101 protein-coding genes and 8 pseudogenes (2 of these 109 running past the window's edge) are annotated in these 113,514 nt (G+C 62.7%); 39 read left to right on the top strand and 70 right to left on the bottom strand.

Annotation, left to right across the window (positions count from 1 at the left end):
• A protein-coding gene (locus tag AAEQ75_RS00295) for a Na(+)-translocating NADH-quinone reductase subunit A (RefSeq protein WP_343350523.1) crosses the window boundary here: on the bottom strand, positions 1 to 838 show its 5' portion. 500 nt of this gene lie to the left of the window's left edge; the window shows 838 of its 1,338 coding nt (coding positions 1-838); its start codon is at positions 836 to 838; its stop codon lies beyond the left edge, outside the window.
• Between the two features lie 307 nt (positions 839 to 1,145).
• Positions 1,146 to 2,612 carry a glyceraldehyde-3-phosphate dehydrogenase gene (locus AAEQ75_RS00300; protein ID WP_343350524.1) on the bottom strand — a complete coding sequence of 489 codons (1,467 nt, stop codon included), beginning with the start codon at positions 2,610 to 2,612 and terminating at the stop codon, positions 1,146 to 1,148.
• Between the two features lie 131 nt (positions 2,613 to 2,743).
• Here AAEQ75_RS00300 and mfd point away from each other — a divergent pair, with 131 nt between their 5' ends.
• The gene (mfd, locus tag AAEQ75_RS00305) at positions 2,744 to 6,181 is read left to right on the top strand and encodes a transcription-repair coupling factor (RefSeq protein ID WP_343350525.1); all 3,438 of its coding nucleotides are present in this window, start codon (positions 2,744 to 2,746) and stop codon (positions 6,179 to 6,181) included.
• An 11-nt stretch (positions 6,182 to 6,192) separates the two neighbouring features.
• Positions 6,193 to 6,714: a CsiV family protein gene (locus AAEQ75_RS00310; RefSeq protein WP_343350526.1), complete on the top strand. Its 522-nt coding sequence runs from the start codon at positions 6,193 to 6,195 to the stop codon at positions 6,712 to 6,714.
• Positions 6,715 to 6,767: 53 nt separating this feature from the next.
• Here the strand turns inward: AAEQ75_RS00310 and AAEQ75_RS00315 are convergent, their stop codons facing one another.
• From AAEQ75_RS00315 to AAEQ75_RS00330, 4 genes are read right to left on the bottom strand one after another with little or no spacing between them, the layout of a single operon-like run.
• Positions 6,768 to 7,505, bottom strand: coding sequence for an S-methyl-5'-thioinosine phosphorylase (locus AAEQ75_RS00315; RefSeq protein ID WP_343350527.1), 738 nt, complete (start codon positions 7,503 to 7,505; stop codon positions 6,768 to 6,770).
• A 9-nt stretch (positions 7,506 to 7,514) separates the two neighbouring features.
• On the bottom strand, positions 7,515 to 8,513 hold the full coding sequence (nagZ, locus tag AAEQ75_RS00320; protein ID WP_256835074.1) for a beta-N-acetylhexosaminidase: 999 nt from the start codon (positions 8,511 to 8,513) through the stop codon (positions 7,515 to 7,517).
• A gap of 4 nt (positions 8,514 to 8,517) precedes the next feature.
• Positions 8,518 to 9,051 (bottom strand): L,D-transpeptidase, encoded by a 534-nt coding sequence (locus AAEQ75_RS00325; RefSeq protein ID WP_256835070.1) that lies wholly within the window; start codon positions 9,049 to 9,051, stop codon positions 8,518 to 8,520.
• A 49-nt stretch (positions 9,052 to 9,100) separates the two neighbouring features.
• Positions 9,101 to 9,808, bottom strand: a complete 708-nt coding sequence (locus tag AAEQ75_RS00330) for a TetR family transcriptional regulator (protein ID WP_179576114.1) — start codon at positions 9,806 to 9,808, stop codon at positions 9,101 to 9,103.
• 228 nt (positions 9,809 to 10,036) lie between these two features.
• On the opposite strand from AAEQ75_RS00330, the gene lexA reads away from it, so the two are divergent.
• Together lexA and sulA are read left to right on the top strand one after the other, a co-directional pair.
• Positions 10,037 to 10,651, top strand: coding sequence for a transcriptional repressor LexA (gene lexA, locus AAEQ75_RS00335; protein WP_343350528.1), 615 nt, complete (start codon positions 10,037 to 10,039; stop codon positions 10,649 to 10,651).
• A gap of 9 nt (positions 10,652 to 10,660) precedes the next feature.
• Positions 10,661 to 11,134 carry an SOS-induced cell division inhibitor SulA gene (gene sulA, locus AAEQ75_RS00340; protein WP_143504394.1) on the top strand — a complete coding sequence of 158 codons (474 nt, stop codon included), beginning with the start codon at positions 10,661 to 10,663 and terminating at the stop codon, positions 11,132 to 11,134.
• A 74-nt stretch (positions 11,135 to 11,208) separates the two neighbouring features.
• Here the strand turns inward: sulA and AAEQ75_RS00345 are convergent, their stop codons facing one another.
• From AAEQ75_RS00345 to fadB, 6 genes are all read right to left on the bottom strand, one after another.
• The gene (locus AAEQ75_RS00345) at positions 11,209 to 11,445 is read right to left on the bottom strand and encodes a hypothetical protein (RefSeq protein ID WP_256835066.1); all 237 of its coding nucleotides are present in this window, start codon (positions 11,443 to 11,445) and stop codon (positions 11,209 to 11,211) included.
• Between the two features lie 80 nt (positions 11,446 to 11,525).
• A complete protein-coding gene (locus AAEQ75_RS00350) occupies positions 11,526 to 12,044 on the bottom strand; it encodes a DUF6586 family protein (protein WP_343350529.1) in 519 nt (172 codons plus the stop codon).
• Between the two features lie 79 nt (positions 12,045 to 12,123).
• The gene (gene topA, locus AAEQ75_RS00355; protein WP_343350530.1) at positions 12,124 to 14,733 is read right to left on the bottom strand and encodes a type I DNA topoisomerase; all 2,610 of its coding nucleotides are present in this window, start codon (positions 14,731 to 14,733) and stop codon (positions 12,124 to 12,126) included.
• A 318-nt stretch (positions 14,734 to 15,051) separates the two neighbouring features.
• Positions 15,052 to 15,294 (bottom strand): DUF1653 domain-containing protein, encoded by a 243-nt coding sequence (locus tag AAEQ75_RS00360; RefSeq protein WP_343350531.1) that lies wholly within the window; start codon positions 15,292 to 15,294, stop codon positions 15,052 to 15,054.
• 73 nt (positions 15,295 to 15,367) lie between these two features.
• The gene (gene fadA / locus AAEQ75_RS00365) at positions 15,368 to 16,543 is read right to left on the bottom strand and encodes an acetyl-CoA C-acyltransferase FadA (protein ID WP_099526452.1); all 1,176 of its coding nucleotides are present in this window, start codon (positions 16,541 to 16,543) and stop codon (positions 15,368 to 15,370) included.
• Between the two features lie 30 nt (positions 16,544 to 16,573).
• Positions 16,574 to 18,721 carry a fatty acid oxidation complex subunit alpha FadB gene (fadB, locus tag AAEQ75_RS00370; RefSeq protein WP_343350532.1) on the bottom strand — a complete coding sequence of 716 codons (2,148 nt, stop codon included), beginning with the start codon at positions 18,719 to 18,721 and terminating at the stop codon, positions 16,574 to 16,576.
• A gap of 468 nt (positions 18,722 to 19,189) precedes the next feature.
• Between fadB and AAEQ75_RS00375 the strand changes: the two genes are divergently transcribed.
• Both AAEQ75_RS00375 and AAEQ75_RS00380 read left to right on the top strand, forming a co-directional pair.
• Complete coding sequence (locus AAEQ75_RS00375; protein ID WP_343350533.1) at positions 19,190 to 20,011, top strand: hypothetical protein; 822 nt, start codon at positions 19,190 to 19,192, stop codon at positions 20,009 to 20,011.
• A 149-nt stretch (positions 20,012 to 20,160) separates the two neighbouring features.
• Positions 20,161 to 20,610 carry a universal stress protein gene (locus AAEQ75_RS00380; protein WP_017361528.1) on the top strand — a complete coding sequence of 150 codons (450 nt, stop codon included), beginning with the start codon at positions 20,161 to 20,163 and terminating at the stop codon, positions 20,608 to 20,610.
• A gap of 81 nt (positions 20,611 to 20,691) precedes the next feature.
• Here the strand turns inward: AAEQ75_RS00380 and AAEQ75_RS00385 are convergent, their stop codons facing one another.
• On the bottom strand, positions 20,692 to 21,378 hold the full coding sequence (locus AAEQ75_RS00385) for a DUF6901 family protein (RefSeq protein WP_099526455.1): 687 nt from the start codon (positions 21,376 to 21,378) through the stop codon (positions 20,692 to 20,694).
• Positions 21,379 to 21,396: 18 nt separating this feature from the next.
• A complete protein-coding gene (locus tag AAEQ75_RS00390; RefSeq protein ID WP_343350535.1) occupies positions 21,397 to 23,322 on the bottom strand; it encodes an ATP-binding cassette domain-containing protein in 1,926 nt (641 codons plus the stop codon).
• A 239-nt stretch (positions 23,323 to 23,561) separates the two neighbouring features.
• On the opposite strand from AAEQ75_RS00390, the gene AAEQ75_RS00395 reads away from it, so the two are divergent.
• Entirely contained in the window at positions 23,562 to 25,493 is a 1,932-nt protein-coding gene (locus tag AAEQ75_RS00395) for a transglycosylase SLT domain-containing protein (RefSeq protein ID WP_343350536.1), read from the top strand.
• 139 nt (positions 25,494 to 25,632) lie between these two features.
• Here the strand turns inward: AAEQ75_RS00395 and AAEQ75_RS00400 are convergent, their stop codons facing one another.
• From AAEQ75_RS00400 to yegS, 3 genes are all read right to left on the bottom strand, one after another.
• Complete coding sequence (locus AAEQ75_RS00400) at positions 25,633 to 26,439, bottom strand: MOSC domain-containing protein (RefSeq protein ID WP_343350537.1); 807 nt, start codon at positions 26,437 to 26,439, stop codon at positions 25,633 to 25,635.
• A gap of 151 nt (positions 26,440 to 26,590) precedes the next feature.
• Complete coding sequence (locus AAEQ75_RS00405; RefSeq protein WP_343350538.1) at positions 26,591 to 27,523, bottom strand: chemotaxis protein CheV; 933 nt, start codon at positions 27,521 to 27,523, stop codon at positions 26,591 to 26,593.
• 92 nt (positions 27,524 to 27,615) lie between these two features.
• Positions 27,616 to 28,533, bottom strand: coding sequence for a lipid kinase YegS (gene yegS / locus AAEQ75_RS00410; protein ID WP_343350539.1), 918 nt, complete (start codon positions 28,531 to 28,533; stop codon positions 27,616 to 27,618).
• Positions 28,534 to 28,709: 176 nt separating this feature from the next.
• Between yegS and AAEQ75_RS00415 the strand changes: the two genes are divergently transcribed.
• Complete coding sequence (locus AAEQ75_RS00415; RefSeq protein WP_099526460.1) at positions 28,710 to 29,408, top strand: pirin family protein; 699 nt, start codon at positions 28,710 to 28,712, stop codon at positions 29,406 to 29,408.
• Positions 29,409 to 29,598: 190 nt separating this feature from the next.
• Here AAEQ75_RS00415 and AAEQ75_RS00420 read toward each other — a convergent pair whose 3' ends face one another.
• The 3 genes from AAEQ75_RS00420 to AAEQ75_RS00430 all read right to left on the bottom strand — a co-directional run bounded on the left by AAEQ75_RS00420 (position 29,599) and on the right by AAEQ75_RS00430 (position 34,455).
• Positions 29,599 to 31,158 (bottom strand): FGGY-family carbohydrate kinase, encoded by a 1,560-nt coding sequence (locus AAEQ75_RS00420; protein ID WP_343350540.1) that lies wholly within the window; start codon positions 31,156 to 31,158, stop codon positions 29,599 to 29,601.
• Between the two features lie 118 nt (positions 31,159 to 31,276).
• A complete protein-coding gene (locus AAEQ75_RS00425) occupies positions 31,277 to 32,857 on the bottom strand; it encodes a glycerol-3-phosphate dehydrogenase/oxidase (RefSeq protein ID WP_343350541.1) in 1,581 nt (526 codons plus the stop codon).
• Positions 32,858 to 32,859: 2 nt separating this feature from the next.
• Complete coding sequence (locus AAEQ75_RS00430; RefSeq protein ID WP_343350542.1) at positions 32,860 to 34,455, bottom strand: FAD-binding oxidoreductase; 1,596 nt, start codon at positions 34,453 to 34,455, stop codon at positions 32,860 to 32,862.
• Positions 34,456 to 34,580: 125 nt separating this feature from the next.
• On the opposite strand from AAEQ75_RS00430, the gene AAEQ75_RS00435 reads away from it, so the two are divergent.
• Positions 34,581 to 35,615 (top strand): AraC family transcriptional regulator, encoded by a 1,035-nt coding sequence (locus AAEQ75_RS00435; RefSeq protein ID WP_343352475.1) that lies wholly within the window; start codon positions 34,581 to 34,583, stop codon positions 35,613 to 35,615.
• A 99-nt stretch (positions 35,616 to 35,714) separates the two neighbouring features.
• Here AAEQ75_RS00435 and AAEQ75_RS00440 read toward each other — a convergent pair whose 3' ends face one another.
• A complete protein-coding gene (locus AAEQ75_RS00440) occupies positions 35,715 to 36,836 on the bottom strand; it encodes a beta-ketoacyl-ACP synthase III (protein ID WP_343350543.1) in 1,122 nt (373 codons plus the stop codon).
• A gap of 237 nt (positions 36,837 to 37,073) precedes the next feature.
• Here AAEQ75_RS00440 and AAEQ75_RS00445 point away from each other — a divergent pair, with 237 nt between their 5' ends.
• Positions 37,074 to 38,684 carry an FMN-binding glutamate synthase family protein gene (locus AAEQ75_RS00445; RefSeq protein ID WP_343350544.1) on the top strand — a complete coding sequence of 537 codons (1,611 nt, stop codon included), beginning with the start codon at positions 37,074 to 37,076 and terminating at the stop codon, positions 38,682 to 38,684.
• On the opposite strand, the gene AAEQ75_RS00450 is transcribed toward AAEQ75_RS00445, so the two are convergent.
• Positions 38,681 to 39,718, bottom strand: coding sequence for an AAA family ATPase (locus AAEQ75_RS00450; RefSeq protein WP_343350545.1), 1,038 nt, complete (start codon positions 39,716 to 39,718; stop codon positions 38,681 to 38,683). The genes AAEQ75_RS00445 and AAEQ75_RS00450 overlap by 4 nt on opposite strands.
• Position 39,719: 1 nt before the next feature.
• Positions 39,720 to 40,286 (bottom strand): nicotinamide riboside transporter PnuC, encoded by a 567-nt coding sequence (gene pnuC, locus AAEQ75_RS00455; protein ID WP_343350546.1) that lies wholly within the window; start codon positions 40,284 to 40,286, stop codon positions 39,720 to 39,722.
• Between the two features lie 141 nt (positions 40,287 to 40,427).
• Between pnuC and AAEQ75_RS00460 the strand changes: the two genes are divergently transcribed.
• Positions 40,428 to 41,180, top strand: coding sequence for a tetratricopeptide repeat protein (locus tag AAEQ75_RS00460; protein ID WP_343350547.1), 753 nt, complete (start codon positions 40,428 to 40,430; stop codon positions 41,178 to 41,180).
• Positions 41,181 to 41,186: 6 nt separating this feature from the next.
• Here AAEQ75_RS00460 and AAEQ75_RS00465 read toward each other — a convergent pair whose 3' ends face one another.
• Positions 41,187 to 42,470 carry an FAD-dependent oxidoreductase gene (locus tag AAEQ75_RS00465; RefSeq protein WP_343350549.1) on the bottom strand — a complete coding sequence of 428 codons (1,284 nt, stop codon included), beginning with the start codon at positions 42,468 to 42,470 and terminating at the stop codon, positions 41,187 to 41,189.
• An 83-nt stretch (positions 42,471 to 42,553) separates the two neighbouring features.
• A complete protein-coding gene (locus AAEQ75_RS00470) occupies positions 42,554 to 42,979 on the bottom strand; it encodes a 3-isopropylmalate dehydratase (RefSeq protein WP_343350551.1) in 426 nt (141 codons plus the stop codon).
• A 184-nt stretch (positions 42,980 to 43,163) separates the two neighbouring features.
• On the opposite strand from AAEQ75_RS00470, the gene AAEQ75_RS00475 reads away from it, so the two are divergent.
• The gene (locus AAEQ75_RS00475) at positions 43,164 to 43,430 is read left to right on the top strand and encodes a DUF2790 domain-containing protein (protein ID WP_343350553.1); all 267 of its coding nucleotides are present in this window, start codon (positions 43,164 to 43,166) and stop codon (positions 43,428 to 43,430) included.
• A gap of 53 nt (positions 43,431 to 43,483) precedes the next feature.
• Here AAEQ75_RS00475 and AAEQ75_RS00480 read toward each other — a convergent pair whose 3' ends face one another.
• Positions 43,484 to 43,921 (bottom strand): HIT family protein, encoded by a 438-nt coding sequence (locus tag AAEQ75_RS00480; protein WP_343350554.1) that lies wholly within the window; start codon positions 43,919 to 43,921, stop codon positions 43,484 to 43,486.
• 176 nt (positions 43,922 to 44,097) lie between these two features.
• On the opposite strand from AAEQ75_RS00480, the gene AAEQ75_RS00485 reads away from it, so the two are divergent.
• A complete protein-coding gene (locus AAEQ75_RS00485; protein ID WP_343350555.1) occupies positions 44,098 to 44,799 on the top strand; it encodes a glutathione S-transferase N-terminal domain-containing protein in 702 nt (233 codons plus the stop codon).
• A gap of 53 nt (positions 44,800 to 44,852) precedes the next feature.
• Here AAEQ75_RS00485 and AAEQ75_RS00490 read toward each other — a convergent pair whose 3' ends face one another.
• Both AAEQ75_RS00490 and AAEQ75_RS00495 read right to left on the bottom strand, forming a co-directional pair.
• Positions 44,853 to 46,163, bottom strand: a complete 1,311-nt coding sequence (locus tag AAEQ75_RS00490; RefSeq protein WP_343350556.1) for an NTP/NDP exchange transporter — start codon at positions 46,161 to 46,163, stop codon at positions 44,853 to 44,855.
• Between the two features lie 46 nt (positions 46,164 to 46,209).
• A pseudogene (locus tag AAEQ75_RS00495) lies at positions 46,210 to 46,605 on the bottom strand (short-chain dehydrogenase); the annotation flags it as partial.
• A gap of 1 nt (position 46,606) precedes the next feature.
• Between AAEQ75_RS00495 and AAEQ75_RS00500 the strand changes: the two are divergent.
• From AAEQ75_RS00500 to AAEQ75_RS00510, 3 genes and pseudogenes are all read left to right on the top strand, one after another.
• Positions 46,607 to 46,837 (top strand): annotated as a pseudogene (locus AAEQ75_RS00500) (LysR family transcriptional regulator); the annotation flags it as partial.
• A 76-nt stretch (positions 46,838 to 46,913) separates the two neighbouring features.
• Positions 46,914 to 48,113, top strand: coding sequence for an MFS transporter (locus tag AAEQ75_RS00505; RefSeq protein WP_256835031.1), 1,200 nt, complete (start codon positions 46,914 to 46,916; stop codon positions 48,111 to 48,113).
• Positions 48,114 to 48,178: 65 nt separating this feature from the next.
• The gene (locus tag AAEQ75_RS00510) at positions 48,179 to 48,736 is read left to right on the top strand and encodes a hypothetical protein (protein ID WP_343350557.1); all 558 of its coding nucleotides are present in this window, start codon (positions 48,179 to 48,181) and stop codon (positions 48,734 to 48,736) included.
• A gap of 934 nt (positions 48,737 to 49,670) precedes the next feature.
• Here the strand turns inward: AAEQ75_RS00510 and AAEQ75_RS00515 are convergent.
• The gene (locus tag AAEQ75_RS00515; protein ID WP_125835938.1) at positions 49,671 to 50,972 is read right to left on the bottom strand and encodes an SLC13 family permease; all 1,302 of its coding nucleotides are present in this window, start codon (positions 50,970 to 50,972) and stop codon (positions 49,671 to 49,673) included.
• A gap of 40 nt (positions 50,973 to 51,012) precedes the next feature.
• A complete protein-coding gene (locus AAEQ75_RS00520; protein WP_256835029.1) occupies positions 51,013 to 51,843 on the bottom strand; it encodes an amidohydrolase family protein in 831 nt (276 codons plus the stop codon).
• Between the two features lie 178 nt (positions 51,844 to 52,021).
• Between AAEQ75_RS00520 and AAEQ75_RS00525 the strand changes: the two genes are divergently transcribed.
• On the top strand, positions 52,022 to 52,759 hold the full coding sequence (locus tag AAEQ75_RS00525) for a GntR family transcriptional regulator (RefSeq protein WP_256835027.1): 738 nt from the start codon (positions 52,022 to 52,024) through the stop codon (positions 52,757 to 52,759).
• A gap of 67 nt (positions 52,760 to 52,826) precedes the next feature.
• Here the strand turns inward: AAEQ75_RS00525 and AAEQ75_RS00530 are convergent, their stop codons facing one another.
• The gene (locus AAEQ75_RS00530; RefSeq protein WP_343350558.1) at positions 52,827 to 54,137 is read right to left on the bottom strand and encodes a CitMHS family transporter; all 1,311 of its coding nucleotides are present in this window, start codon (positions 54,135 to 54,137) and stop codon (positions 52,827 to 52,829) included.
• Positions 54,138 to 54,283: 146 nt separating this feature from the next.
• On the opposite strand from AAEQ75_RS00530, the gene AAEQ75_RS00535 reads away from it, so the two are divergent.
• Positions 54,284 to 54,583 carry a hypothetical protein gene (locus AAEQ75_RS00535; RefSeq protein WP_430523435.1) on the top strand — a complete coding sequence of 100 codons (300 nt, stop codon included), beginning with the start codon at positions 54,284 to 54,286 and terminating at the stop codon, positions 54,581 to 54,583.
• On the opposite strand, the gene AAEQ75_RS00540 is transcribed toward AAEQ75_RS00535, so the two are convergent.
• Both AAEQ75_RS00540 and AAEQ75_RS00545 read right to left on the bottom strand, forming a co-directional pair.
• Positions 54,584 to 55,114, bottom strand: coding sequence for a DUF3087 domain-containing protein (locus tag AAEQ75_RS00540; RefSeq protein WP_343350559.1), 531 nt, complete (start codon positions 55,112 to 55,114; stop codon positions 54,584 to 54,586).
• Positions 55,115 to 55,215: 101 nt separating this feature from the next.
• Positions 55,216 to 55,776: pseudogene (locus AAEQ75_RS00545) on the bottom strand (helix-turn-helix domain-containing protein); the annotation flags it as partial.
• A 73-nt stretch (positions 55,777 to 55,849) separates the two neighbouring features.
• Here AAEQ75_RS00545 and grxC point away from each other — a divergent pair.
• The 3 genes and pseudogenes from grxC to AAEQ75_RS21855 all read left to right on the top strand — a co-directional run.
• A complete protein-coding gene (gene grxC, locus AAEQ75_RS00550; RefSeq protein WP_143504427.1) occupies positions 55,850 to 56,104 on the top strand; it encodes a glutaredoxin 3 in 255 nt (84 codons plus the stop codon).
• Positions 56,105 to 56,261: 157 nt separating this feature from the next.
• A pseudogene (locus AAEQ75_RS21850) lies at positions 56,262 to 57,011 on the top strand (MCP four helix bundle domain-containing protein); the annotation flags it as partial.
• 300 nt (positions 57,012 to 57,311) lie between these two features.
• Positions 57,312 to 57,908: pseudogene (locus AAEQ75_RS21855) on the top strand (methyl-accepting chemotaxis protein); the annotation flags it as partial.
• Positions 57,909 to 57,911: 3 nt separating this feature from the next.
• Here AAEQ75_RS21855 and AAEQ75_RS00560 read toward each other — a convergent pair.
• On the bottom strand, positions 57,912 to 59,360 hold the full coding sequence (locus AAEQ75_RS00560; RefSeq protein WP_343350561.1) for an alpha/beta hydrolase: 1,449 nt from the start codon (positions 59,358 to 59,360) through the stop codon (positions 57,912 to 57,914).
• 151 nt (positions 59,361 to 59,511) lie between these two features.
• Here AAEQ75_RS00560 and AAEQ75_RS00565 point away from each other — a divergent pair, with 151 nt between their 5' ends.
• The 4 genes and pseudogenes from AAEQ75_RS00565 to AAEQ75_RS00580 all read left to right on the top strand — a co-directional run.
• On the top strand, positions 59,512 to 59,868 hold the full coding sequence (locus tag AAEQ75_RS00565) for a metalloregulator ArsR/SmtB family transcription factor (protein ID WP_343350562.1): 357 nt from the start codon (positions 59,512 to 59,514) through the stop codon (positions 59,866 to 59,868).
• 9 nt (positions 59,869 to 59,877) lie between these two features.
• Complete coding sequence (locus AAEQ75_RS00570; protein ID WP_343350563.1) at positions 59,878 to 61,161, top strand: arsenic transporter; 1,284 nt, start codon at positions 59,878 to 59,880, stop codon at positions 61,159 to 61,161.
• A 14-nt stretch (positions 61,162 to 61,175) separates the two neighbouring features.
• Positions 61,176 to 61,646 carry an arsenate reductase ArsC gene (locus AAEQ75_RS00575; RefSeq protein ID WP_343350565.1) on the top strand — a complete coding sequence of 157 codons (471 nt, stop codon included), beginning with the start codon at positions 61,176 to 61,178 and terminating at the stop codon, positions 61,644 to 61,646.
• A 92-nt stretch (positions 61,647 to 61,738) separates the two neighbouring features.
• A pseudogene (locus AAEQ75_RS00580) lies at positions 61,739 to 62,287 on the top strand (nucleotidyltransferase family protein); the annotation flags it as partial.
• Between the two features lie 244 nt (positions 62,288 to 62,531).
• On the opposite strand, the gene cyoE reads toward AAEQ75_RS00580, so the two are convergent.
• From cyoE to AAEQ75_RS00625, 9 genes and pseudogenes are all read right to left on the bottom strand, one after another.
• The gene (gene cyoE, locus AAEQ75_RS00585) at positions 62,532 to 63,488 is read right to left on the bottom strand and encodes a heme o synthase (protein WP_343350566.1); all 957 of its coding nucleotides are present in this window, start codon (positions 63,486 to 63,488) and stop codon (positions 62,532 to 62,534) included.
• On the bottom strand, positions 63,488 to 63,829 hold the full coding sequence (gene cyoD, locus AAEQ75_RS00590) for a cytochrome o ubiquinol oxidase subunit IV (RefSeq protein ID WP_343350567.1): 342 nt from the start codon (positions 63,827 to 63,829) through the stop codon (positions 63,488 to 63,490). Before cyoD ends, cyoE begins: the two co-directional genes overlap by 1 nt.
• Positions 63,830 to 64,456: a cytochrome o ubiquinol oxidase subunit III gene (cyoC, locus tag AAEQ75_RS00595; protein ID WP_343350568.1), complete on the bottom strand. Its 627-nt coding sequence runs from the start codon at positions 64,454 to 64,456 to the stop codon at positions 63,830 to 63,832. It abuts the gene before it with no gap.
• A 2-nt stretch (positions 64,457 to 64,458) separates the two neighbouring features.
• Complete coding sequence (gene cyoB / locus AAEQ75_RS00600; RefSeq protein WP_343350569.1) at positions 64,459 to 66,447, bottom strand: cytochrome o ubiquinol oxidase subunit I; 1,989 nt, start codon at positions 66,445 to 66,447, stop codon at positions 64,459 to 64,461.
• Positions 66,448 to 66,449: 2 nt separating this feature from the next.
• On the bottom strand, positions 66,450 to 67,367 hold the full coding sequence (cyoA, locus tag AAEQ75_RS00605) for a ubiquinol oxidase subunit II (RefSeq protein WP_343350570.1): 918 nt from the start codon (positions 67,365 to 67,367) through the stop codon (positions 66,450 to 66,452).
• A 609-nt stretch (positions 67,368 to 67,976) separates the two neighbouring features.
• A complete protein-coding gene (locus tag AAEQ75_RS00610; RefSeq protein ID WP_343350571.1) occupies positions 67,977 to 68,552 on the bottom strand; it encodes a DUF6436 domain-containing protein in 576 nt (191 codons plus the stop codon).
• Positions 68,549 to 68,812 carry a hypothetical protein gene (locus AAEQ75_RS00615; RefSeq protein WP_179545367.1) on the bottom strand — a complete coding sequence of 88 codons (264 nt, stop codon included), beginning with the start codon at positions 68,810 to 68,812 and terminating at the stop codon, positions 68,549 to 68,551. The genes AAEQ75_RS00610 and AAEQ75_RS00615 overlap by 4 nt, the downstream gene beginning before the upstream one ends.
• 63 nt (positions 68,813 to 68,875) lie before the next feature.
• A complete protein-coding gene (gene hrpA, locus AAEQ75_RS00620) occupies positions 68,876 to 72,892 on the bottom strand; it encodes an ATP-dependent RNA helicase HrpA (protein WP_343350572.1) in 4,017 nt (1,338 codons plus the stop codon).
• Positions 72,893 to 73,073: 181 nt separating this feature from the next.
• Positions 73,074 to 73,226 (bottom strand): annotated as a pseudogene (locus AAEQ75_RS00625) (IS5/IS1182 family transposase); the annotation flags it as partial.
• 263 nt (positions 73,227 to 73,489) lie between these two features.
• On the opposite strand from AAEQ75_RS00625, the gene AAEQ75_RS00630 reads away from it, so the two are divergent.
• A complete protein-coding gene (locus AAEQ75_RS00630) occupies positions 73,490 to 74,848 on the top strand; it encodes a DUF4041 domain-containing protein (protein ID WP_343350573.1) in 1,359 nt (452 codons plus the stop codon).
• A gap of 244 nt (positions 74,849 to 75,092) precedes the next feature.
• Here AAEQ75_RS00630 and AAEQ75_RS00635 read toward each other — a convergent pair whose 3' ends face one another.
• On the bottom strand, positions 75,093 to 76,259 hold the full coding sequence (locus AAEQ75_RS00635) for an MFS transporter (protein ID WP_343350574.1): 1,167 nt from the start codon (positions 76,257 to 76,259) through the stop codon (positions 75,093 to 75,095).
• 95 nt (positions 76,260 to 76,354) lie between these two features.
• On the opposite strand from AAEQ75_RS00635, the gene AAEQ75_RS00640 reads away from it, so the two are divergent.
• Entirely contained in the window at positions 76,355 to 77,248 is an 894-nt protein-coding gene (locus AAEQ75_RS00640; protein ID WP_343350575.1) for a LysR family transcriptional regulator, read from the top strand.
• 12 nt (positions 77,249 to 77,260) lie between these two features.
• Here AAEQ75_RS00640 and AAEQ75_RS00645 read toward each other — a convergent pair whose 3' ends face one another.
• On the bottom strand, positions 77,261 to 77,572 hold the full coding sequence (locus tag AAEQ75_RS00645; protein ID WP_256835006.1) for a hypothetical protein: 312 nt from the start codon (positions 77,570 to 77,572) through the stop codon (positions 77,261 to 77,263).
• On the bottom strand, positions 77,573 to 78,079 hold the full coding sequence (locus tag AAEQ75_RS00650) for a MarR family winged helix-turn-helix transcriptional regulator (RefSeq protein WP_256835005.1): 507 nt from the start codon (positions 78,077 to 78,079) through the stop codon (positions 77,573 to 77,575). It lies immediately after the preceding gene.
• A gap of 85 nt (positions 78,080 to 78,164) precedes the next feature.
• Here AAEQ75_RS00650 and AAEQ75_RS00655 point away from each other — a divergent pair, with 85 nt between their 5' ends.
• Entirely contained in the window at positions 78,165 to 78,782 is a 618-nt protein-coding gene (locus AAEQ75_RS00655) for an EamA family transporter (protein WP_343350578.1), read from the top strand.
• A gap of 78 nt (positions 78,783 to 78,860) precedes the next feature.
• On the opposite strand, the gene AAEQ75_RS00660 is transcribed toward AAEQ75_RS00655, so the two are convergent.
• Positions 78,861 to 80,291 carry an IS1182 family transposase gene (locus AAEQ75_RS00660; protein WP_077566290.1) on the bottom strand — a complete coding sequence of 477 codons (1,431 nt, stop codon included), beginning with the start codon at positions 80,289 to 80,291 and terminating at the stop codon, positions 78,861 to 78,863.
• A gap of 32 nt (positions 80,292 to 80,323) precedes the next feature.
• Here AAEQ75_RS00660 and AAEQ75_RS00665 point away from each other — a divergent pair, with 32 nt between their 5' ends.
• A complete protein-coding gene (locus AAEQ75_RS00665) occupies positions 80,324 to 80,728 on the top strand; it encodes an EamA family transporter (protein WP_343352477.1) in 405 nt (134 codons plus the stop codon).
• An 81-nt stretch (positions 80,729 to 80,809) separates the two neighbouring features.
• Here AAEQ75_RS00665 and AAEQ75_RS00670 read toward each other — a convergent pair whose 3' ends face one another.
• The 3 genes from AAEQ75_RS00670 to fadD2 form a co-directional block, all read right to left on the bottom strand.
• Complete coding sequence (locus AAEQ75_RS00670) at positions 80,810 to 81,343, bottom strand: REP-associated tyrosine transposase (protein ID WP_256835081.1); 534 nt, start codon at positions 81,341 to 81,343, stop codon at positions 80,810 to 80,812.
• Between the two features lie 276 nt (positions 81,344 to 81,619).
• A complete protein-coding gene (fadD1, locus tag AAEQ75_RS00675; RefSeq protein ID WP_256835003.1) occupies positions 81,620 to 83,308 on the bottom strand; it encodes a long-chain-fatty-acid--CoA ligase FadD1 in 1,689 nt (562 codons plus the stop codon).
• A gap of 391 nt (positions 83,309 to 83,699) precedes the next feature.
• Positions 83,700 to 85,388, bottom strand: a complete 1,689-nt coding sequence (fadD2, locus tag AAEQ75_RS00680) for a long-chain-fatty-acid--CoA ligase FadD2 (protein WP_256835002.1) — start codon at positions 85,386 to 85,388, stop codon at positions 83,700 to 83,702.
• 217 nt (positions 85,389 to 85,605) lie between these two features.
• On the opposite strand from fadD2, the gene AAEQ75_RS00685 reads away from it, so the two are divergent.
• From AAEQ75_RS00685 to codA, 5 genes are all read left to right on the top strand, one after another.
• A complete protein-coding gene (locus AAEQ75_RS00685; RefSeq protein ID WP_256835001.1) occupies positions 85,606 to 86,556 on the top strand; it encodes an alpha/beta hydrolase in 951 nt (316 codons plus the stop codon).
• Entirely contained in the window at positions 86,553 to 87,023 is a 471-nt protein-coding gene (locus tag AAEQ75_RS00690) for a MaoC family dehydratase (protein WP_024307460.1), read from the top strand. The genes AAEQ75_RS00685 and AAEQ75_RS00690 overlap by 4 nt, the downstream gene beginning before the upstream one ends.
• Positions 87,024 to 87,233: 210 nt before the next feature.
• A complete protein-coding gene (gene codB, locus AAEQ75_RS00695; protein ID WP_343350582.1) occupies positions 87,234 to 88,505 on the top strand; it encodes a cytosine permease in 1,272 nt (423 codons plus the stop codon).
• Positions 88,502 to 89,725, top strand: coding sequence for a PucR family transcriptional regulator (locus tag AAEQ75_RS00700; protein ID WP_343350583.1), 1,224 nt, complete (start codon positions 88,502 to 88,504; stop codon positions 89,723 to 89,725). Before codB ends, AAEQ75_RS00700 begins: the two co-directional genes overlap by 4 nt.
• Before the next feature lie 11 nt (positions 89,726 to 89,736).
• Positions 89,737 to 90,972 (top strand): cytosine deaminase, encoded by a 1,236-nt coding sequence (gene codA / locus AAEQ75_RS00705; RefSeq protein ID WP_343350584.1) that lies wholly within the window; start codon positions 89,737 to 89,739, stop codon positions 90,970 to 90,972.
• Between the two features lie 196 nt (positions 90,973 to 91,168).
• Here codA and AAEQ75_RS00710 read toward each other — a convergent pair whose 3' ends face one another.
• From AAEQ75_RS00710 to AAEQ75_RS00740, 7 genes are all read right to left on the bottom strand, one after another.
• Entirely contained in the window at positions 91,169 to 92,020 is an 852-nt protein-coding gene (locus AAEQ75_RS00710) for an HlyD family secretion protein (RefSeq protein WP_343350585.1), read from the bottom strand.
• A 12-nt stretch (positions 92,021 to 92,032) separates the two neighbouring features.
• Positions 92,033 to 92,236 (bottom strand): DUF1656 domain-containing protein, encoded by a 204-nt coding sequence (locus AAEQ75_RS00715; RefSeq protein WP_147810469.1) that lies wholly within the window; start codon positions 92,234 to 92,236, stop codon positions 92,033 to 92,035.
• Between the two features lie 75 nt (positions 92,237 to 92,311).
• Entirely contained in the window at positions 92,312 to 94,354 is a 2,043-nt protein-coding gene (locus AAEQ75_RS00720) for an FUSC family protein (RefSeq protein ID WP_343350586.1), read from the bottom strand.
• A 195-nt stretch (positions 94,355 to 94,549) separates the two neighbouring features.
• A complete protein-coding gene (ccoM, locus tag AAEQ75_RS00725) occupies positions 94,550 to 94,666 on the bottom strand; it encodes a cytochrome c oxidase subunit CcoM (protein ID WP_017361612.1) in 117 nt (38 codons plus the stop codon).
• Between the two features lie 200 nt (positions 94,667 to 94,866).
• Complete coding sequence (locus tag AAEQ75_RS00730; protein WP_017361613.1) at positions 94,867 to 95,028, bottom strand: hypothetical protein; 162 nt, start codon at positions 95,026 to 95,028, stop codon at positions 94,867 to 94,869.
• Positions 95,025 to 95,624 (bottom strand): alpha-ketoglutarate-dependent dioxygenase AlkB family protein, encoded by a 600-nt coding sequence (locus AAEQ75_RS00735; protein WP_343350587.1) that lies wholly within the window; start codon positions 95,622 to 95,624, stop codon positions 95,025 to 95,027. The genes AAEQ75_RS00730 and AAEQ75_RS00735 overlap by 4 nt, the downstream gene beginning before the upstream one ends.
• 34 nt (positions 95,625 to 95,658) lie before the next feature.
• On the bottom strand, positions 95,659 to 95,952 hold the full coding sequence (locus AAEQ75_RS00740) for an aspartate-semialdehyde dehydrogenase (RefSeq protein ID WP_256834991.1): 294 nt from the start codon (positions 95,950 to 95,952) through the stop codon (positions 95,659 to 95,661).
• 166 nt (positions 95,953 to 96,118) lie between these two features.
• Here AAEQ75_RS00740 and rapA point away from each other — a divergent pair, with 166 nt between their 5' ends.
• Complete coding sequence (rapA, locus tag AAEQ75_RS00745) at positions 96,119 to 98,962, top strand: RNA polymerase-associated protein RapA (protein ID WP_343350588.1); 2,844 nt, start codon at positions 96,119 to 96,121, stop codon at positions 98,960 to 98,962.
• A 74-nt stretch (positions 98,963 to 99,036) separates the two neighbouring features.
• On the opposite strand, the gene AAEQ75_RS00750 is transcribed toward rapA, so the two are convergent.
• A complete protein-coding gene (locus AAEQ75_RS00750; protein ID WP_430523470.1) occupies positions 99,037 to 100,197 on the bottom strand; it encodes an RNA polymerase sigma factor in 1,161 nt (386 codons plus the stop codon).
• Between the two features lie 221 nt (positions 100,198 to 100,418).
• On the opposite strand from AAEQ75_RS00750, the gene AAEQ75_RS00755 reads away from it, so the two are divergent.
• The 3 genes from AAEQ75_RS00755 (at position 100,419) to cmoB (ending at position 103,062) form a co-directional block, all read left to right on the top strand.
• The gene (locus AAEQ75_RS00755; RefSeq protein ID WP_179545391.1) at positions 100,419 to 101,057 is read left to right on the top strand and encodes a lysoplasmalogenase; all 639 of its coding nucleotides are present in this window, start codon (positions 100,419 to 100,421) and stop codon (positions 101,055 to 101,057) included.
• A gap of 296 nt (positions 101,058 to 101,353) precedes the next feature.
• The gene (cmoA, locus tag AAEQ75_RS00760; RefSeq protein WP_343350590.1) at positions 101,354 to 102,097 is read left to right on the top strand and encodes a carboxy-S-adenosyl-L-methionine synthase CmoA; all 744 of its coding nucleotides are present in this window, start codon (positions 101,354 to 101,356) and stop codon (positions 102,095 to 102,097) included.
• Complete coding sequence (cmoB, locus tag AAEQ75_RS00765) at positions 102,094 to 103,062, top strand: tRNA 5-methoxyuridine(34)/uridine 5-oxyacetic acid(34) synthase CmoB (protein ID WP_179576055.1); 969 nt, start codon at positions 102,094 to 102,096, stop codon at positions 103,060 to 103,062. Before cmoA ends, cmoB begins: the two co-directional genes overlap by 4 nt.
• 63 nt (positions 103,063 to 103,125) lie before the next feature.
• Here cmoB and AAEQ75_RS00770 read toward each other — a convergent pair whose 3' ends face one another.
• The gene (locus AAEQ75_RS00770) at positions 103,126 to 103,347 is read right to left on the bottom strand and encodes a hypothetical protein (protein WP_343350591.1); all 222 of its coding nucleotides are present in this window, start codon (positions 103,345 to 103,347) and stop codon (positions 103,126 to 103,128) included.
• Between AAEQ75_RS00770 and AAEQ75_RS00775 the strand changes: the two are divergent.
• Positions 103,346 to 103,939 (top strand): annotated as a pseudogene (locus AAEQ75_RS00775) (LysR substrate-binding domain-containing protein); the annotation flags it as partial. The gene AAEQ75_RS00770 and the pseudogene AAEQ75_RS00775 overlap by 2 nt on opposite strands.
• A 71-nt stretch (positions 103,940 to 104,010) precedes the next feature.
• Here the strand turns inward: AAEQ75_RS00775 and pdxJ are convergent.
• The 11 genes from pdxJ to AAEQ75_RS00830 all read right to left on the bottom strand — a co-directional run.
• Positions 104,011 to 104,757, bottom strand: a complete 747-nt coding sequence (gene pdxJ, locus AAEQ75_RS00780) for a pyridoxine 5'-phosphate synthase (protein ID WP_343350592.1) — start codon at positions 104,755 to 104,757, stop codon at positions 104,011 to 104,013.
• Entirely contained in the window at positions 104,750 to 105,439 is a 690-nt protein-coding gene (gene recO, locus AAEQ75_RS00785) for a DNA repair protein RecO (RefSeq protein ID WP_125835668.1), read from the bottom strand. The genes pdxJ and recO overlap by 8 nt, the downstream gene beginning before the upstream one ends.
• A gap of 57 nt (positions 105,440 to 105,496) precedes the next feature.
• Positions 105,497 to 106,396: a GTPase Era gene (gene era / locus AAEQ75_RS00790; protein ID WP_125879399.1), complete on the bottom strand. Its 900-nt coding sequence runs from the start codon at positions 106,394 to 106,396 to the stop codon at positions 105,497 to 105,499.
• Positions 106,389 to 107,015, bottom strand: coding sequence for a ribonuclease III (gene rnc / locus AAEQ75_RS00795; RefSeq protein WP_409564031.1), 627 nt, complete (start codon positions 107,013 to 107,015; stop codon positions 106,389 to 106,391). Before rnc ends, era begins: the two co-directional genes overlap by 8 nt.
• 59 nt (positions 107,016 to 107,074) lie before the next feature.
• Positions 107,075 to 107,452, bottom strand: coding sequence for a DUF4845 domain-containing protein (locus AAEQ75_RS00800; protein WP_143506719.1), 378 nt, complete (start codon positions 107,450 to 107,452; stop codon positions 107,075 to 107,077).
• Positions 107,453 to 107,540: 88 nt separating this feature from the next.
• Positions 107,541 to 108,395, bottom strand: coding sequence for a signal peptidase I (gene lepB, locus AAEQ75_RS00805; protein ID WP_013714664.1), 855 nt, complete (start codon positions 108,393 to 108,395; stop codon positions 107,541 to 107,543).
• Between the two features lie 6 nt (positions 108,396 to 108,401).
• On the bottom strand, positions 108,402 to 110,201 hold the full coding sequence (gene lepA / locus AAEQ75_RS00810) for a translation elongation factor 4 (RefSeq protein ID WP_143506720.1): 1,800 nt from the start codon (positions 110,199 to 110,201) through the stop codon (positions 108,402 to 108,404).
• Positions 110,202 to 110,349: 148 nt separating this feature from the next.
• The gene (locus AAEQ75_RS00815) at positions 110,350 to 111,774 is read right to left on the bottom strand and encodes a DegQ family serine endoprotease (protein WP_256834984.1); all 1,425 of its coding nucleotides are present in this window, start codon (positions 111,772 to 111,774) and stop codon (positions 110,350 to 110,352) included.
• 35 nt (positions 111,775 to 111,809) lie between these two features.
• Positions 111,810 to 112,265, bottom strand: coding sequence for a SoxR reducing system RseC family protein (locus AAEQ75_RS00820; RefSeq protein WP_343350593.1), 456 nt, complete (start codon positions 112,263 to 112,265; stop codon positions 111,810 to 111,812).
• Positions 112,262 to 113,209, bottom strand: a complete 948-nt coding sequence (locus AAEQ75_RS00825; protein ID WP_179576047.1) for a MucB/RseB C-terminal domain-containing protein — start codon at positions 113,207 to 113,209, stop codon at positions 112,262 to 112,264. Before AAEQ75_RS00825 ends, AAEQ75_RS00820 begins: the two co-directional genes overlap by 4 nt.
• A gap of 15 nt (positions 113,210 to 113,224) precedes the next feature.
• On the bottom strand, positions 113,225 to 113,514 hold the 3' portion of the coding sequence (locus tag AAEQ75_RS00830; protein WP_179576046.1) for a sigma-E factor negative regulatory protein. It continues 283 nt past the right edge of the window; 290 of the gene's 573 nt are visible here — the last part of the coding sequence; its start codon lies beyond the right edge, outside the window; the stop codon is at positions 113,225 to 113,227.

Consider the following 113,514-nt stretch of genomic DNA (forward strand, 5'->3'; position numbering starts at 1 on the left):
CGCCCAGGCGGGTGCGCAGCAGACGTGGCTGCTCGACAACCGGGCCGCCGAGGGCGACCACACGCTCGACGAACAACTGACCGGTGGTGAACAGTTTGCCCACCGCGATCACGTCCTGATAACCGATTTGCCAGACACTCTTGCTGGTGCTGACCGGGTCAAGGAAGTGAATGTGAGTGCCTGGCAGCCCCGCCGGGTGCGGGCCGGCAAAGGCTTCGCTTTGCACCTTGGCAACATGCTCGCCCGGCAGGCTGGCACCTTCGGCCTTGCACAGGAAGACCTTGGCCAGATTGCCCAGTACCTTCAGACCGTTTTCGAAGTCAGCGGCGTATTCACCGATGATCACCGCAGGATCGGCGGCAAGTGGGTGGGTATCGATGGCAGTGACGAAGATCGAACTCGGCACGGCATCCAGCGCCGGCACCTTGCTGAACGGACGGGTACGCAGCGCAGTCCAAAGACCGGACTGCTGCAGGTTCTCGCGAACCTGCTCGTCGCTCAGCGAGTCGAGTTGGTCGGCAGCATACTGGCTGAAGGTTTCCTGCTCGTCGCCTTCGATGTCGATGACAACGGACTGCAGGACACGCTTCTCACCACGATGGATGGCGCTGATCACGCCAGCCGCAGGGGCGGTATAGCGCACGCCGGGTGTCTTCTTGTCGGTAAACAGCAATTGACCGAGTTTGACCCGGTCACCGACCTGCACTTCCATCGTCGGCTTCATCCCGTGATAGTCGAAGCCGATGACGGCGACACTGCGTACGGGCCTGGCGGCCTCGATATGCTGTGCCGGCGCACCCGTTATGGGCAAATCAAGCCCATGCTTTAGTTTGATCATAGGTTTGCCTAACCACTGATTTAGAAAGCTTTTTATAGGACAGGCGGCGCTACCAAAGGTCTAATAGACCCGACCACACCGATACGATATGGGCGTGGAGGAAGGCGCCAAACCTGGGTAAAAAATCCGCTTGATTATAAAGACGCCCCCCGGCACTGACCACCCAAGCGCTTGCTTTTTTTGGCCTTTCGGTAACAGGGCGCAACAAACTCGATGCTGCCCGAGATCAACTCGACAACCTCGCCAGGCCAGATTCCAGGCATAAAAAAACGGGAGCCGAAGCTCCCGTTTTTTGCGACCTTGACGCTTAGCGCGGGAAGGCGGGCGGGTTGACCCCGGCCATATCTTCCATCACGCGCACCACCTGGCAGCTGTAACCGAACTCGTTGTCGTACCAGACGTACAGCACAACGCGGTTATCATTGGCGATGGTGGCTTCGGCATCCACCACGCCGGCATGGCGCGAACCGACGAAGTCGGTCGATACCACTTCCTGCGAGCTGACGAAGTCGATCTGCTTCTGCAGATCCGAGTGCATGGCCATCTGGCGCAGGTACTCGTTGATCTCTTCGCGAGTGGTGGCCTTCTCCAGGTTCAGATTGAGGATGGCCATGGACACGTTCGGCGTCGGCACACGAATGGCGTTGCCGGTCAGCTTGCCTTTCAGAACCGGCAGCGCCTTGGCTGCAGCGGTAGCAGCGCCGGTTTCGGTGATGACCATGTTCAGCGCGGCGCTACGACCACGACGACTGCCTTTGTGGAAGTTGTCGATCAGGTTCTGGTCGTTGGTATACGAGTGAACGGTCTCGACGTGACCGTTGACGATGCCGTACTGATCATTGACCGCTTTGAGCACCGGCACGATGGCGTTGGTGGTGCAGGAAGCAGCGGAGATGATCTTGTCCTCAGCGGTGATTTCGCTGTGGTTGATGCCGTGCACGATGTTCTTCAGCGCGCCCTTGCCAGGTGCGGTGAGAACGACGCGATCGACGCCCGGGCAGGCCAGGTGCTGACCCAGACCCTCGGCATCACGCCATACACCGGTGTTGTCCACCAGCAGTGCGTTCTTGATGCCGTACTGGGTGTAGTCGACTTCCTTCGGGTCCTTGGCATAGATCACCTGGATCAGGTTGCCGTTGGCCGTCAGGGTGTTGTTCTCTTCATCGATGGTGATGGTGCCGTTGAACTTGCCGTGTACCGAGTCACGACGCAGCAGGCTGGCACGCTTGACCAGATCGTTGCTGGCGCCTTTACGCACAACGATGGCACGCAGGCGCAGGCCGTCGCCACCACCGGTCTTCTCGATCAGGATGCGCGCCAGCAGGCGGCCGATACGACCGAAGCCGTAGAGGACCACGTCGGTGCCTTCACGACCGGAACCGTTCTGCTTGCCGACCACCTCGGCCAGCTCGTCCTTGACGAACTGCTCGACGCCGCGACCAGCGCCTTCGGCCTTGAACTTGGCAACCAGCTTGCCCAGGTCCACGGAAGCGGCGCCCAGCTTGAGCTCGCTCATGGCCTTGAGCATGGGGAAGGTGTCGTGCACCGACAGTTCAGCCTCATCGGCAAGGCGATGGCGAGCGAAACGGTGGGCCTTGAGGATGTCGATGACCGAACGGTTGATCAGGCCACGGCCATAGATCGAGGTCACCACATTGTTGTTGCGATAGAGCTGACCAATCAGCGGAATCATCGCTTCCGCGAGGGCTTCACGATCGATCCATTCACCGAGACACTGGTCGGGCTTCTGAGTCACGGGCAGTACCTTCCACATGTAGGGGCTGAAAAAAGGGGCTACATTATGACGGCGCGCGCGGGCATGAGCAATGCGCGCCTGTCGCGACTGACATTGACCACCAAGCCCCGCTACAATTCCCGGCCTTTCGTCACGACCGTGAGCCGCCCGTGTCCGTACTGCGTCTTCCGTCTCTACCGGCCAGCGCCGGCAAACAACAGTGGGGTAACCTGCCCGGCGCCGCGCTGTCTCTAACTATCGCCGAAGCGGCCAGCAATGCCGGCCGCTTCACACTGGTGCTTACCGAAGGCAGCCAGAGCGCCGAGCGGCTGCAGGAAGAACTGGCGTTCTTCGCCCCCGACCTGCCAGTGCTGCACTTTCCCGACTGGGAAACCCTGCCCTACGATGTCTTCTCGCCGCACCAGGACATCATCTCGCAACGCATCGCAGCACTCTATCGCCTGCCGCAGCTGAGCCGCGGCATCCTTGTAGTGCCGATCACCACTGCCCTACACCGCCTGGCACCGAAGCGTTTTCTGCTGGGTGGCAGCCTGGTGCTGGATGTCGGCCAGAAACTCGATGTGGAGCAGATGCGCGGCCGCTTGGAGGCCGCCGGCTACCGCTGCGTCGATACCGTTTACGAGCACGGCGAGTTCGCCGTGCGCGGCGCATTGATCGATCTGTTCCCGATGGGCAGTGACACGCCCTACCGCATCGACCTGTTCGACGACGAAATCGAAACCCTGCGCACCTTCGACCCCGAGACCCAGCGCTCGGTGGACAAGGTCGAGTCGATCCGCCTGCTGCCGGCGCGTGAATTTCCGCTGGAAAAGAAAGCCGTCACCGATTTCCGCGGGCGCTTTCGCGAGCGCTTCGACGTGGATTTCCGTCGCTGCCCGATCTATCAGGACCTTTCCACCGGCATCACCCCAGCTGGCATCGAGTACTACCTGCCGCTGTTCTTCGAAGAGACGGACACCCTGTTCGACTACCTGCCGGGCGACACCCAGGTATTTTCCCTGCCCGGTATCGAAAAAGCCGCCGAGCAATTTTGGACAGATGCGCGTAGCCGCTATGAGGATCGCCGAGTCGATCCAGAGCGACCACTGCTACCGCCTGCCGACATCTTCCTGCCGGTGGAGGACTGTTTCGCCCGCCTGAAGAGCTGGCCGCGGGTGGTGGTCAATCAGGACGATATCGAGCCCGGCGTCGGCCAGACCCGTTTTGACGCACGCGCCCTGCCCGACCTGGCGATTCAGGCCAAGGCCGGCGAGCCGCTGGCGGCGTTGCGCCGCTTTATCGAAGAATATCCAGGCCGCGTGCTGTTCTGTGCCGAATCAGCCGGTCGCCGCGAAGTGCTGCTGGAACTGCTCGCCCGCCTCAAGCTCAAGCCCCGGGAAGTCGAGGGCTGGCCGGCCTTCGTCGCCAGCCCTGAACGCCTCAACATCTGCATCGCACCACTGGATGAGGGCCTGCTGCTCGACGACCTGGCACTGATCGCCGAGAGCCCGCTGTTCGGCCAGCGCGTCATGCAGCGTCGCCGCCGCGAAAAAGGCCGAGAAGGCGGCGACAACGTGATCAAGAACCTCACCGAGCTGCGCGAAGGCGCGCCGGTGGTGCATATCGATCACGGCGTCGGCCGCTACCTGGGCCTGGTGACCATGGAGTTCGATGGCCAGGCCGCCGAATTCCTCGCCCTGCAGTATGCCGACGAAGCCAAGCTTTATGTCCCCGTGGCCAGCCTGCACCTGATCGCCCGCTACACCGGCAGTGACGATGCCCTGGCGCCGCTGCATCGCCTCGGTTCGGAGGTCTGGCAGAAGGCCAAGCGCAAGGCGGCCGAGCAGGTGCGCGATGTTGCCGCCGAGCTGCTCGACATCTACGCCCGCCGCGCCGCTCGTGAAGGCTTCGCCTTCCAGGACCCGGCACTGGACTACGCCACCTTCAGCGCTGGTTTCCCCTTCGAGGAAACCCCGGACCAACAGGCCGCCATCGATGCCGTGCGCGCCGACATGCTGGCTGGCAAGCCGATGGATCGCCTGGTCTGCGGCGACGTCGGCTTCGGCAAGACCGAGGTGGCCATGCGCGCCGCCTTCATCGCCGTGCACAGCGGCAAGCAGGTCGCCGTGCTGGTGCCCACCACCCTGCTCGCCCAGCAGCACTACAACAGCTTCCGCGACCGCTTCGCCGACTGGCCGGTGAAGGTCGAGGTGATGAGCCGCTTCAAGAGCGCCAAGGAAGTCGGCGAGGCCGTGCAGCAACTGGCCGAAGGCAAGGTGGATATCGTCATCGGCACGCACAAGCTGCTGCAGGATGACGTCAAGTTCCAAAACCTCGGCTTGGCCATCATCGACGAGGAACACCGCTTCGGCGTGCGCCAGAAGGAGCAGCTCAAGGCCCTGCGCAGCGAGGTGGATATTCTCACCCTGACCGCCACGCCTATCCCGCGCACCCTGAACATGGCCGTGGCCGGCATGCGCGACCTGTCGATCATCGCCACCCCACCGGCGCGGCGCCTGTCGGTGCGCACCTTCGTCATGGAAGCCAACAAGCCGACCATCAAGGAAGCACTGCTGCGCGAGCTACTACGGGGCGGCCAGGTGTACTACCTGCACAACGACGTGAAGACCATCGAGAAATGTGCTGCCGACCTGGCCGAACTGGTGCCCGAAGCACGTATCGGTATCGGCCATGGACAGATGCGCGAACGCGATCTCGAACAAGTGATGAGCGACTTCTACCACAAGCGCTTCAACGTGCTGGTGGCCTCGACCATCATCGAGACCGGCATCGACGTACCCAGCGCCAACACCATCATCATCGACCGCGCCGACAAGTTCGGTCTGGCCCAGCTGCACCAGCTGCGTGGCCGTGTCGGCCGTAGCCACCACCAGGCCTACGCCTACCTGCTCACCCCGCCGCGCAAGCAGATGACCACAGACGCCGAGAAACGCCTGGAGGCCATCGCCAACGCCCAGGATCTCGGCGCGGGCTTCGTCCTGGCCACCCACGACCTGGAAATTCGCGGCGCCGGCGAACTGCTCGGCGACGGCCAGAGCGGACAGATTCAGGCCGTCGGTTTCACCTTGTACATGGAAATGCTCGAACGCGCAGTCAAGGCCATCCAGAAAGGCGAGCAGCCGAACCTCGACCAGCCGCTGGGCGGCGGCCCGGAGATCAACCTGCGCGTACCGGCGCTGATCCCCGAAGACTACCTACCCGACGTGCACGCCCGTCTGATTCTCTACAAGCGTATCGCCAACGCCAGCGACGAGGATGGCCTGAAGGAGCTGCAGGTAGAGATGATCGACCGCTTCGGCCTGTTGCCGGAACCAACCAAGAATCTGATGCGCCTGACCCTGCTCAAGCTGCAGGCAGAGAAGCTGGGTATTACCAAGGTCGACGCCGGACCACAGGGCGGCCGCATCGAATTCGCAGCAGAGACCTGCGTCGACCCGCTGACGCTGATCAAGCTGATCCAGGCCCAACCGAAACGCTACAAGTTCGAAGGCGCCACCGTCTTCAAGATCCAGGTGCCCATGGAGCGCGCGGAAGAGCGCTTCAACACCCTGGAAGCCCTGCTCGAGCGCCTCGCGCCCACCACCTGAAGGACACCTACATGCGCCCATTGCACCTGATCGCCCTGCTGCTCTGCCTGCTCGCCCCGAGCGCCTTCGCCGAACGCCTGTATCAGGTGGAACTGCTGGTATTCCGCCAGGCCGGTGACGCGGTGATCGCGCCGAAGATCGCCCCCGACGACTGGGCCGGCACCGCCCTGCCGATCGCCGGCAGCGAGCGCCCCACCAGCCTCGACAGCGAAGCAGCCAAGCTCAACTCGGGTAATGGCTATCAGGTTCTGCTGCACAAGGCCTGGAGCCAGACGCTGAGCAACTCGCCCAGCCGCGTAGCCATCAACAGCGGCGAGGCGCACCTCGGCCACTACCCGGTCGAAGGCACCCTCGCCTTCACCCAGGATCGCTTCGCCGATCTGGACCTGGAACTGTGGATCAACCGCTTCAGTGCCGACGGCCTGCTGGAAAGCAGCGAACACATGAAAGTCGCCCAGCGCCTGAAGGACAACAGCCTGACCTACCTCGATCACGGCAGCCTCGGCGCCCTGGTGCGCATCAGCCCGCTGTAAGGGGAGGTAACGAAAAGGGCCGCTAAGCGGCCCTTTTCATTTGCTCAGAGAAGCTAGTCACTCAGCACGCGCGCCAATACCGCCTTGAGCGTGCCCATGCCCTGCTCCAGCACCCGTTCGATTTCGTCCATGGTGATCAGGCCACTGGTCTTGCCCGCAGCAGGATTCACCACCAGCGCCAGACAGGCATAAGGCAACGCCAGCTCACGCGCCAGTGCAGCCTCGGGCATTGCGGTCATGCCGACCAGATCACAGCCGTCACGCTCCATCCGCACGATCTCCGCCGCCGTTTCCAAGCGCGGCCCCTGCGTGCAGCCGTACACGCCATGGCTGCTGAATGCAGCACCTTCAGCGGTCAACGCCGCGATCAGGCGCTCGCGCAATGCCGCATCGTAGGGGTAGCTGAAATCCACGTGCGTCACGTGATCCAGCTCACCCTCGAAAAAGGTGTGCGCACGACCGGCCGTGTAATCGATGAGCTGATGCGGCACGCAGAAATGTCCCGCCCCCATCTCCGCATGAATGCCACCCACAGCATTGACCGCAACAATCTCGCGCGCCCCTGCATGCTTCAACGCCCACAGGTTGGCGCGGTAGTTGATCTGATGCGGAGCAATCCGATGCGGTTGGCCGTGGCGCGCCAGAAACAACACCTCGCGCCCGCCGTACTCGCCACGCAGGATATCGGCCGAGGGCGTGCCATAGGGCGTATCCAGCGTCAGCGCCTGACGAATCACCAGGCCTTCGAGCTGCGTCAGACCGGTGCCACCGATGATTGCATAAACGGTCATGCTGAGCCCTCAGTCGAGCAGATGCGCCGCTCTAAGCGCAGCCACCGCCGCAGACCAACGCGGCGCCTGACGATAATCGGTGCACGCATGGCCGCGACCACGCATGCGCTGCAGTCGCTCGGCCGGGGTGACCTGCAAGCGCTGCAATGCGCTGAGCGCCAGTTCCGCCGAGCCTCGATCATTGCACACCAGGCCCATGTCACAGCCAGCAGCAAGCGCCGCCTCGATACGCTTGCCGGCATCGCCAACCACGTGCGCACCGGCCATGGACAGGTCGTCACTGAAAATCACGCCGTCGAAGCCCAGCTCGCCGCGCAGGATGCCCTGCAGCCAGCGACGAGAGAAACCCGCCGGCTGCTCATCGACCTGCGGATAGATGACATGCGCCGGCATCACCGCATCGAGCTCGCCAGCCAGGCGCTTGAACGGCTGCATGTCACAGGCGCGAATCTCATCGAGGCTGCGCTCGTCGACCGGAATGGCCACGTGAGAGTCCGCCTCAGCCCAGCCATGCCCGGGAAAATGCTTGCCGGTCGCTGCCATACCTGCCTGGTGCATGCCGCGGATGAACGCAGCCGCCAGCGTGGTTGCGCGCTGCGGGTCGCCCTCGAAGGCGCGACTGCCGACCACCGCACTGCGCTGATGGTCGAGATCGAGGACCGGAGCGAAGCTGAGATCCAGCCCGACGGCCAGCACCTCGGTCGCCATCAGCCAGCCGCAATGCTCGGCAAGCACTTCGGCATTGTCGTTGTCGGCGATCGCGCGCATCGCCGGCAGACGCAGAAAGCCCTGGCGCAGACGCTGCACCCGGCCGCCCTCCTGGTCCACGGCCAGCAGCAGGTCCGGGCGCACGGCACGAATGCTCTGACACAACTCGCGCACCTGGCGTGGCGATTCGATGTTGCGGGCGAAAATGATCAAGCCACCCACCTCGGGCTGGCGCAGCATCTGGCGATCCTCGGCGGTCAGCCAGGTGCCGGCGATGTCCATCATCAAAGAGCCTTGCATAAACCTATTCCTTACGTGAAATCTTGGCCTGCGCCCACTGCGGGCAGGCTGCTTCGTCGATACGCACCCGGCCGTGCGGCGGCACGCGATCAAAAAGCGCCAGCATGTCGGCGTTGCGCAAACGGATGCAGCCATGGGACAACGGCTCGCCCATGGGTTCCGTGTCCGGGGTGCCGTGAAGATAGATGTAGCGACGGAAGGTATCGACCTCGCCCAGGCGATTGCGCCCCGGTTCGAGACCGCTCAACCAGAGAATGCGGGTAAGGATCCAGTCACGGCCGGGAAATTGCTCGTGCAGTTGCGGCGACCATACCTCACCGGTCCAGCGACGCCCGCGCAACACGGCCGCCAGAGGCAGACCGGCGCCGATCTTCGCGCGCACTTGATGCAGCCCGCGCGGCGTGCAACCCGAGCCATTACGCTCACCTGCGCCGTTGCGTGCGGTGGATACGGGAAAACACACTATCAGCCGCCCAGCACTGAAGCCGTAGAGCGCCTGATCAGCAATGGAGATGTGGAGTAAATCAAGATCGGACATGGGCCGCTAGCTTAGCCGAAGGACGAAGCCAAGCCCACCTGCCGCCCGGTCAAACCTTGGGGGCAGCGCTTGGCGTCTTGGTCCGGGGCTTGAGTTGTGCGCTGGCCAATGCAGGATCGTTGACCCCGGTTTCCGAACGCATACCGGCGGCAAGGAATGGCACCATCATCCGCATCACCTGCTCGATCGAGGTGTTGACGCCGAAATCGGTCTCGGCCATCGCGCGCAAGGCCTTGATACCGGACATGCTGAACGCCGCAGCACCGAGCATGAAGTGCACACGCCAGAACAGCTCCAGTGGTGGAATACGCGGCGCAGCCTCATGTACCAACAGCATGTAACGACGGAAAACCTTGCCGTAAACCTCTTCCAGGTATTTGCGCAGGTGACCCTGGCTCTGGCTGAAGGCCAAACCGAGCAGGCGCATGAAGATGGAAAGATCGTTGCCGCTGCGCGGCTTGACGGCCAGAGCCTGTTCGACCAGAAGCTCGAGCAACTCCTCCAGGGAAACCTGGGTGTCGGACTTGGCCTGACGGCGATCGAGTTCTTTTTCCAGGCTGGCACAGAAAGGCCCGAGGAAGCGCGAGAAGACCGCTTGAATCAGCGCCTTCTTCGAACCGAAGTGATAATTGACGGCAGCCAGGTTGACCCCAGCCTTGCTGGTGATCAGCCGCAATGAAGTTTCGGCGAAGCCTTTTTCCGCGAACAGCTGTTCCGCAGCATCGAGAATGCGTTCAACGGTTTCCGACTGGGCCATGAGCTATCACCTGACAAACACTTGTTTGAAACATACGTTTCATCCTACTGAATTGTCAAGCCGCATGAGCCGTCTTTTGGCCGGCTGGTCACAGCTTACAACAAGCAGAGACGCAGATTACTCGGCATGGGTAACAAGCCGGACGACAGGCACCTGCAAAATGGGCGTTGCCAAGAGCCGCTTACTGTATATAATCCCAGTCACTGTATAAAAAGACAGAGCCCAGCCATGCTGAAACTGACGCCACGCCAAGCCGAGATTCTCGCCTTCATCAAACGCTGCCTGGAAGACAACGGCTACCCACCCACCCGTGCGGAAATCGCTCAGGAACTGGGGTTCAAATCACCCAATGCAGCAGAAGAGCACCTCAAGGCCCTCGCACGCAAGGGGGCCATCGAGATGACCCCAGGCGCTTCGCGCGGCATTCGCATTCCTGGCTTCGAAGCAGGCGCGGCGAACGAGGACGAAGGCCTTCCAGTCATTGGCCGCGTTGCTGCCGGCGCACCGATCCTCGCCCAGCAGCATGTCGAGGAATCCTGCCAGATCAACCCCGCGCTCTTTCAACCCAAAGCCGACTACCTGCTGCGTGTGCGCGGCATGAGCATGAAGGATATCGGCATTTTCGATGGCGATCTGCTCGCCGTGCACACCACCCGTGAAGCCCGCAACGGCCAGATCGTCGTCGCCCGCATTGACGACGAAGTGACGGTGAAACGCTTCAAGCGCGAGGGCAACAAGGTCTGGCTGATTGCCGAGAACCCCGAGTTCGCCCCGATCGAAGTGGACCTGGAAAACCAGGATCTGGTCATCGAAGGTTTGAGCGTCGGTGTAATCCGCCGCTGAGGAGACACCATGTACGTGCAGCAGTCGTTCGAGCGCCCACAACTTCCCCTTTTCGACGCGTTCCTTGGCCGAACGCCGAATGAGCCACTGGTCGCAGCCGATGGCATCTCTCGCAGTGAGGATGATCAGGCGTTTAGCGAACTGGCTCTACGTGGCGCCGCTGGGCACTGCCTGCACTTACTGGCGCCGATTCTGCGAGAGCTGAGCCAGAATCAGGACGCACGCTGGCTGACTCTGGTGGCACCACCGGCCAGCCTCACGCAAAGCTGGCTGCGCGATGCAGGGCTGAACCGTGAACGAATCCTGCTGCTGCATCCGCGACAAGGGCAGAATGCCCTGGAATTGGCCGAAGAAGCACTCAAGCTGGGGCGCAGCCATACCGTGATCAGTTGGTTGCATCCGGTCGAGAGCAGCACTCGTCAGCGCCTTGCACAGGCCGCCAACACAGGTGGCGCGCAGAGCCTGAACATCAGCCTGGGTTAGCTGACCACAACTTCGCTTGCGGAAATGAAAACGGGGCTCCAATGGAGCCCCGTTTTTCGTTGAGACGCAGTAACTCAGTGGAGAACGCGCGAGCCTTGTTCTTCACCACTGAAATCACCCTCAGCCATTCGGCCAGCCATCTGCACACCAACATTTAGCATGGCCTTGGCCACCTCGATGTGTTGCCCCTGCAGGAAAGCCTTGGCATCAGCGGAGAAATCCAGGGTCACCAACGCCTCTTCATCCTCTGCGCGACGCAGGGCAATGCGCCCATCGGGCAGTTCGACGATTTCCAGGAAGGATGTAGGCATGGCTCAGTCTCTGTGCAAAAACACGGCATTGTAACAGCCAGCCGGGATCATCCCCAGCCCACTGGTCCAGTTAAACCCAATCAGCACTCGCTCAGGCCTTCGCGGAAACGCAGCACCAGCGCCTTGAGCTGCTGCCGCCAGGCATCGACATCATCGATGCTAAGCTCGGCCGGCTCCTCGCCAACACTGACGGCGGTGATCAACGGCATGGACGGATCGACCTTGGCCTTGCGCTCCTCACGCGGCGGCTGGAACAAGCCAGCATAGGCCGCCAGCAGTTCGGCCAGCCAGGTTTCGCGCTGCTGGGCCAACTCCACCAACTCGGCCAGCTCGGGGCTGGGCGCCCCTTCGAGTACGGCCTGCTGCACGAACGCCTCGACACGCGAAGGCGCGGCGTCGTTCATGCGGTAGTAACCGGCGATCTCATGACACACCCCAAGAAGCCCACCGTACAGGTGAAACAGCGCAGCTTCGCGCTCGGCCTGCACCAGTGCCTGCACATTGAATGCCGCCGACACCTCGGCCTTGCGCCAGTTATCCAGGGCAATACCAGCGAAGAAGATCTTCTGATTGGTACGGGTATAGATTTCTTTGGCCATTGCGGTGACCTCCACGGCATATCGAAGCATGATACGCGCGCCAGCAGCTGCAGGCGCGCATCTCGTCAGAACGCTGCAATCAGCGCTTGTCCTCGACCTTCCACTTGCCGCCATCGTAGAACGCGCGCCAGCCGGTAGGCTTGCCATCGACCTCGGACTGTACGTACTGCTCCTTGGTCTTGCGGCTGTAACGGATCACCGCAGGGCGACCATCCGGGTCCTTCTGTGGGGCATCGCAGAGGAAGTGGTACTTGGGGTCGATCTCATGCTTGTGCGGGACAATTTCCAGCACCAGCGGTGCCCGCGTCTCGCGGTTCTTGGGGAACTGGCTGGCCGCAAGGAACAGGCCGGAGGCACCGTCGCGCAGCACGTAGGTGTCGTCCACCTTCTCGCACTTGAGCTCCGGCATCTCCACCTTGTCCATCTTCGGCGGCGCCGCTTCACCGTTCTTGAGCAACTTGCGAGTGTTCTTGCAGCTGGCATTGGTGCAACCGAAGAACTTGCCAAAACGGCCCGTCTTGAGCTGCATCTGGCTGCCGCACTTGTCGCACTCCAGACTTGGCCCTTCATAACCCTTGATGCGGTACTGACCCTGCTCGATCTCGTAACCCGTGCAATCCGGGTTGTTGCCACAGATGTGCAGCTTGCGGGTTTCATCCAGCAGATAGGCATCCATGGCCGTGGAGCAGATCGGGCAACGATGCTTGCCAAGCAGTACGCGGGACTCGGACTCACCCTCATCGTCGGCAGCAATCTCGTCGCCCGGCACCAGGTTGATGGTGGCCTTGCAGCGTTCCTTCGGCGGCAGCGCATAGCCGGAGCAACCAAGGAACACGCCAGTGGAGGCAGTACGGATCATCATCGGCCGGCCGCACTCGCGGCAGGGGATGTCGGTCAGCGTCGGCTGGTTGGCACGCATGCCGCCCTCGCCCACCTCGGCCACTTCGAGCTTCTTCTTGAAGTCACCGTAGAACTCGTCGAGCAGATGCTTCCACTCGCGCTCACCCTGGGCCACATCGTCGAGATGCTCTTCCATGGTGGCGGTGAAGCTGTAATCCATCAGGTTGGCAAAGCTCTCGTCGAGACGCTCGGTGACGATGTCGCCCATCTTCTCGGCATAGAAACGACGGTTGTGCACCGTGACGTAACCGCGATCCTGAATGGTGGAAATGATCGCGGCATAGGTGGACGGCCGGCCGATACCGCGCTTTTCCAGCTCCTTGACCAGGCTCGCTTCGGAATAGCGCGCCGGCGGCTTGGTGAAGTGCTGGCTGGGGTCGAGCTGGATCAGCTTGAGGCCCTCGCCTTCCTTCATTTCCGGCAGGACGTCGTCCTCGCCCGGCTTGCTCTGCTGCGGCAGCACGCGGGTGTAACCGTCGAACTTGAGGATGCGGCCCTTGGCGCGCAGCTCGAAGTTGCCGGCAGCCACGGTGACACTGGTGGACAGGTATTCCGCCGGCGGCATCTGGCAGGCGACGAACTGACGCCAGATCAGGTCATACAGGCGCTCGGCATCACGCTCCATGCCGGAGAGCTGGGTCGGACGCAAGTTGACGTCGGAGGGACGAATCGCTTCGTGCGCCTCCTGAGCGCCTTCCTTGCTCGAGTACTGGTTCGGCTTGCCCGGCAGGTACTTGTCGCCGTACTCACTGCCGATGAAGCCACGCACCATCTCCACTGCGTCGTTCGACAGGTTGGTCGAGTCGGTACGCATATAGGTGATGTAGCCAGCCTCGTAGAGACGCTGGGCCATCATCATGGTTTTCTTAACGCCGAAGCCAAGACGGTTGCTCGCCGCCTGCTGCAGGGTGGAGGTGATGAAAGGCGCTGACGGCTTGCTGCTGGTCGGGCGATCTTCGCGCTTGACCACGCTGTAGCTGGAGGCCTTGAGCTTCTCCAGCGCCGCCATGGCCTGCGCTTCGTTGACCGGCTTGAAGGCCGAACCGTCTTCGCGAACGACTTCGAAGCGCACCTTGGCGTTCTTCGCAGTGCCGAGATCAGCGTGCACTTCCCAGTATTCTTCCGGGACGAAGGCACGAATTTCTTTTTCACGCTCAACGACCAGCTTCACCGCCACCGACTGCACGCGACCGGCAGACAGGCCACGGGCGATCTTGGCCCACAGCAGCGGCGAGACCATGTAGCCCACCACACGATCAAGGAAACGGCGTGCCTGCTGGGCGTTGACGCGGTTGATGTCCAGCTCACCGGGCTTGGAGAAGGCATCCTGAATCGCCTTCTTGGTGATCTCGTTGAACACCACGCGCTTATAGCGGCTGTCATCACCACCGATGGACTCGCGCAGGTGCCAGGCGATGGCCTCCCCTTCGCGATCCAAGTCGGTTGCGAGATAGATGGTGTCAGCATCCTTGGCCAGGCGGCGCAGCTCTTCGACCACCTTTTCCTTGCCGGGTAGGATCTCGTACTTGGCCTTCCAGCCGTGCTCGGGGTCGACCCCCATGCGCGCGAACAGCTGGCGCTTGGCCTTTTCCTTGGGCGATAGTGCAGGAGCTTCACCGGCGGCAGCCTTGCCACGCTTGGCAGGCTCCTTGGTGGCGCTTGCCGAGCCGCTGGTAGGCAGGTCACGGATGTGGCCGATGCTCGACTTCACCACGTACTGGCTGCCCAGGTACTTGTTGATGGTCTTGGCCTTGGCCGGGGATTCCACGATGACCAGCGATTTGCCCATGGATCAGAAAATTCCTGAATTGCGAAATATAGAAGGCTGGGAAGCCATATGAGCCTGCTCACGAGCTCGTGAGCTAGAGTGATACAAACCGGTGGCGGCCCCGCAAAAACAAGCGAGGAAGCGGAGTTTACGAGTGGTAAATGAGCATTACTCGTTTCACTCGCCCTTCGGGCCGTCCTCCGGACGTTCAGTGACAAGTCACTGTCCGAGCTTGTTTTTAACGCAGTAGCGCCGACGCGCAACAGATCGTGAACAGGTTCTAAGGCCCCGCTATATATAGTGGTGACCGAGCGAAGGTCAAGCGCAGGGGTTGCACAGTCAGGCTTGTGAAGCGCCGATAGGGCTGACTTCGGCCTGAATCAAAGCAAAGCGTGGAACGCGCTTGCCGTCCACCTCGACCTCTTCACAGAACATGCTCAGCGGCCGCACCCACAGGCCGAACTCGCCGTACAGCGCCTGGTAAACCACAACCTCTTCCTCGTTCTCGGAATGGCGCGCCACCCCGAATACGCGGTACTGCGGGCCTTTGTAGTGGCGATAGAGTCCTGGCTGCAACTGCATGAGCGGTTCCCGAAATAAAAAGCCGTAAAAAGCAAAACCGGGGCACTAGGCCCCGGTTTCTGTCCGCTGACGCTTAAACGCGCTCGAAGACGGTGGTGATGCCTTGGCCAAGGCCCACACACATGGTGGAGACACCAAAGGTGCCGCCGTTCTGTTTCATGACGTTGAGCAGGGTACCGGAGATACGGGCACCGGAACAACCGAAGGGGTGACCCAGGGCGATCGCGCCGCCGTGCAGGTTGACCTTCTCTTCCATCTTGTCGAGCAGCTTCAGGTCCTTCAGCACAGGCAGGGCCTGAGCGGCGAAGGCTTCGTTAAGCTCGACGAAGTCGATGTCAGCCATGCTCAGGCCAGCGCGCTTGAGCGCCTTCTGCGTGGACGGCACCGGACCGTAGCCCATGATCGCCGGATCGACACCGGCAACGGCCATGGCGCGAACCACGGCCATCGGCTGGATGCCCAGATCCTGAGCACGCTGGGCGCTCATGACGATCATGCAGGAAGCGCCGTCGGTGATCTGCGAGGAAGTCCCTGCAGTCACGGTGCCGCCTTTCGGGTTGAAGGCAGGCTTCAGCGCAGCCAGGCTTTCAAGGGTGGTTTCCGGACGAATGGTTTCGTCGAAATCGAACATCTTCAGGAAACCATTCTCGTCGTAGCCTTGCATCGGGATGATTTCATCCTTGAACTTGCCTTCGACGGTGGCCTTGTGCGCCAGACGGTGCGAACGCTCACCGAAGGCGTCCTGCTGCTCACGGCTGATGCCATGCATCTTGCCCAGCATTTCAGCGGTCAGACCCATCATGCCGGACGCTTTGGCGGCATACAGCGACAGGTGCGGGTTCGGGTCGACGCCATGCATCATGCCGACGTGGCCCATGTGCTCCACACCGCCAACGACGAATACATCGCCGTTACCGGTCTGGATCGCCTGCACGGCAGTGTGCAGGGCGCTCATGGACGAACCGCACAGGCGGCTGACGGTCTGGCCGGCGCTGGTGTGCGGGATCTGGGTCATCAGCGACGCCATGCGCGCGATGTTCCAACCCTGCTCCAGGGTCTGGTTGACGCAGCCCCAGATCACGTCCTCGACCTCGGCCGGATCGACCTTGGCATTACGCTCCAGCAGCTTGCTGATCAGGTGCGCGGACATGGTCTCGGCGCGGGTGTTGCGGTGCATGCCGCCCTTGGAACGACCCATCGGGGTACGACCGAAGTCGACGATCACTGCATCTCTAGGATTCAGGCTCATATTTCTACTCTCGCTCTGTTCGCTGCACGGTTAACCGAAGAACTTCTGGCCCTTGGCGGCCATTTCGCGAAGTTTTGCGGTCGGGTGGTACAGGGCGCCCAGCTCGGCATATTTGTCAGCCAGGGCGACGAATTCAGCAACACCGATGGAATCGATGTAGCGCAGCGCACCGCCACGGAAGGGAGGGAAGCCGATACCGTAGATCAGGCCCATGTCGGCCTCGGCTGCGGTGTCGACGATGCCGTCTTCCAGGCAACGAACGGTTTCCATGCACAGCGGGATCATCATGAAATTAATGATGTCCTCGTCGGTGACTTCACGCTCTTCGACCACGATGGACTTGAGCAGCTCGTAAGCAGCCGGGTCAGTGACCTTCTTCGGCTTACCGCGCTTGTCGGTTTCGTAGGCGTAGAAGCCTTTGCCATTCTTCTGGCCCAGGCGGTTGGCTTCGTACATCACGTCGACGGCGGTCTTGCCTTCGACAGCCATGCGATCCGGGAAGCCTTCGGCCATCACGTCACGGCCGTGGTGGCCGGTGTCGATGCCGACCACGTCGGACAGATAAGCCGGGCCCATGGGCCAGCCGAACTTCTCCATCACCTTGTCGATACGCACGAAGTCGACGCCGAAGCCCAGCAGCTTGGAGAAGCCGCCGAAGTACGGGAACAGCACACGGTTGACCAGGAAGCCCGGGCAGTCGTTGACCACGATCGGGTTCTTGCCCATTTTCTTGGCGTAGGCAACGGTGGTGGCAACGGCCACTTCGCTGGACTTCTCGCCACGGATGACTTCCACAAGCGGCATCATGTGCACCGGGTTGAAGAAGTGCATGCCGACGAAGTTTTCCGGACGCTTGAGCGCCTGGGCCAACAGGCTGATGGAGATGGTCGAGGTGTTGGAGGCCAGGATGGCGTCTTCACGCACCACGCCTTCCACTTCTGCCAGCACGATCTGCTTGACCTTGGGGTTCTCGACCACGGCTTCGACGACGATGTCGACGTTGCCGAAATCACCGTAGGACATGGTCGGACGGATGGCGTTGAGGGCTTCGGCCATCTTCGCAGGGGTCATACGGCCCTTCTCGACGCGCTTGCCGAGCAGCTTGGAAGCCTCGTTCAAGCCCATCTGAATACCCTCTTCACGGATATCCTTCATCAGGATCGGCGTACCTTTGGAAGCCGACTGGTAGGCGATACCACCACCCATGATGCCGGCGCCGAGTACGGCAGCCAGTTTCACGTCACGCGCGATTTCGTCGTGGTGCTTGGCTTTCTTTTTCAGCTCCTGATCGTTCAGGAACAGGCCGATCAGGCTCTCGGCAACCGAGGTCTTGGCCAGTTTGACGAAGCCGGCAGCTTCAACTTCCAGGGCCTTGTCACGGCCGAAGTTGGCGGCTTTCTGAATGGTCTTGATCGCCTCGACCGGAGCCGGGTAGTTCGGGCCGGCCTGGCCAGCAACGAAGCCCTTGGCGGTCTCGAAGCACATCATCTGCTCGATGGCGTTGAGCTTGAGCTTTTCCAGCTTGGGCTGGCGCTTGGCCTTGTAGTCCAGCTCACCGGAGATGGCGCGCTTGACCAGATCCAGAGCGGCGGCCTGCAGCTTGTCTGCACTGACCACAGCATCGACGGCGCCCACTTTCAGGGCGTCTTCGGCGCGGCTTTCCTTGCCCGATGCAATCCACTCGACGGCGTTGTCGGTACCGATCACGCGCGGCAGACGCACGGTGCCGCCGAAGCCTGGGTAGATGCCCAGTTTGACTTCTGGCAGGCCGATCTTGGCGCTATCGCTCATGACACGGTAGTCACCGGCCAGGCACATCTCGAAACCGCCACCCAGGGCGATGCCGTTGATGGCGACGACGGTCGGCACGGCGAGGTCTTCGAAATCACTGAAGATCTTGTTGGCTTCCAGGTTGCCAGCCACCAGTTCTTCGTCGGGCAGTTTGAAGTTGTCGACGAATTCGGTGATATCGGCACCGACGATGAACACGTCTTTGCCACTGGTGACAATCACGCCCTTGATCGAACCGTCAGCCTTGATCGCGTCGACGGAGGCGCGCAGCTCATTGAGGGTAAGACGGTTGAATTTGTTGACGGACTCACCCTTGAGGTCGAACTTCAATTCGACGATGCCACTCTCAAGAGCCTTAACCGTGATGGCTTTACCTTCGTAAATCATCAACTGATCTCCACGGTATGGAAGCTGAACAGTACACATCGGAGCCAACCGGCAGGCTAGCCTGCGGCAGCGCCGCACGAGCATAGCCCCAATCGGTACGACACACCCACCGACGCGATATTCGGGCTGTAATGGCGCGCCTAACAAGGCAAACGCTCAATTCATACGCCCGTTTGATTTGGGTGTGCACACCATCAGGGAAAACCCTGCGCTTGTCAATTGGCCTCTTTTCGTCGATTTCCCGACGATTTCTGCAGGCCTGGTCATTCGTGGCCTCCAGCCGGTTTCGATAAACAGCGTCAATAATGCACTATTGCGAGCGTTTTCCTGCTTGATACGGGCACTCCCGGATGCCTAGCCAAATCGCTACGCTCCGGGTACAGTCGTCTCACTTTCAGCTGGCACAGCGCCACCTGAAGGCAATACAAAAACAAATCGAGCCCCACGATGGGCCACACGGAGTCGCCAATGTCGAGCCGCCGTTCGCTTGCATTTCCCCTGAGCGCCCTGCTCGTTTTTCTCTTTACGCTGCTCTCCCCGCCCCTGCTCAGCGCCGCACCGGCCGATGATCTACTGCACTTGCACCAGTTGCGCCTGGCAACGCAAAAAAGCCTGGGCGACTTCTACATGTACAACGGCATGGAAGGTGATCAACGCTACGCGCGGATGATTGGCGAATCCCTGCAGGCAGGCCAAGCGCACCTGGACGGCCTGGGCGAAATGCCCGGGGATGCGAGCAAGGCGCTGCGCGCGCAACTGCAAACCAATTGGCAAAGTTATCGCAGCGGGCTCCAGACACTGATGGACGCCATGCGCAGCAAGGGCTTCACTGACCTGCAACCCGTCGCCGATCTGGCCGAGAACAACCAACACATCATGGCCATTAGTCAGGAGCTGTATCAGAAGATTCAGCAAGAAAGCGGTTTCAGCGTACCGCAGCTGACGCAGAAGAGCCGTGAGCAAAGCCTGCTGATGCAGAATATCGCGCTGGACTATGCTTCACGCAGTGCCTCGGTCGGCGCCAGCTTCTTCGGGGGCGGCGAAGAACGCGCCATCGATGAGCTGGCAGGCGAATTCGCCAGCAAGTTGGACAATCTCAGCACCGCCCAGCAGAACACTCCGGAGATCAGCGCAGCGCTGAACTCCATCGGCACCAAATGGCGTTACATCGAGAAATCCCTACGTAATTACAACGAAAACACCGTACCTTTCCTGATCAGCAAGTATTCCGACAGCATCATCGAAGGCCTGGAAGGTGTTGCGGCCCAGTACGCTGCCTCCCAGCATTGATGCCCCAGATTTCCGGCCTGCCTGGCCCAACCATTGCCCGGTGCTCGCACCGGGCTTTTCTTTGCCTTATTTAACGACCAGTCGCCCTGCCCCACACAATGGGGCCATACTTGATACAGAGCCATTTGCCCCCTTGAGGAGAACTCACCATGCCCTACCAGCACATTCTGGTCGCCGTCGACCTGACCGAGGAATGCGACCCTGTAGTGGTACGCGCGCAGAAACTGGCGCAGGCCAGTGGCGCCAAGATGTCCTTGGTGCATATCGTCGAACCGATGGCCATGGCCTTTGGTGGTGACGTGCCGATGGACCTGTCGATGCTGCAGCAACAGCAGTTCGAGCAGGCCCGCGAGCGCCTGGACAGCTTCACCGGCAAGTATCCCGAACTGACCGCGGACCAGCGCCACCTGGCTTATGGCCAACCGCGCCAGGAAATTCACCGCCTGGCTGAAGAACAGGGTTGCGATCTGATCGTGGTTGGCAGCCATGGCCGCCACGGCCTGGCGCTGCTGCTGGGTTCCACAGCTAATGACGTGCTGCATGGCGCGCCCTGCGATGTGCTCGCAGTGCGCCTGAAGAAAGGCGAAAAAGGCGCTTGAGATCGCGTCGCGGCTAAAGCCCCTCCCACACAGTAGCTGCCCCGTGGGAGGCGCTTCAGCGGCGAGCTTGTTGGCTTCGGACTACTCGAACGATTCGCCCGCGCTCATGACCAGCGGGCGAATCTTCTGCAGCTGGGTTTCCAGCGACACCGTCATGCTCGATGACATCGAGAAGAAGGTCAGGAAAGCCTTGAGGTTGGAGTCGCCTTCACAGGTGTCGTGAATACGCTGCCAGAAGGCCTGGTTGACCAGTTTCAGTTGCTGGAACAGGCGCACCAGCCCCTTCAGCTCCCAATCGGCCAGACGCCCCTCGCGCATATTGAAGTACTGCCGTGACAGGTACAGCGATACCGCACGCAGGATGAATTCCTGATTATTGGCAAACGGCAGATGGTGCTGCGCCATGGGTTTCAGGCGCGCCAGCACTGGGCAGGCGCTGGTGGCCATGATCACGCCTAGCAACGCACGCAGCCCCTCTTCCAAGCCGACATGCTTGGTGTACTCACGCTCCGGCGTGCGTACCCAGACGCTGGCTTTTTTAAATGCCGGCAGGCCACGAAAATCCTCGATCACCCGATGCAGATCGACCGCAGCCGGACAATGGCTGAACTGGTCGCGACTCAGTGGGCAATTGCTGCACTGCTGATGTTCAAGGCGCGTCCAGGCGGGAGCCTGTTGCGCCTGAATGGGGTCATACTCGCGATTCAGCTCGATCCGGTAGCTGAACTGATGATTGTCGTCGAGAGTAATGCGGTACTCGATGGCCATTGCCCGCTCGTTCCTTCGTCAGCCTTCCAGCTCTGCCCAGCGCTCGAGCAACGCGTCCATTTCCGTCTGCAAGCGCTCGAGACGCGCCAATACTTCCGTGGTGATCTGCGCCGGCTGCTGATAGAAGGCAGGGTCGGATACCTGCTCCTGTACCGCAGCCATTTCCTGCTCCAGAGCATCGATCTGCCCGGGAATCGCTTCCAGCTCGCGCTGCAGCTTGTAGCTTAGTTTCTTCTTCGCAGGCTCTGCGCTCTCTTGAGCGGGAGTCACTGCAGCCGGGGTCGGCGCTTCGACGATGGCCGTGGCCAGCTCGGCCTTGCCGGACTTGCTTTCACCCACGCCGAGCAAACGCGGCGAGCCGCCCTGGCGCAGCCAATCCTGATAGCCACCCACGTACTCGCGCACCTTGCCTTCACCCTCGAATACCAGGGTGCTGGTCACGACGTTATCGAGGAAAGCACGGTCGTGGCTGACCATCAGCACGGTGCCTGGGAAGTTGAGCAGCACTTCTTCGAGCAGTTCCAGGGTTTCTACGTCCAGATCGTTGGTCGGTTCGTCCAGCACCAAGAGGTTGGCCGGCTTGCTGAACAACTTGGCGAGCAACAGTCGTGCCCGTTCGCCACCCGATAGCGCTTTGACAGGGGTACGAGCACGTTGCGGACTGAACAGGAAGTCGCCCAGATAGCTCAGCACATGGCGGTTCTGGCCATCGATAGTGATGAAGTCACGACCCTCGGCGACGTTGTCGATCACCGTCTTTTCCGGTTCGAGCTGGTGACGTAATTGGTCGAAATACGCCACTTCCAGTTTGGTGCCGACCTCGATGCTACCGCTGGACGGCTGCAGATCACCGAGCAGCAGCTTGAGCAGGGTCGTCTTGCCGGTACCGTTGGCGCCAAGCAGACCGATACGGTCACCGCGCTGCAGGACCATGGAGAAATCCTTGACCAGGAAGGGACCGCCGGCGTGAGCGAAGCTGACGTTCTCCGCCACCATCACCTGCTTGCCGGACTTGTCCGCCGTATCGAGCTGGATATTCGCCTTGCCCTGGCGTTCGCGGCGCTCGCTACGTTCCGCACGCATCGCCTTGAGCGCGCGCACGCGCCCCTCGTTACGGGTACGGCGGGCCTTGATGCCCTGGCGAATCCACACTTCCTCCTGGGCCAGGCGCTTGTCGAACAGCGCGTTGGCGGTTTCCTCGGCAGCCAGTTGCTGCTCCTTGTGCACCAGGAAGCTGGCGTAGTCGCCGTTCCAGTCGATCAGGCCACCACGATCCAGTTCGAGGATGCGCGTAGCCAGGTTCTGCAGGAAGGAGCGGTCGTGGGTAATGAACAGCACGGCGCCGCCAAAGTCTTTCAGCGCATCTTCCAGCCAGGCGATGGCGCCGATGTCCAGGTGGTTGGTGGGCTCGTCGAGCAGCAGCAGATCCGGCTCGGACACCAACGCCTGCGCCAGCAGCACGCGACGGCGCCAGCCGCCGGAGAGCTCGGCCAGGGTCTTGTCCGCCGGCAGTTGCAGGCGGCTCAGGGTGCTGTCGACCAGCTGCTGCAGGCGCCAGCCATCTTTGGCTTCCAGCTCCTGCTGCACGTGCATCAGTTGCTCGAGGTCGTCATCGCCATGGATGTTCTGCGCCAGGTGGTGATAACGCGCCAGCAGCTCGCCAACACCCGCCAGGCCTTCGGCGACCACATCGAACACCGTGCGCTCGTCGGCGCGCGGCAGTTCCTGCGGCAGCTCGCCAATCTTCAGCCCCGGTGCACGCCAGATCTCGCCGTCATCCGGCATCTGGTCGCCCTTGACCAGGCGCAGCATGCTCGATTTGCCAGTGCCATTACGGCCAATGATGCACACCCGCTCACCCCGCGCGATCTGCCAGGACACTCCGTCAAGCAGGGGCATGGCGCCATAGGCGAGGGATACGTCGGCAAACTTGAGCAGGGTCATGGGCATCTCCAGAAACAGGCGGCGCATTCTACCCGAGTTACAGGTTGGCTGTGGCCGTTTCCACCCCAGCAGCGGGCACCTCGGCAAAGCACTCGCAATAGCACTGCGCCATGCATTTTTTCTGCATGTGTCCATCTGGCGCGACGGCATTCACCGCGCCCCGCTGAAGCGCTAAGCTAAGGGTATGCAACGATATGGAACCTGTTGCCCCCACTCTCTGCTTGCCCCCTGGAAATGCCATGCGCGGTCGCCTTCTTTCTGTAGTTTCCTGCCTGATTTTCACCACTACTGCTGGCCTGGCCAGTGCCGAAGCCGCCAACCTGGCGCAGCAGCGCCAGTACTACGATGAAGCCAAGCGCGCCCTGGCCAAGGGCGACAGCGGCCCCTATCGCCAGTACGCCAGCGCCCTGCGCGACTACCCGCTGACGCCATATCTGGCCTATGACGAACTGACCAACCGTCTGCGATCAGCGAGCAATGCGGAAATAGAAAAGTTTCTCGCCGAACATGGTGACCTGCCTCAGGCCAGCTGGATGAAGCTGCGCTGGCTGCGCGCGCTGGCCGAGCGTGGTGACTGGAAGCCCTTCCTCGATCACTACGATGCCAAGCTCAACTTCACTGAGCTGGATTGCCTGTATGGCCAGTACCAGCTCAGCCACGGCCTGACTGCCGAAGGCAACGCTACCGCCGAGAAGCTCTGGCTGGTGGGCAAATCCCAGCCCAACGCCTGTGATCCCCTGTTCGAACGCTGGGCCGCCAATGGCCAGCTCACCGAACAGCGCCGCTGGCAGCGCACCAAACTGGCGGTGGAAAGCGGCAACTACGGCTTGGCCAACTTCCTGATCAAGGGCATGCCAACGCTTGGCGAGCGCGGCAAGCTGATGGTCGAGGTCGCACAGAAACCGCAACTGCTAAAAAACACCGCGCGTTTCGCTCCAGCCGATGACGCCATGAGCGATGTGGTCGGCCTCGGCCTGCGCCGCCTGGCCCGGCAGAACCCCGAAGACGCCCTGGCCCTGCTCGACGGCTACGCCCAGCGCATGAAGTTCTCCTCGGACGAACAGGTCGCCATCGCCCGCCAGATCGGTCTGCGCCTGGCACAACGCTTCGACCTGCGCGGCCTGCAAGTCATGGCCAAGTACGACCCGCAACTGCGTGACAACACCGTCAGCGAATGGCGCGCGCGCCTGCTGCTGCGTCACGGCCGCTGGGAAGAGGCCTATCAGTTGACGCAGAAGATGCCGTCCGATCTGGCCAGCATCAACCGCTGGCGCTACTGGAATGCGCGCAGCCTGCAACTCGCGCAACCCAACAGCCAGCAACCGGCGGCGCTGTTCCAGGCCCTGGCCAAGGAGCGTGATTTCTACGGTTTCATGGCAGCGGATCAGGTCAAAGCGCCTTACGCCTTGAACAACCAGCCGCTGGCGCTCGATCCCAAGGTCGTACAGAAAGTCCGTAACACCGCCGGCATCAAGCGCGCCATGGAGTTCCACGCACGCGGCCAGATCGTCGATGGTCGCCGCGAGTGGTATCACGTCAGCCGCCTGTTCAGCCGCGATGAACTGGTGGCCCAGGCGCGCCTGGCCTACGAAATGGAGTGGTACTTCCCGGCCATCCGCACCATCAGCCAGGCCCAGTACTGGGACGACCTGGAAGTGCGCTTCCCCATGGCCCATCGCGACGAATTGGTCCGTGAAGCCAGGCGCCGTGATCTGCACTCGAGCTGGGTGTTCGCCATCACCCGCCAGGAGAGTGCCTTCATGGCCGATGCCCGCTCCCACGCAGGCGCCATGGGCCTGATGCAACTGATGCCGGGCACTGCCAAGGAAACCGCACGCAAGTTCGGCATCCCCCTGGCGTCGCCGCAACAGGCGCTCAACCCTGACACCAACATCCAGTTGGGCGCCGCCTATCTGAGTCAGGTATATGGTCAGTTCAATGGCAACCGCGTACTCGCCTCGGCCGCCTACAACGCCGGGCCCGGCCGCGTACGCCAGTGGCTGCGCGGCGCCAATCACCTCAGTTATGACGTCTGGGTGGAGAACATCCCGTTCGACGAGACCCGCCAGTACGTGCAGAACGTGCTGTCCTACTCGGTGATCTACGGCCAGAAGCTCAACGCACCGCACCCGCTGGTGGCGTGGAACGAGCGCTTCTTTGAGGATCAGTAAAACAAAAGCCCCGATCGGACTGGGTGTCTGATCGGGGCTCGCTGCTCCATACGCCTGGGCCGGACCGCGCTTCGGTTCAGTGCCGCGTGAGCCTCAGCCCAGCGACCGTACGCAGATCACGTGGCGCGCATGGCGCACCCTACTCCAGAATTTCAACCGGCATACCGATCTGTAGCTCACCCACACCTCGTGGCAACAGGTTCTGCCCGAAGAACACGTCACCGTCGCGTTCCCGATAGGTCTTGAGCGTGGCCAGCGGCTCACGCTGGGCGTTGCGCTCGCCGGTCTGTGGGTCGATGGTGGTGAGGATACAGCGCGAGCAGCCCTTGGCCACGTCGAACTCCACCTCGCCAATGCGGATGCGCTTCCAGCTGTCTTCGGCGTAAGGCTCACTGCCGGTGACGACCAGATTGGGGCGAAAACGCAGCATCGACAGCGATTGCCCGACGCGCTGAGAAAGATCGTCCAGCGACGCCTGGCCGATCAGCAGCAGTGGGAAACCATCGGCAAAGGCCACGCGATCGCCCGGTTGCGCATAGGCGGTATCGACTTGGCGTGTGCGGCCTTCCGGCACCTGCACCAGGCGACAAGACTTACCCAGCATATCGCTGAGCCAGGCAGCCGCTGCATCGCCCGCATCCGGCACGCGCAGGCTGTCACGCCAGACGATGACGCCACGCAGGTCCTGCTCGGGATCGGGCAACGCCACGGACAGATCCTCACGCCCCGGTGAACTCAGAGTCAGCCCACCGCGCGCATCGCACAGAGCGCTCAGCTGACTCATCTGCGGTAGCAGGCGTTGGGTGATGAAGCGGCCGTTGTCGGCATCGACCAGCATCCAACGCCGATCCCCCTGCAGGCCGAGACCGTCAACCGCACTGCGCTGCAGCACTTCGCCGCGGCCGGACTTGAGCGGATAACGGTATAGCCCCGAGAGACTCAGCATGCGTCAGGTTCCTGTTGGCAAAACGCCGCTATACGAGGTGACGGCGACGCTCACAAGCAACAAAACTCGGGAAATTATGCAGATCAGTAACGCTCGCTCGGTCACCAGCGGCCATCGACGCGCGGCGGGTTGCACCCGCCCTCCAGCGACTTTAGCTGGGCTCGTCCAACTCGAGGCGTTGACGTACCACGTCGACGAGCTTGTCCGGCTGGAATTTGGAGAGGAAGTTGTCGCAACCGACCTTCTTCACCATCGCCTCGTTGAAGCTGCCGGACAGCGACGTGTGCAGCACGACGTAGAGGTCCTTCAGTCGCGAATCGTTGCGAATCTCGCTGGTCAGGCGGTAGCCGTCCATCTCCGGCATTTCGGCATCGGTGAAGATCATCAGCAGCTTGTCGGTCATCACTTCGCCGCTATCCGCCCACTTCTTCAGCAGGTTCAGGGCTTTCAGACCATCGCCCGCCATGTGCAGGCGCATGCCCAGTTGGGTCAGGGTATCGCGCAGCTGGCTCAGCGCCACGCTGGAGTCGTCCACCAGTAGCACTTCACGACCGCGCGCCTTCTCCAGCAACGGATCGGCAAGTTTCTCTTCGGAGACCTTGGTGCTCATCGGCACGATCTCGGCCAGCACCTTTTCCACGTCGATGACCTCGACGATCTGCTCGTCGACCTTGGTGATCGCAGTCAGGTAATGCTGGCGACCGGCGCCACCGGGCGGCGGCTGGATCGACTCCCAATTGAGGTTGAGGATGCGATCGACGCTGCCGACCAGGAAGGCCTGCACCGAACGGTTGTACTCGGTGACGATGATGGTGCTGCGCTCATCCGGCACCAGCGGGCGCATGCCGATGGCCTGGGACAGATCGATCACCGGCAGGGTCTGTCCGCGCAGGTTGACCACACCGCAAACGAAGCGGTGACGCTGCGGCATCAACGTCAGTTTGGGCATCTGCAGGACTTCCTGCACCTTGAACACGTTGATGGCGAACAACTGCCGACCGGCCAGGCGGAACATGAGAATTTCCAGGCGGTTCTCGCCGACCAGTTGCGTGCGTTGATCTACTGAATCGAGGATGCCAGCCATCATGCGCTCCGAGGTATATAGATTGAGTCTAGTCTGCCGTTCGGGTTATCGGCGAACTGCCGGCATACTGAAGCCTTGCTGGCGCGCCGCCATCATGCCTCAGCCCTAGGCGCCTGACCAGCGAGCAATGGCGAATGTCTGGGTAGATGCAGACGCAGCGCGCCAGGTTGTGCGCTGAAGCGCAAACGCTTGCTTTCCATCGGCTCGCCATCGAGGTTCAAATCCAGCCCTTCCTGCGCCTCCACTTCCAGCCAGGGCAGCCGCGCGCTGACCGCGACGCTCTGCACACCATGCATCCCGCCCGAGAGCAATGTGCCCAGGGTGCTCACCACATCCTGCGCCGCCGGCACGATACAGACGTCCAGCAGGCCGTCGTCAATGGTCGCCTCTGGACAGAGCAGATGACCGCCACCGGCCTGGCGCCCGTTGCCGATGCCCAATGCCAGAAATTCGCCCTGCCACTCGAAATCCGGCCCGTGAAACCGACCGGCGGCCGCGCGCACTTCGGAAAAGCGGCTGAGCCCGGTGAGCAGATAGGCGGCGCCACCCAGGACTTTCTTGAGTTCCTCCGGCGTGTTGGCGGTGACGTTGGAGCCGAAACCGCCCGTGGCCATATTAAGGAAAGCGCGTTCACCGGCCATGCCCACGTCAACGGCCACCGGCTCGACCTCCAGCAGTGCCAGCGCGGCAGCCGGCGTCAGCGGTATGCCAGCAGCGTGGGCGAAATCATTGGCCGTGCCCAGCGGCAGCAGAGCCAGGCTCGCATCGCCCTGCGCCTTGACCAGCGCTTCGACCACATCACGCAGGGTGCCATCACCGCCACCGGCAATCAGCGTCGGGTAACCAGCAGCCAGCCCTTCCTCGACCAGCCGCTCGGCGTCCCCGCCTTCCCAGGTCAGGCGCACGGCCAAATCCCAGCCACGCTCACGCAGGCCGCTCACGGCCGTCCTCACCTCTTCGTTCAACGCCTGCTTGCCATGCAGGATCAACCAGGCTTTGCGTTCGCGCATTGCACTGCTCCTTGAAGGAATCAGCGAAAGCCTAGTGCCTGGCCTTCGCGAAAATTAATCAAACTAATAGATATTAAATCCGTAAATATTGCGCTTTTAAATCGATTACACGGAATAGATCATAGCGTCATCGACATTGCACGGGGCTGAACCCATGCACGACTGGAGGATTGACCATGATCGATGTACGTCCGTTCGAACAACTCGGTGGTGCTCATCACGGCTGGCTCAACGCCCGTCACCACTTTTCCTTCGCCGAATACTACGACGCCGAGCGGATGAACTGGGGCCGCCTGCGCGTGTGGAACGACGACGAGATCGCTCCACATTCAGGCTTCCCGCCGCACCCGCACCGCGACATGGAGATCATCACCTACGTTCGCGAAGGTGCCATCAGCCATGAGGACAACCTGGGCAACAAGGGCCGCACCGAGGCTGGCGATGTGCAGGTAATGAGTGCTGGGACCGGTATCGCTCACAGCGAGTACAACCTGGAGGATGAAACCACCAAGATCTTCCAGATCTGGATCCAGCCGAACCAGGCCGGCCTGCCCCCCTCCTGGGGCGCCAAGCCTTTCCCGAAAGGCGACCGCTCGGGCTCGTTCGTCACCCTGGCCAGTGGTTACGAGGAGGATGTCGATGCATTGCGTATCCGCACCGACGCACGCCTGGTGGCCGCCACGGTCAAGGCCGGACAGAGCGCCGAGTACGCCCTGCAGCCGGGTCGCAAAGCCTACCTGGTGGGCGCAACGGGTGCATTCAGCGTCAACGGCGTGAACGTCAAGGCACGTGATGGCGTGGCCATCGCCGATGAAGCGTTGATCCGCATCGAGGCGCAGGAAGACAGCGAGATCGTGCTGGTAGACGTCGCCTGACGGCAGCCTCAAGCGGCAAGTAGAAATAGCGTAGGGCGTACTCGGCTTTGGCTTCCTGCGTCGCTCTACCTCCTGCATCCATGCAGTCGTCGCGAAGCAGTACGCCGCTGGATTTGTGTAACACCGAGGAGCGGCGGACTGTTCGCTTCGCTCCTGAGTACGCCCTACGTCCCTACGCCCACCGCATGCTCTACGCCGGATAACCGGTGATCTTGCGAATGCGCTGGTACAGTGGCTTGAGCTGTCGGTACATGCGCTGATAGACCTGCGCGTAGAGCTGCTGGTAAACGTGCTGGGCCTCCGGGTTCGGCTGGAACACCTGGCCAACGCGGGTCATGGCGGCGATGGCCGTCGGATAGTCCGCATGCAGCCCCAGACCCACCGCGCAGTTGATCGCAGCCCCCAGCCCGCTGGTTTCGTAGAGGTGCGGTCGCTCGGCCGGCAAGCCGAAGATATCGGCGGTCAGCTGCATCGCCGCATCGCTCTGCGAACCGCCACCGGAAACGCGCAGGCGCTCGATACGGGTGCCTGAACGTTTTTCGATACGTTCCTTGCCCTGACGCAGCGCATAGGCCAGGCCTTCGAGAATTGCACGGTAGATATGCGCGCGGGTGTGCACATCACCAAAACCGATGATCGAGCCCTTGGCTTCCAGCCCCGGCTCGCGGATGCCCGGCGTCCAGTACGGCTGCAGCATCAGGCCCATGGAACCGGGTGGCACGGCGTTGACCAGCTCGTCGAACAGCGCCTCGGGCGACACGCCCAGCGCCTCGGCACGCTGTATCTCGCGCAGGCCGAATTCGCGCTTGAACCAGCTGACCATCCAGAAACCGCGATAAATCATCACCTCGGTGTTGAAGTGATCCGGCAGCGCTGCCGGATAGGGCGGAATAAGGCGTACGGTTTCCAGATAGCGACTGCGCGTGGTGTTGATGGTCGCCGTGGTGCCATAGGACAGGCACGCCGTGCTGGGCTCCAGCGCACCGGAACCCAGCACCTCGCAGGCCTTGTCGGCGCCAGCAGCAATCAGCGGCAGGCCTTCCGGAATACCGGTATGGCGGCTGGCCTCGGCGCTGATCTGACCCAGTCGTGCCCCCGGCTTGAACAATTCAGGCAGTTGCTCACGGCGTACCTTCAGCGCTTGCCACTTCCAGTCACCGGACGCAGCCCAACGTAGGCGCTTGTAGTCGAACGGCAGGTAGGCCACGCAACTGCTGGTGGAATCGACGAAGCGGCCACACAGGCGATGAGTGAGAAAGCCCGAGAGCAACAGCACCTTGTGCGTGCGTGTCGCAATGTCCGGCTGATGCTGGGCGACCCAGTTGACCTCGGCCTGGCCACGGAAATGATCGACCGCCTCGTCGGCGCGCACCAGCTTGAATAGCCAGCCCCACAGGCCTTGGATACGTTCAGTCACCTCGGCACGGCGCTGATCGAGCCAGAGAATCGCTGGGCGCAGTGGCGCACCCTGCTCGTCGACATGAATGATGCTGCCGCGCTGGGTGGTAACGGCCACTCCCTTGATCAGGCTGCGGTCTATATCCACATGCTGCCACAGCAGGCGACAGGCCTCACCGAGGCTGGCCCAGTAGTACTCCGGATCCTGCTCGGCCCAGCCTGGCTGGCTGGAGAAATAGGGGTCGAGCTCGACCTTGCCCTTGGCCAGCAGGTTGCCCTGAGTATCGAACAGCAGCGCCCGCACGCTCTGGGTGCCGTTGTCGATGCTCAGCAGGTAGCTTGGTTCGCTCAAGGTGTGACCTCTGCTTGGAATGCACGGTATTGCTGTAGGAGCGAGCTCTGCTCGCGAACGGGGATGGCGCAAAAGCTTCGCGAGCAGAGCTCGCTCCTACGGAAAGTCGGCAGCGCCATCATGAAGTCACCGGCAGGCTGTAACAGCGCCGCCACAACGCCAGGTAATCCGTCTCTTCCTGCTGCCAGCGCGCATCGCTCCAGCCCAGGCGCGGCTGGCACAGCGCGCGGATGCGCGGCAGCTCGGCACGGCCACCTTCGGCCAGCAGCAGGCCCAGGCGCGTGCGGCGTAGCAGCAGATCGTCCAGATGCAGCACCAGCTCCCCTTCGGCAGCCCAAGCCAGTTCGGCCCACAAGGTATCGGTACCGGCGACGCAATCAGCGCCGATTTCGTCGATCAAACGCAGTACCTCACCCAGCTGACGACCATGACGCCCAGCCAGACGGCGTTGCTGCGCCGGGCTCAAGGTCGGCATCGGTGTCGGCGTATTCGCAGCGAAGACCGCGCCGCCTTGATCATCCACTGGCTTGCCAACGAAACCCGCGCAGGCACGCAGCACCTCGAGCGCCAGCAGGCGGAAGGTGGTCAGCTTGCCGCCGGCCAGCGTCACGCTGCCCGGCTCGATCCACAGCGCGTGCTCACGCTTTTCATCGGAGGGTTTCAGTACGCTGCCACCATCGCTCACCACCGGACGCACGCCCGCCCAGGTTGACAGCACGTCGGCGCGGCTCACCTGCGCAGCCGGGAACTGCTGGGCGCAGGCGGCCAGCAGGTAGTCGACCTCCTCGGTGCTGATGGCGGCTTCATGATCGAGCTCGTCAGCATGATCCAGATCGGTGGTGCCGATCACCGTCGCGCCCTCCCAGGGGAAGACAAATACCGGCCGGCCATCGGCCGTGTGCATAAAGCTGAAGGCATGCACCACCGGCAGACGCCAGCTCGGCAACAGCAGATGGCTACCGCGCAGCGGACGAATGCGACCATTGCCAGGCTGGCGCAAGCGATCGGCCCAGGCACCGGTGGCCTGGGCCACGGCGCGGCTGCGCAGACGGTATTGCTCGCCCGTTTCCACATCCTCGGCGAGCACGCCGACCACCTGCCCCGCTTCACGCAACAACTCGACCACACGCATGCCATTGAGCGCCTCGCCGCCTTCGGCACGCGCCTCGCCCAGCACGCGCTGCACCAGGCGGGCATCATCGGTCACCGCATCGAAGAAGCGCGTGCCACCGAGCAGGCCGTCCTCGCGAATGCCCGGCGCCAGGTAACGCAGCTGCTGCAGCGGATAGAACAGGTGATTGCGCTTGCCGGCCAGGGCGTCGTACAGGCTGAGCAGGCCGCCAAAGACCTTCGGCCCGGGAAAACCGCCGCGGTAATGCGGCATGACGAAGCTGAGCGGCTCCACCAGCCCCGGCGCCTCGCCGAGCAGGCGCTGGCGCTCGCGCACCGAGTCGCGAGTCAGCCCCAGTTGGCCCTTGGCGACATAACGCAGGCCACCGTGCACCATCTTCGACGAGCGACTGGAGGTGCCCCAGGCAAAGTCGCGCTGCTCCAGCAACAGGCAGCGCCAGCCACGCCTCGTCGCCTCACGGAAGATGCCGGCGCCGCAGATGCCGCCGCCGATCACCAGCAGATCCCAGTCGCGCGCGGCCAGCTCAGGCAGCGCGTGCGTGCGCCAGGTGGCGTTCCAGGGTTCCATGCTCAGTCCTGCAGCAACACGCCAGGCGCCAGGCGCTGGTCGGGGTCGAAATGCGTGGCCAGGCTGCGCAGCGTGGCCATGCCCAGCTCGCCCTTCTCTGCTGCCAAGTAAGGAGCGTGGTCGCGACCGACACCGTGCTGGTGGCTGATGGTGCCGCGATTCTCGGCGATAGTGCGGCTGGCCGCTGCTTTCAAGCGCTGCCAGCGCGCCATGGCCTCGGCGTAGTCACTGCCGGGGCGGAACACGTAGGTGGTGTAGATGCTAGAACCTTCGCCGTAGACGTGCGACAGGTGGGTGAACACGTGCACCCGCTCGCCCTCACCGGTCAGCTCGTCACGCAGACTGGCCTCGACCTTGTTCAGCAGGCTGTCGACGTTGGACCAGTCGGTGGCGGTTTCCAGGGTGTCCACCAGGTAGCCGCGCTCCCAAAGACCATGACGCAGATAAGGGAATCGGAAGCGGTTCTGCTCCCACTTCTTGCCCAGCAGGGTGCCGGTGAACACGCCTCCAAAACCTTTCAGCAGGCGCCGCGCCTGTTTCAGCGAGGCGGCGTTCTGCACCCGGCTGCCGGTGACGCCGAAGGTGAGCATGCACTTGCCGTCGCGGGCGCCTCGCAGGGCCAGGTATTTTTCCAGCAAGGCAATCTGCTGCGGGTGGCCGGCCAGGGCCAACTGAGTACGGGTTTCGATGGCGTTGGACAGGCGCAGCATGGACAGCGGCACGCGCGCCTGGGCCAGGCTGCGAATGGCGCTCAGCGCCTGCTGCCAGTTGGGCAGGAACACCGCGTAGAAACGCTCCTGCTCGGCCAGGCGACTGATGCGCACGCGCACTTCGGAGATCACCCCGAAGCGCCCTTCCGAGCCCATCACCAGCTCGCGCAGATCGGGCCCGGCGGCCGACGCCGGGAAGGTTGGAATCTCCAGGGTGCCGGCAAAGGTTTCCAGCTTGCCGCCAGCGAACAATTGCTCGATGCGCCCGTAGCGCAGCGACTGCTGGCCGCTGGAGCGGCTGGCGACCCAGCCACCGAGGGTCGACAGTTCCCAGGACTGCGGAAAGTGGCCCAGCGTGTAGCCGCGTGCGCGCAGCTGGCTTTCTACCTGCGGGCCATTGGCGCCAGGGCCGAAGGTGGCGATCAGGCTGTCCTCATCGATATCCAGCAGGCGCGTCATGCGCTCCAGCGACAGGGTCAGCACCGGGCGCTGGCCGGCCTGCGGGTTGATGTGCCCGGCCACCGAGGTGCCGCCGCCGTAGGGGATCAGGGTGACGTCATGCTGTTGCGCCCAGGCCAGCAGCTCGCGGATCTGCTCGGCGCTTTCCGGGCAGGCGACGCCATCGGGAAACAGGCCGAAGTCACCGGAGCGCATCGCCAGCCAGTCCGGCAGGCTCTGGCCACGGGCGTGGCGCACGCGCACTTCGGCGTCCTGACAGATCAGTGGATGCGGCGCCAGGCGCGAGGCTGGTACACGCGCCAGCACATCCTGCAGGCTGGCGTCGGCCAGACGCTGGCCCGACCCGACCAGCTCGGCGAGAAAGGCCTCGCCATGGGCCGGCAGTTCCACTTCGGTCGCTTCGTCACCCCATCCGTTCCAGCGTCGCATCGCATCCCCCATTCCGATCAGCACTTATGGCTGCCTATACTAGCCAGCCGCCGATTTCCGTCACTGTCGAATCGGGACAGGCGCTATCGCCAATCAAGACAGGCATCGCAGAACAAGAAGAATCCATGGAAAACCTCGGCTATACCTCGGTTCCCGCCCTGCTCAAGTACCTGCGTCAGGCCGAACAGCTCGGCCTGGACATAGACCGCGCCCTGTCCGCTGCCGGGATTGCCACGCAGGACCTGGCCGACAACGGCAAGCGCATGCCGAGCGAAGTGCATGAGCGCCTGCTGGCGCATCTGATCGAGGTGTCCGGCGATCCCCTGTTCGGCCTGCACTCGGCGCGTTTCGTCCAGCCCGGCTCGTGGAGCGTGCTTGGTTACATCGCCATGAACTGCGCCACCCTGGGCGAGGCCATGGGCCGCATCGTGCCCTACGAAAAGCTGGTGGGCGACATGGGCACCAGCCGTATCGAGGCGGCCGAGGATCACGTACGACTAATCTGGAGCTGCCGTCATCAGGCACCGGACGTGCGCCGCCACATGGTCGAGAACGTGCTCGCCTCCTGGCTGCTGTACGCCCGCTGGATCGCCGACTCCGAGCATTCGCCGCGTGAAGTGTGGTTCGAGCATACGCAACCGGCAGGCACCGACCTGACTGAATACCAGCAGCTTTTCGGCTGCCCGGTGCGGTTCGAACAGCCCTGCAACGCCCTGCTGGTGCCGCTGGACTACCTCGGCGTGCCGCTGCGCCAGGCCGACGCCAACCTGCTGCGCACCCTGGAAGAACATGCCCTGACCCTGATAGCAGGGCTGGATGACGACGAGCCGCTGCCGCGCCGGGTAAAGAATGCCCTGCGCCTGCTGCTCAAGGACGGCCTGCCGCGCAAGGAACGTGTGGCGGAAAAGTTCGACATGACCGTGCGCACCCTGCAGCGCCACCTGCAGCAGGCCGGCACCAGTTACCAGCAGATACTCGACGAGCTGCGCCAGGAGCTGGCCGAGCACTACCTGCTACGCAGCGACCTGGCGATCCAGGACATCGCCTGCTACCTCGGTTTCACCGAGTCACGCTCGTTCCACCGCAGTTTCAAGGGCTGGACCGGGCAGACGCCGGGTGAATTTCGCGAGAGCCGACGCCGCGAGGGGGTACTTGGTTAGTTCGCCCTCACAGGTGCCCATCTTGTGGGCGAAAACCCAACCGAGCTGCAGAGCACGGAGCCAAGCGCTCCGTGCACCGGCGCTACGCTGCACGTGAACTCAACGCTTGCGCAAAATCACACTGCCGATCGAATAACCGGCACCAAAGGAGCTTAGAACACCCAGGCTACCCGCCGGCAGGTCATCCTGATTCTTGTGCAGGGCGATCACCGAGCCGGCCGAGCTGGTGTTGGCGTAGGTGTCGAGGATCACCGGTGCCTCGTGCGGCTCGGCGTCGCGGCCGAGCAGCTTGCGCGCGATCAGCAGGTTCATGTTGAGGTTGGCCTGGTGCAGCCAGAAGCGCTTGACGTCGCTGACGTTGAGCTGGTTTTCCGCCAGGTGTGCGGCGATCAGCTCGGCGACCATCGGGCAGACGTCCTTGAACACCTTGCGGCCTTCCTGCACGAACAGCTTGTCGCGGGCGCCCACGCCCTCTTCCGCGGCGCGGTTGAGGAAGCCGAAGTTGTTGCGGATGTTGTTGGAGAACTGGGTCAGCAGCTTGGTGCTGACCACGTCGAACTGATGCTCGGAGGTAGCCAGGTCGGCACGTTCGATGATCACTGCGGTGGCGGCGTCGCCGAAGATGAAGTGGCTGTCGCGGTCGCGGAAGTTGAGGTGACCGGTGCAGATTTCCGGGTTGACCATAAGGATGGCGCGGGCCTGGCCGGTCTGAATCGCGGTGGTCGCAGCCTGGATGCCGAAGGTGGCCGAAGAGCAGGCCACGTTCATGTCGTAGCCCCAGCCGTTGATGCCCAGCGCGGCCTGCACTTCGATGGCCACCGCCGGGTAGGCGCGCTGCAAGTTCGAGCATGCGACGATCACCCCATCGATATCGGCGACGGTCTTGCCGGCGCGCTGCAGCGCTTCCTTGGCGGCGCCCACAGCCATTTCGCAGAGGATGCCCCACTCGTCGTTGGAACGTTCGGGAATGCTCGGCACCATGCGCTGCGGGTCGAGAATGCCGGCCTTGTCGATGACGAAGCGGCTCTTGATGCCCGACGCCTTCTCGATGAAGCCGCTGCTGGACTCGCTCAGCGCCTCCACCTCACCGCGGGCGATGGCCTCGGCATTATCGGCGTTGAACTGCTGCACATAAGCATTGAAGGATGCCACCAGCTCGTCGTTGGAAATGCTGTTGGCCGGGGTATAGAGGCCGGTACCACTGATGACGACGTTATGCACGCTCATTCCTCTTCTCGGCCGCTGGCGGCCTCAGGCAGTAGGCCGGCGACAATGGCGCCAGCCGAAAATCGGGGGACTAGGGCCAAGCTCTTGCGACGGTTGGCTCCGGGCCACTGAGTGTGCCACAGGGCGATGGGGTTCGTCCTTAGCCCTTGAGAGTGTCTAGGCGGACAGAACATGACCCAATATAGCTGCTTGGTCTAAAGTCTTATCTCGATCTACGTACCTGGAGCTTGAATGAACCTTTCTCTGCTCAGCCGCTATGCATTTTTTGCGTTCTGCGTGCTGTTCACCCTGGCCAGCCTGCCCTTCCTCGCTCATGAATGGATATGGCCGTTCACTCTGCTCGGCGGCGTGCTCAGCCTGATCGGTATCGGCGATCTGTTGCAGACCCACCATGCGGTACGGCGCAATTACCCGATCCTGGGCAACATTCGCTATCTGGTCGAAGGCATTCGCCCGGAGATTCGCCAATACCTGCTCGAAGGTGACGCTGAGCAACTGCCCTTCTCCCGCGCGCAGCGCTCGCTGGTGTATTCCCGCGCCAAGAACGAAGGCGCTGACAAACCCTTCGGCACCTTGAGTGATGTGTACCAGAACGGTTTCGAGTTCATCAGCCACTCCATGCGCCCGGCGCCGCTGACCGATCCGTGCAGCTTTCGCGTGGAGATCGGCGGGCCGCAATGCAGCCAGCCGTACTCGGCCTCCCTGTTCAACATCTCGGCGATGAGTTTCGGCTCGCTCAGCGCCAATGCGATTCGCGCCCTCAACGAAGGAGCGAAACTCGGCGAGTTCTACCATGACACCGGCGAGGGCAGCATCAGCCCCTACCACCGCGAGCACGGCGGCGATCTGGTCTGGGAACTGGGCAGCGGCTACTTCGGCTGCCGCACCTCGGACGGCCGCTTCGACCCCGAGCGATTCGCCACTCAGGCCGCCAGCCCGCAGGTGAAGATGATCGAGATCAAGCTCAGCCAGGGCGCCAAGCCGGGCCACGGTGGCATCCTGCCCAAGCACAAGATCACCGAAGAGATCGCCAACACCCGCGGCATTTCCATGGGCGAGGATTGCGTCTCGCCGTCGCGCCACAGCGCCTTTTCCACTCCGGTCGAGCTGCTGCAGTTCATCGCGCAATTGCGTGAGCTGTCGGGCGGCAAGCCGGTCGGCTTCAAATTCTGCCTGGGCCACCCGTGGGAGTTCATGGGCATCGTCAAGGCCATGCTGGAGACGGGTATCCTGCCTGACTTCATCGTCGTCGACGGCAAGGAAGGCGGCACCGGTGCGGCGCCACTGGAGTTCACCGATCACCTGGGCGTGCCGCTGCGCGAGGGGCTGCTGTTCGTGCACAACACCCTGGTCGGCAGCAACCTGCGCGACAAGATCAAGCTCGGCGCCAGCGGCAAGATCGTCAGCGCCTTCGATATCGCCCGCGTGCTGGCCATCGGCGCCGACTGGGCCAACTCGGCGCGCGGCTTCATGTTCGCCATCGGCTGCATCCAGAGCCAAAGCTGCCACACCAACAAGTGCCCTACCGGCGTGGCCACCCAGGACCCGCTGCGCCAGCGCGCTCTGGTGGTCGAGGACAAGGCCCAGCGCGTCTACAACTTCCACCGCAACACGCTCAAGGCACTGGCCGAAATGCTCGCCGCCGCCGGCCTCGATCACCCGGCACAGATCGATGCCAAGCATCTGGTGCAGCGCCTGTCGGCGACCGAGATCAAATTGTTCGCCCAGCAGCATGTGTTCCTCGCACCGGGGGAACTGCTCAGCGGTGAGATCAGCGGCGAGTTCTACCAGCGCATGTGGCAGATGGCCCGCGCCGACAGCTTCGAGCCGGCGCCGGCTTAAAACCGGCGACGGGTCAGATAACTCCGCACCTGAGCGACACGCTGCTGTAGCGAGCCGCTCAGGCGAGTAAAACCCCAGCCGCGCCTCAGCAGTTCCTGCTCGTACCACTGGTTCTGCCGGCGGCGAAAGGTCTCGTCCTGGCGGGTGCCGTCCTGCACGAAGGGGAAGTCATCGGCGCACAGGAACAGGTGGTGATAACGCCGCTCGGCCAACTGTTCCAGCTCGGTCTCGGCCCGGCCGAACAGCTCGCGACAGTAGAACAGCGTGGTCAGCGGCGTGGTGTCGCAAACCAGGTAGCGCCGGCACTGCCCGGCCAACGCCTGCTCACGTGCGGCCTGGGTACGGCCGATGCGCAGCAGATCGTCATAGGCGAGCACACCGCCCTGCTCTTCCCAGAGTTCGCGGCCATATTCCGCGGCGTGACGCGTACCCAAGGCCTCGGCCAATGCCAGGGCGAGGCTGCTCTTGCCGGTGGACTCGCCACCGAGCAAGGCGATGCGCTCGATGAAATCGCCATATACCTGCGGCGCCAGGTAGTGGCGCAAGCCATGGATATCGGCGCGCAGACGCGTCCCGGAGACCGGCACCTGGATACGCGCACGGTCGATCTCAACATGTTCCACCGGCCGCTGGAAACGCGCCGCCAGGTGCGCAGCGAAACCGTCGCCATAGGCCTCGCTGGTGAACACTGCATCCACCGGCTGGCCCAGCACGGCGATGCAGAACGCGGCGACGAATTCGCGCTGCGCGGCATCCGCCTCGGACTCGTGGGGCAGATCCAGCAGCCTCAGACCTGCCTGCCGTTGGGCAGTCACCCATTCGGGCGTCACCACCCAGCTGCGCAGTTCGGGAAAGCGCAGCCGCAACCAGTTCGCCCGCCGTTCAGGCTCACAACCTGCCAGTTCGGGGCGCGCCCAACTGAGCAGTACCACTTGCTCGCACTGGGCCTGAGCCTGCTGGATCAGCCATTCATGACCCAGATGCAACGGCGCGAACTTGCCCACCACCAGGCCGACGGCGAATCGCTTGCTCATGTCAGGCCATCTCAGCCTTCAGTTCCCGGCGCCAGCGATACAGGCCATACCAGGCATTGCACCAGAACAGCAGGTAGATGAAGGCGGTCAGGTACAGCTCACGCGAGGCGAACAACGGCACCGCGAGGGTGTTGACCAGCAGCCAGCCGTACCAGGTTTCCAGCTTGCGGCGCATCAGCAGTAGCTGCGCCAGTACGCTGAAGGTCAGCACCAGCGAGTCGATGAAGGGCGCGTAGGCGTCGGTAAAATGATGCAGCAAGGCGCCGTATGCGCCCGCCACGGCCACCGCGAGCAGCAGCGCAAGACCCTGTCCGGTCGCGCTTGCACGGCTGATCGGCAGCGCCTCGCCCTGGCGACCGCGCCGCCAGCTCCACCAACCCAGCAGGCTGGTGGCGATGAAGAAGATCTGCAAGGTGACATCGGCATACAGCTGCACGCTGAAGAACAGCCAGCCGAACAGCACACAGCCGACCAGGCCAACGGCCCAGGTGTGCACCGAATTGCGCGCAGCCAGCACGACCGAAACCAGATAAAAAAGGTTGGCGAAAATCTCCAGCGACGACGGCATGCACGCATCCTTATGAACATGGAATCAGCCGCGCAGCCTACCACGTGACGCACGCCACAGCCGTGCATGCGTCACCTGACAACGGGGCCTATCCATGCTCTGATAAGCCTCCCCTCGCACTCCAAAGGACTGGATCGCCCCATGCCTCTGCTCGCTCTGCTGGTCATCGCCTGCCAAGTCACCTGCGGCCTCCACGTGGTGCGCAGTGGCCAGGAACGCTACTGGCTGTACCTGATCATCGCCCTGCCCGGCCTCGGCTGCCTAATCTACTTTCTCGGTATCATGCTGCCGGATCTGCTCGGTAGTCGACGCGGCCGGCAGACACTCAACCGCCTGCACGACAGCATCGACCCGCAGCGCCATCTGCGCGCGTTGCGCGACGAATTGGAGATTCGCGACACCCGCGATACTCGCGTCAACCTGGCCGATGAGCTGCTGCGCATGGGCCACGCCGAAGAAGCGGCCACGCACTACCAGACAGCCCTGCGCGGTATCCACAGCGACGCCCCGGACATCCTCCTCGGGCTGGCCAGAGCACGTTTTGCCCAGGGCGACTTCGCCGGTTGCCAGGCAAGTCTCGATCAGCTGATCGCCCACAATCCGGACTTTCGTTCCACCGACGGCCACCAGCTGTATGCCCGCGCGCTGGAAGGCCAGGGCAACGACCTCAAGGCCGAAGAGGAATACTGCGCCCTCGGCAGCTACTGCGCCAGCCCCGAAGCCAATTACCGCTATGCCCTGCTGCTGCAGCGACTGGGACGTCAGCGCGAGGCCATCGAACTGCTGCAGCAGATCCAGACTCACGCCCGCCGCTCCGCCCGGCATTATCGAGTGCTACACAAGGAGTGGCTGGACCTGAGCCAGAAGGCGCTGCTCGAGCTGCAGCGCGGCTGAGCAGCCTTACTCCCAGGCCTCCCGCTCGCCCGTCCAGACATGCAACTCGCGCTTCTGCGCCCCCGACCATAGCCAGCCGCCGCGCGCACCGACCAAGGTGCTGACGGCATGCTGGCGGCCGAAGCGGTTGTGCCGAGCCAACAGCAGGGCGATATCACGCAACACCGCCAGTGTGTTGCTGTTGGACTGGAACAGCGGCGTCAGCAAGCGGCTGGCCTGACGGTAGTAGCGCAGGTGATCACGGCGCGTATCACCGTAGCGAGTGAAGATGGCGTTCCAGTCGAGCGCGCGCTGATGCTGGTCACCGGCATTGCCGAGCGCATCGGCCAGTGCAGCCGCATCGACCAAGGCCATATTGGCGCCCTGCCCCAATTGCGGGCTCATGGCGTGGGCGCAATCACCGATGGCCAGCACACGACCATCGTTCCAGCGTTGCATGCGCACGTCCGCATAGGCCGCCAGGGTCAATTGTGCGGGGTCATCGATCTGCTGCAGATAGGCCTCCGAAGCCTCGCCGGCGAGGTTGCGCACGCGGGTTTTCCAGGCCTGCAGGCCGCTCTTGCGCCACGCTTCATGTTCACTGAGCGGCAGGCTCCAGAACAGGCTGGTCAACGACTTCTCACGGGCTTGATGGGTACAGCCGGTCGGCATCAGCCCGAACATTTCCCGGCAGCCGCGATACCACTGACGCAGCTCGCCGGATTCAGTCGCCGCTGAGGTCGGCAACATGCTCCACAGCGCACCCCACGGATAGGGCCGCGACCACTGCCGCACCTGCATCTGCGCTCGCAGGGTCGAACGCGTGCCATCGGCCAGAATCAGTGCGGCGAAATCGCCGAGGGGTTGTTCACTACCATCCGCTTGCTCCTGCAGCAGGCGAACATGGCCGCTGGCCTGCTCGAAGCGGCTCACCACCACGCCGGTTTCCACCTGCACACCGGCACGCTGCGCGGCCTTGAGCAACGCCGTCATCAACACGCCGCGGTGAATACCAAGGCCGAAACTGCCTGGCTGCCAGTCGTGATAACGAGTGTCGAGGATTACCCGCCCCTGGCAACTGGTGCCGTACAGGCGGCTGACCGGAGCCCCTAGTGCGGTGCATTCGGCGAGCAGTCCCAGGCGTTGCAGTACAGCCAGACCGGAAGGCTGCAAAAGGATACCGGCGCCCACCGGCTGCAGTTGCTCGACCCGCTCCAGCACGCGCACCGCATAACCCTGGCGGGCGAGGAATATCGCCGTGGCGAGACCCGCGGTACCCGCCCCTACGATGGCTATCGGCAATCCATTCACGTCCATGCTCCCTGTTTTGATGCAGGGAATACTAACCGCCTGGCGTCACTCTCGATATGACCGCTCGCACAGCGGCAAAGCGGTCAGGGCTTGTCCGGGTGAATATCGAAGCCGCCCTTGTTCTGGCTGACGATGCGCAGGTGCTGGGTTTCCCCGGCTTTCACCGGCACCGCCACTTCGCGCAGCAAGCGGCCCATGCCGCACAGGGTGTCATCCATGCGATCCGGCGTGATGCCGACCACGCGCGTGCCTGGCGGCACCTGGAAGGCTGCGACCTCGCCGACGCCGATGCGCGCTGCGACCTTGCGATCCACTTCGATGGCCACGTAGCAGCCGCCCCCCATCATCCCAAAATCGCGGTTGACCACGATCTGCGCGCCGTTCGCCTGCGCCTCCTGAAACGCCAGCAGGCGATCTTCCGGTACCGGTTTGACGTTCTCGGGGTCACCCCGATATGACGAACAACCGGCCAACAGCAACAGCGGTAGAGCGATGAGGATCGAACGCATGAAGCCCTCCATGGGCAGATAAGTGCTGCCTGAGTATTGGGGTTGACGAGCCGGCGGGCAAGGTATCGATAACATCGATGCCCAATAGCAAAAGCATCGATTTCTGTAATGATCGGCGCAATGTTTTCATCTCTCCCGACCCGGCGCCAACCTTTCCAGGCGCCACAGATCGGAGATACGCAAGATGAAATTCGCCGCCTTCAACGCCACCCTCCTCGCCGTTCTGGCCCCCTTGGCCATCGCCAGCGAGAAAGCACCTGCCACTCCCAAGGTCGAAGTGCAGGAATACCAGTACGGCATGCAGCTGGACATCGACACCGTCCTGCAGCGCACCGACAACAGCCGCAAGAGCGGTGTCGTGCCCAGCGTCATGGTCTACCGTGACAGCAAGGGCGAAGTGCACGCCGTGCGTTTCGTGGAGTGGGGCGGCCTGAGCAACCAGAACGGCTAAACCACAGGTTGCCTGATGCCCCGTCCGAGTCACTCGTCCGGGGCAGTGCCGTTTCAGCCTTGCAGGCGCTTGACCAGTCGTGCCTGCAGCGCTTCTAGCTCGGCCGGATCGGCCTTGTTGGCCGCGTGAATACCCAGCCCCTCGCCCTCGAAGCGCGGAATCACGTGCATGTGGATATGGAACACCGTCTGCCCGGCAGGCGCGCCGTTGAACTGCGCGATTTGCACACCAGCCGGCTGCAACTCATCGACAACGGCCTGGGTGACCTTCTTCACCACGGCCATGACCTTGGCCAGGCTGGCGTCGTCGATTTCCAGGATATTGCGCGCGGCCGCGCGTTTGGGAATAACCAGACTGTGGCCCTTGGATTGCGGGAACAGATCGAGGAACGCCAGTACATCATCGTCCTCGTAGAGTTTGTAGCAAGGCAGGTCGCCACGAATGATCTGGGCGAAGATGTTCTGGGAATCGTAAGTACCGTGCAGGCTCATGCCGATGGGCTCCGTGCCGGGTGGATGAAAACCCGCACCATACCGCCTCGTTCACGTACAGGGAACCGGGCAGGATTGCTCGAGTCGATGACTACTAGCAGGCGCATCGAGTTCCTTCACTGCCGCCACTCGTGTTTTGATCGCCGTTCCCAAGGCCAACTGGATATGGAAACCACATGACCGACCTCAGCCTATTCCACATCACCCGCAAATGGCCTGCCCAGCATCCCGAGCACCTGCAGCTGTATTCGCTGCCCACGCCCAACGGCGTCAAGGTCTCGATCATGCTGGAAGAAATCGGCCTGCCCTATGAGGCGCACCTGGTCAGCTTCGACAGCAATGACCAGTTCAGCCCCGAGTTTCTCTCCCTGGCGCCGAACAACAAGATTCCCGCGATTCTCGACCCCGACGGGCCGAATGGCCATCCGCTGCCGCTGTTCGAGTCCGGCGCGATTCTGATCTACCTGGCGGAAAAGACCGGCAAGCTGCTACCGCAGGATGCCGCTGCACGTTACGAGACGATTCAATGGCTGATGTGGCAGATGGGCGGCCTGGGGCCGATGTTTGGCCAGCTCGGTTTCTTCGTCAAATTCGCCGGCAGCCATTTTGAAGACAAGCGTCCACGTGACCGTTACGCCGCTGAATCGGCACGCCTGCTGGGCGTACTCGACCAACACCTGCAAGGCCGTGACTGGATCGCTGGCGAATACAGCATCGCCGACATCGCCGTATTCCCCTGGATTCGCACCCTGGCGGATTTCTACCAGGCCGGTGATCTGGTGCAACTCGAGCGCTTCACCAACGTGCGCCGCGTGCTCGATGCCTTCCTCGCCCGCCCGGCGGTGCAGCGCGGCCTGAACATCCCCGCACGAGGCTGATGCAGTTGTGGGAGTCGGCCGCCGACTCCCACATCGTTTCTCTCGCACTTGCCTTAGGTAGTTGCAGCCACCTTTTTCTCGGCACTGCGCTGATCGGCCTGCCCGCCCAGATACCAACCCAGCAGTCCCCACAGCGCCGCACTGGCAGCCCCCACCAACGCCACCAGCCAGGCGCCCTGGGCCAGCATGTCCAGCAGGCTCTTGAGCCAACCACTCATGGCGTCGCCCGCGCGATAGATCACGGTGTCGATGAAGTTTTTCGCCTTGTACTTGCTCTCGGCATCCAGCGGCGCGAAGAGCATCTCCCGCCCAGGCCGCACGAAGGCATATTCACCGATACGCCGGACGATCATCAGCGCCGCCAGCATGGCGAAGCTCGGCATCAACGCCAGGCCGATGAAACCGACACACACCATTAGCGGCACACAGGCCAACAACACTCGCACGCCCATACGCCGCGCGATACGCCCGGTGATGAACAGCTGGGCAATCAATGCGCCAGCCTGCACCACGAAGTCGATCACGCCGAATACGCGAACCTGCGCCGCACGATCCGGGAACAGCTCGGCCACCAGACGTGCCTGCTCGAAGTAGAGAAAGGTGCTGGCCGTGGCCAGAAGAATCACGAAGCCGGCGATGCCCAGCAAATAGGGCGAAGCCAGTACTCGGGTCAACCCGCTGAACGGATTGCCCGGCACGGGCCGGCGTGGGCTCTCGGCCTGAACCGCACCGGCACGCCCCGCACCACCCTGCTCTCGCCAGCGCATCAGCACCTGCTTGAGCGTCAGCGCGACAGCCAGCAATACAGCGGCCAGCAGAATCAACCCGGCCTGACCAAGCGTGCCGATCAACAGCGTACTGAGTGCGGGTCCTGCCAATCCGCCGACACTGGCTCCCGCTGCGATGAAAGCGAACAACCGCTTGGCCTGTTCGCTGTCGAATACATCCGCCATCAGGCTCCAGGCCACCGACACGACGAACAGGTTGTAGACCGAGATCCACACGTAAAAGCTACGCGCCAGCCATACACTTTCATCAGCGCTGAAAAACAACAGGGCGAACAGCACGAGGTTCAGGGTGAAGAAACCGTACACCCAGTCGATGAAATGAATCCGCGGCACCCGCGAACTGAGCCAGGCGAACAAGGGCACCGCGATCAGCATCACCACGAAGGTGGCGGTGAACAACCATTGCAGGTTCTCCACGCCGGAGACGATGCCCATCGCCTCGCGGATCGGTCGCAGCATGAAGTAGCCCGAGAACAGGCAAAAGAACAGGGCAAAACCGGCCAGCGCCGGCCACAACTCGTTGCGCTGCGCGTTGATGGCCACGGCCACGCGCTGCGCCATCGTTGACAATGACATGGGAAATTCCTCGAACGGGCGCGCCAGCACGGCGCGCCGGCATCACTCAGCCGTATCTGACGCCAGTCAGACGCTCGGCTACCGACCATAGGCGCGCCGCAGCGTCCGCATCGGCTGCCGCATCCGGCACCTTGGCCAGGCCTAGCGGGCCGCGTTTTTCCTCTTCGCCGGTCGTGCCGTAATAACGACCGCCCTCGGCTTCGGCCGCCGTCGCCGCGAACAGCGATGACAGCGCACCTTGCGCTGCCGAGTGATACACGTCGCGGTCCTTCGCCCACTCGCGGACGAACTCGCTTTCCAGTCCAGGCCCGCGTTTGACCAGCTCGGTGACAGCCACGCCAGGATGCGCAGCGACGCTGCGGATGCCCCAGTCATTGGCCAAACTGCGCCGTTGCAACTCGAAGGCCAACATCAGGCAGGCAAGCTTCGACTGGGCGTAGGCGATCGCAGCAGCCTGCGCCGGCCACGGCATTCTCTACACCTTCGAGGAATACATCGCAGCGCCCCTGGCCAACGGCCAACTGCAACCCTTCATGCAGGACTGGTGGCAGCACTTCAACGGCCCGTACCTGTACTACCACAGCAGGCGCCAGGTGCCGGCGCCGCTGCGTGCCTTCGTCGACTACGTGAAGGACTTGAACAACGCCGACCATTGGTCTCAAAGCCCGATATAGAGCGGCCGCCAATACCCAAGCAAGGCGCTGGGAGATTATAATTGCGCGCTTGCTTCCCCCCTCCTCTAGGTCACTCATGAACAGCTCTGCATCAGGCGCCGCGACCACTCTGTCGCCGGGCGCGATCCTTCTCATTCAACTCGCCCTGGCCCTTGGCGGCTTCGCCATCGGCACCGGCGAGTTCGCCATCATGGGCCTGATGCCCAACGTCGCCGCCGACCTTGGCGTCAGCGAGCCGCAAGTCGGCCACGTGATCAGCGCTTACGCCCTCGGCGTGGTGGTCGGTGCACCGGTGCTGGCCCTGCTCGGCGCGCGCCTGCCACGGCGCATCCTGCTGCTGTTGCTGATGGGCTGCTTCGCCCTCGGCAACTTCGCCAGCGCTCTGGCACCCAGTTATGAGCCGCTGCTGATTTTCCGCTTCATCGCCGGCCTGCCGCATGGCGCCTATTTCGGCATCGCTATGTTGGTGGCGGCCTCCATGGCGCCGCCGCACAAACGCGCCAAGGCGGTGAGCCGGGTGCTGGCCGGCCTGACCGTGGCCATCCTGATCGGCAACCCGCTGGCCACCTGGCTCGGCCAATTCATGAGCTGGCGCTACGCCTTTGCCCTGGTCGGCATCATCGCCATCACCACCATCGCCATGGTCGCGATCTTCCTCCCGGCTGACGCCAACGAGCAGCGCAGCAGCCCATCGGGCGAGTTGCGCGCCTTCAACCGCGCGCCGATCTGGCTGGCCCTGGGCATCGGCTCGATCGGTTTCGCCGGGATGTTCTGCGTGTTCAGCTACATGGCGCCAACCCTGCTTCATGTCACCCAGGTCGGCCCCGGTTGGATTCCTCTGGCAATGGGCGTATTCGGCGCCGGCTGCATCGTCGGCAACAGTGCCGGAGGCTGGCTGTTCGACCGCCTGCGCCTGCGCGCCGTGGCCTGGATTCTGGCCTGGAGCACACTGGTGCTGCTGGTCTTCCCGTTCGCCGCGCACAGCCTGTGGACGATCCTGCCGGCGATCTTCGCCCTCGGCACCATGATCGCCCTCGGCCCGGCGCTGCAGACCCATTTGATGGACGTTGCCACGGGCGCGCAGACACTCGCTGCCGCGTCCAACCACGCCGCGTTCAACGTCGCCAACGCGCTGGGCCCCTGGCTCGGCGGCCTGGCCATCAGCGCCGGTATGGACTGGACGGTGACCGGCTACATCGGTGCTGCGACGGCGATCGGCGGCCTGCTTTTGTTTGCCTGGGCGTGGCAAGTGCAGCAGAAAAACGCAGCGATCTGAACAGGTGCGTGAGGTGACTCGGGCAAGGTATCTTCTACCTCCCGAGCCACCAACGAACCCGCCCGATGATTGTTCAGCGTTTACGCATCGCCCTGATCGCCACCACCTTGTTCACCGCCCTGAACGCCCACGCACAGGTGGAAGTCGAAGCCAATGCCGGCATGCTGGCGGCAAAGATTTCCGAAGAGATCGTTCCAGGCGACTACGAAAAACTGCTGCAGGGTTTGCGTGCCAATCCAGGCCAGCACAAACGCAAGATCGTCCTGCTCGACAGCATCGGCGGCAGCGCCCCGGAGGCCATCCGCATGGGTCGCCTGCTGCGCGAAACCGGCTTCGAGGCGCTGGTGCCTTCAGGCGGCATGTGTCAGGGCAGCTGCATCTATTTGCTGGCGGCTGGCAGCAAACGCACGCTCAACGGCCACGTTGCCCTGCGCCGTCCACCCTTCCCCGCTGGCGACTCGGCATTGGCGCAGGCCGCCCATGGCAGCCAAGCGTTCAGCCCGGCCAAGTACTTTCGCGACATGGGCGTCGACGTAAGCCTGGCCGAAGCGATCTACCAGGCCCCGCCAGGTCGCTTGCGCCTGCTGAGCCAGGATGATTTGCGACGCTATCGGCTGAAATAGCGATACGGTCTTGCGGGGATAAAGCCCCGGCATCGCGCGATGCCGGGGCTTTTTTCAGATTCTTAGCAATCTCGTAGAGGGATGTCCATGGCACACCGGGCTGCCAATTAAGTGTTAGCTGGTGATGACTTGGCATTCTCCATTAACGCGCCGCCTGACCTGATGGGTTTCGCCCCTTACGGGCGAGTCACTTTCTCTTGCTTGCCCAAGAGAAAGTAACCAAAGAGAAGGGCACCCCACCATCCGGCCCCGGCTACGCCGGGGTTCCCTCGCTCCATCACCACTCCAGGGGCACGCCGTGAAGGGCCATCCCTGGCCCATCACGGCTCTCGCGACATCCATGTCGCTCAACCCCTTCCACGGTGATTCTACTCGGCCTCCTGAAGGGGACTTGGGCGTCGTCTGTGAGATCGCACTTCAAGAGCAAAAGCCAAACGCTGCCGACGTTGGTCTTCCAGAGATGTCGCAAGCTCGCGACCTGGTCCCCTTCAGGAGGCCGAGTGGAGGTGTTGCATAGGGGGATGAGCCGCATGGATGCGGCGAAAGGCTTAAAGGGCCATGGACGGCCCTTGTAAGCCGGCCCCCGGAGCGGAGCCGGAGCGAGGAAACGCAGCGAAGCGGAGTAACAGCCGCAGGCTAGCCCGTAGGGTGAGCAAAGCGAATCAAGTTTCGCGTAGCGAAACCCGGATGTCGGGGTGCCCTTCTTTGGCACACCTTTCTTGGGCAAGCAAAGAAACGTAGCGCAGTAACAGCCGCAGGCTGGCCCGAAGGGTGAGCGTAGCGAATCAAGGTGTGGCGCCCGTAAGGGGCGCAACCCAAACGTTCAGTGGGCTCGGTAATGGATAGTGCTAAGCCCGTGAGCAATACGCACACAAACTTAGCAGTCCAGTATCAACTCGCACTTTCCCCAAACTAGGCAAAGAACCTTTTCTCATCAGAACAGGAAGGTCAGTGCCAGGTTGAACAGCATCGCCGCAACGAAGCCAATGGGCGCGGCGCGCAGCAGCAGCTGCGAGAACAGGGTCGAGCGAACCTTGTCGTCCGTGCAGGAGCCCAGCAGCAGACTGCCGCCGGAGGAGAACGGCGAGATCGAGGTAGCCTGGGCACCGACCACGATGGCGATGAAGAGGATCATCGGATCGATCGACATCGACGCCGAAAGCGGCAGCACCATGGGAAACAACGCCGGCGTCACGACGCCGAGCGTACTGGCGAAGATCGACATCAGCGCAGCCACCACGCCGAAGGCCACCGGGATCATCAACGGCGGGATATTGCCGCCGATCCAGGACGCCAGGGCGTCGATGGTGCCGGCCTTGATCGCGACGGTAATCAGCATGCCGACGCCGCAGATCATGATCAACGTGGCCCAGGGCACCGAGGCGATGGCCTTGCGCTCGTCACCGAGCTTGAGCAACAGGGCGATCACCGAGAACACGCTGGCGATCAGGCCGATGTCCACCTTGCTGTTGATGAACTTGATCGTGGCATTGTCCGGGAAGGCCAGCAGCGCCAGCGGTGCAGCGAGCACCAGCACCATCATCAGCACGGTCAGCAGCAGGGTCAGCTTTTGCTCGCGGTTGAAGGCCTCCGGCAGATCGGCGGCGAGTACCGCGTTCTTCAGATTGCGGCCATGGCCACCGAGGAAGACGAAGGCAGAAATCACCAGCACCGGGATGATCGCCGTGCTGGCGAAGATCGCCAGGGCATTCACGAAAGCCTCGCTTTCGGGCATGCCGGCGCCGGTCATCAGGCCTCGGAAGATGATGCCGCTCTGACTGGAAACGAAGTTCGCCCCGGCCAGCGCGCCGTAGTTCACCGCCATACCACCGAGAATCAGGCTCATGCCAGTGCGCTGGCACAGCAGCAGGGTCAGCGGCGCCATGAAGGCCAGCACGGTGTAGTAACCGGCGCCCATGGCGGCGATCACCCCCGAGGTCAGCAAAATGGCATAGGGCAGCATGTGCGGCACGCCACGGCAGCGATACAGCAGATGCCCGGCGAGTTTTTCCAGGGTGCCGTTGACGGTGGCGAAGCTGTAGAACAGGCAGACCGAAAAGATCACGAAGAAGATCTTCAGCGGCCACATATTGATGATGTCGCCCGGGCTCATGCCCATGCCAAAACAGCCCAGCAGGTAGGCGAAGGCAATGGCGAACAGGCCGATGTTGATCTTGGTGGTATACCCCAGCGCGACGGCGAGGACGATCGCGGCGACGACGAGCAAGCTCATCATGATGGTTTGACTCCTTTTGTTGTTCTGATGTGAGCAGTGGTTACGCTGAGGCGAAACCGAACAGGGTTGCGGGGTTGTCCACCAGAACGCGACGGCGCTCCTCGGGGTTGGGCAGCAGAGCCTCGAGCAGCGCGAATTGCTGATCGTAGCGGGTCTGCGACTCGAACTGGGTGTTGGGCCAATCGCTGCCCCAGAGGAAGCGACCGACGCCGCCACAGGCCTCACGCAGACGCGCTTCGATGGCCTGGGCACGACTCAAGTCAGACTGGCTGCGGTAGGCCGCCGACAGCTTGATCCATACCGGCGCCTGGCCCAGCAGGTCAAAGAACACGGCATGCTGCGCAGCATCCAGTTGCACGCTCGGCGCAGGCAGGCCGAAGTGATCGATCACCACGGTGACGTCGGATTCGAGAATCGCCGGCACGATCAGCGCCAGGTCGTCGAAGCCGCGCTGGATCTCCACCTGCCAGCCTCGGCGCGCCAGACGGCGGAACAGACCACTCCAGGCCGGGCCGGTGTAATCCTCCAGCGCCTTGCCGATCAGGTTCAGGCGCACGCCCACCACGCCGGCAGCGGCCAACTCGTCCAGCTCGGCATCGCTGACCTGCGCATCCACCACCGCCACGCCACGCAGGCGCTCAGGGAAGCGTTGCAACGCCTCGACCATGTAGTGGTTGTCGGTGCCGAGAAAGCTGGGCTGGATCAGCACCCCCTGGGACAGGCCACAGGCGTCCAGGTGGGCCAGGTACTGCTCCACGGTGGCGTCATAGCTGGGGCTGTAGCGGCGGCCGGGAACCATGGGCAGGTCCTGGCGAAAGATGTGCGCGTGGGTGTCGATGCCGGTGATAGCGGCATAAGGCATGGGCGTCATGAAGCGATACCTCTGTCGATTCTTGTACGAGCCGCCGGTACAAGCGACTCCTTCTTGTAAGTCATATATTCATATACATGACTAGATGACTAGATGACTGTATCTACAGAGATCGAGCGCTGTCAATCTGCTGGCCAGTGGTAAAGTGACGGCCGGTCGACTTTTGGATGTGAGGTTTATGAGCACCACGGCTCTGGGACAGGACGAGCGCCTGCCGCTGTATCAGCGGTTACGGGACGAAATGCTGGGCAAGATCGCCGCAGGCGAATGGCTGCCCGGCGAAGCCATCCCTACCGAAGCGGAGTTGACCCGCCATTACGGCGTGGCCATCGGCACGGTGCGCAAGGCGGTGGAAACTTTGGTCAGCGAGGGCCTGCTGCTGCGTGCTCAAGGCCGTGGCACCTTCGTGCGGCGGCCGAACTTCGATGGCTCGCTGTTTCGCTTCTTCCGCCAGGTCAGCGCCAGCGGCCAGTCGCAGGTGCCGCAAAGCCGTATCCTCGAATGCCGTCTCGAACCGGCTGATGCTGCAGCACGCCAGGCACTGCAGCTGGCTGAGGGCGAGCGCTGCGTGTTCCTCCAGCGCCTGCGCCTGATCGACGGCCGCCCGCTGTTCCATGAACGTATCTGGCTACCGCTTTCACGCTTCGGCGCTCTGCTGGAGCTCGCGCCGGACGACTTCCCGCAATTGCTCTATCCCTTCTACGAGCAACGTTGCGGCCAGCGCATCGCTTCGGCCCAGGAGACCCTCACCGTCTCCTGCGCCGATGCCGAACTCGCCGCCATTCTGGATGTGGCCGAGGCCAGCCCGAGCGTGGTCATCGAACGCACCGCCTTGGGCTACGACCGCACGCCGCTGGAATATCGCCTGTCACGCGCGGCGGCGGAGAACTTCCGCTATCAGGTGGAAATCAGCTAAACACCCGCCTCCAGATGCAACACGCCCGGGCAAGCCCGGGCGTGAGATGCGATACAAGCTGGGTTCGTCAGAACAACCCGAGTACCCAGGCCGCGCCGAACAGCACCAGCGAGAAGCCCCACATCCACCACAGCGAGTAGCGGATGTGCCGGCCCAGATCCAGCCCGGCCAGACCCAGTGCCAGCCACAGCGCCGGCGAGAACGGACTGATGAAGGTGCCGATGATGTTACCGATGGTCAGCGCATAAACCACGCTGGCCGGCTCGACGCCCTGGGCACCGACCACTTCCAGCGTTACCGGCAGCAGGCCGAAGTAGTAGGCGTCGGTGCTCAGCATCAGCTCCATTGGCAGACCGAACAGGCCCAGCACAATGTGCATCTGCCCTACCAGCGGTGCCGGTAGCACACGCGCCAGGTCCTGGGCGATGGAGGTGAGCATGCCGGTGCCGGTGAAGATGCCGAGCATCGAGCCAGCCGCCAGGATGATCATGCCCATGCTCAGGGCAGCCGGGGCATGCGCCGAGATACGCTGCATCTGCGCCTTGCCGCCCGGGTAGTTGATCAGCAGCGCCAGGCACAGGCCGATCATGAAGATGTAGCCGGCCGGCAGCACGCCTGAGAACAGCGATACCAGCACCGCCAGGAACAGTGCGGCGTTGGCCCAGAGCAGGCGCGGGCGCTCCAACTCGCGCTCCTCGGCGCTTGGCTCATGCAAGTCAGTACTGGTTTCCACCAGTACACCTTCATCCCCGCTCCTGCCGGCGGCGATGCGACGTTGCTCACGCCAGCCCAGCAGCGCCGCCAGGGCCACCAGCAGCACCACACCGATGCCCTGCACGGCAATCAGTGGACGCCACAGTTCGGTAACCTCGATGCCGGTCACGGCCGAGGCACGGCCCAGCGGCCCGGCCCAGGGCAACATGTTGAAGATACCGGCGCCGATCGCCAGCAACAGCAGCATCAGGTACGGGCTCATGCGCAACTGCTTGTACAGCGGCAGCAAGGCGGGAACGGTAAGCAGGAAGGTGGTGGCACCAGCGCCGTCGAGGTGCGCCAACATGCCGATCACCGCCGTGGCGACGGTTACCGCGATCACGTTGCCGCGGGTCAGGCGCACCATGCCATTGATCAGGGGCCTAAACAGGCCTGTGTCCTGCAGCACGCCGAAAAAGGTGATGGCAAACACGAACATAGTGGCAATCGCCGTCACGCGGCCGATGCCATCGGTGAAGAAACCGGAAATCGCCTCTGGGCCAAAGCCCGCGGCCAGAGCGCCCAAAAGCGGCACCACGATCAATGGCAGAACAGGCGACATGCGCCCGATAAGCAGCAGCACAACCAGGCTGCAGATGGTCAACAGGCCAATCAAGGTCAACAAACCGCTTTCTCCTCTTTTTCTTGTAAAGCACGCAAAAGGCGCGTGCGGAGGCTAAGAGGCGAACCTTTCAAAAACCTTTAAGCGGCGAACATGCGCGATGGCAAATGTCAGGGAATATGTCTCGGAGTAGGGGCGACAGCGCTGCCATGACTACCGCAGAACGCGGCGCAGGGGTCTATGCGACCAGTGTGCTGATCAGCGAAAACGGTTACCCGCATGACAGCGAATTGCTCGAAGGCTATGCCCGTGAACTGTCCCTCGGGGTGTTGATGACCAACCACGGGGGTCCGTCCGGCGGCTGGGCCTGCGCCGGGCGCAGCGCGTTCTGGGCGCCCGGTGGGCAGCAGGTGGTAAGCGCGGTCGGCACGGGTGACTGCCTGGTGATCGCGCGCCGTCGCCAAGGCATCTGGCAAGGTCAGATGCAGGAGTTGTCGCTGGACGACTGATCAGGCCGCTTTGAACGCCTTCACTCGCTCCAGCCAGGTCAGGTCGAGCCGCGTCTGCTCGATATCCAGTCCCTGCTGCTCCATCGCCTCACGATGGCTGTCGATCTCGCGCACCATCTGGCTCAGCTCGCTGGAATTGCCATCGAGCTGATGCATCTGGGTCACCCCCAGGTGGTAAAAGCGCAGCAGTTTCATCGCGCTGTCATCGCCCTGCGTCACGCCAGCCTTGACGTGATGCATGACGTTGGTGACGCGCATCAGACTGCGCTTGAGCCGCCAGCCGTAGACGGCAGGCGCCATGAACGGCCGCGGCCAGAGTTGCTGACGCACCAGGACGATGGTCAGGCCGAGCCCCACCACCACACCCAGCAGGTTCCACTTGAAGTTGTCACCACCGGGCGTGCCGAACACCTGCGTACTCAGCGTGGCGCAAAGCATGGCCAGCGCCACGAAGATGACCGCGATAACCGCAGTACTGCGCCGGGTCTGCTGGCGGTAATGGGCTGGATCAATGGCTTGAATTTCGAACATGAAGCGCACTCTCGGAGCTGACGATGTGGGGCGCCAACATGCACCATCGCGCCACGTCGGTCGAGCCCGACGATGGCCACAATTGCGACAGGATTCAACCCTCAAGCACCCTGCTTCAACCATTCACTGGGGCTCGCCCCCACCTTGCGGCGAAATGCGCGGGCCAGGGCCGAGGGGCTTTCGTAGCCGATCTCGTCGGGGATCAATGCCATGGGCCGGCCCTCGCGCAGGCGCTTCTGCGCCAGGCTGACGCGCCAGCCCACCAGGTAATCGGCCGGTGTCGTACCGACCACATCGTGAAAGTGCGCGGCGAAACTGGCGCGCGACATACCAGCCAGTGCCGCCAGCTCGGCCACCGACCAGCCATGCTGCGGTTTCTCGTGCAGCTGATTGAGCGCACGGGCCAGGCGTGGCTCGGCCAGGCCCGCCATCATCCCCGAGGCCAGCTCGCGGCTGTTCATCAGATGACGCAGCAGCTGGATCACCATCAACTCGAACAGGCGGTTGAGCACCTGCTCGCGCCCGCAATCGTCTCCCGCCGCCTCGGCGGACAGCCAGTCCAGGCAGCCGCTCAGGCTCGGCAATTCACGCAGTTGTTTGATGATGGCACCAGGCAATGGATTGTCGATGCCGCCATCGAAAGCCAAGGTGGCGCAGACCAACTACCTCAACAACCTGTCCGAAACCGTTGTCGACTTTCCGCCCGTAGCCGTCTGACAAGACAGGAGGTGCGCCATGCAAGCCGTCACTCTTTACACCACCGCGTACTGCCCTTACTGCATCAACGCCAAGGCGCTGCTGACACGCAAAGGCGTGACCTACGAGGAAATCGACGTGAGTCGCGCGCCCGAGCGGATGGCGGAGATGCTACAGCGCAGCAAGCGCCGCAGCGTGCCGCAGATCTTCATCGGCGAACGCCACGTCGGCGGCTTCGATGACCTCGCCGCACTGGAGCGCGGCGGCAAGCTGGATGCGTTACTGCAGGCCTGAGTGTTAAAGGCCGGCCTGATGGTCGGCCTACTCCTTTTCGCCAAAATGGTCGCCTTCGCTCTCATGTTGTGGGCCATCGCGGCCGATACAGGAGCGGCAACATCAGCCGAATAGGCTGAACATTGCCCTGCGCCCTATCTCGAAATGGAGTTTTCCCATGCGTCTCGACGCCCTCTCTTTGAAATCCCGCCTGATCATCGCGGTGGCGATTCCCTGCATCGCCCTGCTACTGGTGGCGCTGACCAGCCTGAGCAGCATGTCCAGCATGCATCGGGACACGGAGGTTCTCTATATCAATACTGCCGCACCGATGCGCGCCATGGCCGAGGTAGCCTCACGCATTCCGCGCATGCGCGTCGGGCTCGACATGATGCTCCTGCAGGAAACTCCGCTGCGCGACGAACGCGGTGTGAAATCCCGCGTGCAGGATGCTCGCAACGAAGATGTGCCGGGCATGCGCGAGGCAATGCGCCAGGCCGTGGCAGCGCAGGTCAACCCGGAGCGCAAGGCGCAGGCGCAACAACTGCTCGATCAGTTCGAAGCCATGGTCAGCAACGAACTGAACCCGATGCTCGCCGCCTTCGATGCGGGTGACATGGCCAAGGCGCAACAGATCTACCGCGACCAGTACGCCAAGACCTACGGCGTGATGCGCCAGGGCGCCAACGACCTGCTCGATGCCCTGCTCAAACAGGCCGAACAACAGAACCTGCATAGCGCACAGAGCTACGACGATGGACTGATCCGCCAGATCGCCATCATCGCCATCGGCCTGCTGGTGTCGATCATCATGTCCTGGTTGATCGTGGTGCAGCTACGCCGCCGCGTGAAGGTGCTGCAAAGCAGCCTGGGCCAGGCCGCAGACAACCTGGCCCTGGACACTCGCATCGAACTGACCGGCCAGGACGAACTGAGCGAGATTGCCCGCAGCTTCAACCAGTTCATCGACAAGGTGCACGGCGCCATGCGCCAGCTCGCCGACAACTCGCGCCAGCTTTCGGGCATGGCCCGCGACGTGGCCGAGCGCGCGCGCCTGACCCAGAGCAACTGCACCGCGCAGAGCGACCGCACGGTACAGGTGGCCACCGCCATCAACGAGCTGGGCTCGACCGTCAACGAGATTGCCCGTAACGCCGAGAACGCCGCAGAAGTCGCCCGCGAAGCGACCCAGCACGCCAGCGACGGCAGCGCCGTGGTCAGCCAGGCGCATCGCCAGGTCGATGCCCTCAACGGCGAACTGGAACAGGCCGCCAAAGTAATCGAGGCCCTGGCAGCCCAGACCGACGCCATCAGCACCACGCTCAACACCATTCGCAGTATTTCCGAACAGACCAACCTGCTCGCCCTCAACGCTGCCATCGAGGCGGCGCGTGCGGGCGAACAGGGCCGTGGTTTCGCCGTGGTGGCGGACGAGGTTCGTACCCTGGCCAGCCGTTCCGGCGCCTCCACCGAGGAGATCCAGCAGGTCATCGACCGTCTGCAGAACGAGTCACGCTCGGCGGTCGAAGCCATGGCCAAGGGCCAACGGCAGAGCGCGCTGGTGGTGGAGTACGCGAGCAAGGCGTCGGCGGCGCTGGAGCAGATCAACAGCCATATCGGCCAGATCAGCGATCAGAACATCCAGGTCGCCACCGCCACCGAAGAACAGTCCAGCGTGGTCGAGGACATCAACCGCAATATCGTCGACATCAACGAACTGACCGTCGGCACCACCCATATCGCTGATCAGCTCAACCAGGCCAGCAGCGACCTGCAGGCGCTGTCGAGCCAACTGGATGGGCTGGTGGGCCGCTTCCGCCTGTAAGGCTCAGCGCAGATCCTCGTCGATACGCTGCAGCAGGTAATCGTAGAAGGGGTTGGACGTCGCCCGCTGCAGACTGTCCAGCCCCACCAGCAGCACGCCGTGCTCACCGCGCGGCGCCAGCGTACCCAGCGCCACGCCATAGTCTTCGCCCGGTGCAGGATCACTGCCATACAGCGGATCGCTCGGCGGGAACGGCAAAGCCACGTGCGACAGCGAGAACAGCTGGCGCGGGTAATCCACCCCCAACGACACGCGCTGCACCTGCTGGCTACCTGCAGCGATGCGCCGGGCTTCCACCGCACGCCCCTGCTCCGGCGCCACGCCAACCACGGTGAGGTCGTAGTCACGCTCGGCCGGTGGCAGTAACTGCTCCAGCAACCCGCTCATGTCCGTGCGCAACAGCGAACTGGCTGCCTGCGAGCGATTGATATCGAACACCACCAACTCGCTGCCATTGGCCGGCAGGCGCTCGAACAGCTGGCGCACAACGGCCGGCGTACTCACCGTACTGTCAGCCAGCGACTGGAAGGCCAGCACCGGCGGCAGCCGTGACAGACGGCCATCGGCCTCGGCAACGTCGAAGGCGCTCTGCACCTCATGGGTCAGCTCATAGGTCTGCCGCGCCGCATACACCGGGAAGGAGTTGTACTTGAACGGGTTGAACTCCGGCAGCACGTTCATCCAGGCCGACTTGGCGAACGCCGGCAGCACCGCGGGTAGGGCCGCCAGCCCGGCGTAACGGGCGTAGCTGGTGACGCCGATCATCGGCGAAATCAGCACCAGGCGTTGCGGCATGGCTAGGCGCTCATCTTCCAACGCCGCCAGGCTGTAGCGCAGCGCCAACGCCCCGCCATTGGAATAGCCAACCATATACAGCGGCCCGTCCGGCACCTGGCGCCGCGCTTCGCGTACAGCCAGACGCGTGGTAGCCAGCCATTGCTCCCAATGCGCAGCGGTAAGCGCCGCCGGAACCGTGCCATGACCAGGCATGCGCGGCACCACGGCGAGCAGGCCCTGCTCGCTCAGGTGCTGGGCGATGTGGCGAAGGCTGTAGGGCGAGTCGGTCAGGCCGTGCAGCAACACCACCACACCTCGCGCCGGGCCTGGCGGCGACAGGATGAAGGAGCGGTTCCAGTCACGCGGCAAACTGCCGGAGTAGACCGGGCTGTTGCTGGCATAACGACTATAGGCCGCCGTGCCGGAGGCCGTGACCGGCTCGATCAGCTCACGTTGCAGGCGCTCGAACAGGGCCGCCTCGGCAGATACGTAGGTCTGCCAGTCGCCCTCGTCCAGCTCGCTGACCTCCAGCTCCTGTGGTACCAGGCGGTGCCAGGGTTCCAGTTCGGGCAACGACGATAGTCCGGCGATACGAATGCCGAGCAAGGCCACCACGATCAACAACAGCACTACCAGCGTCCAGGCCATCACGTTGCGCATGCGCGGTAAACGCATCCAGCGCCTCCCTCGAAATCTCTGGCCAGGAAAATCCGTCCCGGCGACCGGCTTGGGGACTGTAGTGCAAAGCCGCCCCGAATCACCACCAGCTTGCCTAAAACATATGGATTTCCGTATATTCGCAAACCCGCATATAAAGACCAGCCCAATGTCCGAGCACCTTTCCCCGCCCGCGCTGTTCAAATCCCTGGCCGATGAAACCCGCGCCCGCGCCGTACTGCTGATCGCCGAGCAAGGCGAGCTGTGCGTGTGCGAGCTGGTCTGCGCGCTGGGCGACAGCCAGCCGAAGATCTCCCGCCATCTGGCACAACTGCGCAACAGCGGCCTGCTGCAGGATCGTCGCCAGGGCCAGTGGGTCTACTACCGCCTGGCGCCCGATCTGCCGCAATGGGTGCGCGACGTGCTGGCCACTACCCTGGCCGCCAACCGCACCTGGCTGGAGCAGGACACCAGCCGCCTCGCCAACATGGGCGACCGCCCTACCCGCCTCGCCACCTGCTGCTAAGAACATCGCATGCTCATCGCCGTCGCCATCTTTCTGTTCACCCTGATTCTGGTCATCTGGCAGCCACGAGGCCTGGGCGTCGGCTGGAGCGCCTCGCTTGGCGCCGTGCTGGCCCTGGCCGCCGGCGTAGTCAGCTTCGCCGACATCCCCACTGTGTGGGACATCGTGTGGAACGCCACGGCGACCTTCATCGCCGTGATCATCATCAGCCTGCTGCTCGATGAGGCCGGCTTCTTCGAGTGGGCGGCGCTGCACGTGGCGCGCTGGGCCAATGGCAGCGGCGCGCGCCTGTTCGCCTTCAGCATCCTGCTTGGCGCGGCGGTGTCGGCGCTGTTCGCCAACGACGGCGCGGCGCTGATCCTCACCCCCATCGTGATTTCCATGTTGCTGGCGCTGCGCTTCTCGCCGACTTCGACCCTGGCCTTCGTCATGGCCGCCGGCTTTGTCGCCGACACCGCCAGCCTGCCGCTGGTGGTGTCGAACCTGGTCAACATCGTCTCGGCCGACTACTTCGACATCGGCTTCGGCGCCTACGCGGCGGTGATGGTGCCGGTGAACCTGGTCAGCGTCGCCGCCACCCTGCTGGTGCTGTGGCTGTTCTTCCGCCGCGACCTTCCGGCGCGCTACGAGGTGGCGGCGCTGCAGGCGCCGAGCCAGGCGGTCCGCGACCTCAGCACCTTCAAGGTCGGCTGGGCGGTGCTGCTGGCACTGCTGGTCGGGCTGTTCGCCCTGGAGCCGCTGGGCATCCCCATCAGCGCTGTGGCCGCAGCCTGCGCCGCGCTGCTACTCGCCGTCGCTGCCCATGGCAAACGCATCGCCACCGGCAAGGTGCTGCGCGAGGCGCCCTGGCAGGTGGTGATTTTCTCCCTCGGCATGTACCTGGTGGTGTACGGCCTGAGCAATGCCGGCCTGACCGCCGAACTGACGCGCCTGCTCGACACCTTCGCCGGCTATGGCATCTGGGGCGCGGCGCTGGGCACCGGCCTGCTCAGCGCGCTGCTGTCGTCCTTGATGAACAACATGCCCAGCGTGCTGATCGGCGCGCTGGCCATCGACGCCAGCCAGGCCAGCGGCGCGGTGCGCGAGGCGATGATCTACGCCAACGTGATCGGCTGCGACCTGGGGCCGAAGATAACCCCCATCGGCAGCCTGGCCACCCTGCTCTGGCTGCATGTACTGGCGCGCAAGGGCATCCGCGTGACCTGGGGTTACTACTTCAAGGTCGGCATCGTGCTCACCCTGCCGGTGCTGCTGCTCACCCTTTCGGCCCTGGCCCTGCGCCTGAGCCTCTGACCTGGAGCCTTCCGATGAAAGTCCTGTTCATGTGCACGGCCAATAGTTGCCGCAGCATCCTCTCCGAAGCCATGTTCAACCACCTGGCGCCCAGCGAACACCAGGCAGTGAGTTCCGGTAACTTCCCGCGCGGTGAGGTGCTGCCGCGTACTCTGGTCACCCTGCGCGAAGCCGGCATCACTACCGAGGGCCTGAGCAGCAAGGGCAACGACGCCTTCGAAGGCTGCCCGCCGGATATCGTCATCACCGTCTGCGACAAGGCGGCGGGCGAAGCCTGCCCGGTGTACTTCGGCCCGGCGTTGAAAGCCCACTGGGGCCTGGAAGATCCGTCCCACGTGGAAGGCGACGAGGCCAGCATCGACGCCGCCTTTCACGCCACCCTGGCGCATATCGAACGGCGCTGCCGCGCCTTCCTCGCCCTGCCCCTGGCGGACATGAGCCGCGACGAGCTGCAGCAAGCGCTCAACCATATCGGCCAGGAGTGAAACCCGTGACAGGCGCTGCAGTGGCGACTGTCGCGGCTAAAGCCTCTCCCACAGATTGGAGAAGCGACCAGCGCCCCTGATAGGCTGCGCGCATGAACCTCGTTGCTCGCCTCCAGACCCTCATCACCAACGACCCTCGGCGCCTGCGCATCCTGCAGCAGGTGCGCGGGCTCGACTTGCCCGATTGCTGGGTGGCCGCCGGTTTCGTGCGCAGCGCGGTCTGGGATCACTTGCACCAACGCAGCGATTCGCCGCTGCCAGAAGATATCGACGTGATCTGGTTCGACCGTTGTCAGCCCTCTTCTGCTCGCGATGCTGAGCTGGAGACGATCCTGCGCCAACAGGACGAATCGCTGCAGTGGTCAGTGAAGAATCAGGCACGCATGCACCTGCGCAATGGCGATGCGCCTTACACCTCGGCCACCGAAGCGATGCGGTATTGGCCGGAGACCGCGACGGCGGTGGCCGTCAGGCTCGATGAACAGGACAGGCTGGAGGTCGCTGCGCCGCTGGGCCTCGAGGACCTGTTCGACCTCGTCGTGCGACCGGCGGGGAGATTCAAGGGCAAAAAGCAGCCGATCTACCAGCAACGACTGCGCGGCAAGAACTGGCTGGCCACCTGGCCGAAGCTGAAGGTGCTGACGGGTGGATCACGCCTTACCGATCCACCGGCTGGTGGATGTAAAGAGCGACATCCACCCTGCGACAGAAACACCGAGGTAGGCGCCTCAGCGGCGACAATCGCGGCTGAAGCCGCTCCTACAAAGTTGACTACATGCCCACCGGCGGGGAATGTGAAGCGCGAATCCAACCCACGACAGAAAACCCGTGGGAGGCACTTCAGCGGCGACAGTCGCGGCTAAAGCCCCTCCCACAGGGCCGAGGTCAGATACCGGCAACCACCGCACAGATGCCCTGCGCGCTATCGGCGAACTGGCTGCACAGGTGATTGATGGAGGCCACCAATACCTGTTCGGGCGACGAGATGAAATCCACCGACATCATCACGCTGAGCATGGTGATGCTGATGATGGAGAAGGTGAACAGCTTGCGTGCCCACACCCGATCATCCGCCGCCTTGTAGCCCGACACGCCCATCCACAGCCAGTAGGCACCGCTCAGCGCGGCGACCACGAAATAGCTGTAGCCGGCATAGCCGCTGAGCGTCAGCATCAGGGTCGCGACGACGAAAGCGGCGATGTACAGCACGATATGCCGCTTGGCCGCCGAGATGCCCTTGATCACCGGCAGCACCGGGATGTTCGCGGCCTGGTAGTCATTGAAACGGAAAATGGCGATGGCATAGGAATGCGGCATCTGCCACAGGCTGAAGATCAACAACAGGATGGCCGCGCCAGTATCGAACTCGTTACTGACCGCGCAGTAACCCACCACGGGCGGTGCCGCCCCCGACAGGCTGCCAACCAGGGTGCCGTATACCGAGCCACGCTTGAGCCACAGGCTGTACAAGCCGACGTAGACCACGAAGCCCATCAGCACCAGCATCACCGCCAGGGTGTTGCTCGCGGCATACAGCAACGCCACGCCAGCCACCCCGAGCACGCACGCATAGACGATGGCGTGCGCAGGGGAAACCAGCCCCTGCGCCAGAACCCGGTTACGGGTTCGTTCCATCTTCTGGTCGATATCCCTATCGATGTAGTTGTTGAACACGCAGCCTGAGGCAATCACCAGCGAAACCCCCAGCGCCGTTGCCAGGTACAACGCCAGGTTCACATCGCCACGCGAAGCCAGGAAGAAACCGCCAGTAACGGAAATCAGATTTCCGAAGACGATGCCCGGTTTGGCGAGGTTGAGGTACTGCTTCAGGAGGGCCAGCATCAGTTGATCATCATGTGATAGTGCATGCTCCACATGATCCAGACCGACAGGCCGACCACGAGGGCAATGATCACCACGGTGAAGAGCATCGAGATGATGTTCCAGCGACCTTCGGCATCGGCCTTCATGTGCAGGAAGTACACGAGGTGGACAATCACCTGGACGAGGCCGAACAGCACCACCGCGATCAGGGTAACGCCACGGCTCAGGCCCAGCATTTCAGGGTGCATGACCAGCGCGAACGGGATCACGGTGAGGATCACCGACAGGATGAAACCGATCAGGTAATCCTTGAACCCCACGTGGCTGGCATGTGCAGCGTGGTTGTCTTGGTGAGCCATTTACAGCACCCCCAGCAGATAGACGACGGTAAAGACGCAGATCCAGACCACGTCGAGGAAGTGCCAGAACAGGCTGAGCAGACCAACCCGCGTCTTGTTCGTGTCGGTCAGGCCACGGCTGCCCACCTGGAACATCAGGATGAGCATCCACAGCAGGCCGGCACTGACGTGCAGACCGTGAGTGCCGACCAGGGTGAAGAACGCCGACCAGTAGGCGCTGACCTGCGGCCCGGCACCTTCGTGGATCAGGTGACGGAACTCGTACAGCTCGATGGCGATGAAGGTCGCACCGAGCAGGAAGGTGACGCCCAGCCAGCGCAGCACCGCGGCCTTGTCGCCGCGGTAGGTGGCCAGCATGGCCATGCCGTAGGTGATACTGGAGAACAGCAGCGCGAAGGTTTCCACCAGCACCAGATGCAGGCCGCCACCGAGCATTTCCTTCGCGGTGGGGCCACCAGCGAAGGAGTTGCTCAGCACCGCGAAGGTGGCGAAGACGGTGGCGAAGATCAGCAGGTCGGTCATCAGGTAAACCCAAAAACCGAACAGCTTTATTCCACTGGTGTCATGGTGGTGCTCATGGCCGTGGCCATGAGCGTCGTGTGGATAGTGGGGTTCGTAAGCGGTCATGGTTATGCCTGTACGACTGCGTTTGCTTTGGTTTGATGGTGCGCCTGCTCGATCCGCGCGATCTCTTCGGGCTGCACGTAGTAGTCGATGTCATCGTCGTAGGAACGCACGATGAAGCTGACCACGGCGCCGACCAGGCCGACGATGGCCAGCCACCAGATGTGCCAGATCATGGCGAAGCCGAAGGCCAGGACGAACGTCGAGACGACCAGGCCGTTACCGGTGTTCTTCGGCATGTGGATCGGCTCGTAGTGCTCGGGCGCGGGCATCAGCTCGACGCCGTTCTTCTTCGCCTCATAGAAGGCGTCGATCTTGTCGGCCGTCGGAATCACCGCAAAGTTGTAGAACGGTGGCGGCGAGGACGTCGCCCACTCCAGCGTGCGGCCATCCCACGGGTCGCCGGTGACGTCGCGGTTTTCCTTGCGCTTGAGGTAGCTGGTGAGGAACTGCACCACGGTGAAGATGATGCCGAAGCCGATCAGCACCGCACCGACCACGGCCACCTGCACCCACGGCACCCAGTCCGGGTTGTCGAAGTGGTTGAGGCGACGGGTCATGCCCATGAAGCCCAGCACGTACAGCGGCATGAAGGCGAAGTAGAAGCCCACCAGCCAGCACCAGAACGAGTAGCGGCCGAAGCGATCGATCAGCTTGAAACCGAAGGCCTTCGGGAACCAGTAGATGATGCCGGCCAGGTAACCGAATACCGCACCACCGATGATCACGTTATGGAAGTGCGCGATCAGGAACAGGCTGTTGTGCAGCACGAAGTCGGCAGCCGGTACCGCCATTAGCACACCGGTCATGCCGCCGATGGAGAAGGTCACCAGAAAGCCCAGGGTCATCCAGGTCATGGCGTTGAGTTGCAGGCGACCACGGAAGATGGTGAACAGCCAGGTGAAGATCTTCACCCCGGTCGGGATCGCGATGATCGCCGTCATGATGCCGAAGAAGGCATTGACGCTGGCACCGGAGCCCATGGTGAAGAAGTGGTGCAGCCACACCACGAACGACAGGATACCGATGGCCACGGTCGCCCAGACCATCGAGGCATAGCCGAACAGGGTCTTGCGCGCGAAGGTCGCCACCACTTCCGAGAACACACCGAACGCCGGCAGGATCAGGATGTACACCTCGGGGTGACCCCAGACCCAGAACAGGTTGGCGTACATCATCGGGTTGCCGCCCAGTTCATTGGTGAAGAAGTGGAAATCCAGGTAGCGGTCCAGCGACAGCATCGCCAGGGTCGCGGTCAGCGGAGGGAAGGCGCCGCAGATCAGCACGCAGGTCACCAGGATGGTCCAGGTGAAGATCGGCATCTTCATCAGGCTCATGCCCGGTGCACGCATCTTGAGGATGGTGGCGATGAAGTTGACCCCCGTCAGCGTCGTGCCCAAGCCCGATAGCTGCATGCTCCAGATGTAGTAGTCCATCCCCACGCCGGGACTGTACTGGATGCCTGACAACGGCGGATAAGCCACCCAGCCGGTCTTGGCGAACTCGCCCAGGCCCAGCGACAGGTTGATCAGCAGCGCGCCGCCGACGAACAGCCAGAAGCTCAGCGAGTTCAGGTAGGGGAAGGCCACGTCACGTGCGCCGATCTGCAGCGGCACGACGATGTTCATCAGGCCGGTGACCAGTGGCATGGCCACGAAGATCAGCATGATGATGCCGTGCGCGGTGAAGATCTGGTCGTAGTGCTCGGGCGGCAGGTAGCCCTGGCCGTCACCGTGGGCCATCGCCAGGTGGGTGCGCATCATGATGGCGTCGGCGAAGCCACGCACCAGCATGACCAGCGCGACGAGGATGTACATCACGCCGATTTTCTTGTGGTCCACCGAGGTGAGCCACTCGCTCCACAGGTAGCCCCACTTCTTGAAGTAGGTCACCGCCGCGAACAGCCCCAGACCGCCCAGCGCCACGATGGCCAGGGTGATCATGATGATTGGCTCGTGGTACGGAATCGCGTCCAGAGTTAGTTTTCCAAACATATTCACTCCTGCACCTCCGCTGCTTCGTGCATGGCCGTGCTGTGGGAATCTTTCAGGGTCACGTACTGCCCGATCACCTTGTTGAACAGGTTCGCCTCGACCTGGCCGAAGTAACGGATCGGGTAGATCGGGTAACGGTGATGGACCATCTCGCCAGGCTCGCCCACCTGCTTGAAGGCGGTGAAGTCCATGACCTCAGGCGACTGCTTGACCTTGTCGACCCACTGCGCAAACTCGTCGTCGCTGACCGAGTGAGTGGTGAAGCGCATGGCCGAGAAGCCTTCGCCGCTGAAGTTGCCGGACTGGCCGAAGAACTCACCCTGCTCATTGGCGATCAGGTTGAGCTGAGTGCGCTGGCCGCCCATGGCGTAGATCATCCCGCCGAGCTGCGGGATCGACAGCGCGTTCATCACCGTGTCGGAGGTGATGTGGAAGGTCACCGGGGTCTTCTCCGGGATCACCAGCTCATTGACCACGGCCACGCCCTGGTCCGGGTAGATGAACAGCCATTTCCAGTCGAGCGAGACGACTTCGATGTTCAGCGCCGGCTTGTCCGATTCGATCGGACGATAGGGGTCGAGCGAGTGCGAGGTTTGCCAAATGATGACCGCCAGAACGGCGACGATGATCAGGGGAACGCCCCAGACGACCAGCTCGATCTTGTGCGAATGTGCCCAGTCGGGCATGTAGGTGGCCTTCTCGTTCGACTCGCGATAACGCCAGCCAAACAGGAAGGTCATGATGATCACGGGTACCACCACGATCAGCATGAGTCCGATGGAGATCAGGATCAGATTGCCCTGCTCGACACCGATCTGCCCTTTCGAGTTGAACAGTGCCCAGTCACATCCACCGAGCGCCGAGAAGGCAATCGCCATCACCAGCCAGCGCACACAACGATGGTATTTCTCTTCTTTCATGTCACGACCTTCAACTGAGTGAGCCCCACAATCGGCTTCAGTTGCCGTGCGGCCCATCGAGTAAAAGGCCGGCAGCGAGAACTCAGAGCTTGAGCATCCGTGCAAGCGAAGCGGTAAACCGTGGGAAGCGCGGATGTTGCAGGCTATGACGGCCTCATACAATTCATTAGCGGCCTACTTATGAGCGAACTTACAGCATCTTTTCGACATGTTTAGAAACATTTACGCAAAGATTTGAAACACTTTGCAGCAAGAAGCCGGCAAAGAATCGCAGGGGTGCGACAAATGATCACAGCCCCGTTTTAGAGCTGTTTGTCAGCAAATTGACAGGAATCATTGCAAGGAAAGATGCCGTCAGCTGACCGGACGGCCAGCCTTGACATTGAGGAGATTTCGAGGTTTTCGAATTCTGGCGATAGGCGGTTGGGCCTAGCGAAAGGCTGGGCCGCAGAGCGGCAGACAGAAAGAAATCAGGGATGGTTGGCGCTGTAGCCCGGACGCAATCCGGGGCGATTGAGCGCGGCCAAAAGCATCGCGGCTGAAGCCGCTCCTACCCCTATTCCGTAGGAGCGGCTTCAGCCGCGATTGCTTTACCTGCTACCTAAGCCACTACTTCCAAGCGCAATAACACCCCACCGCCAACCCACTGGCCAGCGACACATGGCGCCCCTGGGTCAGCGCATCGAGTACCGGCTCGACGAAGCTGTTGCTGGAGTTGCACACCAGCCCTTCGCTGTAAGGGCCGGCATAGGCCAGGTTGCCGTCGCGATCCCAGATCGCCAGAGCCGGGCTGGCCGGCAGCGACTCCATGCCCTCGATACCCGGCAGAGGCTTCATCCGCCCCCGCAGAAACGGCGCGATCTCGCCTGTGCTGCCCGGCCTCTGCACGCTGTAGAACTCGACATCGGCATTGCGGTGCAGGCCGATCAGGTAGCGCAGGTGCGCGTCGGTTTCCCCGTTGCAGGGGCAATCTGGGTCCCAGAAGTGCACCACACGAATGGGGCCAGGGCCAGCCAGCTCAGGCGGCAGCTTCAACTCGCCCTGACCGAAGATCACCGTCTGCTCAGCATAGGGCCGCAAATACGCCGCGCCGCTAAGCCACCAGATCAGCACAACACTCCCCAGCGCCAACACACAGAAGCCCACCACTAGATGCTTGAAGCTCAGGCGTTGCAGCAGATTCATGGCTGATGGCCGAACTTGCGCAGGAACTGTTTTTCCATTTCCTGGCAACTCTCCTCGGTAAAGCTGCGTTCGGTGGCCTGCGCGCTCTTCCAGCAGGCCTCGATGGCCGCGCGCTCGCCGGCTTCGATCTCGCTGTCCTGCGGACGGGTCATGATGTAAATCAGCCCGGCGAAAATCAGTACGACAAAGGCCAGGCCGACCAGAAACAGGCCCAGACAGCCACGGCGCCCCAGCCCGGAATTTTCTTCACTTGCGCTCATCTTTCTCGGTTTCCGCATTCATCAGTGGGTAGCTCGCCCCAGTACCGGGGCGAGCGCCGATCATCAACCTTCAACCAGCGTCCACTGCTTGCTCAGGCGCTTGTCCGACACCGCCATCTTCGTGCCCAGTTGCTGGGCGAACAGCGACACACGGTATTCCTCCAGCATCCAGCGATACAGCGTGAGCTGCGGGTCGCGCTTGCCTTCCTGGGCATGTTTGCCGGTACGCGCCTGGTACTGCTCCCAGTAGCCAGTCAGCTCGCCGGTCCACACGCGGTCGCGCTGCACCTGCGCACCGACCTTGTCCAGGCGCTGCTCGATGGCCTTGAGGTAGCGCGGGATTTCCTTGAGCCATTCGCCCGGCGTTTCGCGCACGAAGCCGGCATAGACCAGATTGGCCAACTGCTGCTTGATGTCGTTGAGCGCCATGGCCTGGGCCAGGTCGATCTTGCCCTTGAAGCGCTTCTGCAGGCCGTGGTTGAGCTTGAGAATCTCCAGCACCAGGCGGGCGATGCGTTCGGCATGCGCCGTCCAGTCGCCGCGCTTGCGCTCGGCCAGCTGCGCCAGAGCCGCACCGTCGCGCGGCAGCATGGCTTCGCCGTCAAGGATGCAGGCATCCAGGCTGGCCAGCAGAATGTCCTCGACCAACGCCTCGACGCGGCCGATATCGCGATACAGCAAACCCAGCTCGGTCAGCCCCGGCAGCTTGCCGCGCAGGAACTTCGCCTGCTCGGCAAGCTGCTGCAGCAACAGCCGTTGCAGGGCGCGGCGGTGCTGGAAGTCGGCCTCGGCCTGGGTCGGGAAGCGCCCTTCCTTGACCACTCCAGCCTCCTCCACCAACGCCGGATAAACTGTCATGGAGAGGCCGGCGATCTTCTGCTGGGCCTTCTCGGCCACTTCGGCGAAGGCCTTGGCCTCCACCGTTTTCGGCTTGTCGCTCTGCTGTGGAATAGCCAATGCCGCCTGGCTGGCCTCGGCGAAGCGTGCGGTCAGCTCGGCCAGGTCACGGCCTTCGCCGAGGAACTTGCCACGGGCATCCACCACCTCGATGTTCATCTTCAGGTGGTTTTCCAGGCTCTCGGCGGCTTCCGCCCAGGCCTCGTCGGAGACCCGTGCGCCGGTCATGCGCAGCAGCTCCTGGCCCAGGGCGTGCGGCAACGAACCCTGGCCGAACACCAGCTTGTCCAGCGCCGCGCCGACGAAGTCCGGCACCGGCACGAAGTTCTTGCGTAGTGCCTTGGGCAGGCCGCGCACCAGGGCAATGCACTTGGCTTCCAACAGTCCCGGCACCAGCCATTCCAAACGCTCGGGCTGCAGTTGCGGCAACAGCGGCGCCGGCACGCGCAGGGTCACACCGTCACGTGGATGGTTGGGCTCGAAGTGATAGCTCAGCGGCAGTTGCAGCTCGCCGATGCGCAAGGTGTCCGGGTACTGCGCGGCGGTGACTTCCTTGGCATCGCGGGCCAGGGCGTCTTCCTCGCGCATGATGAGCAGTTGCGGGTCGGCGGCGCTGCCCTTCTTGTACCAACTCTCGAAACTGGCGGCCTGGTAGATGTCCTGCGGGATGCGCGCCTCGTAGTAGCCGAACAGGGTTTCCTCGTCGGCGAGAATGTCGCGGCGGCGCGACTTGGCCTCCAGCTCGTCGAGGCGTTCCAGTAACTGACGGTTGGCAGCCAGGCAGCGCACGCGGCTGTTGATCTCGCCACGCACCAGCCCCTCGCGAATGAACATCTCGCGCGCCACCGGCGGGTCGATGGGGCCGTAATGCACCGGGCGGCGACCGACGATGATCATGCCGTACAGGGTGACCTGCTCGTACGCCACCACCTGGCCGCGCTTCTTCTCCCAGTGCGGTTCCAGATGGTTCTTCTTCACCAGATGCGCCGCCAGCGGCTCGATCCAGTCCGGCTCGATCTTCGCCACCATGCGGGCGAACAGCTTGGTGGTTTCCACCAGCTCGGCGGCCATGATCCAGTTGGGCTTCTTGCGCCCGATCACGCTCGACGGGTGAATCCAGAAACGTCGCTGGCGCGCGCCGAGGTAGTCGCCCTCCTCGGTCTTCTGGCCGATCTGGCTGAGCAGGCCGGCGAGAATCGCCTTGTGCACGGCAGCGTAATTCTTCGCCAGCACCGCTGCCTCGCTGGCCTCGGCCTGCTGACGGGCGATGGCGTTGACGCGGGTGTCCTTGGTCGGCTGCGGCGTGTTCGCCACTTGCTCGCCCTGCGCCTCCGAGCGGTTCTGGCTGCCTTTGCCCAGCAGTTGCAGATCACGGGCGATCAGCACCAGTTGTCGGTGCGCATCGCGCCACTCGCGCAGGCGCATGTAGTTGAGGAAGTTCTTCTTGCACCACGTACGCAGCGGATTGCTGCCCAGCTCCTGGCGTTTCTCCTCGAAGCCGCGCCACAGGTTGATCAGCGCGGCGAAGTCCGAATCCACATCCTTCCACTGCGCGTGCGCCTGGTCGGCGGCCTGCTGGCGATCCATCGGTCGCTCGCGTGGGTCCTGCACCGACAGCGCGGCGGCGACGATGAGGATTTCTTCCAGGCTGCCCTGCTTGGCGCCCTCCAGCACCATGCGCCCCAGGCGCGGGTCGATGGGCAGACGCGCCAACTGGCGGCCAAGAGGCGTGAGCTGGCTTTCGCGGTTGACCGCCGACAGCTCCTGCAACAGGTTGAAGCCGTCGCTGATGGCCTTGCCGTCTGGCGGCTCGATAAAGGGGAAGTCCTCGATGCTGCCCAGGCGCAGGTGCAGCATCTGCAGAATCACCGCCGCCAGGTTGGTGCGCAGAATCTCCGGGTCGGTGAATTCAGGGCGACCGAGAAAATCCTCCTCGCTGTACAGGCGGATGCAGATGCCCGGCTCGACCCGCCCGCAACGGCCCTTGCGCTGGTTGGCGCTGGCCTGCGACACCGGCTCGATGGGCAGGCGCTGCACCTTGGCGCGGTAGCTGTAGCGGCTGATGCGCGCGGTGCCGCTGTCGATCACGTAGCGAATGCCCGGCACGGTCAGCGAGGTTTCGGCGACGTTGGTGGCCAGCACGATCTTGCGCCCGGCCATGGGCGCGAAAATCTTCTGCTGCTCAGCCGGCGTCAGCCGCGCATACAAAGGCAGCACCTCGGTAAAACGCAGGTTGGCCTTGCGCAGCACCTCGGCAGCCTCACGAATCTCGCGCTCGCCGGGCAGGAACACCAGCACATCGCCAGGGCGCTTGCCCACGCTGCGCTCGTGCTCGGCGATCTCGTCCAGCGCGGCGAGAATGCCCTGGTCGATGGACAGGTCATCGAGCAAACGCTCGCCCTCTTCGTCCACCTCAGCCGCCAGCGGGCGATACCAGGTTTCCACCGGGTAGGTGCGACCGGACACCTCGATGATCGGCGCATCATTGAAATGTTTGCTGAACCGCTCCAGATCGATGGTCGCCGAGGTGATGATCAGCTTCAGATCCGGGCGACGCGGCAGCAGGGTCTTCAGGTAGCCGAGCAGGAAGTCGATGTTGAGGCTACGTTCGTGCGCCTCGTCGACGATGATGGTGTCGTACTTTTCCAGAAAGCGGTCGTGCTGGGTTTCGGCGAGCAGGATGCCATCGGTCATCAGCTTGATCAGCGTGCTGTCCTTGCTCTGATCCTCGAAACGCACCTGATAACCAACCAGCTCGCCCAGCGGCGTGCCGATCTCCTCGGCCACCCGTGTCGCCACACTGCGCGCCGCCAGACGGCGCGGCTGGGTGTGGCCAATCAGCCCATGCACGCCCCTGCCGATTTCCAGGCAGATCTTCGGCAACTGCGTGGTCTTGCCCGAACCGGTCTCACCGGCGATCACCACCACCTGGCTCTTCTCCAGCGCGGCCTTGATCTCGTCGCGCTTGGCGGCAATCGGCAGCGCATCGTCGTAGCGCATCGCCGGGATGCTGCTGCGCCGCGCCGCCACCTTGTCGCTGGACGCCTGAAAACGCTCCAGCCACTGCGCCAGCTTGGCCTCGTCGGGATGCTTCTGCAACTCATGCAACTGCCGGCGCAAACGATGGCGCTCGGCGATCATGATGTGGTCGAGGTTGTTCTGCAGCGTGGCGAGGTCAGTCATCTGGATCGAGGCAATCAGGATAAAGGCGAGATTGTCGCAGATTACGGCTTATGGGCACCTCTAAAAACCCGATTCTGACCTCAACACAAGGCGTGAAGAAGTGCCCAGCACAAAGAATATGCGGCCAGTACCTATCGCAACACGGGTAATGCAGGCCGGAGACACCGGCCTGTTGTCATTTTCACGCCATCTCCAGCAGGCTCGACATCCTTTTCAGGTTGTACACCGCTGATTTGATCGTCAAACCAAACTGCGCGCGTGCCAATCCGATGCTGCGGATCGTCTTGCCGCCCATCTGCGCCAGACTGGCAAATATGTGTTCAACCCGAGCCCGTGGGCTACTTCCGCTTCTGCCCGGTAGTTGTCCCTCAATCCCACCGCCAACTGTTTCGGTTTGCAAGCGACCTGTACTGGCTAATCGAGCCCATGCAGCACACAGTGCACCACACCCCAATCCTCCAGAATCTCATTATCACCCTGCACAATAGGCAAATAGTCGCGTCTTGAGCGACAAATACAGTTCGGTTGGGCTATAAAAACTCCTAGGTTGGCGTCCAGAGCCAAGCAACCATTTGATCTATATGAGGAAGGAACCGCATGGCCCTGAGTGACTATTGGAAGGGACCTGAACACCGTCGGCGAGCCGATGATCTCGACCTGCAACTGTCTGACCTTCAGGCGCGCTATCAGCAGCTACAGGCACTCACCAGGCAGATCGGCGCCATGGAAGCGGTAGAGATCCAGAATCTGATCGCTCAGGAGAAAAGAAAGCTGGCGGCCGTGCACCAAGAGGTTCAGCGCGCTGAGCAGAATGCAGCAGCGCTCGCGCAACGCTCTTCTGATTTGCAGAGGGAGATCCTCGTCTGGGAAGAGACACTGCTTCTTGAAAGCTTTGCGCTCTATGAACCCAAGTTCAAGTTGAACTCCAGCCATGAGTACAAAGCCCGACTGGTCAAGGTCCGCGAGCTGCAGAAAACCTTAATCAAAAGTGGAACGGCCGCGAGTGGAAACACCAACTGGGAGGTAAATGGGAGCAAGGTAGAGGGCCGGAAACTGGTCAACGATATGATCAAGTTGGTGCTCCGATCATTCAACAACGAAGCTGACTACTGCGTCGACAACGTAAAGTTCGACAACGTAGAGCTGGGCGAAAAGCGCATTCTCAAGTCTTTCGAAACCTGCAACCGTCTCGGCAGGGTGATGTCCGTCGAGCTATCGCGGAAGTACCTGAGCCTCAAGATTGACGAACTGCACCTTGCCCATGAGTTCCAGATCAAGAAGCAGGAGGAAAAGGAAGAAGCCAAGCGCGCCCGAGAAGAACTACGGGAGCAGCAGAAGCTAGAGCAGGAAATTCGCGCCGCTCGGGAGAAGATCGCTAAGGAGCGCAAACACTTCGCGACTGCAATGCGCGAACTACAGGCTCGCCTAGACAAGGCACAGTCGGAGGAGGAACGCGCCCCGCTTGTGACAAAGTTGGCAGAGATTGAAGCGGGCCGTGTTGCGCTGGAGAGCGAAGAGAGACTTATCGACTATCGCGAACAGAACGCCAAAGCTGGCTATGTTTATGTGATCTCCAACCTCGGGGCATTCGGGGAAGGGATATATAAGATCGGTATGACCCGCCGCCTCGAGCCAATGGATCGCGTCGATGAGTTGGGTGATGCGTCGGTGCCGTTCTGGTTTGACGTGCATGCGATGGTCTTCTCGGATAACGCCCCAGCATTGGAAGCGAAGCTGCATGAACGCTTTGCGGCCGGTCGGTTAAACAAGGTCAACGGGCGCAAGGAGTTCTTCCGCGCCGACATTGCTGAAATAGAGGCAGTCATTCGAGAAAACTACGATGCTGCTGTCGAGGTCACCCACGAAGCTCCAGCAGAGCAGTATCGAGAAAGCCTACGGATGGAATTACCCAAGGCTGCGGTTCAGCAATTCGAGCGAGTTGCAGCACAGAGATGAATCCCACCGGTTTCGTACATACCTTCAAGCCTCAAATGGACGTCCTCTAAGCCACGACATGACCGGCCGCTCCCGGCCGATAGCAGCTGCTCCACACCGCATCAACGCAAAAAGGGGACAGATTTATTTAATCCAATGAACGCCTTCAACCGCATGGGTGTCAGCTTTCGCTTGGCCCTGCTGCGAAGGCGTAAACCAGAAAGGGGTGGAGCCGTTCAATCCGCCCCTTCCCAGTTGTTCCCTCTCAGGCCACCGCAGCCGCCACCGCCCTGGAACGCCAGGCAAACCCCAGCACCATCAGCAGCCCCAGCCCGGCCATCGCTGCACCGGCCAGTGAAATCGCCGGGTAGCCCAACCCCGACTTGATCACCGCTCCGCCCAGTGCTGCGCCGATGGCGTTACCAAGGTTGAAGGCGCCGATATTCACAGCCGAGGCCAGGTTGGGTGCGGCCTTGGCTGCCTCCATCACGCGCATCTGCAGCGGCGGCACGATGGCGAAGCTGGCGATGCCCCAGATCAGGATGGCCACGGCTGCCGGCAGCGGCCAACGCATCAGCACGGTGAAGGCCAGCAAGACCAGGATCAGCGCACTCAGCGAGACGATCAGGGTGCGGTCGACGGAGCGATCCGCCGCCTTGCCACCCCACACGTTGCCCAGCGTCAGGCCGATGCCGTACAGCACCAGCATGGCGGTGATGAAGGCGGTGGACGCCTGGGTCTCGCTGCTGAGGATCGGTGCGATATAGGTGAACACGGTGAACATCGCGCTGGAGCCGATTACGGTCAGCGCCAGTGCCGCCAGCACCGGGCCACGACCCAGCACGCGGATTTCCGCCAGCACGCCGTCGCTCTTCGGCAGCGGCACGTTGGGCAGCGCGAACCATAGCGAGACCATCGCCAGCACGCCGAGCCCGGTGATGCCCCAGAACGCCGTGCGCCAGCCAAACACTTCACCGAACCAGGTCGCCAGCGGTACACCACCGATAGTCGCCAATGTCAGGCCCATGAACATCGCTGCCACCGCCCCTGCGCGCTTGTCTGGCGCGACCACACTGGCGGCAACGATGGAGCCGACGCCAAAGAAGGCACCGTGGTTCAGCGACGTCACCACGCGGGCGATCAGCAGGCTGTAGTAGTCAGTCGCCAGGGCCGACATCAGGTTGCCCAAGGTGAAGATGGCCATCAGGCCGATCAGCAGGTAGCGTCGGGGAATCTTGCCGGTGGTCAGGGTCATCAGTGGCGCGCCAAGCAGCACGCCCAGCGCATAGGCGCTGACCAGCAGGCCGGCAGCGGGAATGGAAACGCCGAGATCGCTGGCGATGCCCGGCAACATGCCCATGGGGGCGAACTCGGTAACGCCGATGCCGAAGGCACCGATGGCGAGTGCAACGAGTGGTGGATTGATACGCATGGAAAGGCTCCTCATCTATGCCGCGAATGCTACGATCCAGCCTTTACCGGCGGTAGATGGTATTTCTGGCAAACACCTTTGCTTACGGAGCACAAATGGACATAGGCGGCCGATCAGGTGACATGGTGGTGTTCGCCACCGTGGCGGAGGAAGGCAGCCTGTCGGCCGCTGCACGCGCACTGGGGCTGACACCTTCGGCAGTCAGCCGCATCATCGCGCGCACCGAGCAACGCCTCGGCACGCGTCTACTTCTGCGCACCACCCGCGCGATCACCTTTACCGCCGAGGGCGAGGCGTATCTGCGCGGCGCCAGGCGCATCCTTGCCGATATGGCGGAGGTCGAAGAAGCCATTGCCGATCAGGGCGTGCCACGGGGGCGCGTGCGCGTCAGCGCTGCGCTCGGCCATGGGCGGATGACCATCGTGCCGCTGGTGGCGGCGTTCAGCGCGCGTTACCCGAACATCACCGTTGACCTAAGCCTGGGCGACGAGGTGGTCGATATTCTTGGCGGCCAGGCTGACGTGGCCGTGCGCTTCGGCCATCTGCCGGACAGCCCGTTGACCGCCCGCAAGGTCGGCGAAACCGGCCAGGTGGTGGTGGCCTCCCCCGATTACCTGCAACGCCATGGCACGCCGCAGCAGCCGGAAGACCTGCTGCAGCACAACTGCCTGCGCTTTAATTTCCGCCGCGCCGAACCCAACTGGCCTTTTACCCGCGACGGCCAGGCATTCTCCCTGAAGGTTTGCGGCAACATCGAATGCAGCAGCGGCGAGGCGCTGGCGCAGTTCGCCCGGGTCGGCGCCGGCATCGCACGCATCGGCGAGTTCAGCGTGACCGAGGACCTGCAGCGCGGTGATCTGGTGCCGCTGCTGCAAACCTTCAATCCCGGTGATCGGGAGCCGATTCATGCGGTGTTCGTGGGCGGCTCGGCGATGCCGGCGCGGGTGCGGGTGTTCGTGGATTTCCTGGTGGAACATCATCGGATGTGAGCAGCGGCGGGGTCAACACTGATCCCAGATTTCGATGCCTAGCTCAGCATCGGGCGGACATGCATTAATCCGCTCTTGAAGCACTTCGGGCGTGAAGTAAAGCGCCGGGGACATTCTTCGGTTTGCCGGCAGCCTCGGCAGTATGTCGCTGGCCGAGCCCCTGTACAGGCTGGGGAAGTTGTCAGAGCGGGTCTGCGTGAGCTTCCCGGCTTCGGCCAGTTCATCGACCCACCGCGGCCACCCAGCCTCCCAGAGCGCCAGGGTGTTTTCCCCTCGAACCGACTCAACGTCGGGGTGCATATAGATCCGCATCTGATAGCTCATTCAGCGTACTCCCTCGCGCTCAACCAACCCCACCAACAACTTGCCATGCAATTCATGCAACGTGCGCTGCTCGTCAGCGGTCAATCCTGAAAGCACGCGCTGCAGGTTGGCCACATGGCCTTCGAGCATGCCGTCGATCAGTTCGAACCCAGCCGGCGTCAACGCCACCAGCACACCACGGCGGTCACTGGGGTGTTTGCGCCGTTCGATCAGCCCGGCCTTTTCCAGGCGGTCGATACGACTGGTCATGCCGCCCGAGGAAATCATCGCACTCTCGTACAACGCTGTCGGCATCAACGCGTAGGGCTCACCCGAGCGACGCAGAGTAGCGAGCAAGTCGAACTCACCGGCCTGCAGCCCATGTTCGGCGAAGAACGGCAGCAGGTGATCGCGGCTGATCACCTGGTTCAGCTCAGCCAGACGGCCAATCACCGCCATGGAAAAACCATCCAGATCCGGGCGCTGTCGAAGCCATTGCTCGGCAGCCAATTGTGCGCGGTCTTGCATATCGCCCTCGCCTTATCTTGATATCAAGATACTTTTTAAAAAGAATGTTTGCATCGTAACGCATCCATCCTCAGGAGACAGCTGCATGCCCGGCTCCCAATTTCGTCCCGTTCTCGCCTTGTCACTATTGCTGACCATCGGCGCTCTGACGGGACTGACCAGCATCCTGGTGAAACTGGCCGGCAACGTTGGCTGGCCAGCCATGGCCTACCTGCTCTGGAGCTTGCTGGGCGGCGGCTTGCTGCTGTTGCTGTTCACCTGGATACGCGGCGAGAGCCCCGGCATCAGCCCAGGGTTGCTGGGTTACTACCTGGCCTCGGGGCTGCTCAGCATCGCGGTGCCGAATGGTTTGCTGTTCAGCTCCATCGGCCATGTCGGCGCCGGCTTCGCCTCGATGTGCCTGGCCTTCCCACCGCTGATCACCTACCTGCTGGCCCTGGCCCTGCGCATGGAGGGGTTGAGCCGCATTCGTCTGCTGGGCATCTGCATCGGTCTGGCCGGCAGCCTGCTTTTGGCACTGGGCAAGCTCAACGCCGGTGACAGCCCCCTGCTGTGGGTACTGGCGGCGCTCTGCGTGCCGGTGTTTCTGGCGCTCGGCAACATCTACCGTGCCCGCTACTGGCCCAGAGTGTGTAAAAACACTTTCGCATCTTGGGTGCCTCAGCCCAGTGTTCCTGGGCGAGGCGGTTTCCCAAGCAAATAGCCGCGATCAGCGCCAATAGCGCGTCAGAGCGTTTATGAAGCGCTTTGGCACCTCTTGGAGCAGCAAAAGCTGAGGCTTTTACGCCGTCATCGCCTTCAACAGGCCTTCGGTGCCGATGATTTTCATCACCCGTTTCAAGTTGTAGGCGAGCACATTCAAGCTCATCTCCGCACTCACCCCGTTCAGCTTTCGGGTCAGGAAGTGCGTTGCGCCCATCCATTGCTTGAGCGTACCGAAGGGATGCTCAACAGTCCGTTTTCGAACCCGCATCATCTCTGGTGCTTGGTTCAACCGGCGCTGCATTTCCTCCAGCACTGCTTCATGCTCCCAGCGCCTTACTCGACGATTTGTGCTTGGTGTGCACTGGGTTTTCAGCGCACAACTCTGGCACTTAGAACTCCAGTAACAGTGCATATTCATGCCTTTCTCAACGCTGGAGAATCGCCAGATCAGTGCCTCTCCCGCCGGGCAGGTGTATTCGTTTTTCGTCGGGTCATACACGAAGGCATCTTTATTGAATCGGCCATCAGCCTTGGCGCTTGAAGTCATTGGCTTAGGCACGTAGGCCGTGATGTTTGCGTCGTGACAGGCAAGGATCTCTTCACCCTTGAAGTAGCCTCGGTCAGCCACCACGGACAGCGTTTCTGCGCCGATGGCTTCACGAGCCTGCTTCGCCATTGAACTGAGTTGGTCGCGGTCTGAACCGCTGTTGGTGACCTCGTGAGCAACGATCAGGTGGTGCTGCGTATCGACAGCCGTCTGCACGTTGTAGCCGACGATACCGCTGCCGCGCGTCATCATCGAACGGGCATCCGGGTCGGTCAGCGAAACCTGTTTATCAGGGGAATCGTTGAGCTGAGTTTCGATCCCTTGAAGCTCTTTCATATGCGCTTTTAGCTTGGCAATCTTATCTTCCAGGCTGGCAGTGTCTGGCGCGGAGGCGCTAGGAATCTGTCGATCAGCCGCATCGAGCACAGCCAAATAACGGCTGATGCTCGCCTCGATTTCTTCCATACGCCGCTTCAGTTTGGCGCTGGTGAAATTGCGGTCACGGTTGTTCACTGCCTTGAATTTGCTGCCGTCGATGGCAACCAAGTTTTCGCCAAACAACCCCAACTGCTGGCAGAGCAAAACGAACTGGCGGCAGACGCCGCGAATGGCCTTGCTGTTATCTTTTCGGAAGTTGGCGATGGTCTTGAAATCGGGCATCAATCGCCCGGTTAACCACATGAGTTCGACGTTGCGCTGAGCTTCTCGCTCAAGACGCCGGCTCGATTGAATGCGGTTTAGATAGCCGTAGATATAGATCTTCAGCAGGATCGAAGGGTGGTAAGCCGGTCTTCCGGTTTCGGCTGGAATGACGCCATCAAAACCTAGCGTGGCTAGGTCGAGTTCATCGACGAAAACGTCAACCACCCGAACCGGATTGGTATCGCTGACGTAGTCGTCGAGGCTTTCGGGAAGTAAGGTGCTTTGACCTCGGTGTTCACCCTGGATAAACCGTTTCATGGGCGTCCCATACGCTGAGATTCTCGGAAATCATAGCAAGGGTTTACCGGTGCGTTTTTACACACTCTGGGCCGCAAGGCGCCAGCCCGCTGTCCCTGGCACCCGGCATGCTGCTCGGCGGCGCACTGCTGCTGGTGCCGCTGGGCCTATTCGGCATCGACCTCGCACCGCGTTTGCAAGGTACTGCGGCCGTGGGCCTGCTGGTCTTGCAAATGCTGCTGTTCGCGGCGGTCTATGCGCTGTTCTTCGTCCTGCAGAACCTGGCCGGCACAGTGTTTCTCAGCCAGATCGGCTCGGTGGCGGCGATCACCGGCGCCGCCATCGCCATCGGCCTGCTCGGCGAACAGGGCAGCCTGTCGATGCTGCTGGCGGCGCTGTGCATCGTCGGCGGCGTGCTGCTGGTGGCCTGGCGTGGCGCGAAGGAGGCACAAGCATGAAGCGCCAGCGCGTAGGGCGGATCGGGACGCCGACCGCTCGTAGCGGAGCGAATAGTCCGCCGATCAGCGCCCTCGCACGCATCAATCGTCATAAAGCCCTTCCTCCGTCTCCGGGCCTCCCGCCCAGTCCAGGGGATAGCGTCCACTCTCAACGTCTCGGTGAAAAGTGGAATAGGGCCAGTCACTTACCCGCTGCACCAAGCCATGCTTGAGCGGGTTGATGTGGATGTAATCGAGATGGCGGCAGAAATCCTCATCGTCACGAATCAGGTGCTCCCAGTAACGACGCTGCCAGATGCCGCGCTCACGGCGGCGTAGCAGAATCTTCGAGCGCCATTCCTCAGCCGGCACATCACGGGAAAAGATCATCTTGATCAGGCGCCAGCGCAGTGCGAAATCAGCCTCGCCCTGCGGAAGCTCGATCAGGCAGTGGAGATGGTCGGGCAATACCACCCAGCCATGGATCTGGAACGGGTGGCTGCGCCGGACGATACGCACGGCCTCGCGCAAGACGCCGATATTGCGGACAAGCAGATCGTTACCATGGCGAACACGCAGGGCGTGCGTGAAGAAGTAGGTGCTACCCGGACACCAGACGCGGCGGTAGTTGGGTATGAGACGTCGTCCTTGACGGTCTTGATGAGCAAGAATCTAGACGACAGGTTGCCTAAATACCTCAACCTTTAACGGCGTACTGCTTCGCGACGACTGCATGGATGCAGGAGGTAGAGCGACGCAGGAAGCCAAAGCCGAGTAGGCCCTACGGTCCAGCGCGTAGGGCGGACTCAGGAGCGAAGCGAACAGTCCGCCGGGCCACTCGGCGCACCCCACAGGCAGGTGACGCAATGAAGAACGCCACCCGAAGGTGGCGTTTTCATCAGCAAGCTCGAATCACTTCTTGCCCAGCTTCTTCAGCTCTTCGTCGCGCAGCTCGCGGCGCAGGATCTTACCGACGTTAGTGGTCGGCAGCACGTCGCGGAACTCGACAGCCTTGGGCACCTTGTAGCCGGTGAGGTTGGCGCGCATGTGCTCCATCACCTGCTCCTTGGTCACGCTCTCGCCCGGTTTGACCACCACGAACACCTTGATCGCCTCGCCGGATTTCTCGTCCGGCACACCGATGGCCGCGCATTGCAGCACGCCTGGCAGGGTGGCGAGCACGTCTTCCAGTTCGTTCGGGTAGACGTTGAAGCCGGACACTAGAATCATGTCCTTCTTGCGGTCGACGATGCGCAGGTAGCCATCTTCCTGGATCAGGCCGATATCGCCGGTCTTCAGCCAACCGTCGGCGTCGAGGATTTCATCGGTGGCTTCCTGGCGCTGCCAGTAGCCCTTCATCACTTGCGGGCCCTTCACGCACAGCTCGCCGATCTCGCCGATGGCCAGCTCCTGACCCTCGTCATTGATGATCTTGCACAGGGTCGAAGGCACCGGAATGCCGATGGTGCCGAGCTGGATGGCGCTGAACGGGTTGACCGTAGCCACCGGGCTGGTTTCGGTCATGCCGAAGCCTTCGCAAATGGCGCAACCGGTGACTTCCTTCCAGCGCTCGGCCGTGGCCAGCTGCAGGGCCATGCCGCCGGAGACGGTGAGCTTCAGGCTGGAGAAGTCCAGCTTGCGAAAGTCCTCGTTGTTGCACAGGGCAACGAACAGGGTATTGAGGCCGACGAAGCCGGTGAAGCGGTACTTGGCCAGGTCCTTGATCACCGACGGCAGGTCGCGCGGGTTGGTCAGCAGGATGTTGTGGCCGCCGATCAGCATCATCGCCATGCAGTGAAAGGTGAAGGCGTAGATGTGATAGAGCGGCAGCGGCGCGATCAGCACCTCGCAACCTTCATTGAGGTTGGCGCCCATCAGCTCCTTGACCTGCAGCATGTTGGCCACCAGGTTGCGATGGGTGAGCATGGCGCCCTTGGCAACGCCAGTGGTGCCGCCGGTGTACTGCAGCACGGCGATGTCGTCGTTGCTCGGGTTGGCTTCGCTGAAGCCCTGGCCGCGGCCCTTGGCCAGGGCGTCGTTGAGCTTGACGGCCTGCGGCAGGTTGTAGGCCGGCACCATCTTCTTCACATGCTTGATCACGAAGTTGACCAGCAGACGCTTGAAGGTCGGCAGCATGTCGCCAACTTCGGTGACGATCACGGTCTTGACGCCGGTCTTGGGTACGACCTGCTCGGCCAGGTGGGCCATATTGGCCAGGCAGATCAGCGCCTTGGCGCCGGAGTCGTTGAACTGGTGCTCCATTTCCCGCGCTGTATACAGCGGGTTGGTGTTGACCACCACCAGGCCGGCGCGCATGGCACCGAAGACCACGATGGGGTATTGCAACACGTTGGGCAGTTGCACGGCGATGCGGTCGCCGGGCTTGAGATCGGTGTGCTTTTGCAGGTAGGCGGCGAAGTCCCCGGAGAGTTTGTACATCTCGCCGTAGGTGAGCGTCTTGCCCAGGTTGCTGAAAGCAGGCTTGTCGGCGAAGCGTTGGCAGGACTCTTTCAGTACCGCAAGGATGTTCGGGTACTGGTCGGGATTGATTTCGGCAGCAACCCCAACGGGATACTTGTCCTTCCAGAAGTTTTCGGTCATGGAAGCCCACTCCTAAGCAACAGCTGATCTTCACCGCGCGAAGGCGGTTGTTTGTTGTGTGTATAGCTCGCTTTCCCGCTGACCCCAGGGCCCGGAAGCGCGCCGAGAGTAGCAGCTTTGCCAGAGGCCCACCAGCACCAAGCACGGCCCACGCAGTCGCAAAAGTGACCAAAAAAGACCAAAAAGTCACGACCTGTATTTTCCGCCGATAATCCGCGAAAAGCCTCTAGCTCGCATATTGCAGCGTTTGGAGCCTAGCGCGTAAGTGTGACCGATGCAGTGCGGTAGCGCATGCAACAGGCTTTGGCGGTTACGAAATCACAACAATTGGACTGCCGATGGCAGCGGGAGGCGGGAAGCCCCTTCTCTACCGCGAGAAGGGGCTCTGGAGTCAGGCGATGTCGCGCAGCTCGCGACGCAGGATCTTGCCAACCGGGGTCATCGGCAGCGAGTCCTTGAACACGATGTGCTTGGGCACCTTGTAGCCGGTGAAGTTTTCCTTGCAGTAGGCCTTGAGCTCTTCCGCGGTGACACCGCCGTCACGCGGCACTACGAACAGTTTGACCGCCTCCCCGGACTTCTCGTCAGGCACACCGATGGCCGCGCAGCTGGCGACTTTCGGATGCGCCATGACCACATCTTCGATCTCGTTGGGATACACGTTGAAACCCGAGACGATGATCATGTCCTTCTTGCGGTCGACGATGCGCACGAAACCGTCCAGGTCGATCACGGCAATGTCGCCGGTCTTGAACCAGCCTTCGGCATCGAGCACTTCGGCGGTGGCTTCTTCACGCTGCCAGTAACCCTTCATCACCTGCGGCCCCTTGATGCACAGCTCGCCGCGCTCACCCGTCGGCAGTTCGTTGCCGTCGTCGTCGATGACCTTGAACGCCGTGCCCGGCACCGGAATGCCGACGGTACCCAGACGCGCCTTGTCACCGTAGGGGTTGGTACTGGCCACCGGCGAGGTTTCGGTCAGGCCATAGCCTTCGACCACGGTGCAACCGGTCATCTGCTGCCAGCGCTCGGCGGTAGCTTTGACCAACGCGGTACCACCGGAGTTGGTGACCTTGAGGTTGGAGAAGTCGAGGTTCTTGAACTCGGGGTTATCCATTAGCGCGACGAACAGGGTGTTCAGACCCAGCAGCGCGGAGAACTTCCACTTGCCCAACTCCTTGACGAAGCCGGGGATGTCGCGCGGGTTGGTGATAAGTACGTTGTGGTTACCGTTGACCATCATGCACATGCAGTTCGCGGTGAATGCATAGATGTGGTACAGCGGCAGCGGCGCGATCATGATCTCCTGACCCTGCTTCATCAGCGGCGTGCCGTCCGGGCCGAGCTGCGACAGGCAGGCATCGACCTGCAGCATGTTGGCCACCAGGTTGCCGTGAGTGAGCATCGCGCCCTTGGCTACGCCGGTGGTGCCGCCGGTGTACTGCAGCACGGCGATGTCGTCGTGGCTGGCCTTGACCGGCGCCAGCGCCTGGCCATGACCCTGCTTGAGCACCTGCTTGAAGGCAATGGCCTGGGGCAGATGGTAGTCCGGCACCATCTTCTTGACCTTCTTCACCACGGTGTTGACCAGCCAACCCTTGAGGCTCGGCAGCAGGTCGCCCATCTTGGCTTCGATCAGGTAGTCGATCTCGGTATCCGGCAGCACCTCCTGCACCAGTTTGCCGAACATGTTCAGGTACACCAGCGCACGCACACCGGCGTCCTTGAACTGGTGGCGCATCTCACGCGCGGTATACAGCGGGTTGGTGTTGACCACGATCAGCCCGGCGCGCATGGCGCCGAATACCGCAATCGGATACTGCAGCACGTTGGGCATCTGCACCGCGATACGATCGCCCGGCTTGAGGTCAGTGTGCTTTTGCAGGTAGGCGGCGAAGGTCGCGGAGAGGCGATCCAGCTCGGCATAGGTCAGCGTAACGCCGAGATTGCTGAAGGCCGGACGGTCGGCAAAGCGCTTGCACGAGCGTTCGAATACTTCGATCACCGACTTGTAGCTGGACAGGTCGATATCGTTGGGCACGCCAGGGGCGCGTTTGTCGTTCCAGAAATCAGGTTGCATTGTTCTTGTCCTCTTCCCCTGAAGTGATCTGACTGCCCGGAAAGTAGCAGCTTAGGGCCGAGCCGCAAATAGCTCGAAGGCGTCATTGATGGGCTGAATTTCGCAATAAATGCAGTGATTCGTAACCGATCTTTACCGCTGCGAAGAAAACCGGGGAGCTATGCCTGTTGATGACCAAGGTGCACAATGCCGCCAACTTCCGGCACAAGGATTCGCCATGCGCCACAACGCCTTTCCCCTGGCTACCCAGGACGGTCTGCACCTGCACGTCAACCATTGGCACGGTGATCAGCCACCGCGCGCGGTGGTCATGCTGTCCCACGGCATGGCCGAACACAGTCTGCGCTATGCACGCCTGGCCGAAAGCCTGGTGGCCGCCGGCTTCGACCTCTATGCACTGGACCAGCGCGGCCACGGCCAGAGCGCCGCTCAGGGCACGCTCGGCCACTACGCCGAGGAAGGCGGCTGGGACAAGGTGGTCGGCGACCTGGCCTCGCTCAATCACCATATCCGCCAGCGCTACCCGCAAGCACCGATCTTCCTGTTCGGCCATAGCATGGGCAGCTACATCGGCATGGCTTATCTGATGGGGCACAGTTGCAGCCTGCAGGGCGCCGTGCTGTCCGGCTCCAACTACCAGCCCGTGATGCTGTACAAGGCCGCCCGGCTGATCGCTGGCTTCGAACGCTGGCGTCTGGGCCCCAAAGGCCGCAGCAAAGTCATCGATTTTCTCTCCTTCGGCTCGTTCAACAAGGCCTTCAAGCCCAACCGCACGGCCTTCGACTGGCTCAGCCGCGACCCGGCCGAAGTGGACAAATACGTGACCGATCCGCTGTGCGGTTTCGTCTGCACCACGCAGTTGTGGTGCGACCTGCTCGATGGCCTGCAGTACATCACCCCGGTCGAGAACCTGGCGCAGATCGATGCCGACCTGCCGCTGCTGGTGATCGGCGGCTCGCGCGACCCGGTCAGCGACGGCAAGCGTCTTGGTGATCTGGCGGGCGCCCTGCGCGAGGCCGGCGTGCGCGACGTGCAACTGAAGATTTATCCCGAGGCCCGTCATGAGCTGCTCAACGAGAGCAATCGCGACGAGGTCACCGCCCACCTGATCGATTGGCTGCAGCAAGCGCTGAGCCATGGTCGAAGCCCAATCAAGGAGTGTCCATGACCCAGGTAACCAATATCCCCTACGAAGCTCTCGAAGTCGGCCAGCAGGCGAGCTTCGAAAAGCAGGTCGAAGAACGCGACGTACAACTGTTCGCTGCGGTATCCGGCGACAACAACCCGGTACACCTGGACGCCGCCTTCGCTGCCGAGACCATGTTCAAGGAGCGCATCGCCCACGGCATGTTCACCGGCGCGCTGATCAGCGCCGCCATCGCCTGCAACCTGCCTGGCCCGGGCACCATCTACCTCGGCCAGCAGCTCAAGTTCACCCGCCCGGTGAAGCTTGGCGACACACTCACCGTGAAGCTGGAAGTGCTGGAAAAACTGCCGAAGAACCGCGTGCGCATCGCCACCCGCGTGTTCAATCAGGACGGCAAGCAAGTGGTCGACGGCGAAGCCGAAGTGCTCGCCCCGAGCGCCGAGCAGACCGTGACCATGCCGCCGATGCCGCAGGTCACCGTCAACTGAGGCGCTGCAAGCTGGTGCGTGGCTACAGTGCTGCGCACCACTTTTGTTCTACACTCACAAATCTTGAACGACCTTGCGCTGCCATAAGTGCGTTTCTTTGTGCATATCGCACAAGCCCCTTTGATCACCTTGCCAAGCAGACTGCTGCACTGCTTTCTGGCACGTCCCCTGCTATCGCCAAGGCCTCACCCTCTTACCGGAGCCAGGTCCATGAGCCATGCCACCCCCGATAGCGATTACCCCCTGAGCGAGGTGCCCAGCGGCGCACGCCAAGGGCTGTTTTCCACCGCCATCCTGCTGTTCGGCTTCACCTTCTTCACCGCCACTATGTTCGCCGGCGGCAAGATCGGCATGGCCTTCGACTTCACCACTCTGCTCTGGGCTGCGGTGATCGGTAACCTGCTGCTCGGCCTGTATGCCGCCGTGCTGGGCCTGATCGCCTGCCGCAGTGGGCTGAACTCGGTGCTGATGGGCCGTTTCTGCTTCGGCGAGGTGGGCAGCAAGCTGTCCGACATGCTGCTCGGCTTCACCCAGATCGGCTGGTACGCCTGGGGCACGGCGACCATCGCCATCGTCCTGGTGAAGATTCTTGGCCTGCCCGAAAGCCTGACTATCCCGCTGATGGTGCTGTTCGGCTTCGGTTTCTGCGTCACTGCCTTCATCGGCTACAAGGGCCTCGATCTGCTCTCGCGCGTCGCCGTGCCGGCCATGCTGGTGCTGCTGGTGGCTTCGCTGTGGATCGCCACCCGTGATATCGGCGGTATGGCCGGGCTACTGGCAGTCCAACCCAAGGAGAGCATGAGCCTGAGTATGGCCATCACCCTGGTGTTTGGCACCTTCGTCAGCGGCGCCACCCAGGCCACCAACTGGACACGTTTCGCCAAGAGCGGCCGCGTCGCGGTGCTGGCCAGCCTGTTCGGTTTCTTCATCGGCAATGGCCTGATGATCATCGCCGGGGCCTATGGCGCCATCGTCTATCAGCAACCGGACGTGGTCGAAGTGCTGGTGCTGCAGGGGCTGTCCATGGCTGCCGTGATCATGCTGTTCCTCAATCTGTGGACCACTCAGGACAACACCATCTACAACTTCGCCGCCGCCGGCTGCAACCTACTGCGCACCGGCAAACGCAAGACCGTGACCCTGGCCGGCGCGGCCATCGGCACCTTGCTGGCTATCGGCGGCATGTACGAGATGCTGATTCCCTTCCTGATCCTGCTCGGCTCGATCATCCCGCCGATTGGTGGGGTGATCATGGCGGACTTCTTCTACGGCCACCGCGCGCGCTATCCGAAACTGGCCGATGTAAGTCTGCCGACGTTCAACTGGGTCGGCCTGGGCGCCTACCTGATCGGTGCACTCAGCGCCTACTTCTCGCCCTGGGTAGCCCCGCTGGTGGGCATCGCCGTGGCTGCCGTGGCCTACGTTGTGCTGTTCGAACTGAACAGGGCCCTGGTCGGCCGCCAACAGGTCGCCGGCGCGTGAGCCTGACCGTCGCCGATGTACTCGCCCTGCCCGACCTGGCCAGCATGCACCTGCGTGCCGGCCAGGCCGGGCGCGACAATGCCGTGCGCTGGCCCTACGTGGCCGAGAACGAAGGCATCGCCGACTGGGTGATGGGCGGCGAGCTGATCTTCGTCACCGGCATCAACCATCCGCGTGACGAAGCCAACCTGCTACGCCTGGTGCGCGAAGGCCATGAGCGCGTGGTGGCCGGCATGGTTATCCTCACCGGCGCCGAGTTCATCCAGGCCATCCCGCCCAGCGTCATCGCAGAAGCCGAGCGCCTGAACCTACCACTGATCGAGCAGCCCTACGCGCTGAAGATGGTGGTGGTCACCCAGGCCATCGGCACCGCGCTGGTACAGGCGCAGCAGCTCGGCCGCTCACGCCAGTACGTGCTGGAGCAGGTGCTCGAGGGTGACTACCAGTCACTCGAGGTGCTGCTGCAACGCGGTGACAGCCTCGGCCTGGCACTGCATGTGCCGCGTCAGGTGGCACTGCTGCGCCTCGACGGCAGCGAGCAACTGTTCGGTGACCTGCCCGACGAAGACGCCGAACGTCAGCTACAGACTCGCCAACAACTGCTGCAACGGCGACTGGAGCAGAGCCTCGGCGAACTCGGTAATGCGCTGCCGCTGGTCAGCCAGGGCCGTCACTGGATCTCCCTGCTGCCCTGCCCCGATGCCCACGCCGAAGCGCGTAATCGTCAGGCCATGACCGTGCTGCTCGATGAACTGCGCCCGCAACTCGGCCCGCTACGGCTGTTCCTTGGCCTAGGCAGCGCCGGCTGCGAGGCGCCGCGTTTCGCCCAGGGCCTGGGTGAAGCACGCCAGGCACTGGCCGTGGCGCAGCGCTTTCCCGAGCGCCTGGGCCTGTGCAGTTTCAATGAATTGGGCGTGCTGGAGCTGCTCGGTGCGATCCGCGACCGCAGCCTGCTCGATCGCTTCGTCGAACGCGTGGTCGGCCCGCTGATCGGCGACGACACACGCCACCAACCGGTGCTGATGCCGACGCTGGAGGCCTGGTTCGCCGAGAACGGCAACCTGGCCCTGGCCGCGCAACGCCTGAACGTTCACCGCAATACCCTGAGCTACCGTCTACAACGCATCGAAGCGCTGACCGGCTGCTCATTCGAAGATCCGCACGACCGCCTGAACATCAGCGTTGCGCTGTTGATCCGGCGCCTGTCGTCGCCTGCCTGAGAGGAAACCTGATGATCATCCACAATGCCCGCCTGCGCGGCCGAGACGGCCTGCACCGCATCACCCTGGACGGCGAGCGCATCGCTGCCATCGACGCCCAGCACGCCTTGCCCCCCATCGCCGAGGGCGATCTGAACGCCGCCGGCAATCTGGTCGTGCCGCCCTTCGTCGAGCCGCACATCCACCTCGACGCCACCCTCACCGCCGGCGAGCCGGCCTGGAACATGAGCGGCACGCTATTCGAGGGCATCGAGCGCTGGGCCGAACGCAAGGCGCTGGTCACCCATGAAGACACCAAGACCCGCGCCAAGAAGACCATCGACATGCTGGTCGACCATGGCATCCAGCACGTGCGCACCCACGTCGACGTCACCGACCCGACCCTCGCTGCCCTCAAGGCCATGCTCGAAGTACGTGAGGAAACCCGCCACCTTATCGACTTGCAGATCGTCGCCTTTCCGCAGGAGGGCATCGAGTCCTACGCCAATGGTCGCGCGCTGATGGAGCAAGCCGTGGAACTGGGCGCCGATGTGGTCGGCGGCATCCCGCACTTCGAGAACACCCGTGACCAGGGCATTTCGTCGATCAAGTTCCTCATGGACTTGGCCGAGCGCAGCGGCTGCCTGGTGGACGTGCACTGCGACGAAACCGACGACCCGCAGTCGCGCTTTCTCGAAGTGCTGGCCGAAGAAGCTCGCGTGCGCGGAATGGGCGCACGTGTCACCGCCAGCCACACCGTGGCCATGGGCTCCTACGACAACGCCTACTGCTCCAAGCTGTTCCGCCTGCTGAAGATGAGCGGCATCAGCTTCATTTCCTGCCCCACCGAAAGCATCCACCTGCAGGGCCGTTTCGATACCTACCCGAAACGCCGGGGCCTGACTCGCGTGGCGGAGATCGACCGCGCCGGGATGAACGTCTGCTTCGGCCAGGATTCCATCGTCGACCCCTGGTACCCGCTGGGTAACGGGAACATCCTGCGCATCCTCGAAGCCGGCCTGCATATTTGCCACATGCTCGGCTACGAAGACCTCAAGCGCAGCCTGGATCTGATCACCGACAACTCGGCGCGCGCACTGAACCTGGGTGAAGGGTATGGCCTGGAAGTGGGGCGCCCAGCCAACCTGCTGATCCTCTCGGCGCCGGACGATTACGAGATGGTGCGCAGCCAGGGGCATGCACTGGTGTCGGTGCGCCACGGCAAGGTGCTGATGCGCCGCATGCCGGCACAGATCGAGCGCGCCTGACGCTGAAACGAGGGAAGGGCTTTAGATCGGGTGGATGACGCTTTTTTCATCCACCATTGCGTCGGTCCAAGCGGTGGACAAGCTTCGCGTTGTCCACCCTGCTAACTCATGCGAATAGTGACCGTAGGAGCGGCCTCAGCCGCGATTCACCTTGAAGAGCTCGCGACTGAAGCCGCTCCTACAACTGAAAACCGCCCTATTCCACCCTTACGCTGGCGGTCATGCCGGCGCTCAGCACCATGCCCTCGGGTACCTGATCGAGCTTGATGCGCACCGGAATGCGCTGCGCCAGGCGCACCCAGTTGAAGGTCGGCTCGACATTGGCCAGCAGTTGCCCATCCGGGCTGGCGTTGCGGTCGGTGATGCCACGACTGATGCTTTCCACCTCGCCGCGAATCTGCTGATCACCGCCCATCAGCCTCACCTCCACCGGCGCGCCAACCTGTATGCGCGGCAACTTGGTTTCCTCGAAGTACGCCTGCACGTAGAACGATTCGGTATCGACCAGCGCCATCACTGCTTGCCCGGCATTGATGTAGTTACCCTGCGCTAGCACCAGATTGGTGATCTGCCCATCACGAGGGGCATGCACTTCGCTGCGTGCCAGATTCAGCTCGGCCACACGCAGATCAGCCTGCGCTTCGCGGTATTCGCTGCGCGCCATCTCGGCGTTGATCTGCGCGTTCTCCAGCAGCTCGGCACTGATCGCCTGGGCACCCAGGCGAGAGCGGCGCGAAGCTTCGTGCTCGCGCAGGCTCAGCTGCTGGCGGCGAATATCCACCACCGCCTTGGCTTTCTCCATCGCCGCCTGATAGCGATCGCGGTCGATGCTCATCAGCAGATCCCCCGCCTTGACCTGCTGGTTGTCGCGCACCTTGAGTTCGACCACCCAGCCGGACACGTCCGGGGCGATGGTCACCACGTCGGCGCGCACCCGAGCGTCGCGCGTCCAGGGCGAGTACATGTAATGCTGCCAGATCCAGGAACCGGCGAAGATCGCCGCCGCCACCATGGCCAGGGTGATGCCGACTCGAATGGTCGAACGCATGCTTTCTTCTCCTCAATGCGCCAGGGCGACCATCACGGCCGCCAGAACGCAGACATACAAGGCACAGTCGAACAGGGCTTCGTGCCAGATCCAGCGCGACAACCCAACGCGCTGCAACCCCAGGCGCAACACGCCGGTCAGCAGCAGCGCCAATACCGCGTAGGCCGCCATCGGGCTCAGCAACACGCCGCCCAGCGACCATTCATGCAAACCCATGCGCACCTCCCTCCATAACCAGCGTACGACCTGCTGCGCGTCGGCCCTGCTGCGTTAAAAACAGGCTCAGACTGCTCATTTACCGCTTGTAAACTCCGCGTCTTCGCCTGTTTTTGCCTTGCACGGCTCTAGCTCGCTAGGCCCTACACAGGTTCTGAGTTGGCACCAGTGACGCCAGCCGTTCTGCAGCTGCAACAGAGCCGCCTCGGCCAGACGTTTGTCGATGCTCGGCGTGCAGGCGCGCAGCGCCTCTTGCAGTTCGACCACCGCTGCGTTCAGGTCATCTTCACCGCCTGGTGCAGGACCACGCTCCAACGCGTCGTCGAGGCGCTCCAGGAAACGCTGCTGCGACCGCGCCAGGCCAGCATCGGCATTGGCCAGGCACTTGCGCAGATGCAACAACTCGTCGCCCAGGTCGAGGCCGGCCACGCCGTCGTCCCAGCGGCTGCGCGCTTGATCCGGCCGCGCCGGATAGTGCCGTGCCAGCTGGATCAGGCGATCAGCCATACGCCCGCCGAACCAGTTCTCGGCGCGACCCAGGTCACGACGGGTCAGACGTCCCAGGTCGCTCAGGATCGCCTGCATCAGACGCCGGCCATGCCAGACCGGATTGCGCAACACCACCAGCTTGAACGCCATCACCGCGCAACCCACGCCCATCAGCATTCCGGGCGCCTCATTGAGGAAGAACTCGACGTTGTAGCCGACACCCGGCGCCGGCAGGCAGAGCACGATGAAGTGCAGGCAGAACGAGGTCGAGGTCGCGGCCGTCGCCGGTTTGGCCATGCCCAGCACGCCGAAGAACAGCGGCACGCCCAACACCATGCAGAGCATCACGAAGCCGTCTATCTGTGGCATCAGGATCTGGCCGACGAAGAAAGCTACCGGCAGCGCGTAGAAGATGCCGCGCAGGAACATCATGCCGATCTGCGGCGCCGCTTCGAGGCGGGCGAACAAGCTGCAGACCACGCAGGCCAGCAGCAGCGCACCGGTGGCGTGGGTCCAGCCGGTGGCCAGCCAGAACGCCGCCAGAACCAGAAAGGTCAGCGCGCTGCGCGAGCCATAGACCAGGGCGGTCTGCCAGTCGTAATGCCAGGATAGGGCGCGCGGTGCATCGGCCGGAGCCCTGCCCTCCTCGACCGAGCGCAACGCGTGGCTGGCTTCCTCGACACGCAACAGCAGCACCATCAAGCGTTCCAGACACAGTTGCTGGCCACTGCTCAGTTCATCGTCCTGCGCGGCCTGGCGCAGTTGCTCGACCAGCTCCAGCAGGCCCGCTGGCTGCTCCTGCTGCAAGCGCTCGTCCACCACCTGCAACCAGGGCGCGACCGCCTGCGCCTCGACACCACTCAGTTGCCGCCACTGCCGCGCCACTCCACGGGCCAGACGTAACATACCGAGCAGATCACGACTCAACACCCGCAACGCCACGGCACGCTGGCGACCACGGGCACCCTCGAACCAGGCGTGCTCGCGCTGGGCGTCGACGGCGACGATCCGCGCCAGCACCTCCAGCAAGCCCTGTCGCGAATCAGCCTCACCCGCCAGCGCCTGACGCGAAGCCGCAACGCCGGCCTGCCAGGCGTTGCGCGCCTGCTGTGCCAGTTGCCGCTCGACGCGCTGCGGCCAGAGCAAAGCGCTGCTCAGGGTGGCGCAGATGATGCCCAGGCAAATTTCCGTGCAGCGGGCGATGGCTTCATCGAACACCACATGCGGCTTGCCGATGGCCGGCAAGGCGATGATCGCCACAGTGTAGCCGGCCAGCACGAAGGAGTACGACCAGGCGCTGCGCAACATGGTCGAGAACGCTGTACACAACGCCAACCACAAGGCGAACGCCAGTATGAACAGCAGCGGCGCCTGGGCGAACAGCCCCATCATCACCACGGCCATAAAGGTGCCGACCAGCGTACCGAGCAGCCGCGCCAGGCCCTTTTGTACCACCATGCCGGACAGCGGCTGGGCGACGATGAACGCGGTCATCAACGCCCACTGCGGTTGCTCCAGGCCGAAACGCAACGCACACCACAACGCCAGACCGCCGCCGAGCAGGGTCTTGATGGCAAATTGAACGGCTTGCGAGCTTGGCGCGAGAAACGCCAGCAAGGAATCACGCACGATGGCTACCTGAAAAAATCTCAACTCTGAACATAGCTGTAGCGATTGGGTTCCGCCTCCGTGCGAAACTCAATTATTAGCTAGCTAAGTATTTATGTCCAGAAGGCGCCATACGCCCAGGCAGGCAACATGCAAATAAAAAAAGGGCGACCGAAGTCGCCCGAATTGCCTTGCGTGCCCAGTGAACTGGAAGGGTTAGCTCTGCTTGCGCTTGTGAGCATCCTTCCAGATGAAGTAACCAACACCCCCGAAGAACGCGACCATCAGAAGAACGGTGCCGACTCCGGCGAGAACCACTGTATCGACGAACATGGCTGCCTCCTGTTGTGCCTGTCTGTCTGGGATGGCTTCACGTTATCAGCGCTGGCAGCGGGAAAATTGATCTGGATCAATGGCTGACGAGCAGGCGCGATCAGGCCGGAGGGAATACTGACCCAGGTCAAGAAATCGAGGGGGTGCGAGGCGGGAAGCACGGTCTGGCAGCCGTGCATGACGAACAAACGGTGGGAGTTTCAGCGCTTCTTGGGCTTGCTCTTGGACTTCTTCTTGGCCTTGCCGATCGGCAAGACCTGCTCGAAAACCTGGCGCATCTCGTTGAGGCGCTTGTCGTTGAGATCGTGGATACGCTTGTCGCGCTCGGCGGCGAAATCGATCAGCTTGTCGTCATTGCTCATAGCGGAAACCGAATCAGGCGAAAGGTCAAGTTCAGGCGTGGCGCGCAGGCTTGCCGCGTCTTCGCCACTTGATGTTGCCAATGATGCTGGGTCGGCCCGCGCATGACCAGTAGCGAAGCGTGTTCCAGCGTCAGTGAATGTTCGATACGCGTACTGCCGACGCGGCGCAGATCGAAACGCCGGCTGCCGCCCAGATTGAGCGAGGCGATCAGCGGATCACGTCCCAGCTCCGGCTCTGCATCGCTGTGCCAGCCCATGGAGTCCTGGCCGTCGCGGTAATGGTTGAGCAGTACGGCGTTGAGCGGCTGCCCGACTTCTTTCTCGAGCCGTTGACGAATCTCGCTCAGCAGCGGCGTCCATGGCAAGGGCTCGTTAATCTTCCCCGAGTAGCGGTAGCGCGCATCGGGATCGCCATACCAAGCCGTTAGCCGCGGTGTTCGATGATAGCGACCATGGATGAACAACTCCGGTTGCTGCCAGGGCGTCTGTTCAACCAGCGTATGCAGCCAGCTATCGGCGAGCGCGGGTTCGATCCAGCCGGGGAGGTAGTCCAGCTCGGCATCGGCGAGTGCGGGCAAGGGGTCGGCGAACAGCATGACGATCTACGCACAAAAGAATGAAAAGAGTTTCTCAGACTTCCACATCCACCCAAAGTCCTTGTCGCGGAAGATCGCCCAGCGTCTGCTCTACCTCTTCTGGCTCGGCCTCGGCCAGCTGTTCCGGAGTGTAGCCACGCCGCTGACGGCGGCGCTGCTCTTCGCGCAGCAGCTCCTCGGTTTCCTGCGGGTGCCGCTTGTCCAGGCTAAGCGCACTTTCCTTGGCGCTGCCATCGGCCGGGGTCACCGGAGGAATCTCGGGCTTGGGCTTGATCACGTCCTGCGTGGCAGTGACTGGCACCAGGCTATGGGGGATAGGCGGTAGCACGTTACAGCACCTCCGTTGGTCAGGCTGTCGGCCCCGTCATCCGCGACTTTAGCCTGTGCTCGCTACACTTTCGACTGGCGGACGCAATGATAGTGCCATGACCGCTTTGGCCATGGCGCGGCATCCGTTACCATAGCCGGCTTTTTCACGCGGGAGACAGACAGGCATGGCGCAATATCAACCGGGGCAACGCTGGATCAGTGACAGCGAAGCGGAATTGGGTCTGGGCACCATCCTCGCCGAGGAAGGCCGCCTGCTCACCGTGCTCTACCCGGCCACCGGCGAAACCCGCCAGTACGCCACGCGCAATGCCCCGCTGACCCGCGTGCGCTTCGCCCCGGGCGACGAAATTACCCATTTCGAGGGCTGGAAGCTCACCGTACAGGAAGTCGAGGACGTCGACGGCCTGCTGGTCTACCACGGCCTCGATGCCCAGCATAAACCGGTGACCCTGCCGGAAACCCAGCTGTCGAACTTCATCCAGTTCCGCCTGGCCAGCGACCGCCTGTTCGCCGGCCAGATCGACCCGCTGGCCTGGTTCGCCCTGCGTTACCACAGTCTGGAACACAACAGCCGCCTGTTGCAGTCGTCGCTCTGGGGCCTCGGCGGTGCGCGCGCCCAGCCGATCGCCCACCAGTTGCACATCGCCCGCGAAGTGGCCGACCGCATCGCCCCGCGCGTACTGCTGGCTGACGAAGTCGGCCTGGGCAAGACCATCGAAGCCGGCCTGGTGATCCATCGCCAGTTGCTCTCCGGCCGCGCCAGCCGCGTGCTGATCCTGGTTCCGGAAAACCTGCAGCACCAGTGGCTGGTGGAAATGCGCCGGCGTTTCAACCTCGACGTCGCCCTGTTCGACGCCGAGCGTTTCATGGAGAGCGACGCCAGCAACCCCTTCGAGGATTGCCAGCTGGCACTGGTCGCCCTGGAGTGGCTGAAGGACGACGACAAGGCCCAGGACGCGCTGTTCGCCGCCGGCTGGGACCTGCTGGTGGTCGACGAAGCCCACCACCTGGTCTGGCACCCGGAACAGGCCAGCGCCGAATATTCGCTGGTCGAGCAACTGGCCGAGGTCATCCCCGGCGTGTTGCTGCTCACCGCCACCCCGGAACAGCTCGGCCAGGACAGTCACTTCGCCCGCCTGCGTCTGCTCGACCCAGCCCGTTTCCACGACCTGGAAGCCTTCCGCGCCGAAAGCAGCCAGTACCGCCCGGTTGCCGAGGCCGTGCAGGAGCTGCTCGACCAGGGCAAGCTCAGCGCCCAGGCGCGCGACGCCATAGGCAGTTTCCTCGGCGATGAGGGCCGCGAGCTGCTCGATGCCGTAGACAGCGGCGATGATGACGCCCGCGCCCGCCTGGTGCGCGAACTGCTGGACCGCCACGGCACCGGCCGCCTGCTGTTCCGCAACACCCGCGCCGCCGTGCAAGGCTTCCCCGAGCGCGAACTGCACCCCTACCCGCTGCCGAGTCCGGACGAATACCTGGAGCTGCCGATCGGCGAGCATGCCGAGCTGTACCCGGAAGTCAGCTACCAGGCGCAGGACGATGTCGACGAAGAGCAACGCTGGTGGCGTATCGACCCGCGCGTCGAGTGGCTGATCGACACCCTGAAGATGCTGAAGAAATTCAAGGTGCTGGTGATCTGTGCCCACGCCGAAACCGCGCTGGATCTGGAAGACGCCCTGCGCGTGCGTTCCGGCATCCCGGCCACGGTGTTCCATGAAGGCATGAGCATCCTCGAGCGCGACCGCGCCGCCGCCTACTTCGCCGACGAAGAATTTGGCGCGCAGGTGCTGATCTGCTCGGAGATCGGCTCCGAAGGCCGCAACTTCCAGTTCGCCCATCACCTGGTGCTGTTCGACCTGCCGGCACACCCGGACCTGCTCGAACAGCGCATCGGCCGTCTCGACCGGATCGGCCAAAAGCACCGCATCCAACTGCACGTGCCGTACCTAGAGAACAGCCCGCAGGAACGCCTGTTCCAGTGGTACCACCAGGCGTTGAATGCCTTCCTCGCCACCTGCCCGACCGGCAACGCCCTGCAGCACCAGTTCGGCCCGCGCCTGCTGCCGCTGCTGGAAAACGGTGACGATGGCCAGTGGCAGCAACTGGTAGACGAAGCCAGCGCCGAGCGCATCCGCCTGGAAGGCGAACTTCACAGCGGCCGCGACCGCCTGCTGGAGCTGAACTCCGGCGGCGCCGGTGAAGGCGAAGCACTGGTCGAGGCGATCCTCGAGCAGGACGACCAGTTCACCCTGCCGATCTACATGGAAGAGCTGTTCAACGCCTTCGGCATCGACAGCGAAGACCACTCCGACAACGCCCTGATCCTGCGCCCCAGCGAGAAAATGCTGGATGCCAGCTTCCCGTTGGGTGACGACGAAGCGGTGACCATCACCTACGACCGCGAGCAGGCCCTGGTCCGCGAAGACATGCAGTTCCTCACCTGGGAACATCCCATGGTGCAAGGCGGCATGGACCTGGTGCTGTCCGGCTCGATGGGCAACACTGCCGTCGCGCTGATCAAGAACAAGGCGCTCAAGCCTGGCACCGTGCTGCTGGAACTGCTCTACGTCAGCGAAGTGGTCGGCCCGCGCAAACTGCAACTGGGGCGTTTCCTGCCGCCAGCGGCGCTGCGCTGCCTGTTCGACGCCAATGGCAACGACCTGGCCGCCAAGGTTGGTTTCGAGACGCTCAACGACCAGCTCGAAAGCGTGCCACGCGCCAGCGCCAACAAGTTCGTCCAGGCCCAGCGCGATGTGCTGGCCAAGCAGATAAACGACGCTGAAGCCAAGGTCATGCCGCGCCATGTCGAGCGCGTCGCCGAGGCCAAACGCCGCCTGATCGCCGAACTGGACGAAGAACTGGCGCGCCTGGTCGCCCTGCGCGCGGTCAACCCGAGCGTACGTGACAGCGAGATCGACGCCCTGCGCGAGCAACGCGAGCAGAGCCTGACAATGTTCGACAAGGCCGCTCTGCGCCTGGAAGCGATTCGCGTATTGGTGGCGGGCTAAGCACGCCCGCTCCGTAGGGTGCGCCATGCGCGCCGAGCGTATGCACCGAAGAATCTCGGTGCATACAGCGCACCCTACGGATCGCCTAGCTCCTCCAGCCTCCTCTGCAGAAACTGTCGATCCGGGCCCTGTTGCGCCAGCGCCAGGGCCTGACGGTAGGCTGCAATCGCCTGTTCTCGGCGGCCCAGTCTGCGCAGCAGATCGGCCCGCGCCGCATGGACCAGGTGGTAACCGTCCAAATCGCCCATGGCCAGCAGACGATCGATCTGCTGCAGCCCGGTCTCAAGCCCATCACGCATGGCCAGCGCCACGGCGCGGTTGAGCTCGATCACCGGCGACGGATACAGGCGCAGCAGCTCGTCGTACAGGCCGACGATTTGCACCCAATCGGTGTCTTCCAGACTGGCCGCCTCGGCATGCACCGCGGCAATCGCCGCCTGCAGACTGTAAGGACCGAAACGCCGTAAATGCAGGGCCTGCAGGACCAGGGCCTCGCCTTCGGCGATCAGCTCGCGGTCCCACACGCTGCGATCCTGCGCCTCCAGCAAGATCACCTCGCCATCAACCCCGCTACGTGCCGCACGACGCGATTCATGCAGCAGCATCAGCGCCAACAGCCCCTGCACCTCCGGCTCTGGCAGCAGCTCCTGCAGCAAACGGCCCAGGCGAATCGCCTCGTCAGACAGTTTGCTGCGGGTCAGCGAATCACCCGAGCTGGCGAAGTAGCCTTCGTTGAACACCAGATAGATCACCCGCAACACCGCCTCCGGACGCTCGGGCAGTTCGCTACGCCCCGGCACCTCGTAAGGGATGCGCGCGTCGCGAATCTTCGCCTTGGCCCTGACGCTGCGCTGAGCCAGGGTCGAAGGACTAGAGAGGAAGGCGCGAGCGATCTCCTCGGTGGTCAGGTCGCACACCTCGCGCAGGGTCAACGCCACCTGGGCATCGCTGGCCAGCGCCGGGTGGCAGCAGGTAAAGATCAGGCGCAGGCGGTCGTCTTCGAGCAGCTCGCTCTCCTCGGCGACGCCCTCATCTGGCAGCTCGGCCTGTTCGTCCAGCGGCTGAAAGCGGCGCTGCCGACGCAGGTTGTCGATGGCCTTGAAGCGCCCGGCAGAGACCAGCCAGGCGCGCGGGTTGTCCGGAACACCACTCTGCGGCCACTGCTCGACCGCACTGCGAAAGGCCTCATGCAGCGCCTCTTCGGCCAGGTCGAAATCGCCGAGCAGGCGAATCAGGGTGGCGGCGACTCCTCACGGTACAGCCGCGCGATCAGATCGGTGACAGGTGGCGATATCGACATGCGCTTCTCCTCGACGAATACCTACGTTGCCCAATACTGCTCGTGACGTCGAGGGGCGGCACAATCCGCCACTCGATTTGGCACCCATCGTATTGGCAGCCGCACGGCCGCTGGGCATAGTCGCGCCATTCCAATATTAACGAAGGGAGTCTTGCTATGCGTTGGTTGCTGCTCGGCCTGGCGGGTGCTGCGGTATTTCTTTATGGCCGGATCACCGGCGATGCGCAGCTCAGCCTGCTGACCAAGGGCATCCCGGTGATCGCCCTGCTGCTCTGGCTGCGCCAGGCACCGGCTGGCACCTACCGGCGCTGGATTTGCATCGGCCTGGTATTTTCCCTGGCCGGCGACATCCTTCTGGACTGGCCCGGCGACCTCTTCGTGTTCGGCCTCGGCGCCTTCCTGATCGGTCACCTGGCCTATCTGCGCGCCTACGTCTCCGATAGCCGGCTGCCGGCCCTACCCGCCTTGCTGCTGGCGCTGATCGCCGGTGGCGCGATGTTCGCCATACTGGCCAGCAGCGGTCTGGGCGAGCTGCTGATTCCGGTGGCCTGCTATGCCACCGCGATTTGCCTGATGCTCTGGCGCGCCCTGGCCCGCATCGGACACCCGGACCTACAGCCGCGCTCCACCTGGCTCGCCGCAGTTGGTGCGGCGCTCTTCGTGCTGTCCGACAGCCTGATCGGTATCGACCGCTTCGTCACCAGCTTCGACGCCGCACCCTACGCCATCATCCTTACCTACTGGCTTGGCCAGTGGGGCATCGCCGCCTCGGCCTTTCGACGCACCAAGGCCTAGAGCTGTTGCTGCGGACGGACGAACAATCGGGAAAGCCCTGACTATTGCCCGCACTTGGCCAGGCTTTGTACGAAAAGTGCCTGCGCTCGGTGATGCTTCGTTAAAAACTGGTTCAGCAAGCCGCTTACGGCTAACGCGCTTCAGCGCGGCCCGGAGGGCGAGCGCAGCGAGTCATGCTCATTTACAACTCGTAAACTTCGCTTCCTCACCCGTTTTTGCCTCGCCTGACCATCGCTCGACGACTTTTCGTACAAAGCCTAAAATGCCGGCCTTTTCCGCTAGCTATTGCGACCGCCGTGAGCCAAGAACCTGATCGTCTATTCGCCCAGCCTCTGCCCGAGGTGCCCGATTTCGTCTTCAACGAGGACGTGGTACGGGTCTTCCCTGACATGATCAAGCGTTCGGTCCCCGGCTACCCGACTATCGTCGAGAACATCGGCGTGCTCGCTGGCCAGTTCGCTCAGCCGCAGACCACCCTGTACGACCTCGGTGCTTCGCTCGGCGCGGTGACTCAGGCCCTACGCCGCCACGTGCGCGTCGATGGCTGCAAGGTGATCGCCGTGGACAACTCGCCGGCCATGGTCGCCCGCTGCAGCGAGTACCTGCATGCCCAGGACGCCATGTTCCAGGAGCTGCTGCCGGTGGACGTGATCGAAGCCGACATTCTTGCGCTCGAACTGCAGTCAACCTCACTGGTCACGCTCAACTTCACCCTGCAATTCATCCCGCCAGAGCGGCGCCTGGAGCTGCTCACACGTATTCGCCAGGCCCTGCTGCCCGGTGGCGCGCTGATCCTCTCGGAGAAACTGCGCTTCGAAGACACCGCCGAGCATGAGCTGCTCACAGAGCTGCATGTAGCCTTCAAACGTGCCAACGGCTACAGCGAGCTGGAAATCGCGCAGAAACGCAGCGCCATCGAGAAGGTGATGCTACCCGACAGCCTCCAGCAGCACCGCGAACGCCTGCTGGCTGCCGGTTTCAGCAAGGTGGTGCCCTGGTTCCAGTGCCTTAACTTCGCCTCGCTGGTGGCCCTGCCATGATGAGAGACCTAGATCTCGACGCGCTGCAGGCGCAACTGGCCGGTACCCCGCTGCTGGACTGGGCTTGTGAGCTGCCCGGGCAACTCGATGCCAAGCTGGCCATCGGTCACGGTGACCTGCCGCGCTGGTACGGTGCCGTGCAGGCACTGCCGGATCTGCAGGTAAGCGAGGTGGAGCTGGTGCAACGCTTCGCCTTTGGCGGTGCCAGCGACGAAGCAACCCGCGCACAATTGAAGACCGCCCTGCAGGGCTTGATTCCCTGGCGCAAGGGGCCATTCGAATTGTTCGGTGTGCATATCGACACCGAATGGCGCTCGGACTGGAAATGGCAGCGTGTCGCTCCGCACCTCGACCTGCGCGGAAAACGCATCCTCGATGTCGGTTGCGGCAACGGCTACTACATGTGGCGCATGCTCGGTGCAGGCGCAAACAGCGTGGTCGGCATCGACCCCAACTGGCTGTTCCTCTGCCAGTTCCTGGCGATGAAGCGCTACCTGCCGGATCAACCGGTGTGGCACCTGCCACTGGCCTTCGAGGAGCTGCCAGCCAAGCTTCAGGGCTTCGACACCGTGTTCTCCATGGGTGTGCTGTACCACCGTCGCTCGCCCATCGATCACCTGCTCGATCTAAAGGATGCCTTGGTCAAGGGCGGCGAACTGGTGCTGGAAACCTTGGTAGTCGAGGGCGACAGCGAGCAGGTGCTGGTACCGGAAGACCGCTACGCACAGATGCGCAACGTCTGGTTCCTGCCCTCGGTGCCGGCGCTGGAGCGCTGGCTGCGCCGTGCCGGTTTCGAGGACGTACGCTGCGTCGACGTCAGCACCACCTCGGTGGAAGAACAACGTGCCACCGAGTGGATGCGCTTCCAGTCGCTACCTGAATTCCTCGACCCTGCCGACCACAGCCGTACCGTCGAAGGCCTGCCGGCACCGACCCGCGCCGTGCTGGTCGCGCGCAAGCCCTAGGCACAGCGAGTCTCGTAGGGCGGGTGCAACCCGCCAGACTGCAATTGGCGGGTTGCACCCGCCCTACGGTCGCAGCCAACGCGCACGCCGCTGAGCGATCAAAAGCAGCGGTTCACCGGCGCCCTGCTCTACCACACCACGGGCACCGCCCAGGCGGATCCTTCCCTCGATGTTCTGCGCCAGCAGACGACGCATGCGCCGACGCCAGAACCAGGCGCCAACCCAATCGACGATGGCGTTCTGCAGATCCTGCGGCCACATGGCCGGCATGTAGAACTCGGGCATGGCCGGGCGCGTGCGCTTCGGTACGCCGAACGATATCGGCGACCGTGTGCTGCCCGGCGTACTCATGCTGTTCGCCCGCAGCCATCCGGGTGTGGAGGTCGAGGTTAACGTGGGGCGCAGCGTGGATCTGGTGGCCAAGCTGGATGCCGGCGAGCTGGACCTGACCCTGATCAACGCCGGCAACGACGGCCTGGATGATGCGCGCGGCGAAGTGATCTATTCGGAGGAACTGGTCTGGGCCGGGCGTGACGGTGGCCTAGCCATGCAGCGCTCGCCATTGCCGCTGGCACTGGCCAAGCCCGGCTGCGCCTGGCGCCGCACCGCGCTCGATGCGCTGGATCGACAAGGGCTGGCGTACCGTATCGCCTATTCCTGTGAGCAGTGCGCCGGCCAGGAAGCGGCAATGACCGCCGACCTGGCCATCGCGCCTTTCCCCCGCAGCCTGGTCAAGCCGCCGCTACGCCGACTCGGCGCAGAACAAGGCTTGCCCACCCTTGGCGAGTACCACATCAAACTGATTCTCGGCCATCAACGCAATGATGCCGTCGAGGCGCTCGCCAGGCAGATGGTTCAGGCTTTCAGCCAGGATTGAACGAAGTGGGAGGCGCTTCAGCGGCTATAGACCATCGAAAGTCGCGGCTGAAGCCCCTCCCACAAAGTACGCTAGCCGCGGTAAGCAGCGGCGACGATCAGCGCCTTCATCTCGGCGACGGCCTGCTTGAAACCGACGAACAACGCATGGGCAACGATGGCGTGGCCGATATTCAGTTCGTTGATGCCGGGAATCGCGGCGACAGCCTCGGCATTGTGGTAGTGCAAACCGTGACCGGCGTTGACGATCAGCCCGTGGTTCAGGCCGCAGATAACGCCATCGCGAATGCGTGAAAGCTCATGCGCAGCTTCTTCCGCGGTGTGCGCATCAGCATAGCGACCGGTATGCAGTTCGATGGCCGGCGCGCCGACGCGCATGGCCGCTTCGATCTGCCGCTCTTCGGCGTCGATGAACAACGACACCTCGCAACCGGCCAGCGTCAGACGCTCCACCGCCGCGGCGATACGCGCCTCCTGCCCGGCCACGTCCAGACCGCCTTCGGTGGTCAGTTCCTGGCGGGTTTCCGGTACCAGGCAGACATGCGCCGGACGGATCTGCTCGGCGAAACCAAGCATGAAATCGGTGATGCCCATCTCGAAGTTCATTCGCGTCTGCAGCACGTCGGCCAGCACACGTACGTCGCGATCCTGAATGTGCCGGCGGTCTTCACGCAGGTGCACGGTAATGCCATCGGCGCCGGCTTCTTCGGCGTCCAGCGCGGCCTTGACCGGGTCCGGGTAGCGCGTGCCACGAGCCTGGCGCAGGGTGGCGACGTGGTCGATGTTCACGCCGAGCAGAATACGATTGGCCTCAGTCACGCTTGGACTCCTTGAGCGTCATGAAAAGTTCGCGGCTGACCAGGGGCCTGCCGCCGAGGTGAGGTGCCAGCGCCTGACGCATCAGACGCTTGGCGGCAGCCAGCGCGCCTGGGGTCTGCCAGTCGGCTTCGGCCATGGCCAACAGTTCGCGGCCCTGGAATACACCGGGTTGCAGTTGTACCACCGGCACCAGGCCTATGTCCTGCTGCCAACGGTAAAGTGCAGTCGGATCGATGGGTTGGTCGTGCTGGTCACGATCCAGGGCGAAACCATAGCCCAGCTCGTCCAGCAGACGCCATTCGAACGCACGCAACAGCGGCTCCAGCGCCCGGCCGGCAGCCAGTGCCTGCAAGGTGAGGCCATAGTGTTCGAGCATCACGGGGTGCGGGTCTTCGGCCGGCAGCAGGCGGATCAGCAGTTCGTTGAGATAGAGCCCTGAGAACAGCGCCTCGCCGGTCAGCAACAGAGGAATGCCGGCGCTTTCCAGGCGGCCGACGGTCTTCAGCTCGCCCCGCCCGCGCAGCTCCAGCTCCAACGGCGCAAAAGGCCGGGCGATGCTGCCGACCTTGCCGCGTGCGGCGCGTAGCACGGCACGCACGCGGCCCTGGGCGGTAAAGAAATCCACCAAGGCGCTGCTTTCCTTGTACGGACGGCTATGCAGAACGTAGGCGGCAGAAGTCATGTGGTTAACCGCCAGAATGCGCCATGAGCAACAACGAGGATGCGTATGGCGCCTCGATCAATCCAGGTAACCCAGCGAACGCAGGGCGCGTTCGTCGTCGGACCAGCCACCTTTGACCTTGACCCAGAGGTTGAGCATCACCTTGGAGTCGAACATGGTTTCCATGTCCTTGCGCGCTTCCTGGCCGATGCGTTTGATGCGCTCACCCTTGTCGCCGATGATGATCTTCTTCTGTCCGTCGCGCTCCACCAGGATCAGACCATGGATATGCAGGATACGGCCTTCCTGTTTGAATTCCTCGATCTCTACGGTGATCTGGTACGGCAGCTCGGCACCGAGCTGGCGCATGATCTTCTCGCGGATCAGCTCGGCCGCCAGGAAGCGGCTGGAACGGTCGGTGATCTGGTCTTCCGGGTAGAAATGCTCGGACTCCGGCAGGCGCTCGCCTACCAGCTTCTCCAGGGTGTCGAGGTTCTGCCCCTGCAGCGCGGAGATCGGTACGATCTCGGCTTGCGGCAATTGCTCGGCCAGCCAGCCCAGGTGCGGCAGCAGCTCGCTCTTGTCTTCCAGGCGGTCGGATTTGTTCACCGCCAGCAGGATCGGACATTTGACGTGCTGCACCTTCTCCAGCACCAGTTGATCTTCGTCGGTCCAGCGCATGCGGTCGACCACGAACACCACGACATCAACGTCTTTCAGCGCGGTGGAGGCGCTACGGTTCATGTAGCGGTTGAGTGCCTTATCGTTCTGCTTGTGCAGGCCGGGCGTGTCGACGTAGACGGCCTGAATCTCGCCCTCGGTCTTGATCCCGAGCATGTTGTGGCGGGTGGTCTGCGGTTTACGCGAAGTGATCGCCAACTTCTGCCCGAGGATGTGGTTGAGCAGCGTCGACTTGCCCACGTTGGGCCGGCCGACGATGGCGACGTAGCCGCAACGGGTCACAGGTGCATCAGTCATTGCCATTCTCCACCCCGAGGGCGATCAGCGCCGCAGCCGCAGCGACCTGCTCGGCGATACGCCGGCTGCCGCCCTGGCCCAGGGTCTTTTCATTGAGCAGGGAAACCTGGCACTCGACCATGAAGGTACGGCAGTGCGGCTCGCCCTGTACGTCCACCACCTCGTAACGAGGCAGCTCGCAGGCACGCGATTGCAGGAACTCCTGCAGGCGCGTTTTCGGGTCCTTGTTGGTGTCGACCAGGGTCAGGCCATCCAGCTCGCCGGTCAGCCAGTCCAGCACGCGCTCGCGTGCTGCATCCATACCGGTGTCCAGATAGATGGCGCCGATCAGCGCCTCCAGAGCATCGGCCAGGATCGACTCGCGACGAAAGCCGCCACTTTTCAGCTCACCAGAGCCCAGGCGCAGGTATTCGCCCAGCTCGAAACCGCGCGCCAACACGGCTAGCGTCTCGCCCTTGACCAGGCGTGCGCGCAGGCGCGACAGCTGGCCTTCGCGGGCTTGCGGGAAGCGCTCGAACAGCGCTTCACCGGCGACGAAATTGAGAATGGCATCACCGAGAAATTCCAGCCGCTCATTGTTGCGGCCGGCGAAACTGCGATGGGTCAGGGCCAGGACCATCAGGTCCTGATCCTTGAAGCTATAGCCGAGCTTGCGCTCGAGGCGGGACAGATTGGGAGTCACGGCATCCGTACACGAAATTCTTTGTCGAAATTCACCACCAGATCGAGGTTCTCGATCAGCGGCTCGCGTTTTTCATACTTGAGGTGGACCAGAAACTCATTGTTCTCCACCTTGACCTGCAGAGCGTCGCGCATGTTCAGGTCACGAATGTTGTTGACCTGCATGCCTTTGCTCACATGGTTGTAAAACTCACCGACGGTGCGTACATCCGACGCCTTGTCGGTTTCCACCGAAGTGATGATCTTCTCCAGCGACATGTAGTCGAGATAGTGGGGCATCACCTTGAAGGCAGTGCTGGCGAAGAATGCCACCACGGCCAGAACCACCAGCCAACCCAGAATGGAAAGCCCCTGCTGCGAGCGCGCGAAAGTCATGTGTATCCCCAATAGACGGTCTTGTTGGAAAGCCTGACGGCTAGACTATTTATAGCCTGTGGCGCTGCATTGAACAGCGCGCCAGTGCTCAATGAATCAGGCCGACCCGAGAGAAGTTGGGCAGATTGCTGGTCTTGGGTTCCGGCCAGCTCATCCAGATGGCGAAGGCCTTGCCGACGATATGGTCGTCTGGGACCATGCCCCACAGCTCCTGAGGAATATGACGATCGCGCCAGTAACGGCTGTCGTTGGAGTTGTCACGGTTGTCGCCCATCATGAAGTAGTGCCCTTCCGGCACCACCCATTGGCCGCCGGGCTCGCGGCGCATGCGGGTCATTTCCTTGCGGATGGTGTGTTCGACCTGGCCCAGACGCTCCTGATAGAGCATCGCACCACCCAGGCTGCCCGGCTCCTCACCGATCAGCTTCTCGGCCACCGGCTCGCCATTGATCAGCAGACGCTTGCCCTGGGTGTACTCGATGCGATCACCCGGCAGCCCCACCACGCGCTTGATGTAGTTGATGGTCGGGTCGCTGGGATAGCGGAACACCATCACATCGCCGCGCTGCGGGTTATCCACCTCGATGATCTTCTCGTCGATCACCGGCAGACGAATACCGTAGGCGAACTTGTTGACCAGGATGAAATCGCCTACTTCCAGGGTCGGCTTCATCGACCCGGAAGGAATCTGGAAAGGTTCCACCAGAAACGAGCGCAGCACCAGCACGATGGCCAGCACCGGGAAGAAGGATTTGCCGTACTCGACCAGCAAGGGCTCCTTGCTCAGACGTTCCAGCACCCTGTCGTCAGGATCGTCGACCCGTCCCTGGTACGCCGCAATCGCCGCACGGCGGCGCGGAGCCAGAAGAATCAGATCGATCAGGGCCAGGAAGCCGCAGACGGCGACCGCGATAACCAACAGGAGCGGGAAATTGATCGACATAGAGCCTTAGCTATCCAACCTGAGCACGGCGAGGAAGGCTTCCTGTGGGATTTCCACGTTACCGACCTGCTTCATGCGTTTCTTACCGGCCTTCTGCTTCTCGAGCAGCTTCTTCTTACGGCTCACGTCGCCACCGTAACATTTGGCCAGTACGTTCTTTCTGAGCGCCTTGACAGTGGTCCGCGCGATGATCTGACCGCCGATGGCTGCCTGGATCGCCACATCGAACATCTGCCGAGGAATCAGTTCCTTCATCTTCTCGGTCAAGGCACGGCCCTTGTAGGCCGCGTTGTCGCGGTGAACGATCAAGGCCAGAGCATCGACCTTGTCGCCGTTGATCAGTACGTCCAGCTTGACCAGATTGGCAGACTGGTAGCGGTCGAAATGATAGTCCAGCGACGCATAACCACGGCTGGTCGACTTCAGACGGTCGAAGAAGTCCAGCACCACTTCGTTCATCGGCAGGTCGTAGCGAACCTGAACCTGCGACCCGAGAAATTGCATGTCGCGCTGCACGCCACGCTTCTCGATGCACAGGGTGATGACGTTACCCAGGTGTTCCTGCGGCACCAGGATGGTCGCGGTGACTATTGGCTCGCGGAAGTCGGCCACTGCCGAAACGTCCGGCAACTTGGACGGGTTGTCCACGGTGATGGTTTCACCCGTCTTGAGCTCGATCTCGTAGATTACACTCGGCGCGGTGGTGATCAGGTCCAGGTCGTACTCGCGCTCCAGGCGCTCCTGGATGATCTCCATGTGCAGCATGCCGAGGAAGCCGCAACGGAAACCGAAGCCCAGGGCATCGGAGCTTTCCGGCGCGTACTGCAGCGATGAATCGTTGAGAGTCAGCTTCTGCAGGGCATCGCGGAAGTCCTCGAAATCGTCTGAGCTGACCGGGAACAGGCCGGCGTACACCTGCGGCTGGATCTTCTTGAAGCCCGGCAGTACTTCGACCTCTGGGGTAGAGGACAGGGTCAGGGTGTCACCCACCGGCGCACCATGAATGTCCTTGATGCTGGCGATGATGAAGCCCACTTCACCGGCTTTGAGATCAGCAGTAGCGGTGTGTTTCGGGGTGAATACACCAACGCTGTCGACCAGGTGCACCTTGCCGGTGGACTTGACCAGAATCTTGTCGCCCTTCTTCACGCGGCCCTGGCGCACGCGCACCAGCGAGACCACGCCCAGATAATTGTCGAACCAGGAATCGATGATCAACGCCTGCAGCGGCGCATCGATCTCGCCGGTCGGCGCCGGAATGGTCTGCACCAGGCGTTCGAGCACCTCGTCCACGCCCATGCCGCTCTTGGCGCTGCAGGCCACGGCGTCGGTGGCGTCGATGCCGATGATCTTCTCGATCTCGTCCTTGACGCGGTCCGGGTCGGCCTGCGGCAGGTCCATCTTGTTCAGCACGGGCATTACTTCCAGCCCCTGCTCGATGGCGGTGTAGCAGTTGGCAACCGACTGCGCCTCGACGCCCTGCCCGGCATCGACCACCAGCAATGCACCTTCGCATGCCGCCAGCGAGCGCGAGACTTCGTAAGTGAAGTCGACGTGGCCGGGCGTATCGATGAAGTTCAGTTGGTAGGTCTTGCCGTCATTGGCCTTGTAGTGAAGGGTGACGCTGTGGGCCTTGATGGTGATGCCGCGCTCACGCTCCAGGTCCATGGAGTCCAGAACCTGAGCCTCCATTTCACGCGCGGTGAGACCGCCGCACATCTGGATGAAACGGTCAGCCAAGGTGGACTTGCCGTGGTCAATGTGGGCAATGATGGAAAAATTGCGGATATGACTCAGGTCACTCACAGATCAACACTCAAAGAAGGCACAGGCAAGACGCTTGCCGAAAATAGCCGCGGATTGTACCCGATCCCTCGCGACCGCGTCACGCCTGCACAGCGCTGGTGCAGATACGAAAAAGGCGCCCGAAAGCGCCTTTTTCAACGTACCCGACTTATTCAGCCAGCTTGAACGTAATGAAGCTGGCACGCCCCTGACGTAGCACTCGCATGGACACCGAACGATTCTTCGGCAGTTCCTGCGCCACCTGGGTGAAGGTGCTGGTTGAATCGATGGCCTGATTATTCAGGTGAGTGATCACATCGCCCGGACGCAGGCCAATCATGGCTGCAGGGCCGTTGAGCACTTCCTTCACGACAACCCCGCCTTTGAGGTCGAGGCCTTTCTTCTGCTCGGCAGTCAGCTCGACCACCGTCACGCCCAAACGATTGTTGCTGCGCTCGGCACCCTGCGCCGAACCCGCCGAGGCAAGCTCCTGACCTTCTTCAGGCAGCGTACCGACCGTGACGCTGAGTTTCTTGCGCGAGCCATCACGCACCACATCCAGTTCGGCCTTCTCGCCTGGCTTCAGCCCACCAACCAGGTGCGGTAGATCGGCCGACATGATGATCGGTTTGCCATTGAGGCTGAGAATCACGTCGCCCACCAGCAGGCCGCCCTTGTCCGCCGGGCCGTCTTCCAGCACCTGCGCAACCAGCGCGCCAGCCGGTTTCTCCAAGCCGAAGGATTCAGCCAGATCCTTGTTCACTTCCTGAATCACCACACCGAGCCAGCCACGAGTGACCTTGCCGTCGGCCTTGAGCTGGTCGGCGACCTGCATGGCCACTTCCATCGGAATGGCGAAGGAGAGCCCCATGAAGCCGCCGGAACGGGTGAAGATCTGCGAGTTGATACCCACTACTTCACCTTGCAGGTTGAACAGCGGGCCGCCGGAGTTACCCGGGTTGATCGCCACATCGGTCTGGATGAACGGCACGTAGCTGTCGCTCGGCAGGTTACGCCCCTTGGCACTGACGATACCGGCGGTCACCGAGTGATCGAAGCCGAACGGCGAACCGATGGCCAGCACCCACTCGCCGACCTTCAGCTCGTCGGACTTACCCAGGCGCACCACAGGCAAATCCTTGCCCTCGACCTTGAGCAGCGCGACATCGCTGCGCGGATCGGCGCCAATCAACTTGGCTTCCAGCTCGCTGCGATCGGAGAGACGCACGATGATCTCGTCAGCATCGGCGACCACATGATTGTTAGTCATGATGTAGCCATCCGGCGAAATGATGAAACCAGAGCCCAGCGATTGCGCCTCGCGCTGGCGGCCGCCCGGATTACGCGGAGCCTGCGGGATGCTGCGCTCGAAGAACTCGCGGAACATCGGCGGCAGACCTTCCAGATCAGGCATCCCTGGCTGCCCGGCAACGGCGCGCTCGGGCATCTTCTGGCGGGTACTGATATTGACGACCGCAGGCGAAGCTTCCTCTACCAGATTGGTGAAGTCTGGCAGGCTGGCCTGAGCGAACAGACTTTGCCCCCAGAGCAAGGCAACCGCCAGCAGCGGCGCAATGGACTTGAGTTTTCTCATCGAACTACGACTCCCCATGTAAAACTCGGACACTCTCAACCCGCCGCTGGAACAGACACCAGCAGCGCACCTAGGACAACGGGCTGTAATAAGGGGTTCTCGGCAACGCGAGCAGCGCGCCAGCGAACCAATAGCCAACTGGCAAGCAGACCACTCAGGCCGGCGAAGATCACCAGAGGCTCGGACAGACCCAGACCGTCCGCCAGCAGCGCAGCGGCGAACAGACCCAGAAGAGGAAGCAGATAAACCAGAAGAGAACTGCGCACCAGCAGATCTTCGCGCACACCGATGATCACGGTGTCGCCGACGGCCAGAGGCGTTTGACTGAGGGCGCGCACGTAACCGCGCTGCCGACCTACGCCGAGACGATCCATCAACCCCTGACCGCACGCCGCATTGGCCGAACAACTCGAGCAGGTGCTCTTGCGTAGCGTCTCGACCCAGACAGCGCCGGGCTCAAGCGCCACTACACGCCCCTGCTCTTCGATCATTGGCTAGCCTGTTCAGGCACTCCGGCACGCATGGACAGGGCGATACGCTCGGCAGTACCCAAAGGAATCTCACCGACCACGGTAACCATCACGTCACCTGCATCGGTGCTCATGCGCCGCGAAACGGCAACGGTCGGCCCCAGCTGGCTGCGCGCATCATCAACAACGCTGCCTTTCAAGGGCTCAAGGAAAACCGAGAATCGTGCCAGACCATCGCCGTACATCATGTAGGCGACAGAGTTATCAGAAGAAGGATCACGACGTAGCTGCGCGGCAGTCAAGGTAAAGCCTGGAGGCAGCCAATCCGAACGCCAGCTGCCTTCGGCCATGCTGTCGGCAGCACGCAAACGTACCGGACGACATCCCGAACTCGGTTGCATGGCGCTCGCCACGGGGGCGGAGGTATCCAGCTGAGCGAACTGGAATCGCTCCAGAAGCTGACCGCGCTCGTTCAAGAGCAGAGATTTCAACGGCAGGCCGGTTTCTCGATCCAGGTGTAACTCGAAGCCGTAACGGTGCTGATCCTTGGGCGCCAACACCAGAACGTCGGCAGGACGATTGGCGATGCGCGACTGACCGGCGACACGAATGTCGTACCAGTTGCTCAGTTGCTCGGCATCCAGCTGACGGGCAGGCCAGGCTTGCCCCTCACTGACCTGATCGACCAACGCGCCACTGACGCACTGAGCCTGACCATCGACCTTGAATACTTCCTGGGCAGGACCATCGAGCTGCAGAAGGCGCTCGCGAACTTCGCCCCCTTCTTCCACCTGATGCCACACGGCATGGGTGGAAAAACTCCCATTGCGCTCATAGATGAACGTACCCTGGAAGCTTTGCTGGCGCTCTGCCGCAGCGAGGCGCCCGAGCAAGTCCTGCACCTCGGAGGCCTGAACCGGCAGAGCCAGCAGACCACCGAGAAGGTAGAGGGGAATCGCGCGCATGTGACTCCTTAGCGCTTAGCGGTTTTCCAGACTTGCAGCCCGAGCATAAGGCAGAGCGGTTTCACCGCTACCCATCACGGCTTCCTGCGCATGTTGACGCAGGTAGTTCGGCAGACGCTGCTCATGCCAGCTGGCAGTGCCAGCTTCAGCTGCTTCGCCGACTTCCTCGCTGCTGTTGTAACCAGCGAGCAATGCAGGACCTTGCACCTGAGGTACCGAAAGCACCGGAGAGGCTTCCTGCTGAGCCAGTTGAGCACCGCTCAGGTCATCCTGGTTATAGAAGCGCACACCCGCCAGCACTGCAA

Source organism: Pseudomonas sediminis (genome assembly GCF_039555755.1).
GTDB lineage: Bacteria > Pseudomonadota > Gammaproteobacteria > Pseudomonadales > Pseudomonadaceae > Aquipseudomonas > Aquipseudomonas mendocina_D.

Bases quoted from the DNA above. Each gene is read 5' to 3' on its own strand.
- AAEQ75_RS00300 (WP_343350524.1), bottom strand. From the start codon at position 2,612: ATGTGGAAGGTACTGCCCGTGACTCAGAAGCCCGACCAGTGTCTCGGT.
- AAEQ75_RS00310 (WP_343350526.1), top strand. From the start codon at position 6,193: ATGCGCCCATTGCACCTGATCGCCCTGCTGCTCTGCCTGCTCGCCCCG.
- AAEQ75_RS00315 (WP_343350527.1), bottom strand. From the start codon at position 7,505: ATGACCGTTTATGCAATCATCGGTGGCACCGGTCTGACGCAGCTCGAA.
- nagZ (WP_256835074.1), bottom strand. From the start codon at position 8,513: ATGCAAGGCTCTTTGATGATGGACATCGCCGGCACCTGGCTGACCGCC.
- AAEQ75_RS00325 (WP_256835070.1), bottom strand. From the start codon at position 9,051: ATGTCCGATCTTGATTTACTCCACATCTCCATTGCTGATCAGGCGCTC.
- AAEQ75_RS00330 (WP_179576114.1), bottom strand. From the start codon at position 9,808: ATGGCCCAGTCGGAAACCGTTGAACGCATTCTCGATGCTGCGGAACAG.
- lexA (WP_343350528.1), top strand. From the start codon at position 10,037: ATGCTGAAACTGACGCCACGCCAAGCCGAGATTCTCGCCTTCATCAAA.
- sulA (WP_143504394.1), top strand. From the start codon at position 10,661: ATGTACGTGCAGCAGTCGTTCGAGCGCCCACAACTTCCCCTTTTCGAC.
- AAEQ75_RS00345 (WP_256835066.1), bottom strand. From the start codon at position 11,445: ATGCCTACATCCTTCCTGGAAATCGTCGAACTGCCCGATGGGCGCATT.
- AAEQ75_RS00350 (WP_343350529.1), bottom strand. From the start codon at position 12,044: ATGGCCAAAGAAATCTATACCCGTACCAATCAGAAGATCTTCTTCGCT.
- topA (WP_343350530.1), bottom strand. From the start codon at position 14,733: ATGGGCAAATCGCTGGTCATCGTGGAATCCCCGGCCAAGGCCAAGACC.
- AAEQ75_RS00360 (WP_343350531.1), bottom strand. From the start codon at position 15,294: ATGCAGTTGCAGCCAGGACTCTATCGCCACTACAAAGGCCCGCAGTAC.
- fadA (WP_099526452.1), bottom strand. From the start codon at position 16,543: ATGAGCCTGAATCCTAGAGATGCAGTGATCGTCGACTTCGGTCGTACC.
- fadB (WP_343350532.1), bottom strand. From the start codon at position 18,721: ATGATTTACGAAGGTAAAGCCATCACGGTTAAGGCTCTTGAGAGTGGC.
- AAEQ75_RS00375 (WP_343350533.1), top strand. From the start codon at position 19,190: ATGTCGAGCCGCCGTTCGCTTGCATTTCCCCTGAGCGCCCTGCTCGTT.
- AAEQ75_RS00380 (WP_017361528.1), top strand. From the start codon at position 20,161: ATGCCCTACCAGCACATTCTGGTCGCCGTCGACCTGACCGAGGAATGC.
- AAEQ75_RS00385 (WP_099526455.1), bottom strand. From the start codon at position 21,378: ATGGCCATCGAGTACCGCATTACTCTCGACGACAATCATCAGTTCAGC.
- AAEQ75_RS00390 (WP_343350535.1), bottom strand. From the start codon at position 23,322: ATGACCCTGCTCAAGTTTGCCGACGTATCCCTCGCCTATGGCGCCATG.
- AAEQ75_RS00395 (WP_343350536.1), top strand. From the start codon at position 23,562: ATGCGCGGTCGCCTTCTTTCTGTAGTTTCCTGCCTGATTTTCACCACT.
- AAEQ75_RS00400 (WP_343350537.1), bottom strand. From the start codon at position 26,439: ATGCTGAGTCTCTCGGGGCTATACCGTTATCCGCTCAAGTCCGGCCGC.
- AAEQ75_RS00405 (WP_343350538.1), bottom strand. From the start codon at position 27,523: ATGGCTGGCATCCTCGATTCAGTAGATCAACGCACGCAACTGGTCGGC.
- yegS (WP_343350539.1), bottom strand. From the start codon at position 28,533: ATGCGCGAACGCAAAGCCTGGTTGATCCTGCATGGCAAGCAGGCGTTG.
- AAEQ75_RS00415 (WP_099526460.1), top strand. From the start codon at position 28,710: ATGATCGATGTACGTCCGTTCGAACAACTCGGTGGTGCTCATCACGGC.
- AAEQ75_RS00425 (WP_343350541.1), bottom strand. From the start codon at position 32,857: ATGGAACCCTGGAACGCCACCTGGCGCACGCACGCGCTGCCTGAGCTG.
- AAEQ75_RS00430 (WP_343350542.1), bottom strand. From the start codon at position 34,455: ATGCGACGCTGGAACGGATGGGGTGACGAAGCGACCGAAGTGGAACTG.
- AAEQ75_RS00435 (WP_343352475.1), top strand. From the start codon at position 34,581: ATGGAAAACCTCGGCTATACCTCGGTTCCCGCCCTGCTCAAGTACCTG.
- AAEQ75_RS00445 (WP_343350544.1), top strand. From the start codon at position 37,074: ATGAACCTTTCTCTGCTCAGCCGCTATGCATTTTTTGCGTTCTGCGTG.
- AAEQ75_RS00450 (WP_343350545.1), bottom strand. From the start codon at position 39,718: ATGAGCAAGCGATTCGCCGTCGGCCTGGTGGTGGGCAAGTTCGCGCCG.
- pnuC (WP_343350546.1), bottom strand. From the start codon at position 40,286: ATGCCGTCGTCGCTGGAGATTTTCGCCAACCTTTTTTATCTGGTTTCG.
- AAEQ75_RS00460 (WP_343350547.1), top strand. From the start codon at position 40,428: ATGCCTCTGCTCGCTCTGCTGGTCATCGCCTGCCAAGTCACCTGCGGC.
- AAEQ75_RS00470 (WP_343350551.1), bottom strand. From the start codon at position 42,979: ATGCGTTCGATCCTCATCGCTCTACCGCTGTTGCTGTTGGCCGGTTGT.
- AAEQ75_RS00475 (WP_343350553.1), top strand. From the start codon at position 43,164: ATGAAATTCGCCGCCTTCAACGCCACCCTCCTCGCCGTTCTGGCCCCC.
- AAEQ75_RS00480 (WP_343350554.1), bottom strand. From the start codon at position 43,921: ATGAGCCTGCACGGTACTTACGATTCCCAGAACATCTTCGCCCAGATC.
- AAEQ75_RS00485 (WP_343350555.1), top strand. From the start codon at position 44,098: ATGACCGACCTCAGCCTATTCCACATCACCCGCAAATGGCCTGCCCAG.
- AAEQ75_RS00490 (WP_343350556.1), bottom strand. From the start codon at position 46,163: ATGTCATTGTCAACGATGGCGCAGCGCGTGGCCGTGGCCATCAACGCG.
- AAEQ75_RS00505 (WP_256835031.1), top strand. From the start codon at position 46,914: ATGAACAGCTCTGCATCAGGCGCCGCGACCACTCTGTCGCCGGGCGCG.
- AAEQ75_RS00510 (WP_343350557.1), top strand. From the start codon at position 48,179: ATGATTGTTCAGCGTTTACGCATCGCCCTGATCGCCACCACCTTGTTC.
- AAEQ75_RS00515 (WP_125835938.1), bottom strand. From the start codon at position 50,972: ATGATGAGCTTGCTCGTCGTCGCCGCGATCGTCCTCGCCGTCGCGCTG.
- AAEQ75_RS00520 (WP_256835029.1), bottom strand. From the start codon at position 51,843: ATGACGCCCATGCCTTATGCCGCTATCACCGGCATCGACACCCACGCG.
- AAEQ75_RS00525 (WP_256835027.1), top strand. From the start codon at position 52,022: ATGAGCACCACGGCTCTGGGACAGGACGAGCGCCTGCCGCTGTATCAG.
- AAEQ75_RS00535 (WP_430523435.1), top strand. From the start codon at position 54,284: ATGACTACCGCAGAACGCGGCGCAGGGGTCTATGCGACCAGTGTGCTG.
- AAEQ75_RS00540 (WP_343350559.1), bottom strand. From the start codon at position 55,114: ATGTTCGAAATTCAAGCCATTGATCCAGCCCATTACCGCCAGCAGACC.
- grxC (WP_143504427.1), top strand. From the start codon at position 55,850: ATGCAAGCCGTCACTCTTTACACCACCGCGTACTGCCCTTACTGCATC.
- AAEQ75_RS00560 (WP_343350561.1), bottom strand. From the start codon at position 59,360: ATGCGTTTACCGCGCATGCGCAACGTGATGGCCTGGACGCTGGTAGTG.
- AAEQ75_RS00565 (WP_343350562.1), top strand. From the start codon at position 59,512: ATGTCCGAGCACCTTTCCCCGCCCGCGCTGTTCAAATCCCTGGCCGAT.
- AAEQ75_RS00570 (WP_343350563.1), top strand. From the start codon at position 59,878: ATGCTCATCGCCGTCGCCATCTTTCTGTTCACCCTGATTCTGGTCATC.
- AAEQ75_RS00575 (WP_343350565.1), top strand. From the start codon at position 61,176: ATGAAAGTCCTGTTCATGTGCACGGCCAATAGTTGCCGCAGCATCCTC.
- cyoE (WP_343350566.1), bottom strand. From the start codon at position 63,488: ATGCTGGCCCTCCTGAAGCAGTACCTCAACCTCGCCAAACCGGGCATC.
- cyoD (WP_343350567.1), bottom strand. From the start codon at position 63,829: ATGGCTCACCAAGACAACCACGCTGCACATGCCAGCCACGTGGGGTTC.
- cyoC (WP_343350568.1), bottom strand. From the start codon at position 64,456: ATGACCGCTTACGAACCCCACTATCCACACGACGCTCATGGCCACGGC.
- cyoB (WP_343350569.1), bottom strand. From the start codon at position 66,447: ATGTTTGGAAAACTAACTCTGGACGCGATTCCGTACCACGAGCCAATC.
- cyoA (WP_343350570.1), bottom strand. From the start codon at position 67,367: ATGAAAGAAGAGAAATACCATCGTTGTGTGCGCTGGCTGGTGATGGCG.
- AAEQ75_RS00610 (WP_343350571.1), bottom strand. From the start codon at position 68,552: ATGAATCTGCTGCAACGCCTGAGCTTCAAGCATCTAGTGGTGGGCTTC.
- AAEQ75_RS00615 (WP_179545367.1), bottom strand. From the start codon at position 68,812: ATGAGCGCAAGTGAAGAAAATTCCGGGCTGGGGCGCCGTGGCTGTCTG.
- hrpA (WP_343350572.1), bottom strand. From the start codon at position 72,892: ATGACTGACCTCGCCACGCTGCAGAACAACCTCGACCACATCATGATC.
- AAEQ75_RS00630 (WP_343350573.1), top strand. From the start codon at position 73,490: ATGGCCCTGAGTGACTATTGGAAGGGACCTGAACACCGTCGGCGAGCC.
- AAEQ75_RS00635 (WP_343350574.1), bottom strand. From the start codon at position 76,259: ATGCGTATCAATCCACCACTCGTTGCACTCGCCATCGGTGCCTTCGGC.
- AAEQ75_RS00640 (WP_343350575.1), top strand. From the start codon at position 76,355: ATGGACATAGGCGGCCGATCAGGTGACATGGTGGTGTTCGCCACCGTG.
- AAEQ75_RS00645 (WP_256835006.1), bottom strand. From the start codon at position 77,572: ATGAGCTATCAGATGCGGATCTATATGCACCCCGACGTTGAGTCGGTT.
- AAEQ75_RS00650 (WP_256835005.1), bottom strand. From the start codon at position 78,079: ATGCAAGACCGCGCACAATTGGCTGCCGAGCAATGGCTTCGACAGCGC.
- AAEQ75_RS00655 (WP_343350578.1), top strand. From the start codon at position 78,165: ATGCCCGGCTCCCAATTTCGTCCCGTTCTCGCCTTGTCACTATTGCTG.
- AAEQ75_RS00660 (WP_077566290.1), bottom strand. From the start codon at position 80,291: ATGAAACGGTTTATCCAGGGTGAACACCGAGGTCAAAGCACCTTACTT.
- fadD1 (WP_256835003.1), bottom strand. From the start codon at position 83,308: ATGACCGAAAACTTCTGGAAGGACAAGTATCCCGTTGGGGTTGCTGCC.
- fadD2 (WP_256835002.1), bottom strand. From the start codon at position 85,388: ATGCAACCTGATTTCTGGAACGACAAACGCGCCCCTGGCGTGCCCAAC.
- AAEQ75_RS00685 (WP_256835001.1), top strand. From the start codon at position 85,606: ATGCGCCACAACGCCTTTCCCCTGGCTACCCAGGACGGTCTGCACCTG.
- AAEQ75_RS00690 (WP_024307460.1), top strand. From the start codon at position 86,553: ATGACCCAGGTAACCAATATCCCCTACGAAGCTCTCGAAGTCGGCCAG.
- codB (WP_343350582.1), top strand. From the start codon at position 87,234: ATGAGCCATGCCACCCCCGATAGCGATTACCCCCTGAGCGAGGTGCCC.
- codA (WP_343350584.1), top strand. From the start codon at position 89,737: ATGATCATCCACAATGCCCGCCTGCGCGGCCGAGACGGCCTGCACCGC.
- AAEQ75_RS00710 (WP_343350585.1), bottom strand. From the start codon at position 92,020: ATGCGTTCGACCATTCGAGTCGGCATCACCCTGGCCATGGTGGCGGCG.
- AAEQ75_RS00715 (WP_147810469.1), bottom strand. From the start codon at position 92,236: ATGGGTTTGCATGAATGGTCGCTGGGCGGCGTGTTGCTGAGCCCGATG.
- ccoM (WP_017361612.1), bottom strand. From the start codon at position 94,666: ATGTTCGTCGATACAGTGGTTCTCGCCGGAGTCGGCACCGTTCTTCTG.
- AAEQ75_RS00730 (WP_017361613.1), bottom strand. From the start codon at position 95,028: ATGAGCAATGACGACAAGCTGATCGATTTCGCCGCCGAGCGCGACAAG.
- AAEQ75_RS00735 (WP_343350587.1), bottom strand. From the start codon at position 95,624: ATGCTGTTCGCCGACCCCTTGCCCGCACTCGCCGATGCCGAGCTGGAC.
- rapA (WP_343350588.1), top strand. From the start codon at position 96,119: ATGGCGCAATATCAACCGGGGCAACGCTGGATCAGTGACAGCGAAGCG.
- AAEQ75_RS00755 (WP_179545391.1), top strand. From the start codon at position 100,419: ATGCGTTGGTTGCTGCTCGGCCTGGCGGGTGCTGCGGTATTTCTTTAT.
- cmoB (WP_179576055.1), top strand. From the start codon at position 102,094: ATGATGAGAGACCTAGATCTCGACGCGCTGCAGGCGCAACTGGCCGGT.
- AAEQ75_RS00770 (WP_343350591.1), bottom strand. From the start codon at position 103,347: ATGCCCGAGTTCTACATGCCGGCCATGTGGCCGCAGGATCTGCAGAAC.
- recO (WP_125835668.1), bottom strand. From the start codon at position 105,439: ATGACTTCTGCCGCCTACGTTCTGCATAGCCGTCCGTACAAGGAAAGC.
- era (WP_125879399.1), bottom strand. From the start codon at position 106,396: ATGACTGATGCACCTGTGACCCGTTGCGGCTACGTCGCCATCGTCGGC.
- rnc (WP_409564031.1), bottom strand. From the start codon at position 107,015: ATGGTCCTGGCCCTGACCCATCGCAGTTTCGCCGGCCGCAACAATGAG.
- AAEQ75_RS00800 (WP_143506719.1), bottom strand. From the start codon at position 107,452: ATGACTTTCGCGCGCTCGCAGCAGGGGCTTTCCATTCTGGGTTGGCTG.
- lepB (WP_013714664.1), bottom strand. From the start codon at position 108,395: ATGTCGATCAATTTCCCGCTCCTGTTGGTTATCGCGGTCGCCGTCTGC.
- AAEQ75_RS00815 (WP_256834984.1), bottom strand. From the start codon at position 111,774: ATGAGAAAACTCAAGTCCATTGCGCCGCTGCTGGCGGTTGCCTTGCTC.
- AAEQ75_RS00820 (WP_343350593.1), bottom strand. From the start codon at position 112,265: ATGATCGAAGAGCAGGGGCGTGTAGTGGCGCTTGAGCCCGGCGCTGTC.
- AAEQ75_RS00825 (WP_179576047.1), bottom strand. From the start codon at position 113,209: ATGCGCGCGATTCCCCTCTACCTTCTCGGTGGTCTGCTGGCTCTGCCG.